Genomic DNA, 113588 nt, shown 5'->3' with positions numbered 1-113588 from the left:
AAGCAGATCTTCGCCACCTTGCGTGAGCTGGCGCAGACCGGGATGACCATTTTCCTCGTCGAGCAAAATGCCAACCATGCCTTGAAGCTGTCAGACCGGGCCTATGTGATGGTCAACGGAGAGATCCGCATGACCGGTACGGGGCAGGAGCTGTTGGCCAACGAAGAGGTGCGCAACGCTTACCTCGGCGGGCATTGATGCCGTATCGCCGGCTTGCCGGCGATAAGGCCCAAAAGCTTCGCACTACCTATGTGGACAACTTGTCGCACAACGTTCTGACGCCATCCCATCTTTCTCTCCCAAGCCATTGTTTCCACAGGTTGATCTTTTCCACGGATAATGTGGAAGCGCCTGTGGAAAACATGGTGGCACCTGGCCGGAATCCACGGCTTGCAAGGGCTCCAGGCGAACGCTCGTTTTTTGATCAGTCGCGCTCTGTGGATGTTTTTCTTCACGTTTAAGCGCCGACGGGCTCGCTTTCGAACAGCGTTGAGTCTGTGGATAAGTCTGTGAAAAAGCCTTGGACAGACTGCTGCAAGCGGCGGACTTGAAAGCGTTGCGCCATTACACTCCGAGATGACCAGGACCCCTGTACGCTGAAAGGGTTCCGCCCGGTCGTCCAGTTGCCCCCAATCGGTGGGGAAAGCCTTGTGGATAACATGCGCATAGGTGCCGCGGAAGCCTCTGTCATGGGGGTTTGGCGAAACTGTACAAAAAATGACCAGACGCTCGTGCGGCTTGCTCAGCTCGTCAGCGGAGGGCATGCTGCAAGCCCTGTCGACGATTCATCCACAGCGAGGAACACTGCATGACGTCCACCGTATTCATCACTGGCGCGACATCCGGGTTTGGTGAAGCCACCGCACGGCGTTTCGCCGATGCAGGCTGGAAGCTGGTGCTTACCGGCCGACGCAAGGAGCGTCTGGACGCCCTCTGCGCGGAACTGTCGGCAAAGACCGAAGTGCACGGCCTGGTACTCGATGTGCGCGACCGTCAAGCCGTGGAAGCAGCGATCGCCAGCCTCCCGCCGACGTTCGACAAGCTGCAGGCGCTGGTCAACAACGCAGGCCTTGCCTTGGGCGTGGAGGCGGCGCAGAACTGTAGCCTCGACGACTGGGAAACCATGGTCGATACCAACATCAAGGGGCTGATCTACACCACCCGGCTGTTGCTGCCGCGCCTGATCGCTCACGGACGTGGCGCCTCGATCCTCAACGTAGGTTCCGTGGCAGGCAACTACCCGTATCCGGGCAGTAACGTGTATGGCGGCACCAAGGCCTTCGTCGGTCAATTCTCGTTGAGTCTGCGCTGCGACCTGCGTGGCACTGGTGTGCGGGTGAGCAACATCGAGCCGGGGCTGTGCGAAAGCGAGTTTTCGCTGGTGCGCTTCGGCGGTGATCAGGCCAAGTACGACGCCACCTATGCTGGCGCCGAACCAATCCAGCCGCAGGACATCGCCGAGACCATTTTCTGGATCCTCAACCAGCCTGCACACATCAACATCAACAGCCTCGAGTTGATGCCCGTGAGCCAGGATTGGGCAGGGTTCTCGATCGATCGGTCGAAGGGCTGAGCTGGAAGCAGTGAGCGTTATTTGGAGATCATCTTCACGTAGGTTTCGTACGTTTTGAGTACGCCCAGCTCCTGCAGTACATCGTTGACGGCATCATGCAGCCCATGGTCTTCCCAGGTTGCCGTGCCGTCGAGCACACGGCGAACGCTCAACAGGAACCCAAGCTTGCCGTAGGCAATGTGATCCAGGTCGGGTTTCTTCTTCGTGGCGATCTGCTTGGCTGCAAGATCGATCTGGGACTCGACAAATTCCTTGAGGTCTTTGCGTTCCATGATAAGGCTCCCGGTTGTGGAGCCTTCAATCTAACAACCCGTCGATAGGGTCGCTACTGGCAGAAATGCCAGGTCAGCCGGCGCCGGACAGCCCCTCGAGACAGGTCGCCAGGTGATAGGGCGTGGTCGAAGGCATGTCGTGCCGACTGACCGCCCCCTCACCATCGCGGCACTCATGCCAGCCTGCCTCGTGCAAGAAGCGAGTTTGCAAAGCCTGTAGCTGCCTGCGCAGGGTCGCCTCGTTGCCAGGGCGCAGCGCCAGCGCCCGCAGGTACTCTGCCTGGGCCCAGATGCGCTGGGTCGCATCGAGCACATTGCCTTGTGCATCGAGCATCGCCAGCACCGCCGAATCCTTGACCCCGCATTGCTCGGCAAAGGTGAAGGCGCGGCCGATGGAGCTGTGCAGGGCAGTGCCGCGCAGCAGGGGCGAGGTGTCCAACAGATAGAACCATTCGAACTGGTGGCCAGGCTCGAACCAGTTATCCACAGCACCGCGAGGCTTCTCGAGCATCAGGCCGTGCTGCGGTTCGATGAAATGCGCCTGCAAGGCTTCGCACAACTGCAACAACGCCTGGCGTACCGCTGCATCGTCGCGCACAGCGAGCACCTGCAGAAAGGCCTCGGCCAGATGCATTTGCGGGTTCTGCAGTGGGCCGCTGGCGAGATCGCCCCAGTCCTCGGCAAGGCTGGCCTCGTACAGACCATCGTCGCGGGCGAACTGCTCGGCGATCACTTCGAGGGCCGCATTGAGTGTGGATTCCACCAGGCTGTCACCGCTCTTGCCCCAATAGTGCGCGCAGGCGAAGACGATGAAAGCGTGGGTATAGAGGTCCTTGCGCCGATCCAGCGGTTTGCCGGCGGCATCGATGCTGTAGAACCAGCCACCGTGCTCGGCGTCGTGGAAGTGCTTTTGCAGCGATCGGAACAGTGCGGCTGCCCGCTGAGCTGCCCCCGGCTGCTCGATGCGGCTGCTGAACAGGTACAGCTGGCGAGCGCAGGCCATTGCCCGGTAGCGTTGCACCGGGAGCGGCCGGTGTTCGGCATCCAACGCCTCGTAGGGCAGGGCCATTTCGGCGTTCCAGCCTGGGCCTTGCCACAGCGGCACGATGCGTTGGGCAAAGTGTTGGTTGAAGCGGGCCAGTTCGGGCAGGGCGGGGCGGGGGTCGGACATGAAGGCGCTCGTCGCAATCGGGCAGGGCGCCATGGTAGCAGAACTGCGATGGTGGGTTGTCTGTGCGGGTCCCTTCGCGGGCAAACCGGCGAAGGGGCCCACACAGACAACCCATCAACCGGGGCTGCCTAGCCCTTGCCAATACCGCGCCCCGACGAAAATGAAGCGCAGCTGTTGGGTGATTTTTTCCTGGGCGCTCAGGGCCTGTGGATAACCCGGCTCAGGGCTGTCGATCAACTCGGGCAACGTGGCGAACACGGTCTTCACCACCAGGTCCGCCATCACTGCCAGGGCTGCGTCGTCCAGGTGCTGCCAGCGCTGCATCCGCGCAAGATCGGTGGCCAGGTCATCGCTGATGCCCTGGCGCAGACGGGCGATGGCCTGGCGGACAACCTGGGAGCCGCCGTACTGCTCGCGGGCCAGGAACAGGAACTGGGCGCGGTGGGCGGCCACCACATCGAGAAAGATCCGCACGGAGGCATCGGTGATGCCACCGAGTTCGAACTCGTTGTGTCGGACCAGGCGGATAGTATGGCGAAAAGTGGCGTCGACCTCGGCGACCAAGGCCAGTCCCAAGGCATCCATGTCGGAAAAGTGTCGGTAGAAACCGGTAGGCACGATCCCCGCGGCCTTGGCCACTTCGCGCAAGCTGATGCTGCCGAAACCGCGGCCGCTCTCCATCAGCAGGCAGGCGGCATCGAGCAGGGCCTGGCGGGTCTGTAGCTTCTGTTCGGCACGCGGCAGCATGGGGCACGCTTCTGTGGCGGTTGAGGCCGGCACTCTAGTTAAAAAAACGAAGCCCGGTCAATGGACCGGGCTGGGAGGGGAGCAGGCACGATTGGGTGGATTGTTCTTATCGGCCATGATGATCAGCTCATGTGGCTGAGTTCGACCAGGCGATCGGAACCTCCCTCGGCCACGCGGCTGCTGCGTTCGATCAGGCGATCGGAACCTCCCTCGGCCACGCGGCTGCTGCGTTCGATCAGGCGATCGGAACCGCCTTCGGCCACGCGGCTGCTGCGTTCGATCAGGCGATCGGAACCTCCCTCGGCCACGCGGCTGCTGCGTTCGATCAGGCGATCGGAACCGCCTTCGGCCACGCGGCTGCTGCGTTCGATCAGGCGATCGGAACCGCCTTCGGCCACGCGGCTGCTGCGTTCGATCAGGCGATCGGAACCCCCTTCAGCCACGGTTTTCAGCGGTTGGGCCACGCTTGCGGAAGGAGAACGCGCTTCGGAGGTGAGTGCCTGGTCGTCAGCCGGCATGGCGAATGCGTTGGCAGCAAGGATGGACAGGGTGAGCGTAAGAAGTTGGCGTTTCATGTCTGATTGCTCCTCTGGGGGGGCGGGAAAGTGGGTACGGAGCCAATGCTACGCTTGGCCCGGCCAGAGAAAAGTTCATCCGCATAATGGTAACAATCGACGTGATTGATAGCCTGGCTAAAGTGCTCTGGAACAGGCGTTACAAGTGGGTAGTGGCTTTCTGCTAGCAAGCGTTTTCCAGCAGGAAGCTGAGCGGCAGGACAAAAAACAGCGGCTATCATGGCGCTCCGATAAAACCCTCAGGGCTTTCATCAGTCCGATTTAGCAAGGCCATCACGGCCAGCGTTTCACCGTTTCGTGCCGTGTCCAAAAGGAGAACCACGCAATGACGCGCCCCGCCAGAATCCTCGTCTGGACCCTCACCAGCCTGCTTACGCTAGTGGCCATCCTGGTGGTGGTGATCGCCACGTTCGACTGGAACCGCGTCAAACCGATGTTGAACGACAAGGTCTCCGAGGCCCTTCACCGGCCTTTCGCGATCAACGGCAACCTCGCCGTGAAATGGCGCACCGAGCCTGAGGAAGGCGGCTGGCGCGCATGGGTGCCATGGCCGCACTTCATCGCCGAAGACATCACCTTGGGCAATCCCGACTGGCTCAAGGAGCCGCAGATGGCTGGCCTGGAGCGCGTCGAATTCCGTTTGGCGCCGCTGCCCCTGGTGTTCCAGCAGATCGTCATTCCGCGTATCGACCTGACCAAGCCCAGTGCCAGCCTGACCCGTCTGGCCGATGGCCGGGCCAACTGGACCTTCGATTTCGGGCCAAAGGATGAACACGAGGAACCGTCCAAGTGGGTGCTGGACATCGGTGCCATTGGCTTCGACCAGGGCAATGTCAGCTTCGACGACCAGACCCTGAAAACCCGTATGAAGGTGCAGATCGACCCGCTCGGCAAGCCGATCCCGTTCAGCGAGATCGTCGGCAAGGCCGATGCCGAGAAGGCCGGCGGCGCCCAGGACTATGCGTTCGGGCTCAAGGTCGAGGGTCGCTACAAGAACCAGCCAGTATCCGGTACCGGCAAGATCGGCGGCCTGTTGGCACTGCAGGATGCCCAGCAGCCGTTCCCGCTGCAGGCCGACGTGCGCATCGCCGACACCCATGTGGTGCTGGCCGGTACTCTGACCGATCCGCGCAACCTTGGCGCATTGGACCTGCGTCTGCGTCTGTCGGGCGCGAGCCTGGGCAATCTCTACCCGCTGACCGGCGTGACCCTGCCGGACACCCCGGCCTATTCCACCGACGGCCATCTGCGCGCCAACCTGCACGCCGCTCAAGGGGCCACCTTCGACTACCAGGGCTTCAACGGCAAGATAGGCGACAGTGACATTCATGGCGACCTGTCTTTCGTCGCGAGCCAGCCGCGCCCCAAGCTGTCGGGGAATCTGGTTTCCAACCAGTTGCTGTTCAAGGACCTGGCCCCACTGATCGGAGCCGATTCCAACGCCGAGCAGAAAGCCCGCGGCGGCGCCAGCAAGCAGCCGGCCGACAAGGTGCTGCCGGTGGAGGAGTTCCGCACTGAGCGCTGGCGCGCCATGGACGCCGACGTCACCTTCGCTGGCAAGCGCATCGTGCACAGCGAGAAGCTGCCATTCAACGACCTGGCAGCTCATGTGATCCTCGAAGATGGGCTGCTGCGCCTGCAGCCGCTGCGGTTTGGCGTGGCCGGGGGCAACCTGTCCTCGGTTATCCGCCTCGATGGCCGCAGCGTGCCACTGCAAGGCCATGCCAGGCTCACCGCGCGCGGGTTCAAGCTCAAGGAACTGTTTCCCACGTTCGCGCCCATGCAGACCAGCTTCGGTCAACTGAACGGTGACGCCGACGTCCGTGGCCGCGGTAACTCGGTGGCGGCGCTGCTGGGGACGGCCAATGGCGATCTGCGCCTGTTGATCAACGATGGCGCCATCAGCCGCAGCCTGATGGAAATCGCCGGGCTCAACGTGGGCAATTACGTGATCGGCAAGCTGTTCGGCGATGAAGAGGTGAAGATCAACTGTGCGGCGGCGGACGTAGGTATCAAAGATGGCCTAGCCACCACCCGGCTGTTCATCTTCGACACCGAGAACGCGATCATCCACATCAACGGCACCGCCAATTTTGCCAGCGAACAGCTGGACCTGAAGATCACGCCCGAGTCCAAAGGCCTGCGCCTGTTCTCGCTGCGCTCGCCGTTGTACGTGCGCGGGTCGTTCGCCAAGCCAAGTGCGGGGGTGCAGGCTGTGCCGCTGGCGCTGCGTGGCGCGGGCATGGTCGCTCTGGGGGTGGCGGTGGGGCCGGCAGCCGGGTTGCTGGCACTGATCGCGCCCAGCAGTGGTGATGAGCCCAACCAATGCACACCGTTGCTCGAACAGATGAAAGCCGGCAAGGCGCCGGCTGCGGTGAAGGGTAAGAAATAGCAAGGGATTGCGGAGGGTGCGCTTGGCTTGAGGGGTGTAGGGCGGCGGATATCGAGCGCCGCCCGCGCGGCGCTCGCTATAAGGGCCGCTGCGAATGCCCCGACGAGCACTCGCAGCCCCCTCAATCACAGCCCCTGCAGCAAGTCCGACATGTCGTCGGCGTGCTCTTCTTCCTGAGCCAGGATGTCCTCGAAGATGCGCCGTGTGGTCGGATCCTTGTCGCCGATGTACTGGATGATCTCGCGGTAGCTGTCGATGGCGATACGCTCGGCCACCAAGTCTTCCAGCACCATTTCCTTGAGCGTGCTGCCTGCCACGTACTGGGCATGGGCGTTCTTGCTCAGATTATCCGGGTTGAAGTCCGGCTCGCCACCGAGCTGCACGATGCGTTCGGCCAATTTATCGGCATGCTCGCTTTCCTGGTTGGCGTGTTCTAGGAATTCCGCAGCCGCCACGCTGGCCTTGATACCGCTGGCCATGAAGTAGTGACGTTTGTAGCGCAGGACGCAGACCAGCTCGGTGGCTAGGGATTCGTTGAGCAAGGTGATGATGCGCTCGCGGTCGGCGTGATAACCCTCGGTCACGGCGCCATTTTCCACGTGCTGGCGAGCACGCTGGCGCAGGGTTTGCACATCGGTCAGTTCAGTGGCGTTCATGTTCATCTCCGAAAGAATCAGGGTGGTCATGGGGAGTCTCGAGACTTATGCGCCGTGGGCGGCGTCGCTGTCTTCTTGGCGTTGTTTGCAGGTCTTGAAGCCCTTGGCATCGACATGCCCGGTGGCGTCGAAGCGCACGTAGTAGGGCTGCTGATGGCCGTCGCGGTTGAGGATGTAGTCATTGCAGGTGCCGCCGTGGGGGAGGTCGGTAGCACTGGACGGGCTGCCACCGATGGCGATGACCTTTTGCATGGTCATACCGTTCTCCACTTGCTTGACCAGCGGCTCATCACGGTAGGTGACATAGTCCACCGGGTTTTCCGGGCGGCTGCCGCAGGCGGCCAGGGTGGCGCTAGCCAGAAGGACTGCCAGGGTCTGCTTGTACATGGTCCCGCTCCTTGCTCAAGGGTCTGTTCAGGTTTGGAACCTCAGGCAGCGCCGGGAGTTCGATTGCGATAGCCATTGGCCGCACGCTAAGGTGGTAGCTGCGTCCATCGGAAGGGGCAGGTGAATGAGTCAGGAACTGGCTACGCGATACCCGTTGGTCCTGGTACCAGGCATGCTCGGTTTCGTACGCGTGCTGCTCTACCCCTACTGGTTCGGGATCGTGCCGGCGCTACGCAAGGGCGGGGCGCAGGTGTTCCCCGTGCAGGTGTCGCCGCTGCATTCCAACGAGGTGCGGGGTGAGCAGTTGCTGGCGATCATCGAAGACATCTGCCAGCGCACGGGTGCCGACAAGGTCAATCTGATCGGTCATAGCCAGGGCGCGCTCAATGCCCGCTACGCCGCCGCCAAGCGCCCCTGGCGGGTAGCTTCGGTGACCTCGGTGGCCGGGCCCAACCATGGTTCGGAACTGGCCGACCACCTGTCGCGCAGGGCGCCAGGCGACTCGCCCCAAGGGCGCTTGCTCAAGGCAGCACTGCACGCCTGGGCGCGTCTGCAGATGTGGCTGGAGACCGGCTGGCGCCGCGAGCCGTTACCCCTTGATGTGCACGCTTCGCACCAGTCCCTTACCAGTGCCGGGGTGGCGTTGTTCAACCAGGCTTATCCACAGGGGCTGCCCGATACCTGGGGCGGCAACGGGCCGGCCGAGGTGAACGGGGTGCGCTACTACTCCTGGTCCGGCACTGTACAGAAAGGTCGCACCGACCAGGGGCGCAACCGTTTCGATGGCAGCAGTTATTTCTGCAGGTTGTTCGCCCGCAGCTTCGTCAAGGAAAAGGGCCAGTGCGACGGCATGGTCGGGCGCTTCAGCTCCCATCTGGGCCAGGTGATTGGCGACGACTATCCGCTCGATCACCTGGACATCGTCAATCAGTCGCTCGGCGCAGTGGGCAAGGGGGCCGAGCCGCTGCGCCTGTTCACCGAACATGCCGCCCGGCTCAAGGCTGCGGGACTCTAGTGGGAAATCCTTGTCTACACTCACGCTCAGCTCCGCACACCGGGCGCGGAGAAAAGGAGACCGCTCCATGAAAATGTTGCACGTACCTTTGCTGGTGTTGGGGATGCTGATCGGTGCGCAGGGATTTGCCGCCACCGCGCAACAGGAAAAGATGAAAACCTGCAATGCCGAGGCCACCGAGCAGACGCTCAAAGGTGATGAGCGCAAGGCGTTCATGAGCAAATGCCTGAAGACCACCCAGCAGGAAAAGATGAAAATCTGCAATGCCAAAGCCACCGAGCAGACGCTCAAAGGCGACGAGCGCAAGGCGTTCATGAGCGACTGCCTGAAGAAGAAGTGAGTTGCGCCTATGCCTACACCGCCAAGGCTGGCAGACTGCGGGTCTGTCCTGTTGTCTGCCGCTGAGGCTGTATGACCTTTACCCCCCGCCAGATCACCCTGGCCAGCTGGATCATCGTGTTCGCCGGCCTGCTCCTGGCCCTACCCCTGAAATTGCTGCCCAGTCTTCTGGCCGGGTTGCTGGTGTTCGAGCTGGTGAACATGCTCACCCCGCGTTTGCAGCCGTTGATCGCCGGTCAGCGCGCCCGCTGGCTGGCGGTGGCCCTGCTCGGCACCCTGGTAGTCACGACCCTCACCTTGCTGATCGCCGGCGCATTCAGCTTTCTGCTGCATGAAGCAGAGAACCCTGGCGCCTCGCTGGACAAGTTCATGGCCCTGGTCGAGCGTGCCCGCGGCCAGTTGCCGCCGTTCATCGAGGGTTACTTGCCGGCCAGTGCTGCCGAGTTCAAGGTCGCCATCGGCGACTGGTTGAAGAGTCACCTGGGGGAATTGCAACTGGTCGGCAAGGGCATGGCGCACATGTTCGTCACCTTGCTGATCGGCATGATCCTCGGCGCGATCGTCGCCTTGCAGCGGATTCCCGATATCTCACGGCGCAAGCCGCTGGCCGCGGCATTGTTCGAGCGCCTGAGCCTGTTGGTGCGGGCATTTCGCAACATCGTCTTCGCGCAGATCAAGATCTCGCTGCTGAACACTACCTTCACCGGTATCTTTCTGGCGGTGGTGCTGCCGCTGTTCGGTGTGCACCTGCCGTTGACCAAGACCTTGATCGTCCTGACGTTCCTGCTCGGCCTGCTGCCGGTGATCGGCAACCTGATGTCCAACACGCTGATCACCATCGTTGGCTTGTCGCTGTCGATCTGGGTGGCGGTGGCGGCGTTGGGGTACCTGATCGTCATCCACAAGGTCGAGTATTTCCTCAACGCGCGGATCGTTGGTGGGCAGATCAGTGCCAAGTCGTGGGAGCTGCTGCTGGCGATGCTGGTGTTCGAGGCGGCGTTCGGGCTCCCTGGGGTAGTGGCGGGGCCGGTGTATTACGCCTACCTGAAGAGTGAGTTGAAGCGGGCCGAGCTGGTCTGAGTCTGTCTGTACCGGCCCTTTCGCGGGCAAGCCCGCTCCTACACGGGTAGCACTGCCCTCGAAACCGGCGCAGATCCTGTAGGAGCGGGTTTACCCGCGAAGAGGGGAGTGCAGTCAGTCGCACACTATAAGGCCGCCCCGTACCGCTTGCGCGCTTCGATTGCCAAGCCGCTGCCGATGCTACCGAAGATGTTGCCTTCGACATGCCGGGCATTCGGCAGCATCGCCGCCACACTGTTGCGCAGCGCCGGGATCCCGCTGGAACCGCCGGTGAAGAACACCGTGTCTACCTGGGTTTCGCTCACGCCGGCCTTGGCCAGCAGCTCGCTCACGCTGCCGCGCACACGCTCCAGCAGCCCCTCGATGGCCTCCTCGAACAGTACCCGGGTCAGTTCTGCGGCCAGGGCCGGCTCGACCCTGCCCAAGTCGATGTTGCGGCTCGGTTGTTCGGTCAGCTCGATCTTGCTGGCTTCCACTTCCATCGCCAGCCAGTGTCCTGCGCGCTGTTCGATCAGTCTGAACAGGCGGTCGATGCCCTGGGTGTCCTCGATGTCGTAGCGCATGCTGCCCAGGGCCAGTTGCGACTTCTGCGAATAGAGGGCGTTGATCGTGTGCCAGGTCGCCAGATTCAGGTGATAGCTGGTGGGCATCAAAGCGCCGCTCTTCATCCGGCTGCCATAGCCGAACAGCGGCATCACGCCTTGCAGGCTGAGCTGTTTGTCGAAATCGGTACCGCCGATGTGCACGCCGCCGGTTGCGAGGATGTCGCTCTGGCGTTCGGCCACCTGATGACGCTCGGGCGACAGGCGAATCAGGGTAAAGTCCGAGGTACCACCGCCGATATCGACGATGAGCACCAGCTCTTCACGGCTGATGCCCGACTCGTAGTCGAACGCTGCGGCAATGGGCTCGTACTGGAACGATACGTCCTTGAAGCCGATCTTGCGTGCCACCTCGGCCAGGGTGTCCTCGGCCTCCTGGTCAGCGGCTGGGTCCTCGTCGACGAAGAACACCGGGCGGCCCAGTACGACCTGGTCGAAACTGCGCTGGGCAGCGGCCTCGGCGCGTTTTTTCAACTCGCCGATGAACATGCCCAGCAGGTCCTTGAACGGCAGGGCGCTGCCCAGCACGCTGGTGTCGTGCTTGATCAGCTTGGACCCGAGCAGGCTCTTGAGCGAGCGCATCAGGCGGCCTTCGTAGCCTTCCAGGTACTCGTGCAGGGCCAGCCGACCGTAGACCGGGCGACGTTCCTCGATGTTGAAGAAGACCACCGAAGGCAGGGTGATCTTGCCGTCTTCCAGGGCAATCAGCGACTCGGTGCCAGGGCGGTGCCAGCCGACCGTGGAGTTGGAGGTGCCGAAGTCGATGCCGAGGGCACGGGCCGGGGATACGTCAGACATGGGAAAAAGCTTCCGGAGGCAAAACGGCCGCGCAGTGTATGCCAGTTAGCTACAGAATCAAGACCGATCGTCTGCCCCAAGACCAAGCCAAGCGAACCTTGAAAGGCTATGCTTGGCCCTTATCTTCAGATGCAACATGCAAATTCACACGGGTGATCCGTAGATGGACTTCAAAGACTATTACAAGATACTTGGCGTAGAGCCCACGGCGGACGAGAAGGCGATCAAGGCCGCGTACCGCAAGCTGGCGCGCAAGTATCACCCCGACGTCAGCAAGGAGCGTGACGCCGAAGAGAAATTCAAGGAGGCCAACGAGGCCTACGAGGTGCTCGGCGATGCCGAGAAGCGTGCCGAATTCGACGAGATCCGCAAGTACGGCGGCCAGCACGGCCGGCCGTTCCAGGCGCCCCCTGGCTGGGAAAGCCGCGGCGGCGCTGGCGGCGGTTTCGAGGGCGGCGACTTTTCCGATTTCTTCAGCTCGATCTTCGGCGCACGTGGCGGCAATCCGTTCGGCGGTGGGCGTGGTCAACAACGCAGTGCCGGCAGGCGAGGGCAGGACGTGGAACTGGAACTGGCGATTTTCCTCGAGGAAACCCTCAGCAAGGAATCCAAGCAGATCAGTTTCCAGGTACCGCAGACCAACGCTGCCGGTCAGCGCACTGGATTCACCACCAAGACCCTGAACGTGAAGATTCCAGCCGGGGTCACCGATGGCGAGCGCATTCGTCTCAAGGGCCAGGGTGCCCCGGGCGTTGGCGGTGGAGCCAATGGCGACCTGTTCCTGACCATTCGCATGGCACCGCACCCGCTGTTCGACGTCGAAGGTCATGACCTGATCATCACCGTGCCGCTGGCGCCATGGGAGGCCGCGCTGGGCACCAAGGTGGCCGTGCCGACCCTGACCGGCAAGATCAACCTGACCATCCGCCCCGACAGCCAGAGCGGTCAGCGCCTGCGTGTGCCGGGCATGGGTCTGGCCAACAAGAAAGGCGAGCGTGGCAACCTCTACGCGCAGCTGAAGGTGGTGATGCCGCCGACTTCCGACGAGTCTGTCCGCGAACTGTGGACCAAGCTTTCCGAGAAAGCGGCGTTCGATCCGAGGACACAATGGAGTAAATGATCATGAGCAGCACCCTGATCGTTCAACTGGATATGCGTACCCTTTGTCAGGAAGCCGATATCACGGCTGACTATGTGATCGAGATCGTCGAGCACGGGATCGTCGAACCGTTGGGGCGAACGCCGGAAGACTGGCTGTTCGATGATCAGGCGCCGCTCGTGGCCAAGCGCGCGGCGAAGCTGCACCAGGAGCTTGAACTCGAATGGGAAGGCGTGGCGCTGGCGCTGGAGCTGCTGCAGGAAGTGCAGCAGCTGCGGAGCGAGAACAGCATGTTGCGCCAGCGCCTGGGGCGGTTTACCCAGATGTGAATTTGATTGCCTGCACCGGCCTCTTCGCGGGACAAGCCCGCTCCCACAGGTACCCCACCATTTTCAGATTCAGTGGGGTGCTTGTGGGAGCGGGCTTGTCCCGCGAAGAGGCCGCTGCAGGCAGTGCAGAATTCAAGCGGGCTCAGCCCCTGGGTTCAACAGCAACTGCATGAAGGTCAAATCCAGCCAGCGCCCGAACTTCACCCCTACCTGCGGCATCTGCCCGGTGACCACGAACCCCAGCCGTTCATGCAGGCGCACCGACGCCGCATTGCCGCTTTCGATGGCCGCCACCATCACATGCTTGCCGCAACCCCGTGCCCGCTCGATCAATGCCGCCATCAACCGAGGCCCCAGCCCCCTGCCGCGCTGATCGTCGCGCACATAGACCGAATGTTCGACCGTCAGGCGGAATCCTTCGAATGGTCGCCAGTCGCCGAACGAGGCATAGCCCAGCACGCCACTGTCATCCACCGCCACCAGGATCGGATAGCCCTGTTCGGCGCGGGCGGCGAACCATGCCTGGCGGTTGGCCAGGTCCACCGGGGTCTCGTTCCAGATCGCGGTGGTATTGCGCACTGCGTCGTTGTAGATGTCGAGGATGCCCGGCACGTCGGTGGGCAGGGCGTCGCGGATGTCGTGGCTCATTGCAGCGTCTCACAAGGTCGATGCGCGCAGATTAAATGGTTACCAGCCCGCGCACACCTTCGGCTTGCATGTTTTCACCGCGCCCGCGTTGGACGATCTCCCCGCGCGCCATGACCAGGTACTGGTCGGCCAGCTCCTCGGCAAAGTCGTAGAACTGCTCGACCAGCAGAATCGCCATGTCGCCACGCTCGGCCAGTCGGCGGATCACCGCGCCGATCTCCTTGATTACCGAGGGCTGGATGCCTTCGGTCGGTTCGTCGAGGATCAGCAGCCGGGGGCGGCTGGCCAGGGCGCGGCCAATGGCCAGTTGTTGTTGCTGGCCGCCGGACAGGTCGCCGCCACGACGCTGTTTCATCTGTTCCAGTACCGGGAACAGCTCGTAGATGAAGGCCGGGACTTCACGGGCCTCGCGGGCGCTGAAGCGTGACAGGCCCATCAGCAGGTTCTCCTCGACGGTCAGCCGCGCAAAGATCTCGCGGCCCTGGGGTACGTAGGCGATGCCGGCATGGACCCGCTGTTGTGGCTTGAGCGTGGTGATCGGCTTGCCTTCCCATTCGACGCTGCCCTCGCGGGCCGCTACCAGGCCCATCAGGCAGCGCAGCAGGGTGGTCTTGCCGACGCCGTTGCGCCCGAGCAGGCAGGTGACTTCGCCGACCTTGGCCTCGAAGGACAGGCCGCGCAGGATGTGGCTGCCGCCGTAGTATTGGTGCAGGCTGTCGATTTTCAGCATGTTTTGTCCTTGGTATTGATCAGCGGCCCAGGTAAACCTCGACCACCCGTTCATCGGCCTGGACCTGCTCCAGCGAGCCCTCCGCCAGCACACTGCCCTGGTGCAAGACAGTGACGTGGTCGGCGATGCTGCCGACGAAGCCCATGTCGTGCTCCACCACCATCAGCGAATGGCTGCCGGCCAGGCCTTTGAACAGTTCGGCGGTGAATTCAGTCTCGGCATCGGTCATGCCTGCCACCGGCTCATCGAGCAGCAGCAGCCGCGGCTCCTGGACCAGCAGCATGCCGATTTCGAGGAATTGCTTCTGCCCGTGGGAAAGCAGGCCCGCCTGGCGCTGGGCCAGGGGCAGCAGGCGCAGGGTGGTCAATACCTCTTCGATGCGAGTCTGCTGCTCACCGCTCAAGCGCGCGGCCAGGCTTGCCCATACCGACTTGTCGGCCTTGAGTGCCAGCTCCAGGTTCTCGAACACCGTCAGCGCCTCGAACACCGTGGGCTTCTGGAACTTGCGACCGATGCCGGCCTGGGCGATCTGGTATTCGCTCATGCGGGTCAGGTCGAGGGTGTCGCCGAAATATGCGCTGCCGGTGTCGGGGCGGGTCTTGCCGGTGATCACGTCCATCATCGTGGTCTTGCCGGCACCGTTGGGGCCGATGATGCAACGCAACTCGCCCACGCCGATGTAGAGGTTGAGGGCATGGAGTGCCTTGAAACCGTCGAAACTGACGCTGATGTCCTCGAGGCTCAGCACCGTGCCATGCCGGGTGTCCAGGCCGGCTTTGCGAGCATGGCCGAGGCCGATGGCCTCGCGGCCGCTGCCCAGTTGGTCGAAGACCGGTTCGAGCATGAATTCCGGGTGTACCGGGGGCAGGCCTTTCATGACTGGCTCCTTTTCTTCAGCAAGCCGACGACGCCCTTGGGCAGGTACAGCGTGACGAGGATGAACAGCGCGCCGAGGAAGAACAGCCAGAACTCCGGGAACGCCACGGTGAACCAGCTCTTCATGCCATTGACCAGGCCGGCGCCGAGCAGTGGACCGATCAGCGTGCCACGACCGCCGAGGGCGACCCATACCGCGGCCTCGATGGAGTTGGTCGGCGACATCTCGCTGGGGTTGATGATGCCCACCTGGGGTACGTACAACGCACCGGCCAGGCCGCACAACACAGCGCTCAGCACCCACACCAGCAGCTTGAAGCCACGCGGATCGTAGCCGCAGAACATCAATCGGTTCTCGGCATCGCGCACGGCGGTGAGCAGGCGCCCGAATTTACTGGTGGTCAGTCTCCAGCACAGGTACAGGCTGGCCAGCAGCAGGCCGACAGTGAGCGTGAACAGCACCGCCCGGGTTCCTGGGGCGGCGATGTCGAAGCCGAGGATGCTGCGAAAGCTGGTAAAGCCGTTGTTGCCGCCGAATCCGGTCTCGTTGCGGAAGAACAGCAGCATGCCGGCGAAGGTCAGGGCCTGGGTCATGATCGAGAAGTACACGCCCTTGATCCGCGAACGGAAGGCGAACCAGCCGAACACCAGGGCCAGCAGTCCTGGGGCGAGCACCGCCAGGCACAGAGCCCAGGCGAAGTGCTGGGTGCCGGCCCAGTACCAGGGCAGTTCGGTCCACGACAGAAAGGTCATGAAGCCTGGCAGCCCATCGCCTGCGGCCTGACGCATCAGGTACATGCCCATGGCATAGCCACCCAGGGCGAAGAACAGGCCATGGCCGAGCGAGAGCAAGCCGGCATAGCCCCATACCAGGTCCAGGGCGAGGGCCACGATGGCGTAGCAGAGCACCTTGCCAACCAGAGTCAGGGTGTAAGCCGAGACCTGCAGGGCATGGTCGGCCGGCAGCAGCGACAGCAGCGGCAGGGCCAACAGCAGCAGGACGACGACGGTGCCGATGGCCAGCGACAGGCGCGGTCCGGCTTTTTGCGCAGCGGTGACAAGCAGAGGCTGGTTCATCAGTCGATTACCCGTCCCTTGAGGGCGAACAGGCCTTGCGGACGCTTCTGGATGAACAGAATGATCAACGCAAGGATGAGGATCTTGCCAAGCACCGCACCGATCTGCGGCTCCAGCAGCTTGTTGGCTATCCCGAGGCCGAATGCCGCCCACAGGCTGCCGGCCAGTTGCCCGACACCGCCGAGCACCACCACCAGGAACGAGTCGATGATGTAGCTCTGGCCCAGGTCCGGACCGACGTTGCCGACCTGGCTCAAAGCCACCCCGCCCAGCCCGGCGATGCCTGAGCCGAGGCCGAAGGCGAGCATGTCGACGCGGCCGGTGGACACTCCGCAGCAGGCGGCCATGTTGCGGTTCTGGGTGACGGCGCGCACGTTCAGGCCCAAACGGGTGCGGTTGAGCAGCAGCCAGGTAAGCAGCACCACGGCCAGGGCGAAGCCGATGATCACCAGGCGGTTGTACGGCAGCACCAGGTTGGGCAGCAACTGGATGCCACCGGACAACCAGGTCGGGTTGCTGACCTCGACGTTCTGAGCGCCGAACAGCAGACGGATGGCCTGGATGAGGATCAGGCTGATGCCCCAGGTTGCCAGCAGCGTTTCCAGTGGACGGCCATAGAGGTGGCGGATGATCGTGCGCTCCAGCGCCATGCCGACCCCGGCGCTGACGGCGAAGGCCACCGGCAGCGCAATCAATGGGTAGAACTCGATCGCGCCGGGGGCGTAGCGCTGTACCAGCACCTGAACCATGTAGGTGCTGTAGGCCCCGAGCATCAACATCTCGCCATGGGCCATGTTGATGACCCCGAGCAGGCCGAAGGTAATGGCCAGCCCCAGTGCCGCCAGCAGCAGGATCGAGCCCAGCGACAGGCCGCTGAAGGCTTGGCCGAGCAACTCGCCGAACAGCAGCTTGCGTTTGACCTGGGCAAGGCTGGTTTCGGCGGCGTTGCGCACATTGGCATCGGTCTCGGCGCCGTCCTGCAGCAACGCTTCGAGGCGGGTGCGCGCCAGTGGGTCACCGGTTTCGCCGAGCAGGCGAACGGCGGCCAGACGTACCGAGGGCTCGCTGGCACCCAGTTGCAGATTGGCCAGGGCCAGACTGAGGGCGGCCTGCACGGCAGGGTCGGTTTCAATGGCGAAGCGCCGATCGAGGTAGGCCATCTGCGCCGGCTTTGCGCTTTTCTGCAGTTGCTGAGCCGCGGCCAGGCGCACGGTGTTGTCATCGCTGAGCAGTTGGTGGCTGGCCAGGGCGTTGTCGATCAGACCACGCAAGCGGTTGTTCAGACGCACCTTGCGGCTGTCGTCGGCGGCGATGCGGCCCTGGCGCAGGTTTTCCAGCAGCACCAGGCGTCCGGCATCGGGTTGCGCCGCCCAGCCTTCGAGCAGGCGGGCTTGCTCGGTGGGCTTGGCGGTGAGGAAGAATTCGCCCTCGCTGGCCTGGGTTGCCAGGGGCAGCAGGAGCAGGAGGGTGAGCAGGAATCTGAGCATGCGAGCAATCCTGGAAATCGGCAGTGGATTCTTCGCGGGACAAGCCCGCTCCCACAGTTGACCGGTGTACTGGTGGGAGCGGGCTTGTCCCGCGAATGGGCTGCAAGGCAGCCCCGTGCACTCAGTTGGCTTTCACCGCGTAGTCAGGCCGCTTGTCGTTGCCTGGAATGAACGGGCTCCAGGGTTGGGCCCGCAGCGGTTGCTCGGTCTCCCAGACGACGCTGAACTGCCCGTCGTCCTGGATCTCGCCGATCATCACCGGCTTGTGCAGGTGGTGGTTGGTCTTGTCCATGGTCAGGGTGAAGCCGGACGGTGCCTTGAAGGTCTGGCCGGCGAGGGCCTCGCGGACCTTGTCGACATCGGTGGACTTGGCCTTCTCCACCGCTTGTGCCCACATGTGGATGCCGACGTAGGTGGCTTCCATCGGATCGTTGGTCACGGCCTTGTCGGCGCCCGGCAGGTTCTTGGCCTTGGCATAGGCCTTCCAATCGGCGACGAACTGCTGGTTGACCGGGTTGTCGACCGATTCGAAGTAGTTCCACGCGGCCAGGTGGCCGACCAGCGGCTTGGTGTCGATGCCGCGCAGTTCTTCCTCGCCTACCGAGAACGCCACCACCGGCACATCGGTGGCTTTCAGGCCCTGGTTGGCCAATTCCTTGTAGAACGGTACGTTGGAGTCGCCGTTGACGGTGGAGATCACCGCGGTCTTGCCGCCGGCGGAGAACTTCTTGATGTTGGCGACGATGGTCTGGTAATCGCTGTGGCCAAACGGGGTGTACACCTCCTCGATATCCTTGTCGGCCACGCCTTTGCTGTGCAGGAAGGCACGCAGGATCTTGTTGGTGGTGCGTGGATAGACGTAGTCGGTGCCCAGCAGGAAGAAGCGCTTGGCGCCGCCGCCGTCTTCGCTCATCAGGTATTCCACTGCCGGGATTGCCTGCTGGTTCGGTGCGGCGCCGGTGTAGAAGACATTGGGCGACATCTCCTCACCCTCGTACTGCACTGGGTAGAACAACAGCCCGTTGAGTTCTTCGAATACTGGCAGCACCGATTTGCGCGACACCGAGGTCCAGCAGCCGAACACCACCGCGACCTTGTCCTGAGTCAGCAACTGACGGCTCTTCTCGGCGAACAGCGGCCAGTTCGATGCAGGGTCCACCACGACGGGTTCAAGCAGTTTGCCGTTGACACCGCCTTTGGCGTTGATCTGCTCGATGGTCATCAGCGCCATGTCCTTGAGCGACGTCTCGGAAATCGCCATGGTCCCCGACAGCGAATGCAGGATGCCGACCTTGATGGTCTCGGCGGCCTGGATGCTCCAGCTCAGGCCCATCGCCGCGATCGATGCGCTGAGGGTAAAGGCCTTGATCAGACTGCGACGCTTCATGTGCTCTCTCCGATGAGTTCTTTTTTGGTGTTGGCCAAGCGGAGAGGGCCATTGCAAGGGGTGTGCCGGGTGGCAAAAGGGGCAGGATAGAGCGGTTGTGCGAGGTGTTGGGGCGTGACGGCGGTCGAGGTTGGTGCCTGGCATATTTGTGTGCACAGCATTGGGGCTGCAAAGCAGCCCCAAATTCAATCAGCCGTTACGCACAGCGGTGCGCGGATGGCGCTTGCTGCGGACGAACTGGTAAGTGACTGCCAGCAGCACGAACCAGATGGGGGTGACGATCAGGGCCGAACGGGTGTCGGCTTCCAGGCTCAGCAGCACCAGGATGAACGCGAAGAACGCCAGGCACACATAGCACATGAAGCGCCCGCCCGGCATCTTGTAGCTCGATGCCTGGTGCAGCGGTGCACGGTGCTTGCGGTAGCTGAGGTAGGACAGCAGGATCAGCGTCCAGACGAACATGAACAGCACCGCCGACACGGTGGTGACCAAGGTGAATGCTTCGACCACATCGGGTACCAGATAGATCAGCACGGCGCCCAGCAACAGGCAGGTGCACGAGAAGAACAGGCCGTTGGCCGGCACGGCGCGGCGCGAGAGTCGTTCGAATGCCCGGGGGGCATCGCCCTCCTGGGCCAGACCGTAGAGCATGCGGCTGGTGGAGAACACGCCGCTGTTGGCCGAAGAGGCCGCTGAGGTCAGCACCACGAAGTTGATGATGCTCGCCGCTGCCGGCAGCCCTGCCAGTACGAACAACTCGACGAACGGACTCTTGCCCGGTACCACGTCGCGCCATGGCGTCACCGCCATGATCGCGATCAAGGCCAACACGTAGAACACGATGATCCGCACCGGGATCGAGTTGATCGCCCGTGGCAGCGTGCGTTCCGGGTTTTTCGCCTCGGCGGCGGTGGTGCCCACCAACTCGATGCCGACGAAAGCGAACACCGCGATCTGGAAACCGGCGAAGAACCCCATCAGGCCGTTGGGGAACATGCCGCCGTCATTCCACAGGTTGGCCAACTGCGCGGTGCTGCCGTTGGGCGAGGTAAAGCCGGTGACCACCATGTACAGGCCGGTGGCGACCAGGCCGAGAATGGCGACGATCTTGATCAGGGCAAACCAGAACTCCAGTTCACCGAACATCTTCACCGTCACCAGGTTCAGCGACAGCAACAGGGCCACGCACGCCAGCGCCGGTATCCACTGGGGCAATTCGGGAAACCAGAACTGCGTGTAGGCAGCGATCGCCACCACATCGGCGATACCGGTGACGACCCAGCAGAACCAGTAGGTCCAGCCAGTGAAATAGCCTGCCCAGGGACCGAGCAGGTCGGCGGAGAAGTCGATGAACGACTTGTAATTGAGGTTCGATAGCAGCAGCTCGCCCATCGCGCGCATGACGAAGAACAGCATGAAGCCGATGATCATGTAGACGAACAGGATCGACGGCCCGGCCAGGCTGATGGTCTTGCCCGAGCCCATGAACAAACCGGTACCGATGGCGCCGCCAATGGCGATCAGCTGGATGTGGCGATTGGTCAGGTTGCGCTGCAGATGCTGGTCATCTGGCGCCGTGGGTGAAGTGTGCATCATTAAGCTGCATTCCCTTGAGATTCAGTCTTCTTGTGTGAAACAGCCGGCTAGGCTAACACGGGCGTCCCAATTCGGGGCGCGACAGATCGACTCGACTTTTGGGTAACAGTATTTCTCATGCGTGGGTCTATTCGCGGGTAAACCCGCTCCTACAGGTACGGTACAGGCTTGGAAATCGGAGCTGTATCTGTGGGAGCGGGTTCACCCGCGAAGAGGCCGGTGCAGGCGAAAACTCAGACGCTGACCAGCAGCCGACGGCGCCTCACCACTACGCTATCGACCACCCACATGACCACCATCGACACCCCCACCAGCGGGAACATCACGCCCAGTACCAGCATCACTCCGACGGCAGTCTTCCAGCGCGGCAGGTCATGACGTAGCGGCGGTACGCCTAAGCCACCCCGGGGCCTGCGCTTCCACCACATCACCAGCCCGCTCACCGAGCCCAGCAGGATCATCAGGCACACCAGCAGGATGAGGATCTGGTTCAGCGGACCGAACATCTTGCCCTCATGCAGCATCACGCCCAGCTCGGTCGCCCGTGCCACGGTGGGATAGTCCGCCCAGCGCACATCGGCCAGGACCTTTCCGGTGTACTGGTCGACATGCAAGGTGGCATCGTTACGCGGATCGTCGGCGAACACCGAAATGGTGAAAACACCTTCGGCGGTGGTCGGCACGGTGATGCTATAGCCTGGCTCGACGTGACGTGCGGTGGCGATGTCCTCGACCTGTTGCAGGGTGATCTGCGGGGCGGCCGGCAGGTCGGACATCATGTGGTGCCCGGCATGTTCGGCATGGGCACCGGACTGCGGCATCGGTGTATTCTCCAGTGCCCAGGGTACGGTCTGACGGTGGGCGCTGTTCAGTTCGCGCGCCTGCTGGTCCGACTTCGGCACGTCGTTCCACATCGCTGCCGGGAAGCGATTCCACAGGTCGGCGTACTGCTTGCCCCAGAGACCCGTCCAGGTCATGCCGCTGAGCAGCATCAACAGCAGCAGGGCCGAGCCCCAGAAACCGCTGACCGCATGCAGGTCGCGCCACAGCACCCGGCCTCTGGCGCCAAGGCGCGGCCAGAGCACACCCTTGGCGTTGCGCCCGCGCGGCCACCACAGGTACAGGCCCGATACCACGAGCACGATGCCCCAGCCGGCTGCCAGCTCTACCAGGCGATCGCCGACCGTGCCGACCATCAGCTCGCCATGCAGCGCCCGGGCGATGGCCTGCAGGTTCTGCTTGCCGTCCTGCTCGCCGAGGATCTTGCCCCGGTAGGGGTCGACGAACACATTGAGCTCGCGGCCTGCCTCATGCACCACGAACTGCGCACTGCGTTCGCCATCGATCGGCGGCAGGTACTGGCCGACATGGCCTTGTGGATAAGCCTGACGCACCTCGGCGAGCAGCGTGTCGGCGCTCTGTCGGTGGTGCCCGGCTTCCACCACCATCAGGTCGCGGTACATCCACGGGTCAAGCTGGGGCTTGAACAGGTAGATGATCCCGGTGATCGCCAGCAGAATCATGAAGGGGGCGACGAACAGGCCGGCATAGAAATGCCAGCGCCAGGCCAGGTTGTAGAAAGATACGCGTGTTCCGCTCATGGGAACCTCCTGTTTGACCAGCTAAGGGGCGCGGCCACGGACGCGCCCGTCGTTGTTGTCAGAAGCTCAAATCGACCTTGGTCCAGAAGGTCCTGCCCGGCTCGTTCACCGGCTGTGGATCAGTGGCCGGGTAGCCGAACCCGGCATTCCCGGCCAGGTTCAGGTGCTCGGCGTAGGTCTTGTCGAACAGGTTGTCGACCCCTGCGCTGAGCTTGAGGTTGTTGTTGATCCTGTAGGCGCCGTTGAGCGAGAACACGCCGAACCCTGCGCTCTTGTCGTAGTCCTTGCCGACCACGTTGCCCTGGTTTTCGGCGATACGATTCTGCGCCGCCACCAACCGCCAGAGGGCACCTGCGCTCCAGGTGTCGCGGCTGTAGGTCAGGCCCAGTCGGCTTTCCAGCGGTGGCATCTGTGGCAGGGCCTTGCCGTCGCTGCTGTTCTTGCCCCAGGCATAGGCCAGCGTTGCATCGGCCTTCCATTGCTCGGTCAGCTTGTAGGCCGTGCCCAGTTCACCGCCCATGATGCGGGCGTCGATGTTCTGTGCTTGGGTGGTGCTCATGCCCATCATCCCGGTCCGGTAGTCGAACAGGATGTAGTCGCGGACCTGGCCGATGTAACCCGAGGCCCAGGCTTCCAGGCGCGCGTCGCGGTACTGGATGCCGAAGTCGAGCTGGGTGGTCTTCTCCGGCTTGATGCTGTCGAAGGCGTTGACCGAACCAGCAGGGCCCTGGTCCGGTGAGAACAGTTCCCAGTAATCGGGGAAGCGTTGGGCATGGCCAAGGCCGACGTAGGTCGTGGCTGGCAGGGCAGCCAGGTCATGCTCGTAGCGCACGAAGCCGCTGGGCAGGGTGTCGGCGCGGGTGTCCGCGTTGGTGGCGCTGTCGTCGCGGAAATCCCGCGCCGAGGCGCGGTCCAGGCGCAGACCGGTGATCAACCGATCCTCGCCGGTGGCGTACCAGGTGAGTTCGCCGAAGGCACCGTAGTTGTGGAAGTCGGCGTCCTTGGTCCAGGGTTCGTTCTTGTAGGTATCGACGCCCATGGCACTGCGTGCGCGGTGCTCGTTGGTCTGCGCGTCGAGGCCAGCGATCAGTTGTACGTCGGCCCAACGCCAGGTGGCCTTGATGCGTCCGCCCAAGGTCCGGCGGTCCACGGCGGCGGCCATGGGGCCGGCCATCATGCCGGTGCCTGACGGCGTGCGCAGACTGTAGTTGTCCATCACATGGTCGGCGTAGTTGTAGTAGACCTGCGCCTCGACCTTGTCGAGCACCTCGCCCAGGTTGGACTTTTCGAAACGCAGGCCAAGGCTTTCGCGCTTGAACTGCGCGCCGTCCATACCGCGACCCGCGTAGCGCGCTTCGCCATCGCCCTTGCCTGCGGTGAGTTCGAGCAGGGTGTCCTGGTCGGGCGTCCAGCCGAGGGTGACGTCGCCGTTCCATTTGTCCCAGCGTGAGGGCACGGTGTCGCCGTGGCCGTCCTCGTAGTCGTCGGAGCGTGACTGATTGCCGACGAAGCGCGCGTACGCCTGGCTGTTACCGGCGGCGGCATCGAGCACCTTGTCGAAGCGGCCGTTGGAGCCGGCCAGGAGGCTGGCATTGACCCGGCTGCCAAGGCTGCCGAAGCGCTCCGGCTCGCGTTCGAAGAGGATGGTGCCGGCCGAGCCGCCGGGGCCCCAGATCACACTCTGCGGGCCTTTTATCACGGTCAGGCGGTCGTAGGTTTCCGGTGAAATGTAGGAAGTCGGTGCGTCCATGCGGTTGGGGCAGGCGCCGAGCATCATGCCGCCGTTGGTGAGAATGTTCAGGCGCGAGCCGAACATGCCGCGCAGGACCGGATCGCCATTGGTGCCTCCGGCACGGATGGCGGAGAAGCCCGGGATGGTTTTGAGGTAGTCAGCGCCATCGCTGGCCGGCACCGGTTGGCGCGGATCCTTGGGGTTGGTGACCACGGTCAGCGGCGAGCTTGGCGCCAGCGCGGTGATCACCGTCGGGCTCAGTTCGGACGGTGTCTGCTCATGGCCTTCATGGCCGGGCTCGGTAGCCAGGGCCAGAGGCGCGATCAGCGAGCCGCACAACGCGGCGAAGGTCCCACGCAGGGACAGGGCGAATACAGGGGTACAGCCGGACATAGTGATTCCAGTCGATCAGTCGTGGTGGTGCGCGGAGCCAGTGGGCTCCGTGCGGCAAGTGGAGGGTTCAGACGACGATCGAAAGGGGCGGCGCGCGGCTGCGGGCGCCAGGGAACACGGCCTGCCGGGCATGGCCCTGGAGCGCTGGCGTGGGACGCAGGGCGCAGGGTTCGGTGCTACCCGCGCTGAGCGGGCTGAGGGTCTGGGGTAAAGCGGGGCAGTTGAACAGCAGGCTGCAATAACCGCACTTCTCCCACATCACATGCAACTGGCCATCGTTGCCGTGGCCATGATGGTGGTCCGCCGCGTGCTCGTGGGGCATGGCCATGCTGATCGGCATGCTCATGTCCATCGGCATGTTCATACCGGCGTGATGCTGCATCGGCATCGACTGGGAAACCAGCGGGCCGATGAAGATCATCCACATGGCGAACAGGCTCAGCCAGCTCCCCCTGGTGCGTGCGCGTTCAGGGCGAGTGGCGTGGCGTGAGCGCTGGCGTGGCAAGCTCATGGCTTATGCCTGTCAAAGGCTCAGTGGGCGTGCTCGTGCACCGCTGGCTGGTCGCCAGGCGGCTGTTTTTGCACGGCGACCTCGACGGTGATATCGCCGGCCTTTTCGAAATGCAGGGTCAGCGGAAAGCGTTTGCCCTCGCTGAGCAGGCTGCGGTCCTTGGGTTGCAGGAGCATCACGTGGTAGGCGCTGGGGGCGAAGGTCAGGTCCTTGCCGGCAGGCACCGTCACGTCGGCGACCTGGCGCATCTGCATCGCGCCGCTGGCGGCCTGGGCATGTTCGTGCAACTGGACGTCGTCGCTGATCGGGCTGTCGACCGACAGCAGTCGATCATCGGCCTTGCCGTTGTTGTGCACGATGAAGTACGCGGCGACATTGGGCGCGTTCGGTGGCAGTTGCAGCGACCATGGGTGGGCGATGTGCAGGTCGCCCACAGTGTATTCATGGGCATTGGCGTAGGCGCCAGGCAGCAGCAGGGCGGCCAGTACGAGAGCATGCTTGAGCATGGGGATGAATCTCCGTTGCGTTCGGTTTCAGGCGGTCAGCGCGATGAACTCAGGTCAGCGGAGAGGCACGGGGATTGAGCGCCGGCCATAGCTGGCGCGGCGTCGGTTGATGCTTGGCAAGTAGCGACAGGTGCCCGGCCAGCTGTGTGGGCGGGTTGTGCAGCTGCGGCGGGTAGCCCGGCAAGGCCAGCAATGGCGAACCGCCGGAACAGCACCAGCAATGCTGCATGTTCGAATGGTCGTCGCTTTGCGTACCGAGGTCGATCTTGGCCAGAGCCTGAACGTCGACCTTGGCCTTGCCGGCCACGCTGGAACAGAACGCCCCCCACAGCAGCTGCTCGGCCGGGCCCTTGGGCGCGGCAGTAGACAGCGGCATGGCCAGCAGGTTGAACAGCACTGCTAGGCAGGCTATCCAGGCGATGTGCCGACGTGGGGGCATGGAGAGATCCGGTCAGGAATCGTGGGCGGTATTGTAAGTCGGAGTATAGGTAAAAAGATCAGGTGCGGTGAAGTGACGCAGTCGGGCGGCTCACGCCAATGTCAGACCTTGCTGCGACCCATCAGCCCACGCACGGTCTCCTGCAGATCGGCCGGCAGCACCACCACCTTGGCGTTGTCGCTGCTGGCCAGGTTTTCCATGGCCCCGACATAGCGCTCGCCCAGCAGGTACATGGCAGGCACCGTCTCGTTACCCACGGCTTCCTTGACCAGGGAAATCGCCCGTGCCGAGGCCTCGGCCAGGTTGATCTGCGCTTCAGCGTCGAGCTTGGCCGATTGCAACCGCGCCTCGGCTTCGAGGATCGCGGCCTGCTTGGCGCCTTCGGCGCGGGTGACGTCGGCTTTTCGCTCGCGTTCGGCTGCTGCCTGGCGCTCCATGGCCGCCTGCATGTTCTGCGAAGGCTTGATGTCCTGGATTTCCACCGAGCGCACGGTCACCCCCCAGTCTTCGGTTTGCTCGGACATCGCCTCGCGCAGGCGCGCCTTGATTTGCTCGCGGCTGGACAGCGCTTCGTCGAGGTCCATGGCGCCGACGATGGCACGCAGCGAGGTCATGGTGAGGCTGGTGACGGCGAAGGAGAAATTTTGAACGCCGTAGGAGGCTTTCTGCGGATCGACGACCTTGGCGAAGCACAGGGCATTGGCGACGATCACCGCGTTGTCGCGGGTGATGATTTCCTGCTCCTGCACATCGAGAATGATGTCCTTGGTCGGCAGGCGGTAGGCAACTACGTCCATGTACGGGATGACGATGTTCAGGCCGGGCTTGAGGGTGCTGTGGTAGCGACCCAGGCGCTCGACGATCCACTCTTCGCCCTGGGGCACGATGCGTACACCCTTGAACACGGTGATCAGTACGAACAGGGCGAGAGCGCCGACGACGATGAGACTGGTCATGATGCTAAGTTCCTTTTAATGCGGGCGTTCGGGCGAGCGTCAGGCGCGAACGACCCGGGCGGTGTTGCCTTCGATGGCGACGAGACGCACGCGCTCGCCGGCGGGGATGTCGCTATCGGCGACGCAGGTCCACTCCTCGTTGCCGAGGATCGGTTTCTGGAAGCGAACCCGCCCTTTCTGGAACTGCGAGACGCTCGCGGTCAGCAGGCCGACCTCACCGATCACGCTGTCGGCGGTCCAGCGCACGTCCGGCGTCTTGCGGCGGAATACCTTGAACCAGAGGGCAGTGGTGGCCGAGGAGAACAGCACCCACATCAGGATCTGCATGTCCAGTTGCACGGCAGGGCTGGCCAGCGCGATGAGCGAGACCAGCACGGCACCGATACCGAACCAGATGATGAAGAATGTGGGCAGCACCAGTTCGAGCAGGATCAGACCGATGCCGAAGACCAGCCAGATCCACCATTGCATTTCCATATGAAGGACGCCTTCCGAGGAGGGGAGCACGAGTTTACCGCAAGACGGCGTCTCTCTAGCGCGCAGGGGCGTGGAATCGGCGCAAAAGCGTGAAGGAAATGTCGATTGGAGGCCTAAGTACTTTCCAGCGCCGCGACCAATTGCGCGGCCACCGCGAACGTCCGGTCCACTGTCGGCAGGGACGGGCGCTGGAGGATCAGCACCGGCACCCCGCGTTCGCGCGCCACGTCGAGCTTCGGCTCGGTGGCGACGCTGCCGCTGTTCTTGCTCACCAGTACATCGATAGCGCGGCGCTCGAACAATGCTCGCTCGTCTTCGAGGCGAAACGGCCCACGTGCCGCGATCACTTCGCAACGTGAATTACCGGCGCAGGCCTCCAAGGCCCGCAAGGTCCAGAATTGCCCGGAAGGGATCTCGTCCAGATGTTGCAGCGGCTCACGGCCAAGGGTGAACAACGGGCGCTTGAAGGGCCGGAGCGCCTCGACCAGCGCCGGCCAGTCCGCCACTTCGCGCCAGTCGTCGCCCGCTTGGCTCTGCCAGGCCGGGCGACGCAGGGCCCAGCAGGGAATACCGACGACAGCTGCGGCCTCGGCGGCGTTGCGGCTGATCTGCGCCGCGTAAGGGTGAGTGGCGTCGACCAGCAAGGTGATGCCAGCCTCGCGCAGATAGGTGGCCAGGCCGTCAGCGCCGCCGTAGCCTCCGACCCGTACCTGGCAGGCCAGGTCCTGCGGCACGCGACCGATGCCAGCCAGGCTGTAGACGTGCTCGGGACCCAGCTGGCGAGCGATGGCCAGGGCTTCGGTGATGCCGCCGAGCAGCAGGATTCGACGACTCATCGCACACCTGCCTTGCCGACGATGCCACCTTGTCGGTCGATGGCGAAGACTTCGACCTGGACTTGCGCCGGCACCACACTGCGGGCGAACGCAAGCGCGTGGGCGCACACCGCATCGCCCAGGGCGATACCGGCGGCATGGGCGTGGGCCAGGGCCTGCTGGCTGGTGTTGGCGGCGACGATGGCCGCCTGCAACTCGGCGTCGGCACCGATATCGGCGGCCCAGCCGGCCAGTTGCGGCAGGTCGATGCTCGAGTGGCGGCTGTGCAGGTCCATGTGCCCCGCGGCCAGCTTGCTGATCTTGCCGAAGCCTCCGCAGAGGCTCAGGCGCGCCACCGGTACCTTGCGCAGGTGCTTGAGTACCGCACCAACGAAATCGCCCATCTCGATCAAGGCGATTTCCGGTAGCCCATACACTCGGCGCATGCAGTCTTCGCTGGCATTGCCGGTGCACGCGGCGATGTGGCTGTAGCCGTTGGTGTGGGCGACGTCGATGCCCTGGTGGATCGAGGCGATGTACGCCGAGCAGGAGAATGGCCGGACGATGCCGCTGGTGCCGAGAATCGACAGGCCGCCGAGAATGCCCAGGCGTGGGTTCATGGTTTTCAAGGCCAACTGCTCGCCGTCTTGCACATTCACCGTGACCTCGAAACCGCCCACGTAGCTGCAGACCTCGGCCAGTTGTTGCAGATGTTCGCTGATCATGCGCCGGGGGACCGGGTTGATCGCCGGCTCGCCCACGGCGAGCACCAAGCCCGGGCGGGTAACGGTGCCGACCCCTGCGCCTGCGACGAAGCGGACGCCGGGCTCATCCAGCAGGCGCACCTGGCTGTAGAGCAGGGCGCCGTGGGTGACATCCGGATCGTCGCCGGCGTCCTTGAGCGTGCCGGCCTCGGCGCGCTCGCCATTGCGCCGGCAGAACTCCAGGCGCATCTGCACGATCTTGCCCTTGGGCAAGGTGATGTTCACCGCATCGGTACTCTGGCCGGTCAACAGCAAGTGCGCCGCCGCCAGACTGGTGGCGGTGGCGCAGCTACCGGTGGTCAGGCCGCTACGCAGCGGGGCGGGCTGTTCGTGGGTCTCTTCACGCATCGGCCGGCTTCACCACGTCCAGCAAGGTGATCGGCAACGCCTGGCGCCAAGTGTCGAAGGCACCCAGGGGCTGGGCGTGGGCAACGTGCAGGCGGGTCAGTTCGCCGCCATGCTGCTGGCGAAACTGCGCCAAGGCCATTTCGCTCTGCAGCGTGACCGCATTGGCCACCAGACGCCCACCGGGGCGCAGGCGCTCCCAGCACAGCGCCAGTACGCCGTCAGCGGTCACGCCGCCGCCGATGAAGATGGCATCGGGCTGCTCGAGGCCGGTCAAGGCTTGCGGAGCCTTGCCGCGCACTAGCTGCAGGCCGGGTACGCCAAGGGCGTCGCGGTTAAGCTCGATCAACCCCTGGCGGCCCTCGTCGGCTTCGATCGCCAGCGCGCGGCAGGCCGGGTGCGCACGCATCCATTCGATGCCAATCGAGCCACTACCCGCCCCCACGTCCCACAGCAACTGGCCGGGCTGTGGCGCCAGGCGGGCCAGGGTGATGGCGCGCACGTCGCGTTTGGTCAGTTGGCCGTCATGGCGGAACGCGTCATCAGGGAGGCCGGCGAGCCGCGACAACTGGGGTGCATCGGCGCCGGCCTGGCACTCGATGGCGACGATGTTGAGAGCGGCAACCTGCGGGTACGGCCAGTCGTCGGCAGTGCCCGACAGTTGCCGCTCGGCGTTACCGCCGAGGTGCTCCAGCACCTGCAGGCGACTAGGGCCAAAGCCACGTTCGCGCAGCAACGCGGCGATGGCGGCAGGGCTATCGCCATCGTTGCTCAGCACCAGCAGGCGCATGCCGCTGTAAAGGTGAGCGTTGAGCGCCGCCAGTGGCCGGGCGACCAGCGAGACCACCTGCACGTCCTGCAGCGCCCAGCCCAGGCGCGCGGCAGCCAGGGCGCAGGACGAAGGCATCGACAGGACCTGCATTTCCTCGGCGGCGACCTGGCGCGCCAGGCTGGCACCGACGCCGAAGAACATCGGGTCGCCGCTGGCCAGCACGCACACCGGCTCGCCGCGCAGCGCCAGCACCGGGGCGAGGGAGAATGGCGTCGGCCAGTCCAGGCGTTGTGCGCCCACGCAGCGCGGCAGCAGTGCCAGTTGCCGTGGGCTGCCGACGATCCGCGAGGCGCCCAGCAGGGCGCGCCGGGCCTGTTTGCCGAGGCCACTGAAACCGTCTTCGCCGATGCCTACTACTGTCAGCCAGGGTGCCATGGGTATTTTCCGTTATTGCTTTGGGCCGTGCCGCGCCCAGAATTTTTCGCACGATCGCGACGATGCTCGACCACCGGCTTTTCATGCCACAGGCCAAAGCAGGCATAATACCGCGCCTTCTACACTCAAGCGCATTTTCAGCGATTGCCGGACGCCCCTTTGAAGCAGGTTCATACCCCTACCGTTTCGCCTCGTCCCTCGGCCTGCCCGGGGTTGTGGCGCATCGTCGCGGCGCGCGACGGCGGGATCTGCCGCATCAAACTGCCTGGCGGCCTGCTGCTGGTCGAGCAGGCCGATGTGCTGGCGAGAGCGGCCGAGCACTTCGCCGGTGGTGTGATCGAGGCGACCAATCGCGGCAACCTGCAAATTCGTGGCATCGGTGCCGACCACGATGGTTTGATCGAAAGCCTCCTGGGCGCCGACCTTGGCCCGCGCGAGGCGGCCAGCGATGACGTGCGCAACCTCATGCTCAGCCCCTTGGCCGGGCTCGACCCTATGATGCTGACGGATGTGCGGCCGTTGGCCGGGCAAATCCTCGACCTGCTTCAGGGCACCCCGCGTTTCCATGAGCTGTCGGCCAAGTTCGCCATCCAGCTCGATGGCGGTGAAGGCCTGGCAATGCTTGAGCACCCCCACGACCTATGGCTTTCGGTGCTGGGCCTGGAGCAGCGAACCTGGCTGGCTTTCGGCCTGGCCGGATGCCCCAGCGACGCGCCGCTCGGTGCGGTGCCGCTGGAGCAAGGCCTGGCCCTGGTGCGGGCTGTGCTGGAGCGCTTCCTCGACCTGGCCACTCCCCAGCAGGGGCGCATGCGTCAGCTACTCGAACAGATTCCGACGCAGGCCTTCGTCGATGGGTTGGGGCTGGCTATCCGACGCGATGCCGCCGTACTCCGGTGGCGGCGTGCGACCACTTGCACTGCGTGGCTGGGAACGGTGGTACAACAGCAGGGCCTGGCCCTGGGCGTCGCGCCGCCGCTGGGTCGGTTGACACCTGCCATGCTGCGCGGCGCAGCGCGCATCGCCCGGCAGTGGGGCGATGGCAGCTTGCGGATCAGCCCCTGGCAAAGCCTGCTATTGCCCAACCTGCTGCCAGCGCGCCTCGACCAGGCCCGGTCCGAGCTTGCCGGCCTCGGACTGCTGTGCCACATCCATGAGCCCTTGGCCCGTATGGTCGCCTGCACCGGCAGCCCCGGCTGCGCCAAGGCCAATGCCGAAACCAAGACCGACGCCGTTGCCCTCGCCGCCTTGCTGCATCGCGGCGGGCCAGCCAGCGTGCACTTGTCCGGTTGCGCCCGGTCTTGCGCCTTGGCCCATGTCGCTCCGGTCACCTTGCTGGCCCGTGCACCCGGGCGCTACGACCTCTATCAGCGTGACGCGCACCTGCCGGGCCTGGGTGCCCTGCGCGGCACCGACCTCACCTTGAACGAGGCAGGCGCAATGCTCGACCTGCCGACGGAGCACCTTGATGATTGACTACATCCGCGATGGTCAGGAGATCTATCGCAATTCCTTCCGGATCATCCGCGAGGAAGCCCGACTCGAGCGGATCCCCGCAGATCTCGAGAAGCTCGCCGTGCGGGTTATCCATGCCTGCGGCATGGTCGAGGCCATCGATGGCCTGCAGTTCTCCGAAGGCGCCGGCCGTGCCGGTCGTGAAGCCCTGGCCAAGGGCGCGCCGATTCTCTGCGACGCGCACATGGTCGCCGAAGGCATCACCCGTGCGCGCCTGCCGGCGGACAACCCGGTGATCTGCACCCTGCGCGACCCAAGCGTGCCAGGCATGGCCAAGGAGGCCGGCAACACCCGCTCGGCCCTGGCGCTGGAGCTCTGGCGTCCGCACCTCGAAGGCAGCGTGGTGGTCATCGGCAATGCGCCGACTGCGTTGTTCTACCTGCTCGAGATGCTCGACGCCGGCGCGCCGAAGCCCGCACTGATTCTTGGCTTCCCGGTAGGCTTCGTGGGAGCCGCAGAATCCAAGGCGATGCTCGCTGCCGACAGCCGAGGCGTGCCGTTCGTGATCATGCAGGGCCGCCTCGGCGGCAGCGCGATGGCCGCTGCGGCGGTCAATGCCCTGGCGACGGAGGTCGAATGATGGCGCCGCGTGGACAACTGCTCGGCCTGGGCGTCGGCCCGGGCGATCCAGAGCTGATTACGGTCAAGGCCCTGCGCCTGCTGCGCGAAGCGCCGGTGGTGGCGTATTTCGTGGCCAAGGGCAAGCGCGGCAATGCCTTCGGAATCATCGAGGCGCACCTGCAGGCCGAGCAGACCCTGCTGCCGCTGGTGTATCCGGTGACCACCGAGGTGCTCCCGGCACCCTTGTCCTACGAGCAGGTGATCAGCGATTTCTATGACGAGGCCAGCGTGCAGGTGGCCGAACACCTGGATGCCGGGCGCGATGTGGCGGTGATCTGCGAAGGCGATCCGTTCTTCTATGGCTCCTACATGTACCTGCACGACCGCCTGGCGCAGCGCTACGAGGCCCAGGTGATCCCCGGCGTCTGCTCGATGCTCGGTGGCGCTTCGGTGCTCGGCGCGCCATTGGTCTACCGCAACCAGAGCCTGTCGGTGCTTTCGGGCGTGTTGCCGGCCGAGGAACTCAAGCGGCGGCTGGCCGATGCCGATGCCGCAGTGATCATGAAGCTGGGCCGAAACTTCCCCAAGGTGCGCCAGGTGCTCGCCGAGCTGGGCTTGGACAAGCGCGCCCTGTATGTGGAGCGGGCGACCATGGCCAATCAGAAGATCGTGCCCCTGGACGACGTCGACCCACAGTCGTCGCCGTACTTCTCGCTGATCATCGTGCCAGGTGAAAAATGGCAGGGATGATCATGCAGGCACCGGCTATCGTCATCCTCGGCCAGGGCAGCCTGGAAACCGCACGGCGTATTCAACAGCGCTACCCCGAGGCTTCGATCCATGGCCTCAAAGGTCGGGTCGAAGGCGCCGACCAGGACTACAGCTCGTTCGGCGAAACCTTGCGTGCGCTGTATCGGCAGGCCACGCCGATCATCGCTCTGTGCGCGGCGGGTATCGTCATTCGCAGCCTGGCCAGCCTGCTCGACGAAAAAGGCGCAGAGCCGCCGGTGCTGGCTGTGGCCGAGGACGGCAGCGCGGTGGTGCCGTTGCTCGGTGGCCTAGCAGGGGTAAACCCCATGGCCCGGGCGATCGGCGAAACCTTGGGTGTGGCTGCGGCCATCACCACCAGCGGCGAACTGCGCTTCGGCACTTGCCTGCTGAACCCGCCGGAGGGGTATGCCCTGGCCGACCTCGAGCAGGGCAAGCGCTTCGTCTCCGACTTGCTGGCCGGTGAGTCGGTACGCATCGAAGGCGATGCACCCTGGTTGCAGCAGGCGAACCTGCCGGCCAGCGATTCGGCCCAGCGCACCATCCATGTGGGGTGCGCGGCGCGGCCGGCCAGCCGCGACGAGTTGCTGATCCATGCCCGTGCCGTGGTCGTGGCAGTGGATCCGGGCACCCCGGAGCTTGCCGACAGCGTGCGCCGGGCCTTGCACGAAGCGGGTATCGCCCAGGGCTCGCTGGCTTGCCTGCTGGCCGCCGAGCAGACCATGGCCGAACCAGCGCTGCATGATGCGGCGCAGGCATTGGGGGTCGCGCTACGCTTTGCACCCGCAGGCAGCGGGCTCGCTGACATGGCGGGCAAGGCCCTGCCGCAGGCGCGCCTGCATGAACAGGACAGCTGCGTGATCGCCGTCGCACCGGGACCGGTCGAGGTCGAGCAGGTCGGCCAGCGCCGCGGTCGTCTGGCGGTGATCGGCTTAGGCCCTGGCGCTGCCGAGCTGATGGTGCCGGCGGTCAAGGCCGAGCTTGCGCAAGCCCAGGACATCCTCGGCTACGAAACCTACGTGCGCATGGCGGGGCCGTTTCGCGACGATCAGGTCCAGCACTGCACCGACAACCGCGAAGAGATGCAGCGCGCCCGCCACGCATTCGAGTTGGCCGCCCAAGGTCGCTCGGTGGTGGTGGTGTCCTCAGGCGACCCCGGTGTGTTCGCCATGGCCTCGGCCGTACTCGAGGCCTTGCACGGCTCCAGCGACCAGGCCTGGCACCGCGTCGAACTGGAGATCCTGCCGGGAGTCTCCGCCTCGCTGGCCACCGCGGCCCAGGCCGGTGCACCGCTGGGCCATGACTTCTGCGTGATGTCGCTGTCGGACAACCTCAAGCCTTGGGCGGTCATCGAACAGCGGCTGGACCTGGCTGCCCAAGCGGACCTGGTGCTGGCCTTCTACAACCCGATCTCACGCTCACGGCCTTGGCAGTTGGGCGTGGCGCTGGACATCGTCCGTCGACATCGAGATGGGCAGACGCCTGTAGTCCTTGGTCGAGATATCGGTAGGCCAGGACAGACGCTGAAAGTAGTCTCGCTGGCCGAGTTGCAGCCAGAAATGGTCGATATGCGCACGATGGTTTTACTCGGTTCGTCCACTACCTGCACCTTTGACCGCGCCGATGGCGGTCTGTGGGTGTATACACCACGCTGGTATGGTGCAAAGCCATGACCGGGCGAGCCGATGCTACGGAATTGTTTCTCTGAAGCTACGGTGATGCGTGATCCGTAGGGTTATCGGCGGGGCGATCAAGCGCCCCTCCGATAATTTTCCAAGGAAATCACGTCATGAGTGCCCAGGAATCAAATCTGAAGGTCCAAGTACTAAGCGATCTCAATCTGCACGTCTTCAGCGACACGCTGAGTGAAGACATCCAAGAAGCGAGCCGGTCGAGCCACGCTCTTGCCGTCAAAGCGGCCAGTGACAGTTACCACCCTTACGAGCAGAACCACGAATGGTTCCAGCGCTACGTCGATGTCATGGGCGCCTTGGGCTGGGTTGCGGTCAAGACCGATGTGAGAAACGTGACCGAGACTGGGTTGCGCTTGGAGCTTGGCGATCTGTTCGCCAAAGGCTTGGAGGCGGGTGCAGAAATAGTCAGCGGCAATGTCAGGAAAGGCTTCCAGGACTTGGGCCTGGCAATTGTCGAGGCGCTCAGCAAACCCGAAAACTACCCGCTGCTGGATGTCCGCACCCGCGAGGATGATCGCAAGGTCATCAGCCTGGCCAAATGTGAGCAATCGGCGGGCGGGCAGGTGACGATGCTGGTGTCTGCAGTGATCGATGACCAGCTTCCCCAAAGAAATGGCAAAACCTTGTTCGTCAACTGGAAGCGTGAGGGTGGTGCTATCTATGCCTGCGGAGCCGGGTTCAGTTTCAGCCGTCGTACCTATGCAAGGGCCGAAGGCGCGATCGAAGCGCGTATTCATGCCAATGCGCTGAAAATTCTGGCTGACATTCCTCTGGCCTGAATACCGGGCAGGGTGGTGGTGGCTCGGGCTCCGCTGCTCTGCTCAAACACGCACTCAACGAGGTAGTCGAAAATGGCTGAATCCAAACGTGGGGCGGCTCTGGGCAAGGTCGTCGAAAGCAGTATCGTGCCTTTCTCCACCGATGTGGGGGCGCAGGCGCGTGAGGACATTCTGGAGGTCGTACGGTTTGCCCATGCCACAGCGACTGATGAACGCAATCAAGGCTTGAATTTGCAGTGGTTCACCAACTTTCGCCGCAAGTTGGCTTTTCTTGGCTGGGACGCAACGCCACCGCCGATCGTAACGAACACTGGCGCAGACCGCGAAACCACACTCAAGTCGGCGCTGGAGCAAATTGGCGTAACGGGCTCCTCGGAGCATACGGATTCGACAGGCCGGATCGTGTGGTCATTGCAGTTCCAGCGCGAGGCCTTGCTTGGCCTTTCCAACAAGATGAGGGAGGAGAACGGGGTCAAGTTGCAGTTGATGCCCTGTGTGCGGCGCGCCGGTGATCACTACGATATGGTGTTGCTGCACCTGGAACTGCTTTCGCTGGAAACCACCAAGACGATGTCCTTCTTGAAAGGTGAGCTCAAGTTGCCGCTGCGGGCGATGAGCGCCGAGCTCATACGCTTCAATCTGCGCTTGTTCCGTAACCACTACAAAGACAAGGTGCAGGCGCGAGTGAATGCCCGTAACGATCAACTAGTGCTCGATATCCCCTACGCTGACAGGTAGCCCTTGATACCGGTGAAGATGATCTGCGCCGCCAGGGCACAGACGAATAGCCCCATCAGTCGACTGACGATCTGCAGGCCCTGCTCGCCGAGAATCCGTTCGATGCGGTGGGATAGATACAGCACCAGGCCCACCGTGAAACTGGCCAGCGCGATACTGACGATGGCCAGTAGTTTTTCGTCCCAATGCGGTTGGCTCACGCCCATCACCAGCAAGGCGCCAATGGTGCCCGGACCGACGGTGAGCGGGATAGTCAGCGGTACGATGGTCACGTCTTGCTGCACGTTGTCGGCCTGCACCGACGATTTGCCCTGGGCCATGCCCAGGGCCGAGATGAACAGCACGCTGCCGGCACCGATGCGGAAGGCGTCGGCGGTAATGCCGAAGACCCCGAAGATCAGGCGCCCGAACAGATACAGCAACACGCTGGCGATGAACGCGGCGAAAGCGACGCGCCAGGCCAGTTGCTTGCGCTCCTTGCTGGAGTGACCGCGGGTCAGGCCGATGAAGCACGACAGCACGAAGAACGGGCTGTAGAGCACGAGCATCTTCAGGTAGACGCTGGACAGATCGTGCAGCATGGGGCGGTCGTCCATGGCAGGAAAGGGGAGCGCAAGTGTATCAGCAGCGTGGGGGTGCCTTCAGTAGCCTTGCCGCACTTCAAGAGGTATGCGCCGGGTCCGCTTTGGCTTCGCGCTTGTTGGCCCAGAACTGCACCAACTCACGCAGTTGCGACAATTCCACCGGCTTGGCCATATGCCCGTCCATGCCGGCAATGCGCGCGCGCTCCTTGTGCTCGGCCAGTATGTGGGCGGTCAATGCCACCACCGGCGTGCGTTGGCGTTGGGTTGCCGTTTCCCAGGCACGTAATTGCTCGGTGGCCGAGAAGCCATCGAGGATTGGCATCTCGCAGTCCATCAGCACCAGGTCATAACGCTGGGCTTTCATGGCCTGCAGCGCCTCTTCGCCATTGCTGGCGGTGTCTGGCTCGAGGTTGAGCTTGCCCAACATGCCACGGATCACCTTGGTGGAAATGCTGTTGTCCTCTGCCACCAGGACGCGGAAGTCGTTCGGCAGATCGGTCGCTACGGCGGTGCCTGCTGGGGCGGGCGGCGGGCCTTGCTCGCGGCCGCGCTGGGCCAGCTCCTCGGCCAGGGTGGTCTTGAGGGTATAACCGGCCACCGGTTTCGCCAGGATCCGCTTGACCCCGGCATTGCGCGCGATGATCTTGCTCGGCGCGTTGCTGATACCGGTGAGCATGACCACGAGGATGTCATGGTTCAGGCTCGGGTCTTCCTTGATCTTCGCCGCCAGTTGCATACCGGTCATGCCGGGCATGTTCTGATCCAGCAGCACCACGTCGAAATAGTCGCGCAAATGCGCCTTGGTACGCAGCAGGGCCAGCGCTTCCTTGCCCGAGGGTACTGCGCTGACGTTCATGCCCCAGGCGCTGCACTGTTGTACCAGGACCTTGCGGCAGGTGTCGTTGTCGTCCACCACCAGCACCCGGGCATCGCGCAATGGCACGTCGAGGTCGGTGGGCGGTTGCTCGAGGCGCGAAGGGTCGAGCGGCAGGGTCAGCCAGAGGGTGTTGCCCATGCTGGTACTGCTCTTGATGCCGAATTCACCTTGCATCAGGCCGATCAGTTGCTTGGCGATGACCAGGCCGAGATGGCCGCCGAGCTTGTTGCTGGAAAGGAACTGGTGGCTGTGCAGCTCGGCCTGCAGCAGTGCATCGCGCTCGGCCACCGGCAATGGCGCGCCGCTGTCCTGCACGGCGATGCGCAGCCGGGGTGTTTCGCCTCGTTGATCGAGGGCCACTACCAGCAGGATTTCGCCTTGATCGGTGTTTTTCAAAGCGTTGTCCAGCAGGCTCGATACCGCCTGGCGCAGGCGTGTCGGGTCGCCACTGATGACGCGTGGCACCTGGGGCTGGGTGAAGCTGATCAGCTCGATGTTCTGTTGTTCGGCCTTGGCGCGGAAGATGTTCAGGCAATCCTCGATCAGCGCGTTGAGGTCGAACTGCACGTCATCGAGCTCGATCTGCCGCGATTCGAGCTTGGAAATGTCGAGGATCTCGTTGATCAGAGTCAGCAGCTCGTTGCCGGCGCTGTGGATGGTCTGTACGTAGTCGCGTTGCTTGACCGACAGGGGCGTACCCAGCAACAGCTCGGTCATGCCCAGCACACCGTTCATCGGGGTGCGGATCTCGTGGCTGATCTTGGCCAGGAACTCGGCCTTGGCGTTGATCTCGGCGTCGCTGGCGGCCAGCGCGCGGCTAAGGCTGTAGCGCTCTTCGCTGAGCCGACGCAGGTGTTCGCTGACCGCCAGATTGAGCAGCAGGCCGCTGGCCACCGTCAGGCCGAGCAGAATGCACAGAAGCCAGGGCGTGGTGGTGCGGGTCAACCCCAAGAGCGCCGGCAGCAGCACCAGTCCACCCAGGTTGAAGACCACCATGGCCAGGCTGAACAGGCGTGCCGGTGCATACCCGCGATACCAGTGATAGCTGCTGACCACCAGCATGGTGACACTGCCCAAGGCAAGCAGGGCGTAGGTCATCAGGTTGAGTGGCAGGGTATCGACGAACAGCAGAATCAGGCCGCTGACGCCCACTACCAGCATCTCGCCCTGCAGCAGTCGGTTGAGCTTGGGCGAATTGCACGCTTGGAAGAAATTCTGGGTGAAGTACAGGCCGGCCAGGCCTGCCAGAACCAGGGTCAGGTAGGCTGCCGGGGTTTGCGCGGCATGCCAGAGGTGCCACCAGGGGCCACTGAGATTGAGCAGGATCAGCCCGCTGAGCAGCATCAGACCGTGATACAGCGCCAAGTATAGCGAAGCCCCGGAGCGGGTGTAGAGGAAGCGGATCAGGTTATGCAGAATCAGCATCACCAGGCCGCCAAGAAGCATTCCGAACAGCAACTCCCGGCCATGGTCGGATGCCGCGTCTGCAGCCGGTTCCAGGCTGATGGCCGGACGCAGTTGATGTTCCGAGACCAGGCGCAGGTAGACATCCACTGGTCGGCCGCTCAGGGGTAGTGGCAGGATGTGGTCGCTGCCGCGTAGGGTCGGGCTTTCGGTGTTGGCCTGGCGACCATGGTGTAGCTGGCGCAGCAGTTTGTCGCCGTCCAGGGCGTAAAGGTCCAGGCGCGACAGATCGGGGGCGAACACCCGCAGCAGTTGCTCCTGTTCGCCCGGCTCAAGGCGGTAGTGCAGCCATAGGGCCTGATCGGGGAGGGCGGCATCCAGCGCGTTGAGGGTCAACGGGCTGAACTGGTTGCGATAGCGCTCCGAGCGCACGTCGCTCAATTGCAGGTTGGCCTGTTCATCGAGCAGCACGGACCAGCCTCCGCTGTGGTCGGCCGATGCCGGAGGCACGCAGAGCAGGGTCAGCAAGCTGACGATCAGGGCTATGGCAATCCGAAGCCGACGCACGACGAGATCCCTTCTAGGCTGATGTGCCGGGTACCTACTATGCGCGGGGCTGCAAGTCGAAGGCAAGGCCCCGGCCAGGCCCTGTCGACCCGTCGAATCCCGCGTCGCCAGGGCGACGCGGCGATCCGCCGGCGTTTACTGCTGGTGCTCGCCACGCTCACGGGCGATCGCCCGGTAGCCGATGTCGGTCCGATAGAAGCTGCCGTCCCACTTGACCTGTTCGGCCAGGCGGTAGGCCTGCTGCTGCGCAGCTTCAACGGTGTCGCCCAGGGCGGTGGCGCACAGCACGCGACCACCGGCGGTGACCACCTGGTCGTCCTTCAGCGCGGTACCGGCATGGAACACCTTGCCTTCGAGCTTGGCGGCGGCGTCCAGGCCCTGGATCGCAGCACCCTTGGCGTAGTCGCCAGGGTAGCCACCGGCAGCCAGTACCACGCCCAGGCTCGGGCGCGGGTCCCATTGTGCCTCGACCTTGTCCAGGGCTTTGGCGAACGCGGCCTCGACCAGCAGCACCAGGCTCGACTCCAGGCGCAGCATGACCGGCTGGGTTTCCGGATCGCCGAAGCGGCAGTTGAACTCGATGACCTTGGGGTTGCCCTCCTTGTCGATCATCAGGCCGGCATACAGGAAACCGGTGTAGACGTTGCCTTCTTCGGCCATGCCGCGCACGGTCGGCCAGATCACCTGGTCCATCACCCGCTGGTGCACTTCGGCGGTGACCACCGGCGCTGGGGAATAGGCGCCCATGCCACCGGTGTTCGGGCCGGTGTCCTTGTCGCCAACACGCTTGTGGTCCTGGCTGGTGGCCATCGGCAGCACGTTGTGGCCATCGACCATGACAATGAAGCTGGCTTCCTCGCCGTCGAGGAACTCCTCGATCACCACCCGCGAACCGGCGTCGCCGAAGGCATTGCCGGCGAGCATGTCACGCACGGCGGCCTCGGCTTCCTCGAGGGTCATGGCGACGATCACGCCCTTGCCCGCAGCCAGGCCATCGGCCTTGATCACGATCGGGGCGCCTTTCTCGCGCAGGTAGGCCAGCGCCGGCTCGATCTCGGTGAAGTTCTGGTAGTCGGCGGTCGGGATCTTGTGACGTGCCAGGAAATCCTTGGTGAAGGCCTTGGAGCCTTCCAGCTGGGCCGCACCTTTGGTCGGACCGAAGCAGTCCAGCCCGCGGCTGCGGAACAGGTCCACCACGCCGATGACCAGGGGGGCTTCCGGGCCAACGATGGTCAGGTCAACGTTCTTTTCGGCGAAGTCGGCCAGTTGCTCCAGGGCGCAGACGTCGATGGCGACGTTCTCGCACTTGGCTTCGATGGCGGTGCCGGCGTTGCCTGGGGCAACGAAGACCTTCTCGACCCGTGGATCCTGGGCGACTTTCCAGGCCAGGGCGTGCTCACGACCGCCGCTGCCGATGATCAAAACTTTCATTACAGACTCCTTCGGAGAAGCTGCAAGCTACAAGCTGCAAGAAAAAGCGCTTTGCGTTTCTGCCGATGCCTGAAGCTTCAGGATTCATGGGGCTGTCACAGCAAGCAAGTGCACTGGGCTCCTGCTTGCCGCTTGCAGCTTGAAACTTGCCGCTGTTTCAGTGGCGGAAGTGGCGCATGCCGGTGAATACCATGGCGATCCCGGCTTCGTCGGCAGCTGCGATGACTTCTGCATCACGCATCGAACCACCCGGCTGGATCACGGCGCTGATACCCACTTTAGCCGCGTTGTCGATGCCGTCACGGAACGGGAAGAACGCGTCCGAGGCCATGACCGCACCTTGTACCTGCAGGCCGGCGTGCTCGGCCTTGATGGCGGCGATGCGCGCGGAGTTGACGCGGCTCATCTGGCCGGCGCCGACACCGATGGTCTGGCGCTGTTTGGCGTAGACGATGGCATTGGATTTGACGAATTTGGCCACTTTCCAGGCGAATACCAGATCGTGGATCTCTTGCTCGGTCGGAGCACGCTTGGTAACGATCTTCAGGTCATCGGCGGTGATCATGCCGATATCGCGGCTTTGCACCAGCAAGCCACCGTTGACGCGCTTGAAGTCCCAACCGGCGGCCCGCTCGGCTGGCCATTCGCCGCATTCCAGCAGGCGCACGTTCTGCTTGGCGGCAACCACGTCACGGGCAGCCTGGGAGATTTTCGGCGCGATGATCACTTCGACGAACTGGCGATCGACGATGGCCTTGGCGGTTTCGCCGTCCAGTTCGCGGTTGAAGGCGATGATACCGCCGAACGCCGACTCGGTGTCGGTGGCATAGGCCAGGTCGTAGGCCTTGCGGATGCCGCCCTCGTCCTCAGGCACCACAGCCACGCCGCATGGGTTGGCGTGCTTGACGATGACGCAGGCTGGCTTGACGAAGCTCTTCACGCACTCCAGCGCGGCGTCGGTGTCGGCCACGTTATTGAACGACAGTTCCTTGCCCTGCAGCTGGATGGCGGTGGAAACGCTGGCTTCGCCTTTCTTGGCTTCGACGTAGAACGCCGCGCTCTGGTGCGGGTTCTCGCCGTAGCGCATTTCCTGGGCCTTGACGAACTGGCTGTTGAAGGTACGCGGGAACTCGCTGCGCGCTTCGGTGGACAGGGTGTCCTTGGCCTGATCGATGGTGCCCATGTAGTTGGCGATCATGCCGTCGTAGGCTGCGGTGTGCTCGAACGCCTTGAGCATCAGGTCGAAGCGCTGGGCGTAGGTCAGGCCGCCGGCCTTGAGGCCTTCGAGGACGCTGGCGTAGTCGTTGGCGTTGACCACGATGGCCACGTCTTTGTGGTTCTTGGCTGCCGAACGGACCATGGTCGGGCCGCCGATGTCGATGTTCTCGATGGCAGTCGGCAGGTCACAGCCTGGCTTGGAGATGGTGGCTTCGAAGGGGTACAGGTTGACGGCGACCAGATCGATCGGCTTGATGCCGTGCTCGTTCATGATGGCATCGTCGGTGCCGCGACGGCCAAGGATACCGCCGTGGATCTTCGGGTGCAGGGTCTTGACCCGGCCGTCCATCATTTCGGCGAAGCCGGTGTAATCGGCCACTTCCACCGCGTTCACGCCATTGTCCTTGAGCAGCTTGTAGGTGCCGCCGGTGGACAGGATCTCGACACCGAGCTGTTGCAGCTCACGAGCGAATTCGAGGATACCGGTCTTGTCGGAGACGCTGATCAGGGCGCGGCGGACTGGCAGGCGGGTAGTCTGGTCGGTCATTTCGGATTCCAATAACGCGGTGGAGTCAGCAAAAAAGGCGTCTCCGTGCAAGGAGCCGCCTTTTCTGATTGGGATTCTGGCTTTACAACAAGTCGTACTGCTTGAGCTTCTTGCGCAGGGTGCCTCGGTTGAGTCCGAGCATCTCGCTGGCCTTGGTCTGGTTGCCTTTGACGTAGTTCATCACGCTTTCGAGCAGGGGCGCCTCGACTTCAGAGAGCACCAGGTTGTACACGTCCGTGACGGTTGCGCCTTCCAGGTGCGCGAAGTAGTTGTGCAGCGCCTTCTCGACGCTGTCGCGAAGGGTCTGGCCCTCTTCGCTCGGCGTGTTGAGGTGCTGTTTGAGGTTGGCGTTGTCGCTCACGGGCGTTGTTCCACTCACTAATGTCTCGGTCATCATCGTCATGCGGCCACCCCTTGTTCGTCCTCTGTCTCAAGGCTCTGTCGACGCTCGCTGAAATAGGCGCGAACGTTGGCGCACTGCGCTTGTGTCTCTTCCAAAGCGTTGAACCGGGCGCGAAACTCCTTGCCCCCGGGTCGTGTTGCCAGGTACCAGCCAACGTGCTTGCGGGCGATACGCACGCCCATCACATCGCCATAGAAGGCATGCAGCGCGGCCAGGTGCTCTAGCAGAATGCGTTCCACTTCGTCCAACGGCGGAGCCGGCAGACGCTGGCCGGTGGCCAGGTAATGCTCGATCTCGCGGAAGATCCATGGCCGCCCCTGGGCGGCCCGGCCGATCAACAGGCCGTCGACCCCGGTGGCGTCCAGCACCGCCCGGGCCTTTTCTGGCGAAGTGATATCGCCGTTGGCGAAAACCGGGATCGACACCGCCTGCTTGATCGCAGCGATGGTGTCGTATTCGGCTTCGCCGGTGTACAGGTCGGCGCGTGTGCGGCCATGCACCGCTAACGCCTGGATGCCGGCCTGTTCGGCAATTCTCGCCACGTTCAGGCCGTTCTTGTTCGCCCGGTCCCAACCGGTGCGAATCTTCAGGGTCACCGGAACGTCCACGGCGCCGACAACGGCGTGGAGAATCTCGCTGACCAAAACTTCATCTTTCAATAAAGCAGAGCCTGCGGCTTTGTTGCAGACTTTTTTTGCCGGGCAGCCCATGTTGATATCGATGATCTGCGCGCCTGCTGCAACGTTGGCTTGGGCCGCGGCCGCCATCATCTGCGCATCGCCACCGGCGATCTGCACCGAGCGTGGCGCGGGATCACCTTCGTGGATGCGGCGCAGGCTCGACTTGCGGCTGTTCCACAGGCTCATGTCGCTGCTGACCATTTCCGACACCACCATGCCTGCGCCCAGGCGCTGGCAAAGTGTACGGAAAGGTTGGTCCGTGACCCCGGCCATGGGCGCAAGGATCAGGTTGTTGCGTAATGTATATGGGCCGATGCGTACCGCCGACATAGGTGTTCCCTGTTGTGGGGCCGAATCATTGGAGTTCGAAAAAGGGTTGGCATGATACCCGCTCTCGATGACCGGATAAAGATGGATTTGGATAAATTCTGAACAGTTGTCGGCTTATGCCGTTTGGTATGACCGAGGATCTGGGGCTGCTTTGCAGCCCCTCCTCATAGTCCTGCCCTTTATTCCGGGGAACGGAAGCTCAGGCTGTAGTTGACTGCCTTGGGACCGGGGTCGAGGATGTCCAGGGCGATGTGGATCGGGGTCTGACTGGGCATCTCGCCACGTCCGGCCAGCTCGCCGGAGAGATACTCGCTGGGCTTGAAGCGCCGACTGGCGATCAACTGGCCGTTGAGGTCGGCGAAGCGCAACTCCAGCAGCGGGAACGGCTGCGAGAAGGGCGCGCGGTTGTAGATGATCGCATCGACGATCAGCGCGCCCTTGAAGTCGGGATGGCTGCGGACCACCAGGTTGCTGCTCTTGATCCTGGCGATGTCGACACGGGTCGGCACCTGGCAGCCGAGCATCGGGCACACTTGCTGGAACAGCGGTCGGTACTGGTCCTGGCGGGCCATTTCGTCGAAGTGGAACCACACGTACTGGAACGCCAGCAGGCCGGCGGCCAACAGGGTCAGCAAGCCCCACAGCAAACGTTTAGCCCAGTTCGGCCGGGGTTGTTCCCAGCCCAATTGCAGCGGGTCGTCGACCACATCGACCAGCGGCTCCTTGCGTGATGGGCGTTCGGCCCTGGCGGCCAGGCCGGGTTCCAGACGCTCCATGGGCAGAGGGGCGACGTCTGCGGCGTCGCGATCATCGTCACGGGCAGACAGGTGCAGCTCGGGCTCGTCATCGTCCCGGGCGCTAATGCCGGTTTCATGGATCGTGTCGTCATCGTCCTGATGGTCGAGGTCCCTGTCCAGCACATGGGGCGGCTCGACGTCGTCGCTGTCCAGGTCGACCGCAGCGCCCAGCGTTGGCTCGGTACGGTCGCGGGGAGACGGCGCAAGGTCCAGTGACGGCTGTTCCACCAGCATCGGCTCATCGCCTTGGGTCACTCGGGTGTCGTCCGCTGTCCCGGTGGCCGTGCCGAACGGTTTGTCGGTCTGCCCGCCACGGCGCTCCAGGCGCGCCAGTTCCTCGTCCAGGTCGAGTTCGTCGAGTGCCTGGGCGGTCAGTGCCCAATCCTCCTGAGGCTCGGGGATCGGCGCGCTGGCCGGCGCCGGGGGCGGCTCGACGGCTACCGGTGCCGGCGGCGTCGGGGGAGCAGCAGGCAGTTCGCGGTTTTGTTCCAGCAGTTGCTTCGCCGCATTGAACACCTCCAGGCAGTTGCCGCAGCGTACGACGCCACGGGCCACGCTCAGTTGATGATGGGTGACGCGAAAGCTGGTCTGGCAATGCGGGCACTGGGTGACGAAACTGTCGGTCATGCGGCGATCCGGGGGCTGTGCAGAGGGTTATTCTAGGCTCGCCTAGCGGCGTCGACCACTGATGCGTACCCAGCCGTCGCGAACGACGATCGGGTCCAGCTCGAAGTCGGCGGCATAGGCGGCGGCCACTTCCTCGCCCTGTTCGGCAAGGATCCCGGACAACGCCAGCAGGCCACCAGGGCGAACCAGACCAGACAATTGCGGCGATAGCGAGACCAGTGGCCCGGCGAGGATGTTGGCGACCAGCACATCGGCCTGCATGGCCGGCATGTGCTCGGGCAGGTACAGGGCCAGCCGTTGGTCGGCGATGCCGTTGCGCCCGGCATTGTCACGCGAGGCTTCCAGGGCCTGCACGTCGATGTCGGTACCGACCGCTTCGCGGGCGCCCAGCAGCAGCGCAGCGATGGCCAGGATGCCCGAGCCGCAGCCGAAGTCCAGTACCTGGCTGCCTTCGAGCTGTTGGCCGTCGAGCCATTCCAGGCACAGCGCGGTGGTGGGGTGGGTGCCGGTACCGAAGGCCAGGCCCGGATCGAGCAGCAGGTTGACCGCGTCCTTTTCCGGGGCGTCGTGCCAGCTCGGCACGATCCACAGACGCTGGCCGAAGCGCATGGGCTGGAAGTTGTCCATCCAGCTGCGTTCCCAGTCCTGATCCTCGATCACCTCGGCCTGGTGCCCAGGCAGCTCAGCGCCGGTCAGCAGGCGCAGGTGGGCGAACACCTGTTCGGGCTCGGCATCGGCTTCGAACAGGGCCAGCAGGTGGGTATTGGACCACAGCGGGGTGGTATTGAGGTCGGGTTCGAAGATCGGCTGGTCTTCGGCGTCCATGAACGTGACCGAGACGGCACCGACTTCGAGCAGCGCGTCTTCGTAGGTTTCGGCTTGTTCCGGGCTGATGGCCAGGCGTACTTGCAGCCAGGGCATGGCGGGCACCTTTGGTAAATCGACAGGGGCAGCCCGAGGCTGCGCGAAGGCTGGCAGTTTACGCGAGTGCGGGGGGTTTGTAGAGGTGGGGGGGCAGACCGCGTGGGCTTCTTCGCGGGCAAGCCCGCTCCCACAGGCTGAGCGGCGCTCTCCTGCAGGATCGGGCTTGCCCGGGTAATGGCCGGAACGGTTCAATGCGCTCGCAGGAACTCCACCATTGCCTGATTCACCTGCTCCGGGGCCTCCATCTGCACCATGTGCCCGACCCCCGCTATCACCAGCACCTCGGCCTCCAGCCCCTGGGCATGGGCTGCAGGGATGATCGCATCCTCGGCGCCCCAGATCACCAAAGCCGGATGTTGGCCAAGGACGCCGCGCAGGTCGTGGCGCTGGAGGTCGCCCTCGGCAAGTGCCGCGCCGAGCTGGCGGAGGGCTTCATCGACCCCTTCCAGGCGCTTGAACTTGAGCATGTCTTCGAGCATCTGCCGAGTCACCAGCCCGGGGTCGGCGAACAATTGCAGCATCGCCGGCTTGAGTGCGTTGCGGTGGGTAGCCGCCACGAAGCTTTGCAGATAAGCACCGTTGATAGCCTCGCCAAGCCCGGCGCTGGCCACCAGGCTCAGGCTGGTCACCCGTTGCGGCGCTAGGCGTGCGAGGTTCAGGCACACCGCCCCACCCATGGAATGCCCGGCCAGGTGAGCGTGGGGAATCTCCAGGTGGTCGAGCAATGCCAGCACGGTTTCGCTCAGCTCATCCAGACTCCCTTGCCGGAGTGCCTTGGCGGACTCGCCATGCCCCGGCAGATCCACGGCGATGACCCGGCGCTCGGCGGCCAGCGCCGGGTGGTTGAACAGCCAGTTGTTGAGATCGCCAGCAAAGCCGTGTACCAGCACCAGCGGCGTACCGCCCTCGCCAAGCTCGAACCAACGCAGCAGGCGACCGGCCACCTCGGCCTTTTGCGGCTCGGGGCCCTGGGTTTGATCGGCACCGCCCTGGGCGACGAACTCGGCCTGGAAGCGTTGCACCACCGCGTCGATTTCAGCTTCTTCCACTTCGCCCTCCACGACCACCGCCAACAGCGCGCCGACCGGTAGGGTTTCGTCGGGCTTTGCCACCTGGCGCCGCAGCACGCCACTGAACGGTGCCTCGACGCTGCTGCTGATCTTGTCGGTCTCGACGTCGAGCATTTCGTCACCCTTGCTGATTTCGTCGCCTTCGTGCTTGAGCCAGGTATCGACCCGGCCCTCGGTCATCGATAGCCCCCACTTGGGCATGGTCAGGGTATGGATCTGGCTCATGCGGCGCTCCTTGCAGCTTCGATCACCTTGCGTACCGCCGCTTCGATCTTCGCGGCGTCGGGGATGTAGAGGTCCTCCAGGGCATCGGAGAACGGTACCGGCGTATGCGGCGCAGTGACCATCTCGATCGGGCCCCTCAGCGCCGCGAAGGCCTTCTGCGCCACCAGGGCGCTGATGTCGGTGGCCATCGAGCAGCGTGGGTTGGCTTCGTCGATGACCACCAGACGACCGGTTTTCTCGACGCTTTCCAGGATGCTGTCCTCGTCCAGCGGACTGGTGGTGCGCAGGTCCAGCACTTCGCAGTCGATGCCTTGGCGGGCCAGGTTGTTGGCCGCCTCCAGGGCCACGTGGACCATGCGCCCGTAAGTCACCAAGGTCACGTCGTCGCCATCGCGCAAGAAGTTGGCTTCGCCGAGAGGCACGCTGTACAGCTCTTCCGGCACATCGCCTTGCAGGCCGTACAGCAGCTTGTGTTCGCAGAAGATCACCGGATCGTTGTCGCGGATCGCCTGAATCAACAAGCCCTTGGCGTCATAGGGCGAGGAGGGGCAGACCACCTTCAGGCCCGGAATGTGTGTCCACAGTGAAGTGAGCATCTGCGAGTGTTGGGCAGCGGCCCGCAGGCCTGCGCCATACATGGTGCGCATCACCAGAGGAGTGACCGCCTTGCCGCCGAACATGTAGCGGAACTTCGCCGCCTGGTTGAGGATCTGGTCCAGGCAGCAACCGGCGAAGTCGACGAACATCAGTTCGCAGACCGGACGCAGACCTTGGGTGGCGGCGCCGACGGCAGCCCCGACGTAGCCGATCTCCGACAACGGTGCATCCAGCACCCGGCCGGGAAACTGCGGATAGAGCCCCTTGGTCACGCCGAGTACGCCGCCCCAGGCGTCTTCTTCGCCGGGGGCGCCGGCACCACCGGCCACGTCTTCACCGATGATGAACACCGTGCTGTCACGGCGCATCTCCTGGGCCAGGGCCTCGTTGATGGCCTGTTGGTAGCTGATTTTTCTAGCCATGGTGGCTCTCCTGTCGTTCTTGTTATTCGGGCTCAGGGATAGGTGACGTAGACGTCGGTGAGCAGGTCGGCGGGTTGCGGCTTAGGGTCGGACTTGGCGCGGCGCACGGCATCTTCGATCAGGTCGTCGATGCGAGCGTCGATGGCATCGAGTTGCGCGGTCTGGAGCAGGCCGGTGCGGGTGGTCTTGTCGCGGAACTGCAATAGGCAGTCGCGGCTTTCGCGCAGGTTTTTCACCTCGTCTGCGGCGCGGTAGGTCTGCGCATCGCCCTCGAAGTGGCCGTAGTAGCGGCTGAGCTTGACCTCGATCAGTGAGGGGCCCTGGCCTGCGCGAGCACGGTCGATGGCGGCGCCCGCGGCCTCGTGCACGGCGAAGAAATCGAAGCCGTCGATGGTCACCCCGGGCATGCCGAAGCCGACGGCGCGATCGGCGATATGCTCGCAGGCCACCGACCAGTTCGAGGCGGTGGCTTCGGCGTAGCCGTTGTTCTCGGCAACGAAGATACACGGCAGGTTCATGATCGAGGCTAGGTTCATGGCCTCGAACACCGCGCCCTCATTGGAAGCGCCGTCGCCGAAGAAGGCCACGGCCACGTCATCCTTGCCTTTGATCTTGGCCGCCAGCGCGGCACCGGCTACCAAGGGCGCCCCGGCGCCGACGATGCCGTTGGCGCCGAGCATGCCTTTTTCCAGGTCGGCGATGTGCATCGAGCCGCCCTTGCCGCCGCAGACACCGGTCTTCTTGCCGTAGATCTCGGCCATCATGCCGTACACATCGACCCCTTTGGCGATGCAGTGGCCGTGGCCACGGTGGGTCGAGGCGATGCAGTCGCTATCGCGCAGGTGCGCCATGACCCCAGCGGCCGAGGCCTCTTCGCCGGCATAGAGGTGGACGAAGCCGGGGATCTCGCCTGTGGCGAACTCCACGTGCAGGCGCTCTTCGAAGGCGCGGATGGTACGCATCACTTCATAGGCATGCAGCAGTTGGTCTGAACTGAGCTGAGTGGACATCTTGTTGTTCTCCAGGGTTTGTCTCAACAGGGTGTTGCCGGGTGCGGTCGATGACTGCGGTCTGCAGCTGGTGATGGGTTGCGCTTGGCCTCCTCGTACTCTTGGCTTTTCTGGCTTGAGCAAGGTGGGTGCCAGCTTTGTCGAAGCTGCTTGTAAGTGCCGCAGCAGAGCGGTCGAACTGGCAGAGGCGACGCCGAGGGGAAGAAACCAGGGAGACGCTCGGTGCCAGCGACCACCCGGCCCAGTCGAGACGCTGAGACGCAGCGTCTCAAGCGCACCGGTAATCACGCAGCGCTTGTCGGCGCCAGGCGGCAGGCGCTTAATGACCGGACAACGACAAGAACAACAGGAACCGGAGGCCTCATGCTTGCCGCGAACTCCCGAGCCCATGTCGATTGCATCAGCCGGGTGCTGAAGAACGCCGAGCGCCTGCCCCAGGCGCCGGTGCCGCCGCTGATCCTCGATTCATGGCGCCGTTCCATGGAGCTGTACCGACTCGACCCTGGGTCCCAGCAGGGGCCGCGCATCCTTTCCCAGACCCTGCTCAACGAATGCCGTGAGCGTGCCGAACTGTTCTTGCGTATCGCCGGCGATGCCGTCGCGCGCCTGCACCAGCGGGTCCGCGGCGCTGACTACTGTGTACTGTTGACCGATGCCCAGGGGCGCACCATCGACTATCGGGTCGAGTCTGCCATTCGTAACGACTGCCGCAAGGCCGGGTTGTACCTGGGCACCTGTTGGTCGGAAGGCGAGGAGGGCACGTGTGGAGTCGCGGCGGTGCTGACCAGCAAGGCGTCAGCCACGGTGCACAAGCGCGACCATTTTCGCGCCGCGTTCATTGGCCTGACCTGTACCGCAGCGCCGGTGTTCGATCCTTGTGGTGAACTGTTGGGCGTCGTGGATGTGTCGGCCTTGCAATCGCCGGATGACCGGCGCAGCCAACACTTGATCTTGCAATTGGTCGAGCAGACCGCTCGGGAAATCGAAAATGCCTTCTTCATGCACAGCGTCCAGGGCCACTGGGTGATGCGCGCTCATGGCACTCCTGGCTACGTGGAGAGCCAGCCCGACTATCTGCTGGCCTGGGATGGCGAAGGGCGCTTGCAGGCGATCAACAGCCTGGCCCGCGAACGCCTGCTGGCGCGCCACGGGCGTTTGCCCGAGCACATCGGCGAGTTGTTCGACATGGACCAGTTACACCGCGCCAGCGAAGCGTCGGCCCAGCGTCTGCCGGGTTGGGGTGGCCTCTACGGGCGGATCAGCGCGCCGCAGCGCAGAGGGGGCGTACAGCCTTCGCAACAACCGCAGGACTCGCGCATTGAGCAGCATCTGCGTCTGGCCACGCGGGTCAAGGACTGCAACCTGGCGGTGCTGGTGCAGGGCGAGACCGGGGTCGGCAAGGAAGTCTTCGCCCGCCAGTTGCACCAGCAGAGCCAGCGCAGCGCGGGGCCCTTCGTGACCCTCAATTGCGCTGCCATTCCCGAGAATCTGATCGAGAGCGAACTGTTCGGCTATGTCGGCGGGGCCTTCACCGGGGCGTCGAGCAAGGGCATGCGAGGGCTGCTGCAACAAGCCGATGGCGGCACCTTGTTCCTCGATGAGATCGGCGACATGCCGCTGGCCCTGCAAACCCGTTTGCTACGGGTGCTGGCCGAAGGCGAGGTGGCGCCGCTGGGCGCTGCGCGGCGCGAGCGGGTGGACATCCAGGTGATCTGTGCCACCCATCGTGACCTGGCGGCGATGGTCGGCGAAGGACGTTTTCGTGAGGACCTGTATTACCGTCTGGCCAATGCTCGCTTCGAGCTCCCGCCTCTGCGAGCGCGCGAGGACCGTCTGGGATTGATTCACCGGTTGTTGATGGAAGAGGCCGCTGCCTGTGGCGTCGACGTGACACTGGCCGACGACGCGTTGCAGGCGTTGCTGGTCTATCGCTGGCCCGGCAACCTGCGTCAGCTGCGGCAAGTGTTGCGCTATGCCTGCGCGGTCAGCGAGGGCGGACAGGTGGGTTTGGCGAATCTTCCGCAGGAGGTGCGTGGTGATGCCGTGCCTTCGGCAGATCTCGGGATCTCCAGCCCCGCTCGGCAGTTGTTGCTCGATGCCTTGATCCGCCATCGCTGGAAACCGGCGGAAGCGGCGCGGGCCTTGGGGATTTCGCGGGCGACCTTGTATCGGCGGGTGCATGAACATCGGATTGAGATGCCGCGGATGAAAGGGTAACGCGGGCAAGAACCATAAAAAACCCCGGCACCAGGCCGGGGTTTTTTTATGGATCACATCACGCTAACGCGATCACTCCTGGTTGGCCAGTTTGTGCTCGAGGTAGTGGATGTTGACGCCGCCTTTGCAGAAACCTTCATCACGCACCAGATCCCGGTGCAGTGGGATGTTGGTCTTGATGCCGTCGACGACGATCTCGTCCAGGGCGTTGCGCATGCGCGCCATGGCTTCGTCGCGGTCCTTGCCGTAGGTGATCAGCTTGCCGATCAGCGAGTCGTAGTTCGGCGGAACCGAGTAACCGCTGTACAGGTGCGAATCGACACGAACGCCGTTGCCGCCCGGAGCGTGGAAGTGCTTGACCTTGCCTGGGCTCGGAATGAACTTCTTCGGGTCCTCGGCGTTGATCCGGCACTCCAGCGAGTGACCACGGATGACCACGTCTTCCTGACGGATCGACAGCTTGTTGCCAGCGGCGATGCTGAGCATCTCCTTGACGATGTCGATACCGGTGACCATTTCCGACACCGGGTGCTCAACCTGCACGCGGGTGTTCATCTCGATGAAGTAGAAACGGCCGTTCTCGTACAGGAATTCGAAGGTGCCGGCACCGCGATAGCCGATCTCGATGCACGCGTCCACGCAACGCTTGAAGACTTCCTGGCGGGCCTTCTCGTCGATGCCGGGTGCCGGTGCTTCTTCCAGGACCTTCTGGTGACGACGCTGCAGCGAGCAGTCACGGTCGCCCAGGTGGATGGCGTTGCCTTGGCCGTCGGACAGCACCTGCACTTCCACGTGACGTGGGTTGGTCAGGAACTTTTCCAGGTAGACCATCGGGTTGCCGAAGGCAGCGCCGGCTTCGGTGCGGGTGAGCTTGGCCGAGGCGATCAGGTCCTCTTCCTTGTGCACCACGCGCATGCCGCGACCACCACCGCCACCGGCGGCCTTGATGATCACCGGGTAGCCGACGTCACGGGCGATCGCCAGGGCGACCTCTTCGTCTTCCGGCAGCGGGCCATCGGAGCCCGGTACGGTCGGTACGCCCGACTTGATCATGGCGTCCTTGGCCGAAACCTTGTCGCCCATCAGGCGAATGGTGTCGGCTTTCGGGCCGATGAAGGCGAAACCGGATTTTTCCACCTGTTCGGCGAAGTCGGCGTTTTCCGCGAGGAAACCGTAACCCGGGTGGATGGCGGTGGCACCTGTCACTTCGGCGGCAGCGATGATCGCCGGGATGTGCAGGTAGGAATCCTTGGACGATGCAGGGCCGATGCAGACCGACTCGTCTGCCAGGCCCAGGTGCATCAGTTCACGGTCGGCCGTGGAGTGCACGGCGACGGTCTTGATACCCAGTTCTTTGCAGGCACGCAGGATCCGCAGGGCAATTTCCCCGCGGTTGGCGATCAGGACTTTTTCGAGCTTCCCAGACATCGTTGGCTCTCCGCGATTCAAACGATGGTGAACAGCGGCTGGTCGAACTCAACCGGCTGACCGTCTTCGACCAGGATGGCGTCGATGACACCGCCGACATCGGCTTCGATGTGGTTCATCATCTTCATCGCTTCGACGATGCACAGGGTGTCGCCTTTCTTCACGCTCTGGCCAACTTCAGCGAAGTTCGGCGAGGTCGGCGAAGGTTTGCGGTAGAAGGTACCGACCATTGGCGAACGGATCACGGTGCCTTTCAGCGCAGGGGCGGCGGCAGCGGCTTCGGCGGCTGGAGCAGCGGCGGCGGCGACAGGTGCGGCGACGGGTGCTGCAGCGACCGGAGCCGGCGCGAAGTACTGCTGGGCAGCTGGGGTCTTGCTGTGGCGGCTGATACGGACCGACTCTTCGCCTTCCTTGATCTCCAGTTCGTCGATGCCAGACTCTTCCAGCAGTTCGATCAGTTTCTTGACTTTACGGATATCCATTAATCATCAACTCCCAAGGTTCGGTCAGGGGGCGTAATTGAAAACGTGTTCAGAACGTTTCGCTCGAACCTCGGCCCACCTGGGCCAAGGTCTCTAATCATCAGGGCTGTGCGTTGGCAGCCAGTTGTTCCAGCGCGGACTCCAGGGCCAGGCGGTAACCGCTGGCGCCCAAGCCGCAGATCACCCCTACTGCAACATCGGAAAAGTAGGAGTGATGACGGAACGGTTCGCGTTTGTGCACGTTGGACAGGTGCACTTCGATGAATGGGATGCTCACCGCAAGCAATGCGTCACGTAATGCGACGCTTGTGTGGGTGAAAGCAGCCGGATTGATCAGGATGAAGTCCACACCCTCGTTACGTGCTGCGTGGATACGGTCGATCAGTTCGTACTCGGCATTGCTCTGCAAATACTGCAGATGGTGGCCGGCGGCGCGGGCGCGCTGCTCCAGGTCCTGGTTGATCTGGGCCAGGGTCACGGCGCCGTAGTGGCCCGGTTCGCGGGTACCTAGCAGGTTGAGGTTGGGGCCGTGAAGCACCAGTAGGGTTGCCATCTGCGGATTCCTTGGATTTGTAGGGCAATTCGACACAGCGCGGCGAGTGTGCCGTAAAGCGACGGCAAGTGTCCAGTTCCCGGCAATAGCCTGCACGATAACCGAGGTTCGCGCGAAGTATGTGACCAAATATTTAGATCTGGTCACTCACTGCCCGGTTTTTACCGGCACGCGGGAAGTTATAGACCGAGTTTGCCGCGTACGCGCGTGAGAATCTGCGCGAATTCGCCGGCGTTTATCTCGCCAATCACCCGATCGGCGGTCATTTCGCTGCCGTTCGCGGCAAAGAAAAGCAGCGCGGGCGGCCCGAACAACTGGTAGCGGTCGAGCAGGGCACGCTGCTGGGCATTGCTTTCGGTGATGTCGAAGCGCAGCAGCTTGAACGCGGCAAGCTGCGGCTGCACTTGAGCGGCATTGAGGACTTCATGCTCGATGACTTTGCAACTGATGCACCAGTCGGCGTACCAGTCGAGCAACACCGGCTGGCCGGCGGTCTTGGCCTGGGCCAGCGCAGCATCGAGGGCGGCAGGAGTGGTGATGGTCTGCCAGGCTCCGATCGTGGTGGCAGGGCTGGCGGCGGGGTTGGCGACGACGGGCGCTGGCAGTGGGCGCAGCGGGTCGCCTTGGCCGCTAAGGGCGCCGTACCAGCAGGCCAGGGCGTACACCAGCAGGGCCAGGCCAAGCAATTGCGCCAGGCGCTGGCGCGGTGCCTTGGGCACGAACTCCAGCGCGCCGAGGAACAACGCCACGCCCGCAGCCAGCAGGCCTACCAGCAGCAGCGTCAGCGGCCCTGGCAGCACGCGGCTGAGCAGGCCGATGGCCAGGCCCAGCAGCAACACCCCGATGGCATTTTTCACGGTGTTCAGCCACGGCCCGCTGCGTGGCAGCCAGGCGGCGCCGCCGGTGGCCACCAGCAGCAGCGGGGCGCCCATGCCCAAGCCCAGGGCGAACAGCTTGAGGGCGCCGCCGAGGGCGTCGCCGCTGGCGCTGATGTACAGCAGTGCCCCGGCCAGTGGCGCCGAGACGCACGGCGAGACCAGCAGACTGGACAACACCCCCAAGACCGCCGCACCGAGCAGTGAGCCACCCTGGGTACGGTTGGCGAGGCGGTCCAGGCGGTTGCTCAAGGCCTGCGGCAGCTTGAGCTCGAACAGCCCGAACATGGCCAGCGCGAACACCACGAAGAACAGGGCGAAAGGCACCAGCACCCAGGCCGACTGCAACCGCGCCTGCAGGTTGAGGCTGGCGCCGAAGACGCCCATCAAGGCACCAAGCACGGCGAACGAAGCGGCCATCGGCAGCACGTAGGCCAGCGACAGGCTGAGCCCGCGCCAGCCACCGACCTGGCCGCGCAGCACCACACCGGAAAGGATGGGCAGCATCGGCAGCACGCAGGGGGTGAAGGTCAGGCCGACGCCGGCCAGGAAGAACAGCAGCAGCGAGCGCCAGTTCCAGGCCGTGCCCGTACCGCTGTCGGCGCCACTCCCGCTGCCGGGAATGGCCAGTCGCTCGGTTTCCGGCGGGTAGCACAGGCCTTTGTCGGCGCAGCCCTGATAACTCACCAGCAGGGTGAAGGCGCGCGAATCCTCAGGCTTGCGTGGCAGTTCGATGTCCACCACGCCGTGGTACACCTCGACGTCGCCGAAGAACTCGTCGTGCTTGGCCTCGCCCTTGGGAATGACCGGCGCGCCGAGGGCGATGTCGGTAGGATCGCTGTTGAAATGGAAGCGGTGGCGATACAGGTAGTAGCCATCGGTGGCGACGAAACGCAACTTGATGGTCTGGGCGTCGGCCTGCACCAGGCTGAGCTTGAACGCTTCGTGGACCGGCAGAAAGTCAGCATCGTTGGCCAGCGAAGCGGCCCCGAGGGTGGCGCTGGGGCGGTTCTCGAGCAGGCTTCCGGTAGCGAAGGCAGGGCTGGCCAGGAGCAGGAACAGCAGGAAAAACAGGCGGCGCATGGCGGACTCGCGAGGTGGAACGTGCCGGGCATGATAGCGGAGTTGGCGGTGCTTGGCAGGGGGGCGGGGCGCGTGGCGACACATGGCCGCTGGCTGGATGTTGTCTGAGCCGACCCTTTCGCGGGACAAGCCCGCTCCCACAGGTACACCGCCAACTTCAGCAACGATGGAAATCCTGTGGGAGCGGGCTTGTCCCGCGAAAGGGCCGGCTCAGACAAACGCTCAAACCCTGAAGGCCCCCACTGCCTGGCTCAACTCACCCCCCAGGCTCAGCAACCGTTCGCCTTGCTCACGCCCCTCGCCGATGCGCTGCAGATTGTCCTCCCCCAGCACATGTATTCGCTCACTGTGGCCGCGGATTTCGCTCACCGCCCCGGATTGCTGCGCGGTGACATCGGCGATGCGCACGGCGGTATCGGAGATGGTGCGGATGGCATTGACGATTTCATCCAGCGCGCCATCTGCTGCCTGGGCCTGGCTGGCGGTGCTCTGGGCATGTTCGAGCTGATTGCGCATGCCGCTGACCGACTCCCGTGCGGCCTGCTGCAGGCGGTCGATCAACGACTGGATCTCTCCTGTGGCGCCGGTGGTGCGCTGAGCCAGCGAACGCACTTCATCGGCCACCACGGCGAAGCCTCGGCCGCTCTCACCGGCGCGTGCCGCTTCGATGGCGGCATTCAATGCCAGCAGGTTGGTCTGTTCGGCGATCGAGCGGATCACCGTCAGGACGCCGCCGATGGTAGCCGATTCTTCGGCCAATTGCTCGATCAAGCGTGCGTTGCCTTGCACTTCATCGACCAGTTCGCGCAACCCGGCCAAGCTCTGCCCGATCACCGTCTGGCCCTGTTCCACAGCGCGCCCGGCATCGCGACTGGCATCGGCGGCGGCGCTGGCGTCGCCGGCCACCTGTTGAATGGTCGCCTCCAGTTCGCCCAGGGCATCGCGGATCTGCCCGGTGTCGCCCGCCTGGCGTTGGGCGCCGTCGTGCAAGGCGGCGCTCATCCCGGCCAAGGCCCGGCTGCTACCGGCGACCTGCCCGGCGTTATGGCGCAGGGTGGCGACCAGCTCCACCAGGTACTGACGCAGGCGGTTGAGCGACGCCTGGATCTCACGCAGTTCACGGTTGGTCCGCCCCAGGGCGATGGGGGTGGCGAAATCGCCTTCGGCCCAGCGCGACAAGGCCGGCGCCAGGCTGGTCAGGGTGTGCGCCAGGCGCCGCTGGAGCGTGTCGATAAGCAGGGCGATGAACAGGATCACACCGATCATCAGACCCTGCATCAGCCGCACTTCACCGGCGATCCGTGCATGCTGGGCACGTACTTCCGGTTCCAGGGCGGCGATGGCCTGGCGCACGGCATCCAGGCGTTGGTTGGCGCTGGCAGCCAGGGCCGTGCGGCGTTCGATCTGTTCACGGGTGCGCTGGAGTTCGGCAGGGTAGCGGGTGAGCAGGCTCTGCAGTTCGCGTTTGAGGCTCACCGCGATGTCCTCCTGCTGGGCGCTGCCCTCGGTCTGCAGGCCCATCATGGCGGCGAAATCGTCGGCGTTGGATTCGGCGGCGCGGGTCACCCCGAGCAGCGGAAGGTTTTCGATGACCTCGGCCTGGCTACGGATCAGGTGCAGTTCTCGCTCGACTTCCTCAGCCAGCTCCGCCCGCCCGCTGCTGACCAACTTGTCACGGGCCAGCGAAAGACGGCCCAGGTGCACCGTGGCGTCCAACAGCGGCGGCAGATAGCGGTTGGCTTCAGGGCTGGCGCTGTCACGCGCGTAGCCGGACAGTTGCTCGAGGTTCGCCCCCAGCTCGCGCTCGGCCTGCAGCAACAGCGCCTGAGGGTCGCCGGCCAGTTTGCCGGCAGCCAGCAGTTCATTGCCGGTGAAGGCCTGCAGGCTGTCCAGGCTCGGGGCCAGTTTGCCTGCCAATGCCTCGGGCCAGTCAGCGAGTGACGCCTTGAGCTGCTGGTTGGCGTCGAGCGCGGCAGCATGACGCAGGGCATCGCCGCTGCACAGGTAGGCTTGGACGTTGCGCACCGAGCCGTTCTGGAACTGTTGCGACAAGCTCAGGTAGCGCTCCATCAGTTGATAGGGGCGCTCCAGTGCCTTCTGCGACCACCACAACGTCACGCCCAAGGCGATACATACGGTAACCAGCAACAGGGTATTGAGATTGGTCAGCCACTTCAGGCGCATAGCCGCGAACTTCCTGCCGGGAGCTTGGAGATAGGCGCCTGAAGTTATGGCGGTTTTGTGACCGGGTGATGACGAGAAAGGCTGTATAGCGGAAAAAGTGGCATTCTGCCCGCATTGGTCGGGCTGGCGCTTTATTACGCCATCTGGCGGATCGTCGCTTATACCTATGGCAGTGTCTGCTTTATAGTGCAGCGTTATGGGCGCGCCGTGGCACCCTGGCACAGGCCTGTGGTCCAAGCCCCACAACCGTCGTGACTGAATTAAGGACAACGCCATGCTGGACTGGAAAAACCGCGAGGCCAAAGCCGAGCCGCGCGAGCGCGTCGATGGCCGAGGGGCCGCTGCCCGTAGCTATCTTGGTGGTCTCTGGAGCCGTGCCCTGGGCACGCTGATCGGCCTGTACCTGCTGGTGTGCATCGGCCTTGGCTGGTACTGGAGCGAGGAGCCCGACCTGTTCCCGGTGCAGCAGAACGCCCAGGCTGCGGCCGAGCGCAACAGCCAGCAGATGGTGGTGGGCTACACCACCATCGAAACCCTCAAGACCGTGGCCCAGACCCTGCTGAACAAGCCAGGTGGCTATATCTCCAACGACCGCTTCCCACCCGGCATCTGGATGGACAACATGCCGAGCTGGGAGTACGGCGTGCTGGTGCAGGTGCGCGATCTGTCGCGTGCGTTGCGCAAGGACTTCGCCCGTTCCCAGTCGCAGTCCACCGAGGACGCCGACCTGGCCAAGGCCGAGCCGCGCTTCAACTTCGACAACAAGAGCTGGATCCTGCCGTCGAGCGAGTCGGAATTCGAAGAGGGCATCAAGTCGCTGAGCCGTTACCAGTCGCGTCTCGCTGCTGGCGACAAGGGTGCGATCTTCTATACCCGCGCCGACAACCTGAACAACTGGCTGGGTGACGTTGCCACCCGCTTGGGCTCGCTGTCCCAGCGTCTGTCGGCCAGCGTTGGCCGGGTCAAGCTCAATACCACGCTCAAGACCGAGTCGGTAGCCGCCGGCCAGGCCCCGCAAGTGGACGAGCAAGTGGTCGAAACGCCGTGGCTGCAGATCGATAACGTGTTCTACGAGGCCCGCGGCCAGGCGTGGGCATTGTCCCATCTGCTGCGCGCCATCGAAGTGGACTTCGCCGATGTGCTGGCCAAGAAGAATGCTACGGTCAGCGTGCGCCAGATCATCCGTGAGCTCGAGGCTTCCCAGGAGCCGCTGTGGAGCCCGATGGTCCTCAACGGCAGCGGCTTCGGCATGTGGGCCAACCACTCGCTGGTGATGGCCAATTACATTTCCCGAGCCAACGCCGCGGTCATCGACCTGCGCCAGTTGCTGTCGCAAGGTTGAGCATGACCATTCACCCCGCCGAGGCTGCCCACCGGGCGGCTTCGGACCGCGAACGGGTGGCCTGGGTGGACGAGGCCGATCAGGTGCTCGGCGCGCTGCCCAGGGCCGAACTGCGCGAACGTGGCTTGATCGGCCGATGCACGTTCATCCTGCTGTTCAACGGCGCGGGCGAACTCTGCGTGCATCGGCGTACCTTGAGCAAGGCCCTGTATCCGGGTTACTGGGATGTCGCGGCCGGGGGGATGGTGGCGGCTGGGGAGGCTTACACCGACTCGGCGCGGCGGGAGCTGGCCGAAGAGCTGGGGATCGAAGGTGTCGAGCTGACCTTTCATGAGCGCTTCTATTTCGATCAGCCGGATAATCGCCTGTGGTGCGCGGTGTATTCGGCTGTGTCGGATGCACCCCTGCGCCTGCAACCCGAAGAAGTGATGGAGGCAAGGTTCGTCAGCTTGGCGCAGGTTGAGCGGGAGAGCCTGGAAAAACCCTATTGTCCGGACTCGTTGGCGGCATTGCAGCGGTATAAGGCAAGCTTGGGGTAATCGTGCTGGCTGTGCTCCCAGGCTCCTACGCAGTAAGGTGCAGTGGGTTCACGCAGATTGGGTCGCAAAACATTCGCAAAATGGCGCATTCCAGTACTTAGCAATCACACCAATTACCGTTACACTGCGCGCCCTTTTCGGGCTGTCGCATGTCGTGCGGCAGTAGCGCCGCCCCTGCCAGAGTGGGGCTTCGCGGTCGGCACCTGTCGACCAGTTTTTGTCCTCAGCGCAGAGGATCAAAAGTGGCCAAGAAAGCTTCTTCCTTCGCCGCCCTTGGCGGTCTCGTTTACTCCACCGATAGCGGTCGGCACTGCCCCGATTGCGGCCAGCCGGTGGACGCCTGTATCTGCAAACAGCAGGTCATCCCCGAAGGTGATGGCATCGCCCGCGTACGCCGCGAGAGCAAAGGCCGTGGCGGCAAGACCGTGACCACGGTCACCGGCGTTCCGCTGCCTCTGGACCAGCTCAAGGAGCTGGCCAGCACACTCAAACGCCGTTGCGGCACTGGGGGTGCATTGAAGGACGGCGTGATCGAGATCCAGGGCGATCATGTCGACCTGTTGATCGGCGAGCTGACCAAACAGGGATTCAAGGCGAAAAAGTCCGGTGGCTGAAGTCAGCCGCGCGTTTTCGCCCAGCACTTTCTAAACTCGTTCCCGTGGGCAGGGTCTATGACTGCACACGGATGAATCGTCACTTTTCGCTTCTACACTGCGCCCACCACCGTGCCGGGGGCAGTGTCTTCGACTTATTCATGGGGGACTTGAATGTCCGTACGACGCACACGCAAAGACGATGGTAGCCAGTGGACCGTGGCCGACAGCCGCAGCGTTTATGGTATCCGCCATTGGGGCGCTGGTTATTTCGCCATCAATGAGGCCGGGCGCGTCGAAGTGCGCCCCAATGGCCCGGACAGCGCCCCGATCGACCTCTACGAGCAGGTCGACCAACTGCGTCAGAGCGGTCTTTCGTTGCCGCTGCTGGTGCGCTTCCCGGATATCCTGCAGGACCGTGTGCGCCAGCTGACGGGGGCGTTCGACGCCAACATCGCCCGCCTGGAATACCAAAGCCAATACACCGCCCTGTACCCGATCAAGGTCAACCAGCAGGAAGCGGTGGTGGAGAACATCATTGCCACGCAGAACGTGTCGATCGGCCTGGAGGCGGGCTCCAAGCCGGAGCTGCTGGCGGTCCTGGCGTTGGCGCCCAAAGGCGGCACCATCGTCTGCAACGGCTACAAGGACCGTGAGTTCATCCGCCTGGCGCTGATGGGCCAGAAGCTCGGTCACAACGTGTTCATCGTCATCGAGAAGGAGTCCGAAGTCGCTCTGGTGATCGAGGAGGCCGCCGAGCTCAAGGTCAAGCCCCAGGTCGGTCTGCGCGTGCGCCTGTCGTCGCTGGCTTCGAGCAAGTGGGCCGACACCGGTGGCGAAAAGTCCAAGTTCGGCCTGTCCGCCGCGCAGTTGATTTCGGTGGTGCAGCGTTTCCGTGACGCCGGCCTGGATCAAGGCATCCGTCTGCTGCACTTCCACATGGGCTCGCAGATCGCCAACCTGGCCGACTACCAACACGGCTTCAAGGAAGCCATTCGCTATTACGGCGAGCTGCGTGCGTTGGGTCTGCCGGTCGATCACATCGACGTGGGTGGTGGTCTGGGCGTTGACTACGACGGCACCCACTCGCGCAATGCAAGCTCGATCAACTACGACATGGACGACTATGCCGGGGTGGTCGTGGGCATGCTCAAGGAGTTCTGTGATGCCCAGGGCTTGCCGCATCCGCACATCTTCTCTGAAAGCGGCCGTTCGCTGACCGCGCACCATGCCATGCTGGTGATTCAGGTCACCGACGTCGAGAAGCACAACGACGAGGTGCCCACCATCGAGAACAAGGAAGCCCTGCCGCAAACCGTGCAGTGGCTGGTCGACCTGTTGGGACCGACCGACATCGAGATGGTCACCGAAACCTACTGGCGTGCCACCCATTACCTGGGCGACGTGGCGGCGCAGTATGCCGATGGCAAGATCACCCTGGCCGAGAAAGCCCTGGCCGAGCAGTGCTATTTCGCCGTCTGCCGTCGCCTGCACAATTCGCTGAAGGCCCGCCAGCGCTCGCACCGCCAGGTGCTGGATGAGCTCAACGACAAGCTCGCCGACAAGTACATCTGCAACTTCTCGGTGTTCCAGAGCCTGCCCGATACCTGGGCCATCGGCCAGGTACTGCCGATCATTCCGCTGCATCGCCTGAACGAAGAGCCGCTACGCCGTGCGGTGCTGCAGGACCTGACCTGCGATTCCGACGGCAAGATCAACCAGTACGTCGATGAGCAGAGCATCGAGACCAGCATGCCGGTACATGCCGTCAACGAAGGTGAGGACTACCTGCTGGGCGTGTTCCTGGTCGGTGCGTACCAAGAGATCCTCGGCGACATGCACAATCTGTTCGGTGACACCGACTCGGTGAACATCTACCAGAATGCCGATGGCAGCGTGTACCACGCCGGTATCGAGACCCACGACACCATCGAGGACATGCTGCGCTATGTGCACCTGTCGCCGGAGGAGCTGATGACTCACTACCGCGACAAGGTGGCCAGCGCCAAGATCAGCGCCCGCGAGCGGACCCAGTTCCTCGATGCCCTGCGCCTGGGGCTGACGCGTTCCTCCTACCTGTCGTCCTGAGTGGGGTGTTTTCGTCGCGACGACTTTGCTGGGTTTGAGATCGAGCGCCGCGCGGGCGGCGCTCGATCTCTGCCGCCCCAAAAACCGCAAGCCAGGCCCCGTCAACCCACCCACAGCCCTCGCTGCTGCAACCGCCACTCCACCCACCCCAGCGTCACCGCCCGCAACCCCATGAAGCCGAGAAACGCCAGCCATAGTCCATGGTTGCCGAATCCGCTCATCAGCCACGCAACTGGCAGCGCGATCAGCACCGACACCAACATCGCATTGCGCATCTCCCGTGCCCGCGTGGCACCGATGAACAACCCGTCCAACAAGTAGCTCCACACCGCGATCAACGGCAGCATGGCGAGGTATGGCAGGTACGGGTAGGCCGCGGCGCGTACGCTGTCGATATCGGTCTGCAGGTCGATGAACAGGTGTCCGCCGAGCAGGAAAAGGCCCGCGAAGCCAAGGCTGGTGATCAGCGACCAGCCACCGGCAACCACCAGCGAGCGGCGTAAGGTGATGCGTTCGCCAGCACCGATGGCATGGCCGCACAGTGCCTCGACGGCATGGGCCAGGCCATCGAGGGCATAGGCGGTGAGCAACAGCCCGTTGAGCAGCAGGGCGTTGGCCGCCACGGTGGCCTCGCCCAGGCGCGCACCCTGTACGGTGATGGCCAGGAACACCAACTGCAGCGCCAGACTGCGCAGGAAGATGTCGCGGTTCACCGCCAGCAGAGGGCGCCAGGCCTGCCAGCGCTTGAGCGCAGCCCAGGCGACCTGCCCAGGATAGGCGCGCAGCGCCGGGCGAGTCAGGGCCAAGCCGAGCAATGCGGCGCTCCACTCGGCTATCACCGAGGCCCGTGCCGAACCCAGCACCCCCCAGTCCAGCCCCAGCACGAACCAGAGGTTGAGTGCGATGTTCAACAGATTGGTGGTCAGCAGGATCGCCAGCGGCGCCCGGGCGTTCTGGGTACCGAGGAACCAGCCGACCAAGGCGTAACTGGCCAGTGCCGCCGGCAGGCCGAGCAGGCGCGTGTGGAAAAAGGCCTCGGTGGACTGCTGCAGCGCCGCGCTCGGTTGCATGGCATGCAATGCCAACTGGCTGAAGGGCAGGGCCAGCAGACCGATCAACAGGCCCAGGCCAGTCGCCAGCAATAGCCCTTGCGCCAGTACCTGACGCAGCGCAGCGCCATCGCTGCGCCCGGCCGCCTGGGCGGCGAAACCGGTCGACCCCATGCGCAGAAAGCCCAGCAGACCGACCATGAAAGTGAACAGGGTGGCGCCCACCGCCACGGCGCCCAATTGGTGGGCATGGGGCAGATGGCCGATGACGGTGCTGTCGACCAGCGCCACCAATGGCACCGAAATGTTGGAAAGGATCATCGGCGCGGCCAGCGCCCAGACCCTGCGGTGGGTGGGGCGGTCGCGCCAGTCGGTTAACACGGGCATGGTCGTTCCTGTTTCGAGGCAGACCGCATTGTAGCGGCCCTGGCAACCTCTGCGTGCGAACGCGGTCTCATTCGTCGGCCAGGCGCGGGTATCGCGTCGGCCGTTACGTTATAGTTGCTGCCTTCATCGACACGCTGCCCAAGAGTTCCTACTCCATGTTCAACAAAGGATTGTTGCTGGCCTGCGCGCTGGCGTTGCTCAGTGCATGTGACTCTTCCACCCCTGACAAGCCGGAGCCTGCGCAAAAGCCTGCCGCCAGTGCTGCCGCGCCCGCGCCCAAACACGAAGACCCGGCGGTGCTGGCCAAGCGTTACGCGGGCCGTGAGCTGAGCGTGGTGGATGTCTCGGAGGTGCAGATCGACGGCGCCAGCGCCCTGTCGGTCAGCTTCTCGGCGCCGCTGGAAGCCGACCAGGACTTCGCCGCCCGCGTGCACCTGGTGGATACCGTCAAAGGCAAGCTCGACGGCGCCTGGGAGCTGTCCGACAACCAGATGGAACTGCGCATGCGGCACCTGGAACCGCAGCGCAAGCTGGTGCTGACCGTCGACAAGGGCCTGCGTGCGGTCAATGGCCAGCAACTGGCTGCCGAGTCGATCAGCCGCCTGGAAACCCGGGACATGCAGCCGACCGTCGGCTTCGCCAGCCGTGGTTCGTTACTGCCTACGCGCTTGGCCGAAGGGCTGCCGGTCATTGCCCTGAACGTCGCCAAGGTCGATGTCGAGTTCTTCCGGGTCAAGCCAGACATGCTCTCGAGCTTCCTCGCCAACTGGGGACGCAACAGCAGCCTGTACTACTACCAGTCGAAAGAGACTCTGCAGATGGCCGATCTGGTCTACAGCGGCCGCTTCGACCTCAATCCGGCGCGCAATACCCGCGAGACCGTGCTGCTGCCGATCGCCGGCATCAAGCCGCTGCAGGAGCCAGGCGTGTACCTGGCGGTGATGCGGGCATCGGGCACCTATGATTACTCGCAGCCTGCCACGCTGTTCACCCTGAGCGACATCGGCGTCTCGGCCCACCGCTACCGCGACCGTATCGACGTGTTCGCCCAGGCCCTGGAAGGCGGCAAGGCACTCAAGGACGTCAAGATCGAGTTGCATGACGCCAAGGGCAAGCTGCTGGCCCAGGCCAGCACCGATGGCGCCGGCCATGCGCAGCTGCCGATCACCGCCAAGGCCGATACCTTGATCGCCACCCAAGGCGTGCACACCACGTTGCTGCGACTGAACAGCGCCGCCCTTGACCTTGCCGAGTTCGACATCACCGGCCCTCAGGCCAATCCGTTGCAGTTCTTCATCTTCGGCCCGCGCGACCTTTACCGTCCAGGCGAGACGGTGCTGCTCAACGGCCTGCTGCGCGACCAGGACGGCAAGCCGGTCAAGGCCCAGCCGGTCAATGTGGAAGTGCGTCGCCCCGATGAGCAGGTGAGCCGCAAGTTCGTCTGGGAAGCCGATGCCAACGGCCTGTTCCAGTACCAACTGCAATTGGCCGGCGAGGCCCCCACCGGGCGTTGGCAACTGCTGCTCGACCTGGGGGGTGGGCGCAAGCAGGTGTACGAATTCCTGGTCGAGGACTTCCTTCCCGAGCGCTTGGCATTGGAACTCAAAGGCAGCGCCAAGCCGCTGTCGCCCGAGCAGAATGCCCGCATCCAGGTCACGGGTCGTTACCTCTATGGCGCTCCGGCTGCCGGCAACCGCCTTAGCGGCCAGGCCTATGTGCGCCCGCTGCGTGAAGCGGTGCCGACCCTGCCGGGCTACCAGTTCGGTGCGGTCACCGAGACCGATCTGAACCAGGATCTGGAGCTGGACGAAGTCACCCTCGACCAGGCCGGCAAGGCCGTGCTGAACATCGAAAGCCGTTGGGCCGAGGCGCGTTCGCCGTTGCAACTGACCGTGCAGGCCAGCCTGCAGGAATCCGGTGGGCGGCCGATCACCCGCCGCCTCGAGCAACCGATCTGGCCTGCCGAGCGGCTCCCGGGACTGCGTGGCCTGTTCGACGGTGAGGAAACCGACAGCGACGGACCGGTGGAATTCGAGTTCCTGGTGGCTGATCGCGAGGGTCACAAGCTCGCTGCCGACGAACTCAAGGTGCGCTTGGTCCGCGAGCGCCGCGACTACTACTGGAACTACTCCGACAGCGACGGCTGGAGTTACAACTACAACGAGAAATTCCTCACCCAGAGCGAGCAGACCGTCAGCGTCAACGCCGGCTCCACGGCCAAGCTCACCTTCCCCGTGGAGTGGGGCCCGTACCGCGTCGAGGTCGAAGATCCCGAGACCGGGCTGGTGTCCAGCGAGCGCTTCTGGGCAGGCTACCGCGTCCAGGACAACGCCGAAGGCGGCGCCGTGCGCCCTGACCAGGTCAAGTTGGCGCTCGATCAACCAGCCTACGTCGATGGCGCCACCGCCAAGGTCACCGTGACCGCGCCGGCGGCCGGCAGCGGCTACCTGATGATCGAGTCCAGCGATGGCCCATTGTGGTGGGAGGAAATCGACGTGCCAGCCGAAGGCAAGACCTTCGAGGTGCAGCTGGACAAGCAGTGGGCCCGTCATGACCTGTACATAAGCGCCCTGGTGATTCGCCCGGGCGAGCGCAAGGCCAATGCCACGCCCAAGCGTGCCGTGGGCGTGCTGCACCTGCCGCTGGCGCGTGCCGACCGCAAGCTCGCGCTCAGCCTGCAGGCACCGGAGAAGATGCGTCCGAAGCAACCGCTGACGGTTCGCTTCAAGGCCGCCAACGCCGACGGCAGCATTCCCAAGCACGTGCATGTGCTGTTGTCCGCCGTGGACGTGGGCATCCTCAACATCACCGACTTCAAGACCCCTGACCCGTTCGCCAGCCTGTTCGGGCGCAAGGCCTACGGCGCCGATCAACTCGACATCTACGGCCAACTGATCGAAGCCGGCCAGGGCCGCCTGGCCAGTCTGGCGTTCGGCGGTGACGCGGCCATGGCCAAGGGCGGCAAGCGCCCCAACACCACGGTGAACATCGTCGCCCGGCAGAGCGTACCGGTGACCCTGAACGAGCAAGGTGAAGGACAGGCGACGGTGGACATTCCTGACTTCAACGGCGAGCTGCGCTTGATGGCCCAGGCCTGGACCGATGAGCACTTCGGCATGGCCGAAGGCAAGACGGTGGTCGCCGCGCCGCTGATTGCCGAGCTGTCGGCGCCGCGCTTCCTCGCCGGTGGTGATCGCACCAACCTGGCGCTGGACCTGGCCAACCTGTCTGGTCGCGCGCAACAACTCAACGTCGACGTCAGTACCGAGGGCCAGCTGAGTCTGGCCGACAGCGCTCGACAGGCTGTCACCCTGGGCGAAGGCCAGCGCAGCACGCTGCTGATTCCGGTGCAGGCCGAGGGTGGCCTGGGGCAGGGCAAGGTGCACGTGCGCGTCACCGGCCTGCAATTACCCGGCGAGCCCACCGGTGTATTCGAGCGCGAGTGGACCTTGGGCGTGCGTCCGGCCTACCCGGCGATGCTCAAGCACTACCGCGTGGCCCTCAAGGAGCAGCCATGGTCGCTGCCTGAGGGTGACCTGGCGGCGTTCGAACCGGCCGGCCTGGAGGCCAGCCTGGCCTTGTCCAGTCGACCGCCGTTGAACCTCGCCGAGCAGATCCGTGCCCTCGAAGCCTACCCCTACGGCTGTCTGGAGCAGACCACCAGCGGACTCTATCCGTCGTTGTACGCCGATGCCGAAAGCCTCAAGCGCCTCGGTATCAAGGGCGAGCCGGCCGAGGTGCGCAAGCGCAAGATCGAAATGGGCATCGAACACCTGCTGGGCATGCAACGCTACAACGGCAGCTTCGGTCTGTGGAGTTCGGACAGCGAAGAGGAGTACTGGCTGACCGCCTATGTCACCGACTTCCTGCTACGCGCACGCGACCAGGGTTATGGCGTGCCGGCCGAAGCCTTGAAGAAGGCCAACGAGCGCCTGCTGCGTTATCTGCAGGAGCGCAACCTGATCGAAGTCGACTACAGCGAGAACGCCGAGCACACCCGCTTTGCCGTGCAGGCCTATGCTGCACTGGTGCTTGCGCGAAGCCAGCAGGCGCCGCTGGGAGCGTTGCGCAGCCTGTTCGAGCGCCGTGCCGACGCGCGCTCCGGCCTGCCATTGGTGCAGCTGGCAGTAGCGCTGGACAAGATGGGCGACAAGCCACGTTCGCAACAGGCCCTGCAAGCTGGTTTGGGCATCGCCCGCAGCAAGGGCTGGATGGCCGACTACGGCAGCAGCCTGCGTGACCAGGCGTTGATCCTGGCGCTGCTACAGGAAAACAACTTGGCCAGCGGCCAGGTCGACCAGCGCCTGTTCGCGCTCTCCGACGAACTGGCGGCCAACCGTTGGCTGTCGACCCAGGAGCGCAATGCCCTGTACCTGGCCGGTCGTGGCCTGCTCGGCAAGCCCGAAGGGCAGTGGCAGGCGCGCCTGGACAGTGCCGGCGAAGTGCGCGAGCTGAACAATGCCGAGTCCGGCCTGAAGCTCGAAGGGCCGTTGTTGGCGTCGCCGCTGAGCATACAGAACGAAAGCGGCGAGACGCTCTACCAGCAACTGACGCTGTCGGGCTATCCGCGCCAGGCGCCGGCGGCCATGGGCAACGGCATGGAAATTCGTCGCGAGTACCTGGGCATGAACGGGCAGGCGCTGGACCTGCACAACCTGCGCAGCGGCGATCTGGTCCTGGTGCACCTGGCGCTCAAGTCTCAAGAGCGGGTGCCGGACGCCCTGGTCGTCGACCTGCTGCCGGCGGGCCTGGAACTGGAAAACCAGAACCTGGCACAGAGCGCGGCCAGTCTGGACAACGCCAGCAGCGCGGTTAAGCAGTGGCGCGAGTCGATGCAGAACGCCAGCGTGGTGCACCAGGAATACCGTGACGACCGTTACGTGGCGGCGCTCAAGCTCGATGGTTACGGCACCACCCACCTGCTGTACCTGGCCCGTGCGGTGACACCTGGCACTTATCGCGTGCCGCCGCCGCAGGTCGAGTCGATGTACCGGCCGAACCTGCAGGCCGTGGGTGATGGGCAGGGAGAGATGACGGTCAGAGCGCGCTGAGGCGAAAGCTGCAAGCTACAAGCGAAGCAGAACGCGTTTCTTGCAGCTTGCAGCTTGCGGCTTCAGTGAATGACCCAGCTCATCACCCACAACCCCAGCACCAGCCAGATGATCCCGGCGATGATCGAGGCACGCATGAAGGCGCGGATAGCCGAGTACAGCAGCAACAGGCCTATGATCAGGGCCAGGATGCTGATCAGTGAGGTGTCCATGCCCAGCGTACGGGCCAGGCCGTCGATGAAATTGCCCCCGGCGTTGGCCAGCAGGTTGAACAACCCGCTAAAGACATCGACGATGAAGCGGATCAACGACCCTAGTGCCTGACCAAGCCACTCGAAAAAACCTTCTACATGCATAGTTGCTTCCTGATAGACGAATCGGCGCGGTTGCCGTTCCCAAGCCTTTGGCCATCACCTGGCCGGGTCGGTTCCCGATGCCAAGCTTAGCCCGCCCGCGTACGCGCATGGGCAAGTGCTTGCGCACCGCGACCCTGGGTCTGCTGCTGACGCTTGGCTTGCTGTGGCTGGCTGACCGACTCTGGCCGTTGCCGCTGCCTGGCGATGACTTGGCGCGAGTGGTGCTGGCCGAGGACGGCACACCGCTGTGGCGTTTCGCCGACGCCGACGGCGTATGGCGCTATCCGATCAGCCCCGACGAGGTTTCGCCGTTGTACCTGCAGGCCCTGCTGACCTACGAGGACCGCTGGTTCTACCAGCACCCCGGGGTCAACCCGCTGGCCCTGGTGCGCGCCGCCTGGCTCAACCTGCGGGGCGGGCGTGTAGTGTCCGGTGGCAGCACGTTGTCGATGCAGGTGGCGCGTCTGCTCGATCCCCACGACCGGACCCTGGCGGGCAAGCTGCGTCAGTTGTGGCGCACGTTGCAACTGGAATGGCACTTGTCCAAGCGCGACATCCTCCAGCTGTACCTCAATCGCGCACCCTTCGGTGGAACGTTGCAGGGCGTGGCGGCGGCCAGCTGGGCATACCTGGGCAAGTCGCCACGTCACCTCACCCCTGCCGAAGCCGCATTGCTCGCGGTGTTGCCCCAGGCGCCCAGTCGCTTGCGCCCGGACCGCCACCCCGAACGCGCCCAGCGCGCCCGCGACAAGGTATTGCAACGCCTGGACGAGTATCAGGTATGGCCGGCCAGACAAATCGCCGAGGCCCGCGAGGAACCCTTGCTTCTGGCGCCACGCCAGGAGCCGGCACTGGCCCCGTTGCTGGCGCGTCGGCTGAACACCCCCGCTAGCCCACCGCTGATCCGCACCACCCTGGATGCATCGTTGCAGCGGCGCCTGGAAGACCTGCTGCTGGGCTGGCGTGCGCGCCTGCCCGAGCGCACGTCGGCGGCGATCCTGGTGGTCGATGCACAGAGCATGGCGGTGCGCGCCTACCTCGGTTCGGTCGATCTCACCGATGCGCGCCGTTTCGGTCATGTCGACATGGTGCGTGCGCTGCGTTCGCCCGGCTCGACGCTCAAGCCGTTCCTCTATGGCCTGGCCATGGACGATGGGCTGATCCACTCCGAGTCGTTGTTGCAGGATGTGCCACGTCGTTATGGCGACTACCGGCCCGGCAATTTTTCGATGGGCTTCAGCGGCCCGGTATCGGCCAGCTCGGCACTGGCGCTGTCGCTCAACCTGCCGGCGGTGCAGTTGCTCGAGGCCTATGGTCCGAAGCGCTTCGCTGCGCAGATGCGCATGGCCGGCGTGCCCCTGGCATTGCCGCCGCTGGCAGAGCCTAACCTGTCGTTGATTCTCGGCGGCGCCGGTAGCCGTCTGGAAGATCTGGTCGGCGGTTATGCAGCGCTGGCCCGTGCTGGCCAGAGTGCCCAGGTGCGCCTGCAACCGCAGGACCCGTTGGTGCAGCGACGGCTGATGTCGCCGGGAGCGGCGTGGATCGTTCGACGCATCCTCAGTGGCCAGGCGCGACCGGACCGTGACCCCCATGCCGAGTTGGTGCAGCGACCGCAGCTGGCCTGGAAGACTGGCACCAGCTACGGATTTCGCGATGCCTGGTCGATCGGCGTGGGGCCGCGCTACCTGATCGGCGTGTGGATCGGCCGTCCCGACGGCACTCCGGTACCTGGCCAGTTCGGCCTGGCCTCCGCTGCCCCGTTGATGCTCCAGGTGCATGACCTGCTGAGCAACCGCGACAGCCAGCGAGGCCTGAGCCCGCCTGTGGAGCAGGTTCCCGCCAGTGTCGGGGTTGCCGCGATCTGCTGGCCGTTGGGCATGCCAATGAACCGCCAGGACCCCAACTGTCGGCGTCAGCGCTTCGCCTGGACCCTTGAAGGCACCACGCCACCGACCTTGCAGGCTGCCGACCAGCCGCTCGGGCTGGGCCTGCACGAGCGGGTCTGGGTCGACGCCCAGGGCCTGCGTGTCGACGCGAGTTGCCCAGGCGCCATGGCCCGCGACATCGCGCTCTGGCCCGCGCCATTGGAACCTTGGTTGCCGCGCAGTGAACGGCGTGCGGCGCGGATGCCGGCGGTGTCCACCCACTGCCCGCCACACACAGCGCCGAGCGCGCCGCCCTTGTCGATCGTCGGCGTGCGCCCGGGCGATCACCTGCGCCGTCCGGCGCAGAGCAGCGAGCCGCTGCAATTGTATGTTTCGGCGCTGGGCGGTGGTGGGCGGCGCTGGTGGTTCCTCGACGGGCAGCCATTAGGCGAGACCGAGGCACAGGGCAACTTGCTGGTGCGCTTCGAGCGCACGGGGCAGGTCGAGCTCAGTGCCCTTGACGAAAGCGGCGAGACCGCCCGGGTGGCGTTTCAGGTCGAGTGAGACGTCGCCAATGCAGGTCGACGACCGTTGGCCCAGCGCCTAGGCTTGTGGTTGCAAGCTGTGGCATGGATGGGGCGAGCAGGGAGTGTCCGCATGCGTCAGTGGGTGGTGACCTGGTTGGCCTTGTCCTCGACCTGTGCAGCGGGCGCCGTACCGCTGCCGGCGTTCATGTCCGGCAGCGCCGATGAAAGCCTGCTACCGGCCAGCAACCTGTCCATCGATGTCTATCAGCCCGTGGGCGCCGGTCAGTTATCCTCGATTGAGGGCGTGCATCCGCGTCCGGCGCTGGACCTGAGCGCCCGGGTGCACCTGCGCAAGGTGCGTTTCGAGGGTGGCACGGTCTATCCGCTGAGTGACCTGCGCGAGCACTTCGAGCCTTTGCTCGGCCAGGACGTGACCGTGGCGCAGCTGGTGACCTATGTCGAACGGCTCACCCAGCGCTACCTGAAGGACGGCTACTTCTTGTCGTATGCCTACCTGGTGCCCGAGGACCTGGCCGATGGCCGGGTCAGCGTGGTGCTGGTCGAAGGTTACGTAAGCGACTGTGAGATCCTCGGTGAGATTGGCCCCGGGGCGGCCTACCTCGAGCAGTTGCTGGGCCAGCTCAAAGCCGAGCGCCCTTTGACGCGCCAGTCCTTCGAACGCTATACCGGGCTGATCGCGCGCATCCCTGGTGTGTCCTTGCAGGCCCGGACCCTGCAACCCGGTGCCAACGAACAGGCCATGCGCCTGGTCGTCCAGGTGGCGCGCCAGTCGATCGCGGCCGGCCTCACGTTCGCCGATGGCAGCCGCGACAGCCCACAGACGTTGTTGAGCGTTGCCAGTCAGGCGCAAACACCCTTGGCCGAGCGACTCAGCGCTGCCGTGCTGGTGCCGCCTGGGCAGGACGAAGCGCATTACTGGCGGCTGGATTATGGTCAGTTCATCGATGCCCAGGGCAGCCAGATCCTGGCTTCGGCGATGCGCTATCGCAATCATTCGAGCACCCGCCTCCGTCTGAACCACGGCGGCTACGGCACCCGTGAGCGCGACAACCAGCGCTACAGCGTGGGTATCAGCCAGCCTTTGATCGTCGCCCCGGACCAATGGCTGGATGCGCGGGCGCTGTTCGAGGTGGGCAGCGATCGCAGCGATATCGAGGCAGAGGCTACCGGCCGACCTGCCCGCGATGGAACCGACCTTCGCGTGCTGGGGTTCGAGACCGATTGGCGCGAGCGCGAAGGCGGACGGCTGCGTCTGGTCAGTGGCAGCGTCCACCAGGGCCTCGACCAGTTTGGGGCGAAAGCCGATGGCCAGGCAGACCTGGATTTTCTGCGCCTGCGTCTGCTCGGTGTGCAGCGCGATGCCTGGCCGGGCAACTGGCAAGGTGTACTGTCGGGCGCGTTGTACTGGAGCGATGACCACCTGCCGGACAGCGAGCGCGCGCCCTTCGGCGGGCAGCATTTCGGTCGAGGTTATCCGAGTGACCAGGCCGCCGGCGACAAAGGCTGGGGCCTGGCCTACGAAGTCAACTACCGGGTGCACCGCGCAGGCGCCTGGTTTCCGACCTTGCAACCCTATGTGGTGCTCGACACCGCCCGTGCCTGGTTCAACCGTGGTGGCATCGAAGATGCCCGTCTGGGCTCGTTGGCCATGGGGTTGCGCGCCGGCGATGGCAAGACCTACGACCTGACCCTGGAACTGGCCAAGCCCCTGGCGGACATCGCCCTGGACAGCCTCGACCGCCAGCCTCGCCTGAGCCTGAGCGTCAGCCTACAGCTGTAGCGGCTCCCCGACCGGAGTGGGAAACAGGTTGGCGAGGGTCGCCAGCAGGCGGGCGTGGTAGATCGGCTTGCGGTACAGGTCGAGGACCTGCAGGCGCAGCAGGTCGTTGACGTCATCCAGGTCAGCCTGGCCGGAGACCACGATGACGGGCAGATGTTGGCGCTCGGTGTGGTCGCGCAGGTGCCTGATCAGATCGACGCCGCTTGCTTCCGGCATGCACAGGTCGGTGATGACGAGCACCACGTCGGGATGACGGGTGAGCGTCTGCAACGCCTGTGCTACCGATGTGGCGCAGTGGCAACAGAAACCATGGTTGTCGAGCAGCTCGGCGAGTTCGGCCAAGGCCTCTTCCTCGTCATCGACCAGCAGGATCTGATGGCGCGCTGTAGGCATACGGGCTCCTGTTGCGAGGAAGGACGATCGCGCCGTCGACGGTCAGGATTTCGGCGTGATGGCGGTCTGGATGGTGTTCATCAGGGCGGTCACCTGTTCCGAGATGGGGGTGACGAACGCCGCCAGCGCGACGGCGACCATCGCCGCGATCACGGCGTACTCGATCCCGGATGCACCTTCCTTGCTTTGCAGGAACAGCTTGCAGCGGATGTACAGCTTGGTGAGCAACATGGCACTTCTCCTTGCGCCGGGGCGCGACGTGGGGCATCGCTGGTTGATGCCTCATTGCCATCAGAGCATTGTCAAGGTTGGCGATGTCGCAATAGTAATAAGTAGCTATTCCTAAAGTAGTAATGGCGATTAGCGCATCTAACTGATTGTTTTGCCAAGGCGTCAATTTCGTGGCTGAAAAAGAACGACCCGATAAGTGGCGAACCGCCGGTCTTGCGCTAACTTCTGGATGCACAATGGTTTCTTTTTGCCATCACCTATCTGGGTGTAGGGAGAGCGGTCATGAGCAGTCGCTTGACCATGGTCTTGGCGAGTGTGTTCTTTGTCGCGGCCTTGTTGGCCGGCTACTGGGGCTTGATGCTCAGTCGACCTGCGCCGGCGCCGGTAGTCGCCGCTCCGAGTGTTGCCGTCGATCCTCAGCAGCCGCCCCCGGTGGCACCTGCGCCTGTGGCCCAGCCGCACCGTTCACCGGTGGTGGTGGTGCGGCGTGCCGTGCCTGCGTACACACCGCTGACCGAAGACGACCTGTTGGTGGAGCAGTTGCAAGTGGCTCCGGCTGGAGCCTATCAACAGGTCGAGCAGGTGCTTGGACGTAGCAGCAGTCGGGCTCTGGCCGAGGGGACCTGGCTCGATGTACAGACGTTCCAGGCCGCCGGCCCGCTGGCCCGCATGATCCGTCCCAACGAGCGCGCGGTGGCGGTGGCGGTTGACGATGTGATCGGCGCCGGTGGCCAGCTGAGCCCTGGCGATTACGTCGATGTCCTGTTGTTCCTGCGCGAGGATGCCGCCAATCCACAGGCCTCGGCCCAGGTGGTGCTGCCGGCATTGCGCGTGTTGAGCGTGGATCGCCAGGTGGGTCTGGCCAACGATGGCCGCCCGGCCTTGAGCGCCCAGGAGCAACAGGACAGCCGCCGAGACGCCGTCGGCAACAATACCCGTACCGTGGCGCTGGCCGTGCCGCAGGCCTTGGCCAGCCGGCTGATGCTGGCGGCCCAGGCCGGCACCTTGCGCCTGGCGGTGCGCAGCGCCGACGAGCGTCTAGCCAGCCTGGACCCGGCCGAGCCGCTGTCGCAACGCCTCGACCGTGACCTTTATCGCTTCAATCAATTGGCCCAGGTTCCCGTGGCCAAAGCCGCTGCGCCGGGTCGGGCACCCGGCATGCAGGTGATACGCGGCGCACAGACCGACACTCGCCCATCGTCCCCCTGACCGAGCAAGGATGCCGCCATGCGCAGTTTCGTACGTGATGCCGTGCGAATGTTCACCGTTATCGGCGTGGCCGCGCTGGCACCGGTTAGCCAGGCCGCCGATCCGGCGTGCGCGGCGGTCGGTCGCTTGCCAACGGTGATCGAGATCGATCAGGGGCAACAGGAGGAGCTGCGCCTGCCGCTGGCGATCCAGCGGGTGGCGGTCGGTGAGCCCAGGGTCGCCGACGTGCAGGCCAGTGGCGATCGGGCGGTGTTGCTGACCGGCGTGGCGCCGGGCAACACCAGCTTGATGCTGTGGACTCCCTGCGCAGCCGGCCCCCATCGCGCCATGCTGTTCGTCAAAGGTCAAGCCAGCGCCGACATGGCGCCAGGGGCGCAGTTGCCATCGCAGGACATCCAGTTACCCAGCCAGGTGCAGGCCGATATCCGCTTCGTCGAGGTGCGCCGCAACAAGTACAAAGAGGCGGGAGCGAGGTTGTTCTTCAAAGGTTCGAACAACAGCCTGATCGGCTCGCCCGGGACGGTGCCGGGCACGACCGTCAGCCCAGGCTCGGTGCCCAACGCCACCCCGGCCATTCCTCTCGACGACGGGGTCTTCAACATCGTCTGGGGCGGTGGCAGCAGCCGCTTCCTGGCCGCGATCAATGCGCTGGAGAACAGCGGTTTTGCCTACACCCTGGCACGCCCCAGCCTCACCGTGCTCAGTGGCCTGACCGCGAGCTTCCTGGCCGGCGGTGAGATACCGATCCCAGTACCCAGCGCCGGCAGTGACAACGTCTCCATCGAGTACAAGGAATTCGGCGTACGCCTGGCCCTCACGCCGACGGTGGTCAGCCGCGATCGCATCACCCTCAAGGTGGCACCGGAGGTCAGTGAGCTGGACTACAACAATGCCGTCAACATCGCCGGCACCCTCGTGCCTGGCCTCAGCGTGCGTCGCACCGACACCAGCATCTCGCTGGCCGATGGCGAGAGCTTCATCATCAGCGGTCTGGTCAGCAGCAATACCCGCTCCTCGGTCGACAAGCTGCCTGGCCTGGGGAATCTGCCGGTGCTGGGAGCCTTCTTCCGCCAGTCATCACTGGTGCGCGAGGAAACCGAATTGTTGATGATCGTCACCCCACACCTGGTCCAGCCGCTGGCGGCCAATGCCCGGTTGCCGCAACTGCCCGGCGAGAACCTGCGTACCTACGACCCCAGCTGGGGTCAGTTGTTTTTCCTGGAGAACGGCAACTTCGATGGCCGTGGTGGGTTGTCACGATGAACGAGAGTCTCAACCAGACATACCTGGCCATCACCCGCAACCAGGACGACCTGCACTGGCTGCAAGGCGCCCTGGCGCCGCTGGGACAGGTCATCGGCGCGAGTGGTGGCAGCCTCGACGAGCTGCTGGCGCTGGTCGATGTCACCTTCGCCAGTCTGGTGTTCATCGGCCTGGATCGTGAGCAACTGGTCAACCAGTGCGCGCTGATCGAAGGCGTGCTGGAAGCCAAGCCGATGCTGGCGATCGTCGCCCTGGGCGATGGCATGGACAACCAACTGGTGCTGCATGCCATGCGTGCCGGTGCACGGGATTTCGTCGCCTACGGCTCGCGTGCCAGCGAGGTGGCCGGCCTGGTGCGGCGCCTGGGCAAGCGTTTGCCACCGGCTGCGAGCAATCCCAAGGTGGGCGGACTGAGCGTGTTGTACAGCGCCCAGCGCGGCACCGACGGTGCGCTGCTGACTTCGCACCTTGCCCAAGTGGTGCAGGACAGTGGCCAGCAGACGCTTCTGCTCGATCTTGGCCTGCCCAGCGGTGACAGCCTGGCCTTGCTCGGCCTGGAGGCATCGTTCAACTTCGGCGATGCCCTGCGTCACCTGCGCCGCCTCGATGCGACCCTGATCGACAGTGCCTTCACCCGCGCGCCCGGAGGGTTGCGTATTCTCGGCTATGCACCGGGCGACGATACGCTGAAGGCGACCAGTCCGGCCGAGTTGTACATGCTGCTAAGCGCACTGCGCCAACATTTTCAGCACATCGTCGTCAACCTCACCGGCCAAGCCGACAGCGAGGCCTTGCGCACCATCATCAGCCACTGCGACAAGCTGATGCTCTGTACCGACCAGAACATCCTCGACTGCCGACGCAACCTCGACGTACTCGAACAGTGGCGCGACCGCGGCATCAAGCTCGAGCATGCCAGCCTGCTGGTAGATCGTTACCTGCGCCAGGTGGCGCCGGATGCCGATGCCTTGGCCAAGCGTTATGGCTTGCCGCTGCTCAAGGTGCTGCCGTATTGCCCGGAAGTGCGCCTCAATGCCAAGAACCAGGGCCTGAGCCTGTTCGACCTGGCCCCGCGAGAAAGCCTCAGCCAGTCTCTGCGGGCCTTGGGCGAGCGACTGGCCCGGCGTTCCGAAGCCCTTGCGCCGCCGCCGCTGAACTGGCTGCGCAGGTTGTGGGGCAGCCGATGAGCAACGACCGACCCTTCGGCGGCCAACGCCACCAGGCGAGCGATCCCCAGGCACTCAAGCGCGCCTTGCACCGATGCGTGATCGACGCCATCGAGGACAGCGGCCGCAACCTGCTGGAAGGTGCGCGTCCGGCGCTGAGCCAGTTCGTCCTGGAACAGGTGGCCGACTATGTCGCGCGCCTGCGCCTGGCCCTGTCGCGTTACGAGATGGAGCGCCTGGCCGAGGAACTGGTGGACGAACTGACCGGCTATGGTCCGTTGGAAGTGCTGTTGCGCGACCCCAGCGTGACCGAGATCCTGGTCAATGGGCCATTCCGGGTGTTCGTCGAGCGGGCAGGGCTGTTGCAGCAGACCGATCTGCGTTTCATCGACGCCCACCATGTGGAGCGCGTGATGCAGCGCATCCTCGCGCCATTGGGGCGGCGCCTGGACGAGTCGTCGCCGATGGTCGATGCCCGTATGCCTGACGGCAGCCGGGTCAATGCGATCATTCCGCCGGTGGCGCTGGACGGGCCCTGCCTGTCGATTCGCAAGTTCCGCCAGGACATGCTCAAGAGTGCCGATCTGCTCGCGACCCGGGCCATCGACCAGGCGCTGTTCGATTTTCTCGAACGTGCCGTGGGCAGGCGCTGCAACATCCTGGTCAGCGGCGGGACCGGCACCGGCAAGACTACCTTGCTGAACATCCTCAGCCAGATGATCGCCCCCCACGAGCGCCTGGTGACCATCGAGGATGTGGCCGAGCTGCAGTTGCACCATCCCCATGTGGTGCGTCTGGAAACCCGTCCTCCGAATGTCGAGGGCCATGGCGAGATCAAGGCCAGCGAGCTCATCCGCAACGCCTTGCGCATGCGCCCCGACCGGATCCTGCTGGGCGAAATCCGCGGGCCGGAGGTGCTCGATGTGCTGACTGCGATGAACACCGGGCATGATGGCTCGATGAGCACCGTGCACGCCAACACCGCCATGGACGCGCTGCTGCGCCTGGAGACGCTGGTGGGCTTGAGTGGGCGCCAGATTGCCGAGAAGACCTTACGACAGATGGTGTGTGCAGCGCTCGACGTGGTCATCCAGCTGACTCGTCTGGCCGATGGCCGTCGCGTCGTCAGCGAGGTGCTGGAAGTGGTGGGCCTGCGTGACGACGTCTACGTGACCAATACTCTGTTCCGTTTCGACCGGCGTGGCGGCGACGGTTTCGTGCGCGAGGCACCCAACCCCGCCGGGATAAAACTGCGTCACGAAGGGTTGCTGTGATGGGGCCGCTGCTGCTGTCGCTGTCGGTGCTGCTCTTGGGCTGCGCCTTGCTGCTGTTGCGCCTGGGTTTGCACAAGCGTGGGGAGGAGCGTGTGCTGCAACGCCTGGGCCGCGCACTCGAGGCATTGCGCACCCCCGCGACGCGTCAGCGCTGGCTCGACGCCAGGCTGCAACGCGCCGGCCTCGATCCGGCGGGGGTACGTCTGCGTCCGTGGGCGCTGGGCTGGCTCGGGGGTGTGGCGCTGGGATTGTTGCTGGGTAGCTGGTGGGTGGCGTTGCTCCTGTCGCTGGGGATTCCACTGGCTGCGCAGGCCTATCTGACCTGGCGGTATCGACGGCGCATGCGGCGCATCATCGAGCAGCTTCCGGGACTACTGGATTACAGCGTGCGCAGCCTGAAGGCCGGGCGCACCTTGACCGACGCCGTCCTCGGAGGCCTGGAGAACACCCGTGAGCCTTTGCGTGCGGCAATGCAGCGGGTCCAGCGCAACGTGCAACTGGGTGTGCCGCTGGAAGACGCTCTGAGCGAACTGGCGGAGCTCTATGGACAGGACGAACTGCGCGTATTCGCCCTGGGCCTGCGTATCAACCAGCGCTATGGCGGCAACGCCAGCGAGCTGATGGAAAACCTGATCAAGCTGATCCGTGAACGTGAGCAGGGGGGACGTCAGTTGCGGGCGATGACCGGTGAGACGCGGGTCACGGCATGGATCCTCGGAGCCCTGCCGTTGCTGATGGTGGGGTATTTCCTGCTGGGTAACCCTGGCTACCTGCTGGCGATGTGGCAAGACCAACAGGGACAGTGGCTGCTGGGCTTTGCCTTCGCCTTCCAGGCCCTGGGTTGCCTGGTGCTCTGGCGCATGATGAGGAGTCTCTGAAATGGCCTTGCTGGTCAGCGCCGTTTGCCTGTTCGCGGGGTTTCTCCTGTTGGCGGCGCAGGCCATGCGCCAAGCACGCGCGCGGCTGCGGGTGAGCCGTCGCCTGCAGGGCCGGTTGGCCCCTGACGAGCGTTTGGGCGAATGGTTGCATCGGCTGGGCAGCAGCCGCTTGGGACGCAGCCTGCAGAGCCTGGACGGTGAAACCCAGACATTGCTCGCTCGCCTGGGTTGGCGTCGCAGCCGCCAGCGGGCACTGTTCGCCGCCGTGCAGTTGGGCTTGCCGCTGTTGACTGGCGGGCTGGTGCTGTTACTGCTGCCGGGAGTGCCAGGCGAAGGTTCCGGGTGGGTTGCAGTATTGTGCGCGATGGGCCTGGGCTACCTGTTGCCCAAACGCTTGCTGGCTGTGGCGGCGGCGCGGCGTCAGCAACGCATCGCCGAAGAGGTGAGTCTGCTGATCCCGTTGTTGCGCATTCTTTTCGAGACCGGGCTCGCCGTGGAGCAGGCTCTGCGAGTGTTGGCTGAGGAGGGACGCTCGTTGCTGCCACACGTCAGTGCCGAACTGCGGCTGGTGCTACAGCGGGTGGACTCGGGTCTGGCTCTGGGGCCGGAGCTGGACAAGAGCGCGAAGCAACTGGCGGTGGATGAGTTGACCGACACCTGCGCGATCCTCCAGCAATTACTGATCCAGGGCAGCGGTGGGCTGAGATCGTTGCTGGCCCTGAAACAGCTGTTGGACGACCGGCGTCTGACGCGACTGCAGGAGCGTGTGTCGAAGATGTCGGCAAAAATGTCGGCGGTGATGATGGTGTTTCTGTTTCCAGCCTTGCTCATCGTGCTGGCCGGGCCGGGTTTTTCCGCGATGGCCCGGGCTTTGGGTTCTTGAAAGGGAGAGGGGCGATGAAAGGCATTCTGTTGTTCACCGGGCTGTTGCTGCTGGCCGGTTGTGCCGGCCAGCAGCCGGGCCTGGGCGGTTTGTGGGCGGGCGGACAGTGCGCCAAGCCCGACGCGGACCAGCAACTGGCGTTGAACCTGGCCGACGAGATGCTCAATCAGGGACGGCCACATGCCAGCCTGGCCCATCTCGAGCAAATGCCCAACCGCCTGGAATCGGTGCGCTTGCGCAAAGCCCGAGTGCTGCGCCTGCTTGGCCGCAGCGAGGCCGAGCCGCTGTATCGCAGCCTGCTGGGCGGTTGCCTGGCCGCCGAGGGCGAGCATGGCCTTGGCCAACTGGCCTCGGCCCGGGGCGATGACCAGCAGGCGCTGCAGAACCTGCAGCGGGCGGTGCGCCTGGCGCCGACCGATGCCAACGTGCGCAATGATCTGGGGGTGGTGCTGATGAACCTGGGGCAGCACGAGCAGGCCCGTTTCGAGTTTCTGACGGCCTTGGAGCTCCAGGACGATAACACCTTGCCGGCGGTGAACCTGGTGACTCTGTCGCTGCTTCAGGACAACTGGTCCCAGGCCAGTGACCTGGTGAACCGCCTGCACCTCAAGCCCGAGCAGTTCGCCGAGGCCCAGGCGCGGGCCCAAAAGCTGCGTAGCCTGGGGCGCGCAGCGATGCCGGTGAGTGGCACCGAGAGCCACGCCAAAGGAGGAGATCAGGATGCTTAGGCCCTTGATGCTGATGATGTGCCTGGCCGCCCCGGCCATTGCCCTGGCCGACGATGCGCCGCGCCAGGCCGGGAGTGAGGAAAGCGCCACCGAGACCCTGCTGCGCATACAGGCCAGCAACCAACAGGCCTCGCCGACGGTGCAGGTGCAGACGGCGCGGGAGCGCGAGCAGTCCATGCAACGTTGGCTGGACAGCTACAAGTACGCGATCCCGGATTTCTACCGCTGGGAAAAGGTCAGCTCATCGAACTAGTGGGTGGTGAAACGCTGGTGCACCGGTGACGAACTGGGGGTCAGGGCCAGCGCCAGCTGCGTGCGGTTGTGCATGTGGGTAAGGCGCAGAACCTGTGACACGTAGAGCTTGACGGTGTTCTCAGTGATGCCCAGTTCGCAGGCGATCTGGTAGTTGGTCTTGCCCTTGCTGACCAGCCGAGCCACTTCGAGCTGGCGTGGCGAGAGTTTCTCGAAGGCCGGTGGTAGCTCGCTCTCGGTCTCCTCAACATCGCCGGCGCGACGGTGCATACCTTGACCACGTGCCTTTTCCAGGTCCTGGTAGAGGTCGTCGATGGACTCGGCCAGCTCCTGCAGGCGCTGGTTGAGGCTTCCCAGGTCCTGAAAGCTGCTGCGCCGCTCGAGCAGGATCTGCTCCTGGCGGCGCACGCCTTCGAGCAGGGCTTCGAGATCCATGGGTTTCTGGTAGTAGTCGGAGAACCCTTCGCGCAAGGCGCGAATTACATCCTGTTTGTCGGCGCGGCCGGTGAGCATGATGGCCTCGAACATGCGCTGCCCTTTGGCAATGTCCTTGAGCGCACGCATCAGCTCGATTCCATCGCGTTCGGGCATGTGCAGATCGCACACCACCAGGCCAATCGCCTCATCGTCGACATAGCGCTCGATGGCCTGATCGGTGGAGTGGGCGGCTACGCACGGGTGCCCGTGGTTTTCGAGGAATTCGCATAATTGTTCGACGATCAGCGGCTGATCATCGACGACGAGGACCTTGACGTCACTCATTGGCTTGTTCACGTTCAACTCCCTGTTCTCGTGGCCAGGCCGACTGTAGCTCCCACGCTTGACAGGTCGGCAGCTAGAACATAGTCGCACTTGGCGATTATGTACAAGGTTTGTACAAGGCATCCGACCACAGGGTCGCTCATTGGATCCATACAGCGGTCAATAGAAAGCCGGCCAGCACGTAGGGCGCAAACGGTTGCTTGTCATCCATTTGCTCGGCCAGTGCCTGCAGGCGCTTCTTGACTTTGGGGTTGAGCAAGGTCCACAGGCGCCTGCGGGCGATCATCCACAACAGCACGGTGATGCCTGCGCCGATGAACGTACCAAGCACGTACTGATGGCTGGTAGCCAGGGCCAGCGCCCCGAGCAGCTTGACGTCGCCGGCACCGAAGCGCCCAAGCATGTAGCCGGGGAGGGTAAGCAGCATGACGATGGCCAGCGCCCAGCCCGCGTCGCTGGCGTCGGCGCCGATCCAGCTGTGGCCGGTACTGAACAACCAGACCAGTGCACAGGCGGCCACGCCCAGTGTCAGCAGGTTGGAAATCTGGCGTTCACGGATATCTTGTTCAGTGCACAAGGCAAGCCACATCAGGAGAACAATGCTTTGCATTGGCCAATTGCCATCCCTATTCGTTGAACGGATCTATGCTGTCACTCAGGTTTCATTGTCAGGGTAGACGCGAACATGCGAACCAGCTTGGCGGGAGGGCAAAAAGGCGCGGCAGCCATCGAGTTTGTCGCTGTATTCGTGGTGTTCTTCGCCGTTTTCCACGGCCTTGTCAGCTATGCACTGCCGATGCTCGTGCTGCAGTCCTTCAATCAGGCCAGCAGCGAAGCGGTGCGCCGCTGCGTAGCTTTGGACCCTGCCAGCGCCAACTATGCCGGTGACGTCCAGACCCTGGCGCGCCAGGTCATCGACCAGCAATTGGCATGGATGCCGAGCAGCCTGGGCTTCCAGTCCGCCAGCGACGTCCAGGTGAGCGTGGTGGACAAGCTGCTGACGGTGAGCATTCGCTATCCCAGCGAACGCCTGAGCCGGGTCATGCCGGTGTTCAAGTTGCCATTGATCGGCGACGTCCCGCGCCTGCCCGAAGCCTTGCAAGCAGAAGCGAGTCTTCAGCTGTGACGGGGCTGCTCGATCGCTGGCGGGGTGCTGCACAACCTGCCACGCCAATGCCGATGGCCGTGGGCCTGCAGGCGTGGCTCGACGACGAGGGGACGGTGCAGCGCCTGGGCGGTCCGCTGCGCACGGCGCTCGCCGTGCCCAACAGCGGTGCTCGACCGCTGCGCGACTACCTCGAACGCAACAGCTGGCTGGTGATAGAAGGCCTTCCCGGCGATTGGCAGGGCCAGCCCCTCGACCTGGATTGGCACGCCGCCGGGGGCAACACCCTGCATACCCGCGGTTGGCTGATGCGCCAAGGCGAAGCCTGGTTGCTGCAAGTGTTCGACATCGGCGACTTGCTGCGCGAACGCCACCATGACAGCCGCCAGCAATGGCAAATGCGACTTGGCCAGGCGTTGCGCGACTGCGACGAGCAACGCCTGGCGCCAGTGACCGCGCTGCAACTGCAGGATCTGGCCCGGCACTGGCGGGCATCGGCGCTGCACCTGATGCTCGTCGACGAAGCGGGCTGGCGTTGCTATGCCACCAGCGATGCCGACTGGCCCTGGCCGCGGGATGAACGATTGCAATCCTGGTTGACCGGCTTGCCCGGACAGCCAGTGCTCGATGCCGGCGTGCATCCTGATCTGCAGGCACTGTGCGGCGGCGTTGCGTTGTGCCTGCTGCCACTGCGCCAAGGGGCTGTCTGCCAGGCCTGGCTACTTTGTGCCGGCGCCGAATCGTTGCCTGAGGTCGATGAGGCCGTGGCCTTGCTGAACGCGTTGGCCGAGCCGTTGCTGAGCCGGCTGCGCCTGGGCCAGTTGCGCCAGCAGCAGCGCCACCTGCAGGCATTGCAGCGGCAACTGGGTGCTGGCGGCTGGGCGTGGTCGCAGCCAGGGCACATGGAGCTGGACGAGCAGTTGGCCAACACGTTGGGCCTACCTGCCCAGCCGAGTGTCGCGCAGTGGCTGGCGCATCTGCACCCCGCCGACCGCGAGGCGGCGCAACTGGCCTTGGAGCAGGTGCGTGAAGGCCACGGGCTGAGCCTGACGTTGCGCTCGCTCGACGACGATGCGCCAGGCCAGGTGCGCTGGTATCACTGGAGCGGGCAATGGCAAGGGCAGCGCCTGGGGGGCTTCGCTCTCGACATCAGTGCGCTCAAGGCCCAGGAACTGCAAGCCGACGCGGCGAAAGCGCGCCTGGAGAACCTCATCGCCAGCTCGCCTGCGGTGATCTACATCCAGCGCTATGCCGAGGGCGCCCTGCACAGTGAGTTCTATAGTGCCAGCCTGATGCCCCTGCTGGGCTGGAAGGCGGACAGCGAGCTGGCCCGCCAGCCTGGCCTGGCGGTGCATCCGGACGATCGTGAGCTGTGGTTGCAGCGTACCCAGGCCCTGTTGCGTCAAGGTCAGGTGCGCAGTCGCTACCGTCTGCGCGATGTCCACGGCGGTTATCACTGGGTGCTCGACGAGGCGCGCCTGCTGTATGACGATCTTGGCCTGCCACAGGAGGTGGTGGGACTGTGGCTGGATGTCAGCGAAGCGACCGAGGCGGCCGAGCGCGTACGCCAGAGTGAGGAGCGCTACCGTGTGCTGGTCGAGGATTCGCCAGCGATGATCTGTCGTTACCGCCCCGATCTGACACTGCTGTTCGCCAATCAGCCCCTGGCCGAGCAATTGCAGGACAGCCCGGCGCAACTGCTGGGTCAGAACCTCGGCCAATGGTTGTCGGCCAGCGAGCGGGCTGCCTTCGTGCAGCGCCTGCAGTCGCTGACTCTCGACCAGCCGTTGAGCAGCGCCGAGGTCTGTCTGCAGTTGCCGGGACGCGAGCACGCGTGGTGGGTATGGGCCGAACGGGGGTTGTTCGACGAACAAGGCCAGCTGCTCGAAATCCAGGCGGTAGGCCGGGACAACACCGAGGTGCGGCGTAGTCAGCGGCAGCTGTTGCAAAGCGCCAAGATGGCCAGCCTCGGCGAACTGGCCACTGGTCTGGTGCACGAAATCAGCCAGCCGCTGAGCGTGATGCGTCTGGCTCTGGCCAACGCCTTCACGCGGCTGCAGAACGGTACCGCCGACCTGGTCTACCTGGGTGAGAAACTGCAGCGTATCGACAGCCAGATCGAGCGGGCTTCGCGTCTGGTCGACCATCTGCGGGTATACGGCCGGCGTACGGAGGTCGAGCCACAACGCTTCGCTGCCTGGACAGCGGTCGAGGGCGCGGTCGGGTTGCTCGAGGAAGGACTGCGCGGCAAGGGGGTGGCCCTGCGTCTCTGTGCTCCGACGTCGCAGGCATACGTGTCCGGTCAGCAGGACCAGCTTGAACAGGTGCTGATCAACCTGATGGTCAATGCCCGGGACGCCTTGCTCGAGCGTGGCATCGCCAAGCCGTGGATCGAGGTCAGCCAGATCATTGACGAGGAAGGGCTGTGCTTGCAGGTCGAAGACAATGCCGGCGGTATCGACCCGCTGTTGCACGCGCGGGTCTTCGAGCCGTTCTTCACCACCAAGCCGGCAGGGGTGGGCACCGGCCTGGGTCTTTCGGTCAGCCATGGCATCGTGGCGGCCATGGGCGGCAGCCTCGACGTCGGTAACGGTGAGGCGGGTGCCTGTTTCCAGGTGCGCTTGCCGCGGGCCTAGATCAACAGTTGCGGTCGGCCACTGTGGCAGCTCAGGTTGGCCTCCACAGTCACTTGGTTGAGATCGATGCCGAGCAGCGCCAGCAGATTGTTGAGCAGCGGGTCCAGTAATGAGCCCAGCAAGCCGCCGATCAAACCGGTGACCAGATCGAGCAGCAGGCTCACCAGCGGAATGCGGGGCGTCAATTCGAGCCCGGCCAGGGTTTTGCCGAGGCTGGCGACGATGTCCTGGGTGTTCATGGTGCGACTGGCTGGCGGGGTCTGATCGAGCTCTGGGGGTTTGAGAAAGTCGTAGGTCTCGCTGTGGGCGAAGACCGGTGAGTTAGCGCCCAGGCCGATGTCGATGCCCAGGACCCTCAGCAGCACCAGTGGCGCAGCATTCGCCGGATTCTGGGAGGAAAAGAACGAGCCACTGTCGATCGTACCGATCATCAGCTTCACTGCGGCGGCGTCGTTGTCGACGCGCAGCCGCTTGCTGGCCGGCGAGCTGCAATCGTAGTCGATCACGTGGCTGCTGGCGCTGGCCACCTCCAGACCGACGTCGAGACTCGGGTTGGGCAGCACCTGAATGATACCCAGGTTCAGACCGCCCAACAGCGGCCCGAGGTCGATCTTGAGCAACAACCGGGTCTGGGCGGTACGCACATAGATCTGCCCAGCCGCCTGGGGCGCGTTGGGCAGGGCTAGGGCAGGATCGCCGATGGCCGAGAACTGCGGCGGCTCGATGATCTTCACCCGGGTGCTGACATTGGCCAGCCCCAGCACACTGATCGGCAGGGTCACCTCGGCGGCGTGCTGGCTGTTGGCGAGCTGAATCATCCCCTGAACCAGTTGCAGCACCTGCAGGCTGGCATCGAGGCCGGCCTGGGTGGTGCCGTTCTGGATGTTGAGCAGGTCGCCGAGGACGATACCGCCGGCGTTCTGCGCCGCCAGGCTGAGGTCGAGCAGCCCGCTGAGGTCGACGAGGGCGTTGTCCTGCTTCGCCACCTCGGCCATCACGGCGAGCACGTCACCCAGTTTCACGGTCTGTTGCAGCAACTCGGTGTAATCGCCGGCACTGATCTTGGCCTGCACGGCCAAGGCATCGAGAAATCGCAGCAGGTTGAGGTTGGCGTCGAGCAGGCCTTGCCATTGCGCTACGCCCAGTTGCAACTGGGTACCGAGCAGGGCGCCGAGCAATGCATTGAGCTGATTGCTTTTGGCCGTGTCGATGACCGCCAGACTGCTGCGAATATTCAGCCTGGCCAGCGCCGGGCCGCTGCGACCGGCTGTGGCCTGGGCCTGCAAGTGCGTCAGAGTGGACGCCGAGGTGCCGCTGAGCAGCGACCAGGCGCCGGTGACGACGCTGCTGGCGACGTCATGCCCGACAGTGACACGGATCGCCTCGTTCTTGCTGGCGTCGGGGGCGAACGTCCTTACGCCGCTGGCTCCGCTCGTGACGCTGCCGCACTCGGCCAACAGTGAACGGCCGGTCTCGCTGGGGTGGCCGTTGCGGGTCGCCGCTCTGCGCGCCGTGGCCAGGGCGCTGCTGGACGGGCCCAGGCAATCGGCACCGGCATTGACCGCCTCGAGCGCCGCCATGTCGGCGATACGCTGCAGTTTGCGCTGCTCCAGGTACAGGCGGCCACTGTCGACGACCAGGAGCATCATCAACAACGCCAAGCCCAGGGTCAACGCGGCCATCAGGCCGATCGCACCGCGTTGGCGTTTGGGGGATCGAAAGACCACGGGCACTCCTTTGCCGGCCAGCGCAGGTCAGGCATGGCGACGGTTCCAGGAGTGTAGTCAGGGTGATGGCTAATTGCCTTGTCGTGAGCAGGGCGAGCGCGAACGCCCTCGCCCGGACACGCGGTTACTTGGCTCTACCAGGTGGATAGTTGTCCATGACCTTGGCCACTGTATTGCGGATGGCGCTGTTGCGCTCCTCGGGGCTGGGTGGGTAGTTGTTCATGATCTGCTCGGCGCTGGCGCGCCATACCAGCTTGCCGTCGCGGGTGTCGAACAGGTCGACCTGGATGGTCGCGACCTTGTAGTCGACACTGCGGGTTTCGTTGTACATCGGCCCGCCCCAGTAACCATTCCAGTAACCGCCCCAAGCGCCGCCGTAGTTGGTGGTGATCTGTTGCTGGCGTTGCTCGACGATCAGGTAGGCCTGCACGCTCAGGTCAGGCCGGGCATTGCCCTGGACCGGTCGCAGGCCGCGCTGGTCGAGTTGGTCTGCGACCGCCTGGCGGATGCGCTGTTCGGTCAGGTCGCTCTTGATGCGTGGATCGTCCGGTCGGTATTGCAACGCAGGTTCCTGCCATGCCCAGCTGCGGTAGGCGGCGAAATCGCGGCTGGCGTCGTAGTCCTGCTGCACATTGCTACTCGAGCAGGCGGCGAGTATCGACGCGAACGTCATGAGTACGAGACGACGCAACATGATGGATCTCCGTTGAACGTTAGCTGGGAGGATAGCCGCTGAGTGCCTTGTGCACCGAGTCGCGCAGAGCGGCTTCACGTTCGCGTGGCGAGTCCTTGTCGCTGCCGCTCTCGGCGCTGGCACTCCATACCGGCTGGCCATTTCGAGCATCGAACAGGTCGATGCGCACCACCATCACTTGCACCTCATAGGTACGCACGATCGGCACGCTGCCATAGGCGCCGTAACCGTTGCGGTAGCCGCCGAAACCGACGCCCCCGTAGGGATACGGGCCGTAATACGGGTCGTAGTAGTCATAGTCACGCACTTGGCGCAGACGCCGCTCCAGGCGGATATCGGCGCTCACCAGCAGGTCGGCCTTGGCATCTCTCGCCGGACGCAGGCCTTGTTGGTCCAGGGCGTTGCTGATCGCCTCGGCCACTTGGGCCGGATCGGCGGCAGCGGTGCCGCGCGGCAACTGGCCGTTGCGCCAGCTCCAGCTGCGATACCGCCCATAGTCACGAGCCGGCGCCGGATAGGCGCTGGCATCGAAGGTGCTGGCGGCGCCGGACGGGGCCGGTGGCAGGGGGTTGCTGCTGGCGACGTAAGGGTTGCTGCCCTGGCAGGCAGCCAGGGCGAAAGGCAACAGGGCCAGGTACAGCGGACGGTACGGCATGGTTCCTCCTGGCAGGCGCTCAGCGCGGACGGCAGATCCAGTGCAGGTAGCGACCGAGCCCAGCGAAACTGGGGTGTCGGCGGTGGGCCAGTTCCATTTCCAGCAGATCGAGCAGTTCGACCTTGGCCTGGAATTCCTTGGGCATGTAATCGTGGAACACTCTCACGCCACTCTCGCTTTCGACCTCCCACAAGGATTCAAGTTGCGCCTTGAGCTCACGCGGATCAAGTGGTTTTTGCGGGGTTAGGCTCTGCTTCTCGCCCTCCAGCCGATTGCTGCGCAACTTGCGGAAGTGGCCCTTGAGCAGGTTGCGATAGACCAGCGCATCGCGGTTGTAGAATGCCAGCGACAGCCAGCCGTCTGGCGCCGTCAGCTGTCGCAGCACCGGCAGGATGCTCGCCGGTTCGGCCAGCCATTCCAGCACCGCGTGGCACAGCACCACGTCGAACGGCTCGCTCAATTGGCCCAACAGGTCCTGCCAGGGGGCCTGGATGAACGTGGCCCGCTGGCCGGCTTCGGCAAAACGCGCGCGGGCACCTTCGAGCATCGGTGCGGCCGGTTCAGCCAGGGTCAGCTGGTGGCCGCGTTCGGCTAGCCACAGGGACATGTGACCGAGTCCGGCACCGACATCGAGAATGCGCAAAGGACGATCGGGGAGGGCCTCGGCAAGGTCGGCTTGGAGCACGGCGAGACGGATCGCGCCCTTGGCGCCGCCGTAGATCTTCTCGGCAAATCGTGTGGCCAGCTCATCGAAATGGCGGTCGTTCATCGGGCGAAGCGCCTTTCGCTGTCGGCCAGCTTGGCCCGGACCACCTGATCCATGTCCAGCCCCAGTTCACTGCACAGCAGCAACAGGTAGAGGATGACGTCGCCGACTTCCTGGCCGGCGTGGGCAAGTTTCTCGGGCGGCAATTGGCGGGATTCGTCCTCGCTCAGCCACTGGAAGATTTCGACCAGCTCGGCCATTTCGACGCTGGCGGCCATGGCCAGGTTCTTCGGACTGTGGAAGCGGCGCCAGTCATTGTTGTCGCGGATCTGGTGCAGACGTTGGGTGAGTTCTTGCAGGTTCATCGGGGCTCTCCTAATGCCGTATAGCTTCGGTGCAGGCCCGGTGCAAAGCAAGAGGCTATAACCGCTCCCATCGCCCGACCATATGCAGCAGGTCTGCATGGCCATCGAGGCGCAATAGCCCGCTGGGCCCAGCCGGGCTGGCGCTGAGCCGCACTTCCGAGGGCAAGCGCACCGGCTTGCGGAAATCCACCTCGAAGGCATAGCCGCTGTTGGGCAGATGCGTGCGCAAGGCAGCCATGGCCATCGCCTGGGTCCACATACCGTGGGCGATGGCCGTGGGGAAGCCGAACAGCCGGGCGCTGACCGCGCTCAGATGAATCGGGTTGTAGTCGCCGCAGACCCTGGCATAACGCCGACCGATATCGCTGTCGGCGTACCAGCGGGTGGCTTCGGGCAGCGGTTCAGCGGGCTCCTCGTCGGCCTCGCCGGCAAGGCCGTCGAGGTGCAGCCCGCGGACCAGCATGCGGCTGGTCTCGCGCCAGAGCAGCCCCAGGCCGTCCTCGGCTTCGCTGATCAGGTCGAAGGTGCCACCCTTGGCGTGTGGTTGCAGGTTGTCGGCATGAACGGCGAACCGCAGGCCATCAATGCCACCCATTGGCCGCAGCACCTCGATGCGGTTGTGCAGGTGCACCAGCCCCAGCAGGGGGAAGGGAAAGTCCTTGGCGGTCAGCAATTGCAATTGCAGGGGGAAGGCCATGATGTGTGGATAGGTGGCCGGCAGGCGACCGTCGTCGGTGAAATGGCAGAGCTTGCGGTATTCCGCCAGGTTGTTCGGTTGCACACGAGCCCAGCAGCGCAGTCCGCTGGCTGGCAGGCTGTCGCCGCTGATGGAGCGCTTGCTGGCCGCACGCAGGTAGAGGCTGGCGCGCGAATCAGGGTGCTGCAGGTCGTGCCATGGTCGATTCATCTTCAGGCCCCCATCAGTGCCTGGCCGCAGACCCGCAGGACCTGGCCGTTGACCGCGCCGGAGCCTGGCTGGCTAAGCCAGGCGATCGCTTCGGCGACATCTTGCGGGCGCCCGCCCTGGCCCAATGAACTCAGGCGTCGTCCGGCTTCGCGCAGACCCATCGGCATGGCGGCGGTCATGTGGGTTTCGATGAACCCCGGGGCCACGGCATTGATACTGCCCCCGCGTTCGGCCAGCGTGGCGGCCCAGGCTTCGGCGAGGCCGATCAGTCCGGCCTTGCTCGCCGCATAGTTGGCCTGGCCACGGTTGCCAGCGATGCCGCTGACCGATGCCAGCAGGGTCACCCGGGCATCGGTGCCGAGCGTACCGGCTTCGAACAGTGCCTGGGTCAGTAGCTGAGGGGCTTTAAGGTTGACCGCCAGCACGGCGTCCCAGTACTCCGGGGTCATGTTGGCCAGGGTCTTGTCGCGGGTGATGCCCGCGTTATGCACGACGATGTCGATGCCATCGGGCAGCGCCTCGATCAGTTGCGTCGCTGCGTCGCTCGAACAGATGTCCAGGGCCAGGGCCCTGCCGCCGAGGCGTTCGGCGAGCGCCTCGAGGTCGTTGCGCGCCTGTGGCACATCCAGCAGCGTCACCTCGGCGCCGTCGCGCACCAGGGTTTCGGCGATGGCGGCGCCGATGCCGCGGGCCGCCCCGGTGACCAGCGCCCGGCGCCCGGCCAATGGCCGGGTCCAGTCCTCGACCTGTTGCGCACAGGCCTGCAGGCGCAGCACCTGGCCTGAGATGAAGGCGCTCTTGGGCGACAGGAAGAAGCGTAGGGCGCCTTCGAGCTGGTCTTGCGCAGCTTCGTCGACGTACAGCAGCTGGGCGGTAGCGCCATTGCGCAACTCCTTTGCCAATGAACGGCTGAAGCCTTCGAGGGCGCGCTGGGCGACGCGGGCCAGCGGGTCGCTGAGGCGCTCAGGGGCGCGACCGAGGATCACCACATGCGCGCAGGCGGCGAGGCTGCGCAGCAATGGCTGGAAAAACTCGCGCAACTGCCGCAGCGCATCGCTGTCGGAGAGATGACTGGCATCGAATACCAGGGCCTTGATCTTCGGTCCCATGCCGGCGACCCAGGCGGGGGATTGCAAGCTGTCGCCGTTGAAGCTGTAGCATTCGTCGGTCAGCCGGGCAGCGATGGCCTCGACCGCTGCGGCCAGCGGCCCGCCGCCAATCACCAGCGCGCCTTCCACCGGCCGCAGGCGCCCGGCCTGCCAGCGTTCCAGCGGCGCCGGGCGGGGTAGGCCAAGTGCGTCGACCAAGCGCCGGCCGAGGTTGGAATTGGCAAAGCCGAGATAGCGGTCGCTCATGTGCGGGTCTCCCTGAAGGCAAGCTTGCAAGTGTGGACCAACTTTATGACCAGGTCGTTCGAAAGCGGTAAAAACGCCTAGTCTCTACGGATCAATTTGTTTCAGGAGGAGCATGCGCATGCGTTCATCTCGCCGGGTCGCGATCTTGGGCGGCAACCGAATTCCCTTCGCCCGCTCCAATGGCGCCTATGCCACGGCCAGCAACCAGGCCATGCTCACCAGCGCCCTGGAAGGCCTGATCGAGCGCTATCGGCTGCATGGCCAGCGCCTGGGGGAGGTGGTCGCGGGCGCGGTGCTCAAGCATTCGCGCGACATGAACCTGACCCGCGAGTGCGTACTGGGTTCGCGTCTGGCGCCGACGACACCGGCCTACGATATCCAGCAAGCCTGCGGTACCGGTCTGGAGGCGGCCTTGCTGGTGGCCAACAAGATCGCCCTGGGCCAGATCGAAAGCGGCATCGCCGGAGGCGTCGACACCACCTCCGATGCTCCGATCGCGGTCAGCGAGGGTTTGCGGCGTCTGCTGTTGCAGGCCAACCGTGGGCGCAGCCTGGGGGAGCGGCTCAAACCACTGCTCAAGCTACGACCTGGGCATCTCAAACCTGAACTGCCGCGTAATGGCGAACCGCGCACCGGGCTGTCGATGGGCGAGCACTGCGAGCGCATGGCCCAGACCTGGGGCATCGGCCGTGCCGAGCAGGACGAACTGGCCTTGCTCAGCCATCAGCACCTGGCCGCGGCATATGCCGAGGGTTGGCAGGACGATCTGTTGACCCCTTACCTGGGGCTGAGCCGCGACAACAACCTGCGCCCGGACCTGACCCTGGAACAGCTGGCCAAGCTCAAACCGGTATTCGACCGGAGCGGGCAGGGCACGCTGACGGCTGGCAATTCGACGCCACTGACCGACGGCGCCTCGCTGGTGCTGTTGGGGAGTGAACAGTGGGCCGAGCAACAGGGCCTGCCGGTGCTGGCTTATCTGGTCGATGGCGAGACCGCGGCGGTGGACTTCGTCAAAGGCCAGGAAGGGCTGCTTATGGCGCCGGTGTATGCAGTGCCGCGGCTGTTGGCCCGCAACAAGCTGAGCCTGCAGGATTTCGACTACTACGAGATCCACGAGGCGTTCGCCGCGCAGGTGCTGTGTACCCTCAAGGCTTGGGAGGATGCTGACTACTGCCGCGACAGGCTTGGGTTGGATGCACCACTGGGCGCCATCGACCGCAGCCGGCTCAACGTCAAGGGCAGCTCACTGGCCGCAGGGCACCCGTTCGCCGCCACCGGGGGGCGCATCCTGGCCAATCTGGCCAAATTGCTGGCCACGGCGGGCAAGGGGCGTGGATTGATCTCGGTCTGCGCGGCCAGTGGCCAGGGGGTGACGGTGATCGTCGAACGCTGACGTGGCTCTGTTAGGCTTGGCAGGTCAGAACTTGAAGAAACCGTCATGCCGACCCTCGGTCTTCCTCGTCCCATCCCCGCCTTGGCGCAGTTGCCCAGGCCACTCTATGCACGCGCCGAAAGCCTCGGCGCGGGCTCCTGGACCACCCGTCATCGCCACGACTGGGTGCAGTTTTCCTATGCGATCAGTGGTGTGCTGGGGGTCTACACCGACGACGGCAGCTACTTCGCACCGCCGCAGTGGGGCGTCTGGATTCCAGCCGATGCCGAGCACGAAGTGGTGACGTCGGGGCAGGCGGAGATGCGCAGTCTCTACGTACGTCGCGATGCCTGTCCTTGGGCGACACCACGGTGTCGGGTGTTGGAGGTCACGCCCCTGGCCCGCGAGCTGATCAAGCAGTTTTGCCTGATGCCTGCCGATTACGCCGAAGGCGACAGTGCCGAAGCGCGATTGGTGGCAGTGTTGCTCGACCAGTTGCGTACGCTGCCCGAAGTGGGGTTCTCGCTGCCGCTGCCTCGTCATCCGGGGTTGCTGGCGCTGTGCAACGGTTTGATCGCCCACCCCGACCAAGCGCAGACGCTGGGGCAGTGGGCGATGCAGCTGGGTTGCTCGGAGAAGACCTTGATGCGCCTGTTCCAGCGTGAGACCGGGTTGAGCTTCCGTAACTGGCGCCAGCGTATGCGCCTGCTGACGTCGCTGGCGCTGCTGGAAGCCGGGGAGAGCGTGACGGATGCCGCGCTGGGGTGTGGTTATGAATCCACGTCGGCGTATATCGCGGCGTTCAGGCAGTTGTTCGGGGCTACGCCGGGGGAGTTGCGGTTGTAGGGGCTTACCCGCGATGCGCCGCGTGGGCGGCGCTCGAACTGCGCGGCACTACAACCTTCACAACCACTCAGGTCCTGAACCGCCGCACCAGCGAATCCAGTTCGTTGGACAGCCCAGCCAGGCTTTCGGAGTCCTGACGCGCCGCCTGGGCCAGCTCGGCCACCAGTTGCGCATCGCCATGGATCTGGCTGATGTGGCGGTTGATGTCCTCGGCCACCTGATGCTGCTCCTCCGCCGCTGTAGCGATCTGTGTGTTCATGTCGCGGATCACATCCACCGACTCGCGGATCTGCCCGAAACTGTCCCGGGCCAGGCCAATGCGACTCACCGACTGCTGCGACACTTCCAGGCTGGCGTGCATCTGCTCGGCCACTTCGGCGGTACGACTGGCCAGGTTGCCCAGCAGGCCGTCGATCTCCGCGGTGGAGTCGGCGGTGCGCTTGGCCAGCGCGCGTACCTCGTCGGCGACCACGGCGAAGCCGCGGCCTTGTTCACCCGCGCGCGCCGCTTCGATGGCGGCATTGAGGGCCAGCAGGTTGGTCTGCTCGGCGATCGAGCGGATGGTGCCGAGGATCGACTGGATGGCGTTGCTGTCGCGCTCCAGTTGCTGGATCGACTGGGCCGATTGCTCGATCTCCTGGCTCAGACGGTCGACACTGTGCACCGCCGCGTCGATCTGTTGCTGACCTTCGCGGGCTTGCTGCTGGCCACTGTCGGCCGACTGCGCGGCCTGACTGCAGGAGCGCGCGACCTCGTTGGCAGTGGCGACCATTTCATGGAAGGCGGTGGACACCATGTCCACGGCTTCGCGCTGGCGACCGGCGGCTTCGGCCATGTCGTTGGACACCCGGGTCGAGCTGCTCGAGGTGCTGAGGATGTTGCTGGCAGCGCTGCCGATGTGTTGGATGAGGCTGCGGATCGCGCCAAGGAACTGGTTGAACCAGCTGGCCAGTTGCGCGGTTTCGTCGCGGCCGCGAATCTCCAGGCTGCGGGTCAGGTCGCCTTCGCCCTGGGCGATGTCCTCCAGGCCATTGGTGACACTGTTGATCGGGCGCACGATGAGTTTGGCGAAAGCGGCGCCGACCACGGCGAACAGTGCCGCCAGTACCAGGGCGATGGTGCCGATCAGCCAGGTCAGGCGGGTGGTGGTTTCCATCACTTCGCTCTGTTGGATCAGGCCGATGAAGGTCCAACCCAGTTTCGCGTCGGGATAGACGTTGGCCATGTAGCGCACACCATCGATCTCCACTTCGACCAGGCCTTTGCCAGCCTTGGCCAGTTCGCTGTAGCCGCCGCCGAAGCTGTCCAGTTGCTTGAAGTTGTGGCTGTCATCGCGTGGATCGACCATGACGTTGCCGTTGTTCTCCACCAGCATCAGGTAGCCGCTCTCACCGAGCTTGATCTGCTTGACGATTTCGGTCAGGCCCTTGAGCGAGACGTCGATGTTGACCACCCCGCCCGGGTTGCCCAGCTGGTTGGGCACGGCGCGCACGGTGCTGATCAGCACGGCGTCGTCGGGGGCCCAGTAATAGGCGCTGGTGCGAACGGTCTTGCCGGGGTTGGCCATGGCCAGTTGGTACCAGGGGCGCGGGCGAGGATCGTAGTTGACGAACTTTTGTCCGGCTGGCCAGCCGACATAGCCGCCATCGTTGACGCCGTAGGCCACATAGGCGTAGCCCGGGTGCGATTCGGCCAAACGGGTGAACACATCCAGCAATTGCCGATCCTGCTCGCCCAGCTCGTAGGACGGGTTGGCGCTCATGAACTTGTTCAGGTTGTTGCCCGTGCTGGCGACCAGTGGCTGGGCGGCAAGGTAGTCGACGTTCTGGTCGATACCTTGGAAGAAGATGTTCATGGCGTTGCCGACCTGGCGGATTTCCCGGCTGCTGTTGTCGAGGAAATCGTCGCGGGCCTCGCCGCGCAGGTTGATGACCACCAAGGTGGCCACGAGGACGATGGGCAGGCCGGCGATGACGGCGAAGGCCCAGGTCAGTTTCTGTTTGATGTTCATCGACGCTCCCGGAATTTATTTTTTTCGACACGCGAGGCAGGTAGACACTGCATCGGCAGCATTCCGGTTTGATTGAGCGTCGATGCCCGTATTTATGGGGCGAAGGCGTGGGGAGAGAGGAAGGTGTCGCGTTTAGGCTAATATGGCATACCAAAAAGCCCTTTCGGGCTCATCGGCAGCACTCACCGCCGTTGGCCAGGTCCTTTAGAATCGGGCAATCGGGGCGGTCGTCGCCTTGGCAATGGGTGATCAGTTCAGAGAGCGTGTCGCGCAGCCCTACCAATTCCTCGATACGCTGATTGAGGGCATCGATGTGCTGCACGGCCAGAGCCTTGACATCAGCGCTGGCGCGCTGGCGGTCCTGCCACAGTGCCAGCAGCTTGCCGACCTCGTCCAGGGAGAAGCCCAAGTCGCGCGAGCGCTTGATGAAGGCCAGGACGTGCAGGTCCTGCGCTTGGTAAAGACGGTAGCCGCTGTCGCTGCGGGTGGCCGGCTTGAGTAGGCCGATGGATTCGTAGTAGCGGATCATCTTGGTGCTGAGCCCGGTTCGGCGTGCCGCCTGGCCAATGTTCATGGTGCCTCCTGGGGGTCTTGGGCGGGTTTCCAGGTCTTGAGCCACAGCGCGTTGCTCACCACGCTGACACTCGACAGCGCCATGGCCGCACCGGCCAGTACGGGGTTGAGGTAGCCGAGCGCGGCGAGGGGGATGCCCACCAGGTTGTAGATGAACGCCCAGAACAGGTTCTGGCGAATTTTCGCGTAGGTCTTGCGGCTGATTTCCAGAGCGGCCGGGACCAGGCGCGGATCGCCGCGCATCAGCGTGATGCCGGCGGCCTGCATGGCGACATCGGTGCCGCCGCCCATGGCGATGCCGATATCGGCTGCGGCCAGGGCCGGGGCATCGTTGATGCCGTCGCCGACCATCGCCACAACACCGTCTCGCTTGAGCGCCGCCACGGTCGCCGCCTTGTCGGCGGGCAGCACTTCGGCGTGCACATCGTCGATGCCCAACTGCTCGGCCACCACCCTGGCGCTGCCGCGATTGTCGCCGGTCAGCAGGTGGCTGCTGATGTGCCTTGCATGCAACGCGGCGATGGCTGCCTCGGCCCCGGGCTTGAGGCTGTCGCCGAAGGCGAACAGGCCCAGTACTCGGGGTTGGCTGCCCCGCTCGATCAGCCATGACAGGGTGCGTCCCTCGGCTTCCCAATGCGCGGCCTGGGTCGCCAGGTCATCGGCGGGCAGGTGGCTTTCGTCGAGCAGGCGGCGGTTACCCAAGGCCAGTTCACGTTGCTCCACGGTACCTGCTATGCCGCGGCCGGTCAGGGCCTGGCTGTGTTCGGCGCTTGGTACCTGCAAGCCGCGTTCGGCGCACGCAGCGAGCACGGCCTTGGCCAGCGGATGCTCGCTACCGCGTTGCAGGGCACCAGCGAGCATCAGCAACTGATCGCTATCGCCGACCACGGCCTGGCTATGCACCACCGTCGGGCTGCCGGAGGTGAGGGTACCGGTCTTGTCGAAGACAACGCGGTTCACAGCGTGGGCCCGCTCCAGGGCCTCGGCGTCCTTGATCAGGATACCGTGGCGTGCGGCGACCCCGGTGCCAGCCATGATCGCCGCCGGGGTAGCCAGACCCAAGGCGCAGGGGCAGGCGATCACCAGCACGGCGACGGCGTTGATCAACGCAGTTTCCAGCGGCGCGCCAGCCAGCCACCAGCCGAACAGGGTGAGCAGCGCCAGCACCAGCACCGCTGGGACGAAGACCTGGCTGACGCGGTCTACCAGCTTCTGGATCGGCGCCTTGGCCGCCTGGGCATCCTCGACCAGACGAATGATGCGCGCCAGCACGGTCTCGGTACCCAAGGCCAGGGTGCGCACCAGCAGTCGACCCTCGCCGTTGATCGCACCGCCGGTGACGTTGTCCCCCGGTCGCTTGGGCACCGGCAGGCTTTCGCCGCTGATCAAGGCTTCGTCGGCATGGCTACTGCCATCTTCGACGCTGCCATCGACCGGAAAGCGTTCGCCGGGTTTCACCACGACCAGGTCGCCCAGGCGCAACTGGCTGATGGCGACTTCCTCTTCCTGACCGTCGACTACCCGCCAGGCGCGTTCAGGTCGCAGGGCCTCGAGGGCGCGGATGGCGCTGGCGGTCTGGCGTTTGGCGCGGCTCTCCAGGTATTTGCCAAGCAACACCAGGGCAATGACCACGGCAGAGGCTTCGAAGTAGAGGTGCGGTGCATGACCGACTGGCGCTTGGGCCCATTGATAGAGGCTAAGGCCATATCCGGCGCTGGTGCCCAGGGCCACCAGCAGGTCCATGTTGCCGGTGCCGGCGCGCACGGCCTTCCAGGCGGCCACATAGAACCGGGCGCCGAGGATGAACTGCACCGGCGTCGCCAGTAGCCACTGCGCCCAGGCCGGCAACATCCAGTGCACGCCGAACGGCTGCACCAGCATCGGCAGCACCAGAGGCAAGGCCAGCAGCAGGGCCGCTGCCACGGCAAGGCGCTCGCGACGCAAGCGCCGGCGGGCATCGGTCTGCTCATCCTGATGGGCGTGAGCCAGGCTGGCGCTGTAGCCGGCCTTTTCGATGGCGGCGATCAATTGGTTGTCGTCGACCCCGGCGAGCACTTCGACGTGGGCGCGCTCGCTGGCCAGATTGACCGTGGCCTGTTCGACCCCGTCGAGCTTGCCCAGGGCACGTTCGACGCGGCCTACGCAACTGGCGCAGGTCATGCCGGCGACCTGCAGTTCGACGGTGCGGCTGGGTACCTGGTAGCCGGCATCGCGGACCGCGGCGACCAGGGCGGGCAGACTGTCGGCCGGCGCCTGGACCCGTGCGCGTTCGCTGGCGAGGTTGACGCTGACCTGCTCGGCGCCGTTGACCTTGCGCAAGGCGCGTTCGACACGCCCAGCGCAACTGGCGCAGGTCATGCCGGAGATGGGGAGGTCGAAAGTTGTGGATGCGGGCATGGCACAGCTCCTTTGTTCAGGCCCCCAGCTTCAACCTTGCCATGCGGTCAAGGTCAATAGCCCAGATTGGCTCGCTTGAGCTCGAAGCCCGCCGGGCTCACCGCAATGCGGTATTTGCTGATCTGCCCGGCGTGCAGGGTCAGGCGCGTGCTGCGCTGGTCCTCGACGCCTGGGGCGCAACCGGGCGCCTGGCCAGGCAGCAGGCGCAGCCGCACATCTACCGATCCGGGCGGCAGATTGAAAGACGTCGACTGTTCCTGAAACAGGCGACCGGCCAGTTGGTCGTTGAGGTAGATGCCGATTTCGCAGCTAGTGGCCACTTCCAGGCGTTCCCGGGAAATGATCAGCACGCCGTACTCCGAGTTTCCTTCGGCGTTGACCGGCGGCACGGCGGCCAGTGCACCGAGTAACCCGACAAGGCCTATTGCTGCCTTGAACATGATGAATCTCCTGCTTGCAAAAATCGTCAATGGCGCAGCTTGGCCGACCCGCGCGCGGATTTCCACCCCGACCGTTGGCCACAGAACTTGACCTTGACCTAGTGGCAAGCTTGAAACTGCGCAAAACCCTGAAGGAGGCGAGTCCATGCAAGTGTTCAATGTACAAGGCATGACCTGTGGCCATTGCGTGAAGGCTGTCACCCGCGCGCTGCAGAATCTTGATGCCCAGGCGCAGGTGGAGGTCGATCTGGCGGGCCAGCAAGTCAGGGTGCAGAGTACCCTGCCGAGCGAAACCCTGTTGGCGGCGATTCGCGAGGAGGGTTACGCGGCGACTCCGGCGTAACCGACGGGGGCTGATCCCAGCCCCTTGTCTGGCGCAAATGTTTTCATCCCGGAGGGGTCCACAGCAGGTAGAATGAGTGGTTTGCTTAGCTTGCTATGGATTATCCATGAACCTTCGAATGGTCCTGATCCTGGGCGCACTCAGTGCGTTCGGGCCTCTGGCGATCGACTTCTACCTGCCTGCCTTCCCGGCCATGGCACAGGCGTTCGCCACCGATGAACAACACGTACAGTCCACCCTGGCTGTCTATTTCCTGGGGCTTTCGATCGGCCAACTGGCCTATGGCCCGATAGCCGACCGATTTGGCCGACGTAAGCCACTGCTGTTCGGCGTGACGCTGTTCACCCTGGCATCGTTGGCCTGTGCCTATGCACCCAATCTCGACACGCTGATCATGGCTCGTTTCGTCCAGGCCCTGGGGGGATGTGCGGGTATGGTCCTGTCGCGGGCGATCGTCAGCGACAACTGTGACGCGGTGGGGTCGGCCAAGGTGTTCTCGCAGCTCATGCTGGTGATGGGGCTAGCGCCCATCCTGGCGCCGATGCTCGGTGGCGCGTTGGTCAATCTGGCCGGTTGGCAGTCGATCTTCCTTGTCTTGGGCCTGTTCAGCGCTGCAGCCCTGCTGGCGGTGAGCCTGGGCTTGCCGGAAAGCCTGCCGGCCCACGTGCCGCGCCAGCCCTTGTCGGGAGCGCTGCGCCAGTACCTGCGTTTGGCGAGTGACCGGGTGTTTCTGGGCCATGCGTTCACCGGCGGTATCGCCATGGCCGGCATGTTCGCCTACATCGCCGGTTCGCCGTTCATCTTCATCAAGCTCTATGGCGTGCCGGCCGAACACTTCGGCTGGTTGTTCGGCACTAACGCAGCCGGTTTCATCCTGGTCGCCCAGGTTAATGCGAGGTTGCTCTCCAGGCGCGGACCGGGCTGGCTGCTGGTGCGTGCGGTAGGTGTCTACCTGGCGGCTGGAGTGCTGCTGCTGGCGGTCGCGGCCTCGCGCCCGGCGCACCTGTGGATGCTGCTGGTTCCGCTGTTCGTGTGCATTTCCAGCCTGGGTTGCATCATCCCCAACGCCGCCGCCTGCGCCATGAACGGGCAGGGGGACAGAGCTGGAAGCGCTTCGGCACTGATGGGCTGTCTGCAGTTCAGTGTCGCGGCGGGTGCCGCGGCGCTGGTGGGGCTGCTGCACGATGGCAGCGCTGTGCCGATGAGCCTGGTCATCAGCCTGTGCGGTGCACTGGTGGTCAGTGTCGCGCTGCTGACCCGGCGTCTGCAGGCCAGGAGGCTTGCTGCGTAAGGACGTGGGGCGCATTCAGTCGGGTTTCGAGCGTAGCGACGAAGGCGCGTGCTTCGGCCTCGCTGCGGAAATTCACCACGTGCTCGTCGAGCCTCACCTGCCAACGGGGGGTGGGGCTCTGGTTCGAAGCACTGACGACAATTTTCATTGCGGCATACCTTCGAGAATGGGGAGCGGAGGCTGTAGTGTAGCGCTGCCCCAAACCTGTGCCATGGGCGCCGTAGATCGCCGGACTGACGGTCGTCGCTGGGCTTTGGGTCCTGCTCCAAAGGCGAAGGGCGATGTAGATCCTTCGCTTTAACCTGCCTTATTTGCGGAAGCAATGTGTCGGCCATGTCATCGCTTGTGCAAGCTGCCGCCTGTCTGGCTCATCGAGTGCTCCAGTAGAAACCTCCTGGGTGAGCCTACCCTCGGCGTTTATCCGCCGATCGCCCGCTTTTTCGCCTAACAGCCAGCCGTCCGGCGCGGCTTATACTGGCGCCTCGGTCAGCATCAGCGAGACAGGTTTCCCTCTTCAGGCGCTGTCGCTGAAGTGCGGGCAGGTTGCGTTGCCTGCATTGGCCATTGGAGACCAGCCATGATCTTTCAGGGAGAGTTCCAGCATCATGAATGCAGTGAGCAGTATCAGTCAGATTGCCGGCCTGATGGCCGATCCCAAACGCAGTGCGATGTTGTGGGCGTTGATCGATGGTACGCCACGGCCGACCGACGAGATCGCCGTCATGGCCGGTCTGAGCGCATCGTCGGCCTGCGCGCACTTGTCGCTGTTGTCGTCGGCCGGACTGCTCAGGCTGGAAGCGCGGGGGCGCAAACGTTACTTCAGGTTGGCTACGCCACAGGTGGGGGCGGCGGTGGAAGCACTGGCCAGCGTGCAATTGGGCGGTGGCGAACGCCAGAACGGCACGGTGCAGTTACCGATGTCACTGCGCCGCGCACGGCGCTGTGGTGAACATCTGGGTGGAGAACTGGCTGCCGAGTTGTACCAGCGGCTGGTGGCGGCAGGTTGGCTCGAAGGCAATGAGCGACAACTTAGGGTCAGTGACGAAGGACGAGTCCAACTGGCGAGCATCGGTGTCTACATCGAGGCCCTGGCAGCGCGCCAGCGGGGTGGCTGCGTGATCTGCCACTGTAGCGAGTGGAGCGACCAGGGCCCGCACTTGGGGGGCAGTCTGGGGCAGGCGCTGCTCCGGTTGTTCTTGCAGTCGGGTTGGATCCGCGAGCCCGAGGGGACCCGGGCATTGCATATCTGTGCGCTTGGGGTGCAGCAGATCAATCGCATCGCCCGGGTGCAGACGTTGCAGGCGGGGTGAGCACAACGTCGGCGTCCATGCCAACGTTGCCGGCAGGCTCACACCAGGCGCGCGTCCAGGCTGTTCTGTGCCAGGCGACGGGCCTGATCCTGGGTCATGCCCAGGTGGGTGTGCAACGCATGGAAGTTCTCGGTGACGTAGCCGCCGAAGTAGGCCGGATCGTCGGAGTTGACCGTGACCTTCACGCCACGCTCGAGCATGTCGAGAATGTTGTGCTGGCTCATGTGGTCGAATACGCACAGCTTGGTGTTGGATAGCGGGCATACCGTAAGAGGGATCTGTTCCTCGATGATGCGCTGCATCAGGCGTTCGTCCTCGATGGCACGTACGCCGTGGTCGATGCGCTTGATCTTCAACAGGTCCAGGGCTTCCCAGATGTATTCGGGCGGGCCTTCCTCGCCGGCATGGGCGACGGCGACGAAGCCTTCGTCGCGGGCGCGGTCGAACACGCGCTGGAACTTGCTCGGCGGATGGCCCATTTCGGAGCTGTCCAGGCCCACGGCAATGAAGGCATCGCGGAAAGGCAGTGCCTGGTCGAGGGTCTTGTGCGCTTCGTCTTCGCTCAAGTGACGCAGGAAGCTGAGGATCAAGCCGCTGCTGATACCCAGCTGGTCGCGGCCATCCTTGAGGGCCTGGTTGATGCCATTGAGCACCACCTCGAACGGAATGCCGCGGTCAGTGTGGGTCTGCGGGTCGAAGAACGGCTCGGTGTGGATAACGTTCTGTGCCTTGCAGCGTTGCAGATAGGCCCAGGTCAGGTCGTAGAAGTCCTGTTCGGTACGCAGCACGTCAGCGCCTTGGTAGTACAGGTCGAGGAATTCCTGCAGGTTGTTGAAGGCGTAGGCGCCACGCAGGGCTTCGACGTCCGTCCAGGGCAGGGCGATCTTGTTGCGCTCGGCGAGGGCGAACAGCAGCTCGGGCTCGAGCGATCCCTCCAGGTGCAGGTGCAATTCGGCCTTGGGCAGGGCGTTCAACCAGTCATACATAAATAAAGCGATCTCGAATCAGGTACGTTTGGGCTCATTCTACAGGGCCTTGCCGGACAATGCGCCCGGTAAGGCCCCTGGAGGTTCAACCAGCGATCAGCTCAGCAGCAGCCTGGCGGTGGTCGGCGATCAGTCCGCGCACATCCAGCCCTTCGATCTGGCCGTCGATGACCCGCCACTGCCCACCGACCATGACTCGGTCGGCGCGGTCGGCGCCACACAACAGTAGCGCCGAGAGTGGGTCGTGGCTGCCAGAGAAGCGCAGTTCGTCGAGTTTGAACAGGGCCAGGTCAGCCTGCTTGCCTGGCGCCAGTTCACCGATGTCCTCGCGCCCGAGCAGGCGCGCCGAACCTCGGCTCGCCCAGCCCAGTGCACGCTCCGGGGTGATCTGTTCGGCACCGTAGCGCAGACGTTGCAGATAGAGAGCCTGGCGCGCTTCGAGGATCATGTTCGAAGCGTCATTGGATGCCGACCCATCGACGCCCAAGCCCACGGGGGCCCCTGCCGCCTCCAGCTCGGCACTTGGGCAAATGCCCGAAGCCAGGCGCATGTTCGAGCTCGGGCAATGGCAGATGCCCGTACCTGCTGCGCCCAGGCGGGCAATTTCATCGGGATTGAAATGAATGCCATGGGCGAGCCAGGTACGCGGGCCGAGCCAACCGACGCTGTCGAGGTAGTCGACGGTACGCAGGCCGAAGCGCTGCAGGCAGAACGACTCCTCGTCGAGGGTTTCGGCCAGGTGGGTATGCAGGCGTACGTCCAGTTCTTCGGCCAGGCTCGCGCTTGCACGCATGATCTCTGGAGTGACCGAGAATGGCGAGCAGGGCGCCAGGGCGATCTGGATCTGCGCGCCGTCACCACGTTCGTGATAGCTGTGGATAAGTCGCTGACTGTCGGCCAGGATCACCTCGCCTTGCTGTACCGTCTGTTGCGGCGGCAAGCCGCCGTCGGCTTCGCCCAGGCTCATCGAGCCGCGGGTGAGCATGGCGCGCATGCCCAGCTTGCGCACTGCCTCGACTTGCACGTCGATGGCATTGTCCAGACCTTGGGGAAACAGGTAATGGTGATCGGCTGCAGTCGTGCATCCCGATAGCAGCAGTTCGGCCAGGGCGACTTCACTGGCCAGTGCCAGCTTGCCGGGCGTCAGGCGCGCCCAGACTGGGTACAGGGTCTTGAGCCAGGGGAACAGCGGTTGATTGACGACAGGGGCCCAGGCACGGGTGAGGGTCTGGTAGAAGTGGTGGTGGGTATTGATCAGGCCAGGCAGGATCACATGCTCGCGGGCATCGAAGACTTGCTGACAGGGGGCACTGGGGCTCTGGCCGCTGGCCAGGAGCTCGCTGATGCGGCCATTCTCGATGACCAGGCCGCCACGGGCATCGCTGCCGTTGGCCGTGAAGATGGCAAGGGGAGATTTCAACCAGGTACGGGTCGCAGGCATGGTGCCGGCTCCTCTGAAAGTGGGTTCAGGGTTAGCCAGCTCAGTGTTGCCCTGTCTGCTGATCCAGGTCCGCCGCGAGGGGCGAGGCACTGAGTCTACTGCCTCGCCGCGCGCCTTTCAATTCACCAGGTCAGGGCTTCGCCCTTGTAGTTGATGAAGCGCAGACCACCCCGGCCAGCCTGGGCCTTGATCTGTTCGAGCATGCCGCGAGTACTGGTGGGAACGTCGATCTCGGCATTTTCTCCACCCATGTCGGTCTTGACCCAGCCGGGGTGCATGGCCAGCACGCACAGATCCGGGCGCTGCAATTCGGTGACGAAGCTGTTGATCATCGAGTTCAGAGCTGCCTTGCTCGCCTTGTACAGGCAGAGGTCACTGCCATCGGGAATGGCCACGCAACCCAGTATCGAGCTCATGAACGCGAGCACGCCGCTGCCTTCTCGTATCTGGCCAGCCAGACGCCGGGCCACCCGGATCGGCGCCACGGCATTGGTCATGAACAGGTCGCCGATGTCCGAACGCTCGACTCGCTCCAGATCCTGGGGCAACGGGCCCATGACGCCGGCGTTGACGAACACCAGGTCGAACACTTCGCCTTGCAGGCGCCGCTGGAGGCTGTCGAGTTGGTGGGTGTCGTTCATTTCCAGTTGTTCGATGCGAACGCCCGGGACTTCGCCCAGTGCTCCGGGTTTGGCCGGGTCGCGCACGGTGGCGATGATGTTCCAGCCGTCTTCGTGCAGGCGCTCTACCAGGCCAAGACCGAGCCCGCGGGAGGCGCCGATGATGAGGGCGGTTCGTGAAGTTGCCATGGCAAACGCTCCTTGATCGGTGAGTAAGGGTGTTCAGGATAATGCACCCGAGGCGAAGGCGCTTGTTTCGCGGGTGGTCAAAAAATAACCAAGCAGCTTTGAGCCTGGCCTGGCGGGCGCCTGGCTTGTTGGCTAACGGGTTATCCACAGGCTGTTCCACAGTAAATGTGTGAAAGCGTGGTGTGCGACGAACCGCTGGTCGCCAGGCATGTGGATAACAAAGCTTGACCGATCAGGGGCTTGGCGTACTCGACAGCTATGATCAAAAAATGATCAAAGCCGTGGGAGCCTTGATATTACAGGCTTGTGTAAGAATGCCCCAAGCTTATCCACAGGCAGGCCCACAGTAGTTGTGAGCAAACGCTCAGCGGCTCTGCAAGATAATCCGCCCGCGGCTCAGGTCGGCCAGCTGCTGTTGCAGCAGGGTCAGGTGCGTCTCGCCAAAGGCGATGATCAGGTCGACACCATTGGCGGTGAACTGCTCGTCCAGCACCAGCCCGTCAACTTCCGCCAGGCGCAGCTTGAGTAACGCCAACTCGCTGAAACTGCAGCTGCAGGTGAATTCACTGCGCTGCACCAACAGGCGTTTGGGGGCCTGTTGCAGGCATTTGTTGGCACCTCCGCCATAGGCCCGTGCCAGTCCACCGGTGCCAAGCTGAATACCGCCGTACCAACGGATCACCAACACCACTACCTGGTCGCAGTCCTGCGCCTCGATGGCCGCCAGGATCGGTCGCCCGGCTGTTCCGCCCGGCTCACCGTCGTCACTGCTACGGTACTGTGCGCCGAGTTTCCAGGCCCAACAGTTGTGGGTGGCGGCCAGATCGCTGTGGCGCTCGATGAAACTCATGGCGTCGGCGGCGTTGCTGATCGGCCCGGCAAGGGTGATGAAGCGGCTCTTGCGAATTTCCTCGCGAAACTCGCAGAGGTCTAACAGGGTAGAAGGCATAGGAGGCGGTCAGACGCTCGGCTGGATGCCGCAGCCCTTGAGAATGATGTGGATGAGATTGTTGCTCGCATCTTCCATGTCCTGCTTGGTCAGGCGGCTGCGGCCGGTGACCTGGCAGATCTGGGTGGCGAAGTCGGCGTAGTGCTGGGTACTGCCCCAGAGCAGGAAGATCAGGTGCACCGGATCGACCGGGTCCATCTTGCCGGCCGCGATCCAGGCCTCGAACACTGCGGCCCGGCCACGGAACCACTCGCGGTAGTCGGCGCTGAAGTACTCGGTCAGACAACTGCCACCACTGATCACTTCCATGGCGAAGATCCGCGAGGCCTGTGGGTTACGCCTGGAGAATTCCATCTTGGTGCGGATATAGGCGCTCAGGGCCTCGCCAGGGTCGTCATCGACGCTCAGAGTATTGAACGTGCTGTCCCACAACTCGATGATGTTGCTGAGTACGGCGATGTAAAGGCCCAGCTTGTTGGTGAAGTAATAATGCAGGTTGGCTTTGGGCAGTCCCGCCTTCACCGCGATGGTGTTCATGCTGGTGCCCTTGAAACCGTGGCGGGCGAACTCGTCTTCGGCGGCCTGGATGATGGCCTGTTCGTTCTTCTGGCGGATGCGGCCGGCGGGCTTGCCCGAGGCGGAGAGGCGGTGCGCTGGGACTTCAAGGGTCATGGACGATTCCGTAGCGGCGGTAATAACGGATGTCGGACAAGATTACCTGCCTGTGCTCAGGAGACAAGCACTAGCGTCACGTACAGCTATCAGCGTGTCGCGGCCAGACTATCGAGGAAGCTCTCCAGCACCAGATTCGGTCGTCGGCCTTTGCGCGTGACCCAGCTCAGGCCCAGGTCATAGAAGCGCTGGCCGGGCTTGAGTGCGCGCAGCCGACCCTGTTGGACCCAAAAGGTGGCGTAGTGGTCCGGCAGGTAGCCGATGTAGCGGCCGGTGAGAATCAGAAACGCCATGCCTTCGCGGTCCGAGGCACTGGCCGTGCAGTTGAGCGACTGGTAGTGCGCCTGGATGTCCGCGGGTAGGCGGAAGGTCGGGGCGATCGCTTCCTGCGCATTGAGCCGGGCATCGTCCAGCTGCTGGTCATCGGCGTAGAACAGCGGATGCCCAACGGCGCAGTAGAGCAGCGAGCGCTCGCTGTACAGCGGCTGGTATTCAAGGCCCGAGAGCGGGCTGGTTTGCGGTACCACGCCCACGTGCAGGCTGCCATCGAGCACGCCCTGCTCGACCTGACTGGGGGCGATCATGCGGATCTGGATGCGGACCTCCGGGCCACGATCCTTGAGTTCGGCCAGGGCATGGGTAATGCGCATGTGCGGCAGCGTCACCAGGTTGTCGGTCAGGCCGATGTTGAGCTCGCCGCGCAGGTGCTGGTGCAGGCCGTTGACCTCGGTGCGGAAGGTTTCCAGCGCGCTCAGCAACTGCAGTGCCGAGTGGTATACCTCGCGGCCCTCCTCGGTCAGCGAGAAGCCGGCGCGACCACGTTGGCACAAGCGCAAGCCCAGACGTTGCTCGAGGTCGTTCATCTGCTGGCTAATGGCCGAGCGGCCGATGCCCAGTACGTTCTCGGCGGCAGAGAAGCCTCCGCACTCGACGACGCTGCGGTAGATCTTCAACAACCGGATGTCGAAATCGCTGACTTGCGCGAGGGGGTCGGGGCGTCGACTCATTGTTTAGCCTGGATCGATCTGAAGGTTAGAAATGCAGGGTTTTTCAGACTTTATCCCCGTGCCAATTTAGCTGCAACAACATCCATCGTTGCTTAATCGTGTTTCGAGGAACCGCCGATGAACCAGCCCGTCACCGCCCCCATCGGGATCGCCAGCCAGCTGAAGCTGGATGCCCACTGGATGCCCTACACCGCCAACCGCAACTTCCAGCGCGACCCGCGTCTAATCGTTGCCGCCGAAGGCAATCACCTGGTCGATGACAAGGGGCGCAAGATCTTCGATGCGCTGTCCGGGCTGTGGACCTGTGGTGCTGGCCATACTCGCAAGGAAATCACCGAGGCGGTGGCACGCCAGGTCGGTACTCTGGACTACTCTCCGGCCTTCCAGTTCGGTCACCCGCTGTCGTTCCAGTTGGCCGAAAAGATCACTGCGCTGACCCCAGGGGACCTCAATCACGTCTTCTATACCAACTCCGGCTCGGAGTGCGCCGACACCGCGCTGAAGATGGTCCGTGCCTACTGGCGCCTGAAAGGCCAGGCGACCAAGACCAAGATCATCGGTCGGGCCCGTGGCTACCACGGTGTGAACATCGCCGGCACCAGCCTGGGCGGCGTCAATGGCAACCGCAAGATGTTCGGCCAGTTGCTCGACGTCGACCACCTGCCGCACACCGTGCTGCCGGTCAACGCCTTCTCCAAGGGCCTGCCGGAAGAGGGCGGCATCGCCCTGGCCGACGAAATGCTCAAGCTCATCGAGCTGCATGACGCCTCCAACATTGCCGCAGTGATCGTTGAACCGCTGGCGGGCTCGGCCGGTGTTCTGCCGCCGCCCAAGGGCTACCTCAAGCGCCTGCGTGAGATCTGCAGCCAACACAATATCCTGCTGATCTTCGACGAAGTGATCACCGGTTTCGGCCGTATGGGCGCCATGACCGGCGCCGAGGCGTTCGGTGTGACCCCCGACCTGATGTGCATCGCCAAGCAGGTCACCAACGGTGCCATTCCCATGGGCGCGGTAATCGCCAGTAGCGAGATCTACCAGACCTTCATGAACCAGCCGACCCCGGAGTACGCTGTGGAATTCCCGCACGGCTACACCTACTCGGCGCACCCGGTGGCATGCGCTGCAGGTATCGCCGCGCTGGATCTACTGCAGAAAGAGGGTCTGGTGCAGTCGGCAGCCGAGCTGGCGCCGCACTTCGAAAAACTGTTGCACGGCGTCAAGGGCACCAAGAACGTGGTCGACATTCGTAACTACGGCCTGGCGGGTGCTATCCAGATCGCGGCCCGTGATGGTGACGCTATCGTGCGTCCATACGAAGCGGCGATGAAATTGTGGCAGGCTGGCTTCTATGTTCGCTTCGGTGGCGACACCCTGCAGTTCGGTCCGACTTTCAACACCCAGCCGCAGGAGCTGGACCGTCTGTTCGATGCGGTCGGCGAAGCGTTGAACCAGATCGCCTGATCCCCGGCCTTGTCTGGCTGGCTCGAATCAAGGGCCAGCCTTACCCTTCTTATATATGGAGTCCCCATGAGCATTGTTCAGCACCTGATTCACGGCGAACTGGTCAGCAAGGGCGAACGCACCGCCGATGTCTTCAACCCTTCCACCGGCCAGGCTGTGCGCAAGGTCGAACTGGCCAGCCGGGCCACGGTCCAGGAAGCCATCGACTCGGCCAAGGCGGCGTTCCCTGCGTGGCGCAATACCCCACCGGCCAAGCGTGCCCAGGTGATGTTCCGCTTCAAGCAATTGCTCGAGCAGAACGAAGCGCGTATTTCGCAGATGATCAGCGAAGAGCATGGCAAGACCCTGGAAGATGCTGCTGGCGAGTTGAAGCGCGGTATCGAGAACGTCGAATTCGCTTGCGCTGCGCCCGAAGTCCTCAAGGGCGAGTACAGCCGTAACGTCGGCCCGAACATCGATGCCTGGTCCGACTTCCAGCCGCTGGGCGTGGTGGCGGGTATCACTCCGTTCAACTTCCCGGCCATGGTTCCGCTGTGGATGTACCCGCTGGCCATTGCCTGTGGCAACGCGTTCATCCTCAAGCCTTCCGAGCGTGACCCGAGCTCGACCCTGTTCATCGCCCAGCTGTTGCTGGAGGCCGGGCTGCCCAAGGGCATCCTCAACGTCGTGCACGGTGACAAGGAAGCGGTGGATGCGCTGATCGAGGCGCCGGAGGTCAAGGCCTTGAGCTTCGTCGGCTCGACCCCTATCGCCGAGTACATCTACGCCGAAGGCACCAAGCGCGGCAAGCGTGTGCAGGCCCTTGGCGGTGCCAAGAACCACGCGGTGCTGATGCCCGATGCCGATCTGGACAATGCAGTCAGTGCCCTGATGGGGGCCGCCTATGGTTCGTGTGGTGAGCGTTGCATGGCGATTTCGGTCGCGGTGTGCGTGGGTGACCAGGTTGCCGATGCGTTGATCGCCAAGTTGGAGCCGCAGATCAAGGCCCTGAAGATCGGCGCTGGCACCTCCTGTGGCCTGGACATGGGGCCATTGGTGACTGCCGCCGCCCGTGACAAGGTCGTGGGCTATATCGATGACGGTCTGGCCGCCGGTGCCAAGCTGGTGGTGGATGGCCGAGGGTACCGAGTCCCCGGCAATGAAGATGGTTACTTCGTAGGCGGCACGCTGTTCGACAACGTGACGCCGGAAATGCGCATCTATAAGGAAGAAATCTTCGGGCCGGTACTGTGCGTGGTGCGGGTGAATAGCCTGGAGCAGGCCATGCAGCTGATCAACGATCACGAGTATGGCAACGGTACATGCATCTTCACCCGTGATGGTGAGGCAGCGCGGCTGTTCTGTGATGAGATCGAAGTGGGCATGGTGGGTGTCAACGTGCCGCTGCCGGTGCCGGTGGCCTACCACAGCTTCGGTGGCTGGAAGCGTTCGCTGTTCGGTGACCTGCATGCTTACGGCCCGGATGGTGTGCGTTTCTATACGCGCCGCAAGGCGATCACCCAGCGTTGGCCGCAACGGGCCAGCCATGAAGCTTCGCAGTTCGCGTTCCCTAGCCTTTAAGCAAGGAGGGAAGAGGCGGGAAGGCCGACAGGCCTCCCCGCTTTGCTTTTTGGGGTTTTGGCTAAATATCTGATTTTCTTGAAAATAGGTGTTGACGCCGTTTCGAATCCCCTTATAATGCGCACCACTTCCAACGCAGTCGGAACGAAAAACTCCTT

102 protein-coding genes and 1 pseudogene (1 of these 103 running past the window's edge) are annotated in these 113588 nt (G+C 64.2%); 39 read left to right on the top strand and 64 right to left on the bottom strand.

The genetic code is table 11. The features are described 5' to 3' along the window. Positions 1-198: the final stretch of an ABC transporter ATP-binding protein gene (locus tag E2H86_RS03080; protein ID WP_133324606.1), read on the top strand. 519 nt of this gene lie to the left of the window's left edge; 198 of the gene's 717 nt are visible here — the last part of the coding sequence; its start codon lies beyond the left edge, outside the window; it ends in the stop codon at positions 196-198. Between the two features lie 610 nt (positions 199-808). Continuing rightward, positions 809-1573: an SDR family oxidoreductase gene (locus E2H86_RS03075; RefSeq protein WP_133324604.1), complete on the top strand. Its 765-nt coding sequence runs from the start codon at positions 809-811 to the stop codon at positions 1571-1573. Positions 1574-1590: 17 nt separating this feature from the next. On the opposite strand, the gene E2H86_RS03070 is transcribed toward E2H86_RS03075, so the two are convergent. The 4 genes from E2H86_RS03070 to E2H86_RS03055 all read right to left on the bottom strand — a co-directional run bounded on the left by E2H86_RS03070 (position 1591) and on the right by E2H86_RS03055 (position 4338). Continuing rightward, positions 1591-1845 carry a hypothetical protein gene (locus tag E2H86_RS03070; protein WP_133324602.1) on the bottom strand — a complete coding sequence of 85 codons (255 nt, stop codon included), beginning with the start codon at positions 1843-1845 and terminating at the stop codon, positions 1591-1593. A gap of 73 nt (positions 1846-1918) precedes the next feature. Beyond that, positions 1919-3016: an AGE family epimerase/isomerase gene (locus E2H86_RS03065; protein ID WP_133324600.1), complete on the bottom strand. Its 1098-nt coding sequence runs from the start codon at positions 3014-3016 to the stop codon at positions 1919-1921. Positions 3017-3130: 114 nt separating this feature from the next. Continuing rightward, a complete protein-coding gene (locus E2H86_RS03060; protein ID WP_133324598.1) occupies positions 3131-3763 on the bottom strand; it encodes a TetR family transcriptional regulator in 633 nt (210 codons plus the stop codon). A 122-nt stretch (positions 3764-3885) separates the two neighbouring features. Continuing rightward, positions 3886-4338: a phage infection protein gene (locus tag E2H86_RS03055; protein ID WP_133324596.1), complete on the bottom strand. Its 453-nt coding sequence runs from the start codon at positions 4336-4338 to the stop codon at positions 3886-3888. Positions 4339-4663: 325 nt separating this feature from the next. Here E2H86_RS03055 and E2H86_RS03050 point away from each other — a divergent pair, with 325 nt between their 5' ends. Beyond that, positions 4664-6730: an AsmA family protein gene (locus tag E2H86_RS03050; protein WP_133324594.1), complete on the top strand. Its 2067-nt coding sequence runs from the start codon at positions 4664-4666 to the stop codon at positions 6728-6730. Positions 6731-6855: 125 nt separating this feature from the next. Here the strand turns inward: E2H86_RS03050 and E2H86_RS03045 are convergent, their stop codons facing one another. Next, a complete protein-coding gene (locus E2H86_RS03045; RefSeq protein WP_133325154.1) occupies positions 6856-7386 on the bottom strand; it encodes a ferritin-like domain-containing protein in 531 nt (176 codons plus the stop codon). 45 nt (positions 7387-7431) lie between these two features. Further along, entirely contained in the window at positions 7432-7773 is a 342-nt protein-coding gene (gene osmE / locus E2H86_RS03040; RefSeq protein ID WP_133324592.1) for an osmotically-inducible lipoprotein OsmE, read from the bottom strand. A gap of 124 nt (positions 7774-7897) precedes the next feature. Here osmE and E2H86_RS03035 point away from each other — a divergent pair, with 124 nt between their 5' ends. The 3 genes from E2H86_RS03035 to E2H86_RS03025 all read left to right on the top strand — a co-directional run bounded on the left by E2H86_RS03035 (position 7898) and on the right by E2H86_RS03025 (position 10207). Further along, complete coding sequence (locus E2H86_RS03035) at positions 7898-8788, top strand: lipase family alpha/beta hydrolase (protein ID WP_133324590.1); 891 nt, start codon at positions 7898-7900, stop codon at positions 8786-8788. Positions 8789-8855: 67 nt separating this feature from the next. Then, a complete protein-coding gene (locus tag E2H86_RS03030) occupies positions 8856-9128 on the top strand; it encodes a PsiF family protein (protein WP_133324588.1) in 273 nt (90 codons plus the stop codon). Positions 9129-9199: 71 nt separating this feature from the next. After that, on the top strand, positions 9200-10207 hold the full coding sequence (locus E2H86_RS03025) for an AI-2E family transporter (RefSeq protein WP_133324586.1): 1008 nt from the start codon (positions 9200-9202) through the stop codon (positions 10205-10207). Between the two features lie 125 nt (positions 10208-10332). Here E2H86_RS03025 and E2H86_RS03020 read toward each other — a convergent pair whose 3' ends face one another. Continuing rightward, positions 10333-11607, bottom strand: coding sequence for an Hsp70 family protein (locus E2H86_RS03020; RefSeq protein ID WP_133324584.1), 1275 nt, complete (start codon positions 11605-11607; stop codon positions 10333-10335). A gap of 163 nt (positions 11608-11770) precedes the next feature. Between E2H86_RS03020 and cbpA the strand changes: the two genes are divergently transcribed. Then, positions 11771-12727, top strand: a complete 957-nt coding sequence (cbpA, locus tag E2H86_RS03015) for a curved DNA-binding protein (protein WP_133324582.1) — start codon at positions 11771-11773, stop codon at positions 12725-12727. Positions 12728-12729: 2 nt separating this feature from the next. Further along, positions 12730-13035, top strand: coding sequence for a chaperone modulator CbpM (locus E2H86_RS03010; protein ID WP_133324580.1), 306 nt, complete (start codon positions 12730-12732; stop codon positions 13033-13035). A gap of 132 nt (positions 13036-13167) precedes the next feature. On the opposite strand, the gene E2H86_RS03005 is transcribed toward E2H86_RS03010, so the two are convergent. The 17 genes from E2H86_RS03005 to cbiE all read right to left on the bottom strand — a co-directional run bounded on the left by E2H86_RS03005 (position 13168) and on the right by cbiE (position 30582). After that, positions 13168-13683 (bottom strand): GNAT family N-acetyltransferase, encoded by a 516-nt coding sequence (locus tag E2H86_RS03005; RefSeq protein WP_133324578.1) that lies wholly within the window; start codon positions 13681-13683, stop codon positions 13168-13170. 31 nt (positions 13684-13714) lie between these two features. Beyond that, positions 13715-14413, bottom strand: a complete 699-nt coding sequence (urtE, locus tag E2H86_RS03000; protein WP_133324577.1) for an urea ABC transporter ATP-binding subunit UrtE — start codon at positions 14411-14413, stop codon at positions 13715-13717. 19 nt (positions 14414-14432) lie between these two features. Next, positions 14433-15290, bottom strand: coding sequence for an urea ABC transporter ATP-binding protein UrtD (urtD, locus tag E2H86_RS02995; RefSeq protein WP_196171981.1), 858 nt, complete (start codon positions 15288-15290; stop codon positions 14433-14435). Then, positions 15287-16366, bottom strand: a complete 1080-nt coding sequence (gene urtC / locus E2H86_RS02990; protein ID WP_133324575.1) for an urea ABC transporter permease subunit UrtC — start codon at positions 16364-16366, stop codon at positions 15287-15289. Before urtC ends, urtD begins: the two co-directional genes overlap by 4 nt. After that, entirely contained in the window at positions 16366-17877 is a 1512-nt protein-coding gene (gene urtB / locus E2H86_RS02985; RefSeq protein ID WP_397466175.1) for an urea ABC transporter permease subunit UrtB, read from the bottom strand. The genes urtC and urtB overlap by 1 nt, the downstream gene beginning before the upstream one ends. Before the next feature lie 97 nt (positions 17878-17974). After that, positions 17975-19240: an urea ABC transporter substrate-binding protein gene (gene urtA, locus E2H86_RS02980; RefSeq protein ID WP_133324571.1), complete on the bottom strand. Its 1266-nt coding sequence runs from the start codon at positions 19238-19240 to the stop codon at positions 17975-17977. 189 nt (positions 19241-19429) lie between these two features. Further along, on the bottom strand, positions 19430-20836 hold the full coding sequence (cycA, locus tag E2H86_RS02975; RefSeq protein WP_133324569.1) for a D-serine/D-alanine/glycine transporter: 1407 nt from the start codon (positions 20834-20836) through the stop codon (positions 19430-19432). 233 nt (positions 20837-21069) lie between these two features. Continuing rightward, positions 21070-22437: a PepSY-associated TM helix domain-containing protein gene (locus E2H86_RS02965; RefSeq protein WP_133324567.1), complete on the bottom strand. Its 1368-nt coding sequence runs from the start codon at positions 22435-22437 to the stop codon at positions 21070-21072. Between the two features lie 58 nt (positions 22438-22495). Next, positions 22496-24562: a TonB-dependent copper receptor gene (locus E2H86_RS02960; RefSeq protein ID WP_133324565.1), complete on the bottom strand. Its 2067-nt coding sequence runs from the start codon at positions 24560-24562 to the stop codon at positions 22496-22498. A 67-nt stretch (positions 24563-24629) separates the two neighbouring features. After that, the gene (locus tag E2H86_RS02955) at positions 24630-25073 is read right to left on the bottom strand and encodes a DUF2946 domain-containing protein (protein WP_133324563.1); all 444 of its coding nucleotides are present in this window, start codon (positions 25071-25073) and stop codon (positions 24630-24632) included. A gap of 20 nt (positions 25074-25093) precedes the next feature. Beyond that, complete coding sequence (locus E2H86_RS02950; protein ID WP_133324561.1) at positions 25094-25579, bottom strand: copper chaperone PCu(A)C; 486 nt, start codon at positions 25577-25579, stop codon at positions 25094-25096. Between the two features lie 49 nt (positions 25580-25628). After that, the gene (locus E2H86_RS02945) at positions 25629-26018 is read right to left on the bottom strand and encodes a DUF2946 domain-containing protein (protein ID WP_133324559.1); all 390 of its coding nucleotides are present in this window, start codon (positions 26016-26018) and stop codon (positions 25629-25631) included. Between the two features lie 101 nt (positions 26019-26119). Further along, positions 26120-26974, bottom strand: a complete 855-nt coding sequence (locus E2H86_RS02940; protein WP_133324557.1) for an SPFH domain-containing protein — start codon at positions 26972-26974, stop codon at positions 26120-26122. Positions 26975-27013: 39 nt separating this feature from the next. Beyond that, positions 27014-27451, bottom strand: a complete 438-nt coding sequence (locus tag E2H86_RS02935; protein ID WP_133324555.1) for an NfeD family protein — start codon at positions 27449-27451, stop codon at positions 27014-27016. Between the two features lie 113 nt (positions 27452-27564). Beyond that, positions 27565-28287 (bottom strand): cobalt-precorrin-6A reductase, encoded by a 723-nt coding sequence (locus E2H86_RS02930; protein WP_133324553.1) that lies wholly within the window; start codon positions 28285-28287, stop codon positions 27565-27567. Then, the gene (locus E2H86_RS02925; protein ID WP_133324551.1) at positions 28284-29378 is read right to left on the bottom strand and encodes a cobalt-precorrin-5B (C(1))-methyltransferase; all 1095 of its coding nucleotides are present in this window, start codon (positions 29376-29378) and stop codon (positions 28284-28286) included. The genes E2H86_RS02930 and E2H86_RS02925 overlap by 4 nt, the downstream gene beginning before the upstream one ends. Beyond that, on the bottom strand, positions 29371-30582 hold the full coding sequence (gene cbiE, locus E2H86_RS02920; protein ID WP_133324549.1) for a precorrin-6y C5,15-methyltransferase (decarboxylating) subunit CbiE: 1212 nt from the start codon (positions 30580-30582) through the stop codon (positions 29371-29373). Before cbiE ends, E2H86_RS02925 begins: the two co-directional genes overlap by 8 nt. Before the next feature lie 144 nt (positions 30583-30726). Between cbiE and cobG the strand changes: the two genes are divergently transcribed. The 6 genes from cobG (at position 30727) to E2H86_RS02890 (ending at position 36634) form a co-directional block, all read left to right on the top strand. After that, on the top strand, positions 30727-32055 hold the full coding sequence (cobG, locus tag E2H86_RS02915; RefSeq protein WP_133324547.1) for a precorrin-3B synthase: 1329 nt from the start codon (positions 30727-30729) through the stop codon (positions 32053-32055). Next, positions 32048-32674: a precorrin-8X methylmutase gene (locus E2H86_RS02910; protein WP_133324545.1), complete on the top strand. Its 627-nt coding sequence runs from the start codon at positions 32048-32050 to the stop codon at positions 32672-32674. Before cobG ends, E2H86_RS02910 begins: the two co-directional genes overlap by 8 nt. Next, on the top strand, positions 32674-33405 hold the full coding sequence (locus E2H86_RS02905) for a precorrin-2 C(20)-methyltransferase (protein WP_133325150.1): 732 nt from the start codon (positions 32674-32676) through the stop codon (positions 33403-33405). The genes E2H86_RS02910 and E2H86_RS02905 overlap by 1 nt, the downstream gene beginning before the upstream one ends. Continuing rightward, positions 33393-35096 carry a precorrin-3B C(17)-methyltransferase gene (cobJ, locus tag E2H86_RS02900; RefSeq protein ID WP_133324542.1) on the top strand — a complete coding sequence of 568 codons (1704 nt, stop codon included), beginning with the start codon at positions 33393-33395 and terminating at the stop codon, positions 35094-35096. Before E2H86_RS02905 ends, cobJ begins: the two co-directional genes overlap by 13 nt. Before the next feature lie 116 nt (positions 35097-35212). Further along, positions 35213-35896 (top strand): hypothetical protein, encoded by a 684-nt coding sequence (locus tag E2H86_RS02895; protein ID WP_133324540.1) that lies wholly within the window; start codon positions 35213-35215, stop codon positions 35894-35896. Positions 35897-35968: 72 nt separating this feature from the next. Continuing rightward, entirely contained in the window at positions 35969-36634 is a 666-nt protein-coding gene (locus tag E2H86_RS02890; RefSeq protein WP_133324538.1) for a hypothetical protein, read from the top strand. Here the strand turns inward: E2H86_RS02890 and E2H86_RS02885 are convergent. From E2H86_RS02885 to E2H86_RS02835, 11 genes are all read right to left on the bottom strand, one after another. Then, positions 36619-37212, bottom strand: coding sequence for a MarC family protein (locus E2H86_RS02885; protein ID WP_165976030.1), 594 nt, complete (start codon positions 37210-37212; stop codon positions 36619-36621). The two genes, E2H86_RS02890 and E2H86_RS02885, sit on opposite strands and share 16 nt — an antisense overlap. 82 nt (positions 37213-37294) lie before the next feature. Beyond that, a complete protein-coding gene (locus E2H86_RS02880; protein WP_133324534.1) occupies positions 37295-40066 on the bottom strand; it encodes a hybrid sensor histidine kinase/response regulator in 2772 nt (923 codons plus the stop codon). A 135-nt stretch (positions 40067-40201) separates the two neighbouring features. Beyond that, positions 40202-41497, bottom strand: coding sequence for a phosphoribosylamine--glycine ligase (gene purD, locus E2H86_RS02875; RefSeq protein ID WP_133324532.1), 1296 nt, complete (start codon positions 41495-41497; stop codon positions 40202-40204). 157 nt (positions 41498-41654) lie between these two features. Beyond that, the gene (purH, locus tag E2H86_RS02870; RefSeq protein WP_133324530.1) at positions 41655-43262 is read right to left on the bottom strand and encodes a bifunctional phosphoribosylaminoimidazolecarboxamide formyltransferase/IMP cyclohydrolase; all 1608 of its coding nucleotides are present in this window, start codon (positions 43260-43262) and stop codon (positions 41655-41657) included. A gap of 82 nt (positions 43263-43344) precedes the next feature. Then, a complete protein-coding gene (fis, locus tag E2H86_RS02865; protein WP_008093076.1) occupies positions 43345-43665 on the bottom strand; it encodes a DNA-binding transcriptional regulator Fis in 321 nt (106 codons plus the stop codon). Continuing rightward, positions 43662-44675, bottom strand: coding sequence for a tRNA dihydrouridine synthase DusB (gene dusB / locus E2H86_RS02860; protein ID WP_133324528.1), 1014 nt, complete (start codon positions 44673-44675; stop codon positions 43662-43664). Before dusB ends, fis begins: the two co-directional genes overlap by 4 nt. A 179-nt stretch (positions 44676-44854) precedes the next feature. Beyond that, complete coding sequence (locus E2H86_RS02855) at positions 44855-46099, bottom strand: DUF3426 domain-containing protein (RefSeq protein WP_133324526.1); 1245 nt, start codon at positions 46097-46099, stop codon at positions 44855-44857. A 42-nt stretch (positions 46100-46141) separates the two neighbouring features. Then, complete coding sequence (prmA, locus tag E2H86_RS02850) at positions 46142-47020, bottom strand: 50S ribosomal protein L11 methyltransferase (protein WP_133324524.1); 879 nt, start codon at positions 47018-47020, stop codon at positions 46142-46144. Between the two features lie 191 nt (positions 47021-47211). Continuing rightward, positions 47212-48318, bottom strand: a complete 1107-nt coding sequence (locus E2H86_RS02845) for an acetoin dehydrogenase dihydrolipoyllysine-residue acetyltransferase subunit (RefSeq protein WP_133324522.1) — start codon at positions 48316-48318, stop codon at positions 47212-47214. After that, positions 48315-49337 carry an alpha-ketoacid dehydrogenase subunit beta gene (locus E2H86_RS02840; RefSeq protein WP_133324520.1) on the bottom strand — a complete coding sequence of 341 codons (1023 nt, stop codon included), beginning with the start codon at positions 49335-49337 and terminating at the stop codon, positions 48315-48317. The genes E2H86_RS02845 and E2H86_RS02840 overlap by 4 nt, the downstream gene beginning before the upstream one ends. A 32-nt stretch (positions 49338-49369) precedes the next feature. Continuing rightward, positions 49370-50347 carry a thiamine pyrophosphate-dependent dehydrogenase E1 component subunit alpha gene (locus E2H86_RS02835; protein ID WP_133324519.1) on the bottom strand — a complete coding sequence of 326 codons (978 nt, stop codon included), beginning with the start codon at positions 50345-50347 and terminating at the stop codon, positions 49370-49372. A 363-nt stretch (positions 50348-50710) separates the two neighbouring features. On the opposite strand from E2H86_RS02835, the gene E2H86_RS02830 reads away from it, so the two are divergent. Beyond that, positions 50711-52564 (top strand): sigma-54-dependent Fis family transcriptional regulator, encoded by a 1854-nt coding sequence (locus E2H86_RS02830; protein WP_133324517.1) that lies wholly within the window; start codon positions 50711-50713, stop codon positions 52562-52564. Between the two features lie 72 nt (positions 52565-52636). Here the strand turns inward: E2H86_RS02830 and accC are convergent, their stop codons facing one another. From accC to E2H86_RS02805, 5 genes are all read right to left on the bottom strand, one after another. Continuing rightward, positions 52637-53992 (bottom strand): acetyl-CoA carboxylase biotin carboxylase subunit, encoded by a 1356-nt coding sequence (accC, locus tag E2H86_RS02825; RefSeq protein ID WP_070090425.1) that lies wholly within the window; start codon positions 53990-53992, stop codon positions 52637-52639. A gap of 17 nt (positions 53993-54009) precedes the next feature. Further along, entirely contained in the window at positions 54010-54474 is a 465-nt protein-coding gene (accB, locus tag E2H86_RS02820) for an acetyl-CoA carboxylase biotin carboxyl carrier protein (protein WP_063911098.1), read from the bottom strand. A 100-nt stretch (positions 54475-54574) separates the two neighbouring features. Next, complete coding sequence (aroQ, locus tag E2H86_RS02815; RefSeq protein ID WP_008093086.1) at positions 54575-55027, bottom strand: type II 3-dehydroquinate dehydratase; 453 nt, start codon at positions 55025-55027, stop codon at positions 54575-54577. 179 nt (positions 55028-55206) lie between these two features. Continuing rightward, positions 55207-56985: a protein-disulfide reductase DsbD gene (locus E2H86_RS02810; protein WP_133324515.1), complete on the bottom strand. Its 1779-nt coding sequence runs from the start codon at positions 56983-56985 to the stop codon at positions 55207-55209. A 222-nt stretch (positions 56986-57207) separates the two neighbouring features. Continuing rightward, positions 57208-59055, bottom strand: coding sequence for a methyl-accepting chemotaxis protein (locus E2H86_RS02805; protein WP_439958277.1), 1848 nt, complete (start codon positions 59053-59055; stop codon positions 57208-57210). A 388-nt stretch (positions 59056-59443) separates the two neighbouring features. On the opposite strand from E2H86_RS02805, the gene E2H86_RS02800 reads away from it, so the two are divergent. The 4 genes from E2H86_RS02800 (at position 59444) to speA (ending at position 63731) form a co-directional block, all read left to right on the top strand. Continuing rightward, positions 59444-60511: a DUF2333 family protein gene (locus E2H86_RS02800; protein WP_133324511.1), complete on the top strand. Its 1068-nt coding sequence runs from the start codon at positions 59444-59446 to the stop codon at positions 60509-60511. 2 nt (positions 60512-60513) lie between these two features. After that, positions 60514-61050 carry an NUDIX hydrolase gene (locus tag E2H86_RS02795; RefSeq protein WP_133324509.1) on the top strand — a complete coding sequence of 179 codons (537 nt, stop codon included), beginning with the start codon at positions 60514-60516 and terminating at the stop codon, positions 61048-61050. A 242-nt stretch (positions 61051-61292) separates the two neighbouring features. Then, on the top strand, positions 61293-61664 hold the full coding sequence (locus E2H86_RS02790; RefSeq protein WP_133324507.1) for a translation initiation factor Sui1: 372 nt from the start codon (positions 61293-61295) through the stop codon (positions 61662-61664). Positions 61665-61817: 153 nt separating this feature from the next. Then, on the top strand, positions 61818-63731 hold the full coding sequence (speA, locus tag E2H86_RS02785; protein ID WP_133324505.1) for an arginine decarboxylase: 1914 nt from the start codon (positions 61818-61820) through the stop codon (positions 63729-63731). 101 nt (positions 63732-63832) lie between these two features. Here the strand turns inward: speA and E2H86_RS02780 are convergent, their stop codons facing one another. Continuing rightward, positions 63833-65167 carry an MATE family efflux transporter gene (locus tag E2H86_RS02780; RefSeq protein ID WP_133324503.1) on the bottom strand — a complete coding sequence of 445 codons (1335 nt, stop codon included), beginning with the start codon at positions 65165-65167 and terminating at the stop codon, positions 63833-63835. Between the two features lie 155 nt (positions 65168-65322). Between E2H86_RS02780 and E2H86_RS02775 the strand changes: the two genes are divergently transcribed. After that, the gene (locus E2H86_RS02775; protein ID WP_133324501.1) at positions 65323-70218 is read left to right on the top strand and encodes an alpha-2-macroglobulin family protein; all 4896 of its coding nucleotides are present in this window, start codon (positions 65323-65325) and stop codon (positions 70216-70218) included. Positions 70219-70280: 62 nt separating this feature from the next. On the opposite strand, the gene E2H86_RS02770 is transcribed toward E2H86_RS02775, so the two are convergent. Next, the gene (locus E2H86_RS02770) at positions 70281-70574 is read right to left on the bottom strand and encodes a hypothetical protein (protein ID WP_133324499.1); all 294 of its coding nucleotides are present in this window, start codon (positions 70572-70574) and stop codon (positions 70281-70283) included. 77 nt (positions 70575-70651) lie between these two features. Between E2H86_RS02770 and pbpC the strand changes: the two genes are divergently transcribed. After that, a complete protein-coding gene (gene pbpC, locus E2H86_RS02765) occupies positions 70652-73003 on the top strand; it encodes a peptidoglycan glycosyltransferase PbpC (RefSeq protein WP_133324497.1) in 2352 nt (783 codons plus the stop codon). 93 nt (positions 73004-73096) lie between these two features. After that, complete coding sequence (locus E2H86_RS02760; protein WP_133324495.1) at positions 73097-74767, top strand: ShlB/FhaC/HecB family hemolysin secretion/activation protein; 1671 nt, start codon at positions 73097-73099, stop codon at positions 74765-74767. Here the strand turns inward: E2H86_RS02760 and E2H86_RS02755 are convergent. Together E2H86_RS02755 and E2H86_RS02750 are read right to left on the bottom strand one after the other, a co-directional pair. Then, positions 74756-75160: a response regulator gene (locus E2H86_RS02755; protein ID WP_133324493.1), complete on the bottom strand. Its 405-nt coding sequence runs from the start codon at positions 75158-75160 to the stop codon at positions 74756-74758. The genes E2H86_RS02760 and E2H86_RS02755 overlap by 12 nt on opposite strands. A gap of 42 nt (positions 75161-75202) precedes the next feature. Next, positions 75203-75391: a Flp family type IVb pilin gene (locus E2H86_RS02750; protein WP_133324491.1), complete on the bottom strand. Its 189-nt coding sequence runs from the start codon at positions 75389-75391 to the stop codon at positions 75203-75205. Positions 75392-75673: 282 nt separating this feature from the next. On the opposite strand from E2H86_RS02750, the gene cpaB reads away from it, so the two are divergent. Genes cpaB through E2H86_RS02710 form a run of 8 tightly spaced genes read left to right on the top strand, consistent with a single transcriptional unit; the run spans position 75674 to position 83045 of the window. Beyond that, entirely contained in the window at positions 75674-76600 is a 927-nt protein-coding gene (cpaB, locus tag E2H86_RS02745) for a Flp pilus assembly protein CpaB (RefSeq protein WP_133324489.1), read from the top strand. 18 nt (positions 76601-76618) lie between these two features. Further along, the gene (locus E2H86_RS02740) at positions 76619-77863 is read left to right on the top strand and encodes a type II and III secretion system protein family protein (RefSeq protein WP_133324487.1); all 1245 of its coding nucleotides are present in this window, start codon (positions 76619-76621) and stop codon (positions 77861-77863) included. Next, entirely contained in the window at positions 77860-79050 is a 1191-nt protein-coding gene (locus E2H86_RS02735) for a pilus assembly protein (RefSeq protein WP_133324485.1), read from the top strand. The genes E2H86_RS02740 and E2H86_RS02735 overlap by 4 nt, the downstream gene beginning before the upstream one ends. After that, positions 79047-80303: a CpaF family protein gene (locus E2H86_RS02730; RefSeq protein ID WP_133324483.1), complete on the top strand. Its 1257-nt coding sequence runs from the start codon at positions 79047-79049 to the stop codon at positions 80301-80303. Before E2H86_RS02735 ends, E2H86_RS02730 begins: the two co-directional genes overlap by 4 nt. Then, complete coding sequence (locus E2H86_RS02725; protein WP_133324481.1) at positions 80300-81181, top strand: type II secretion system F family protein; 882 nt, start codon at positions 80300-80302, stop codon at positions 81179-81181. Before E2H86_RS02730 ends, E2H86_RS02725 begins: the two co-directional genes overlap by 4 nt. Before the next feature lies 1 nt (position 81182). Then, positions 81183-82064 carry a type II secretion system F family protein gene (locus E2H86_RS02720; RefSeq protein WP_133324479.1) on the top strand — a complete coding sequence of 294 codons (882 nt, stop codon included), beginning with the start codon at positions 81183-81185 and terminating at the stop codon, positions 82062-82064. Between the two features lie 14 nt (positions 82065-82078). Beyond that, a complete protein-coding gene (locus E2H86_RS02715; protein ID WP_133324477.1) occupies positions 82079-82792 on the top strand; it encodes a tetratricopeptide repeat protein in 714 nt (237 codons plus the stop codon). Further along, the gene (locus tag E2H86_RS02710; protein WP_133324475.1) at positions 82785-83045 is read left to right on the top strand and encodes a DUF3613 domain-containing protein; all 261 of its coding nucleotides are present in this window, start codon (positions 82785-82787) and stop codon (positions 83043-83045) included. The genes E2H86_RS02715 and E2H86_RS02710 overlap by 8 nt, the downstream gene beginning before the upstream one ends. Here the strand turns inward: E2H86_RS02710 and E2H86_RS02705 are convergent. Both E2H86_RS02705 and E2H86_RS02700 read right to left on the bottom strand, forming a co-directional pair. Beyond that, entirely contained in the window at positions 83042-83806 is a 765-nt protein-coding gene (locus tag E2H86_RS02705; RefSeq protein ID WP_133325148.1) for a response regulator transcription factor, read from the bottom strand. The genes E2H86_RS02710 and E2H86_RS02705 overlap by 4 nt on opposite strands. Positions 83807-83945: 139 nt before the next feature. Then, positions 83946-84416: an A24 family peptidase gene (locus E2H86_RS02700; protein WP_133324473.1), complete on the bottom strand. Its 471-nt coding sequence runs from the start codon at positions 84414-84416 to the stop codon at positions 83946-83948. 75 nt (positions 84417-84491) lie between these two features. Here E2H86_RS02700 and E2H86_RS02695 point away from each other — a divergent pair, with 75 nt between their 5' ends. Next, positions 84492-84932 (top strand): TadE/TadG family type IV pilus assembly protein, encoded by a 441-nt coding sequence (locus E2H86_RS02695; protein ID WP_133324471.1) that lies wholly within the window; start codon positions 84492-84494, stop codon positions 84930-84932. Next, a complete protein-coding gene (locus E2H86_RS02690) occupies positions 84929-87547 on the top strand; it encodes an ATP-binding protein (protein ID WP_439958276.1) in 2619 nt (872 codons plus the stop codon). Before E2H86_RS02695 ends, E2H86_RS02690 begins: the two co-directional genes overlap by 4 nt. On the opposite strand, the gene E2H86_RS02685 is transcribed toward E2H86_RS02690, so the two are convergent. The 7 genes from E2H86_RS02685 to E2H86_RS02655 form a co-directional block, all read right to left on the bottom strand. Further along, positions 87544-89274 (bottom strand): TadG family pilus assembly protein, encoded by a 1731-nt coding sequence (locus E2H86_RS02685; RefSeq protein WP_133324469.1) that lies wholly within the window; start codon positions 89272-89274, stop codon positions 87544-87546. The genes E2H86_RS02690 and E2H86_RS02685 overlap by 4 nt on opposite strands. A gap of 124 nt (positions 89275-89398) precedes the next feature. After that, positions 89399-89968, bottom strand: coding sequence for a DUF4136 domain-containing protein (locus E2H86_RS02680; protein ID WP_133324467.1), 570 nt, complete (start codon positions 89966-89968; stop codon positions 89399-89401). Between the two features lie 19 nt (positions 89969-89987). Next, positions 89988-90623, bottom strand: a complete 636-nt coding sequence (locus E2H86_RS02675) for a DUF4136 domain-containing protein (protein ID WP_133324465.1) — start codon at positions 90621-90623, stop codon at positions 89988-89990. A gap of 19 nt (positions 90624-90642) precedes the next feature. Further along, positions 90643-91392: a methyltransferase gene (locus E2H86_RS02670; RefSeq protein WP_133324463.1), complete on the bottom strand. Its 750-nt coding sequence runs from the start codon at positions 91390-91392 to the stop codon at positions 90643-90645. Next, positions 91389-91694, bottom strand: a complete 306-nt coding sequence (locus E2H86_RS02665) for a MazG-like family protein (RefSeq protein ID WP_133324461.1) — start codon at positions 91692-91694, stop codon at positions 91389-91391. The genes E2H86_RS02670 and E2H86_RS02665 overlap by 4 nt, the downstream gene beginning before the upstream one ends. A gap of 55 nt (positions 91695-91749) precedes the next feature. After that, a complete protein-coding gene (locus E2H86_RS02660) occupies positions 91750-92601 on the bottom strand; it encodes a MaoC family dehydratase (protein ID WP_133324459.1) in 852 nt (283 codons plus the stop codon). 2 nt (positions 92602-92603) lie between these two features. Then, complete coding sequence (locus tag E2H86_RS02655; RefSeq protein WP_133324457.1) at positions 92604-93956, bottom strand: 3-oxoacyl-ACP reductase; 1353 nt, start codon at positions 93954-93956, stop codon at positions 92604-92606. A 118-nt stretch (positions 93957-94074) separates the two neighbouring features. On the opposite strand from E2H86_RS02655, the gene E2H86_RS02650 reads away from it, so the two are divergent. Together E2H86_RS02650 and E2H86_RS02645 are read left to right on the top strand one after the other, a co-directional pair. Continuing rightward, positions 94075-95352 (top strand): acetyl-CoA C-acetyltransferase, encoded by a 1278-nt coding sequence (locus E2H86_RS02650; protein WP_133324455.1) that lies wholly within the window; start codon positions 94075-94077, stop codon positions 95350-95352. A 45-nt stretch (positions 95353-95397) separates the two neighbouring features. Continuing rightward, entirely contained in the window at positions 95398-96177 is a 780-nt protein-coding gene (locus tag E2H86_RS02645) for an AraC family transcriptional regulator (RefSeq protein ID WP_133324453.1), read from the top strand. A 67-nt stretch (positions 96178-96244) separates the two neighbouring features. Here E2H86_RS02645 and E2H86_RS26715 read toward each other — a convergent pair whose 3' ends face one another. From E2H86_RS26715 to E2H86_RS02625, 5 genes and pseudogenes are all read right to left on the bottom strand, one after another. Beyond that, positions 96245-96973 carry a methyl-accepting chemotaxis protein gene (locus tag E2H86_RS26715; protein ID WP_409524738.1) on the bottom strand — a complete coding sequence of 243 codons (729 nt, stop codon included), beginning with the start codon at positions 96971-96973 and terminating at the stop codon, positions 96245-96247. Positions 96974-97102: 129 nt separating this feature from the next. Continuing rightward, a pseudogene (locus E2H86_RS26710) lies at positions 97103-98032 on the bottom strand (HAMP domain-containing protein); the annotation flags it as partial. Between the two features lie 325 nt (positions 98033-98357). Further along, positions 98358-98762: a Cu(I)-responsive transcriptional regulator gene (gene cueR, locus E2H86_RS02635; protein WP_133324449.1), complete on the bottom strand. Its 405-nt coding sequence runs from the start codon at positions 98760-98762 to the stop codon at positions 98358-98360. Next, positions 98759-101158 (bottom strand): heavy metal translocating P-type ATPase, encoded by a 2400-nt coding sequence (locus E2H86_RS02630; RefSeq protein WP_133324447.1) that lies wholly within the window; start codon positions 101156-101158, stop codon positions 98759-98761. The genes cueR and E2H86_RS02630 overlap by 4 nt, the downstream gene beginning before the upstream one ends. A gap of 53 nt (positions 101159-101211) precedes the next feature. Further along, positions 101212-101598 carry a hypothetical protein gene (locus tag E2H86_RS02625; protein WP_133324445.1) on the bottom strand — a complete coding sequence of 129 codons (387 nt, stop codon included), beginning with the start codon at positions 101596-101598 and terminating at the stop codon, positions 101212-101214. A 145-nt stretch (positions 101599-101743) separates the two neighbouring features. Between E2H86_RS02625 and E2H86_RS02620 the strand changes: the two genes are divergently transcribed. From E2H86_RS02620 to E2H86_RS02605, 3 genes are all read left to right on the top strand, one after another. Beyond that, complete coding sequence (locus E2H86_RS02620; protein WP_133324443.1) at positions 101744-101941, top strand: heavy-metal-associated domain-containing protein; 198 nt, start codon at positions 101744-101746, stop codon at positions 101939-101941. Between the two features lie 106 nt (positions 101942-102047). After that, the gene (locus E2H86_RS02615; protein ID WP_133324441.1) at positions 102048-103232 is read left to right on the top strand and encodes a multidrug effflux MFS transporter; all 1185 of its coding nucleotides are present in this window, start codon (positions 102048-102050) and stop codon (positions 103230-103232) included. Positions 103233-103837: 605 nt separating this feature from the next. Then, positions 103838-104542, top strand: coding sequence for an ArsR/SmtB family transcription factor (locus E2H86_RS02605; RefSeq protein WP_133324437.1), 705 nt, complete (start codon positions 103838-103840; stop codon positions 104540-104542). Positions 104543-104580: 38 nt separating this feature from the next. On the opposite strand, the gene E2H86_RS02600 is transcribed toward E2H86_RS02605, so the two are convergent. The 6 genes from E2H86_RS02600 to E2H86_RS02575 all read right to left on the bottom strand — a co-directional run bounded on the left by E2H86_RS02600 (position 104581) and on the right by E2H86_RS02575 (position 110406). Continuing rightward, complete coding sequence (locus E2H86_RS02600) at positions 104581-105528, bottom strand: adenosine deaminase (RefSeq protein WP_133324435.1); 948 nt, start codon at positions 105526-105528, stop codon at positions 104581-104583. 85 nt (positions 105529-105613) lie between these two features. Beyond that, complete coding sequence (locus E2H86_RS02595; protein ID WP_133324433.1) at positions 105614-106969, bottom strand: 8-oxoguanine deaminase; 1356 nt, start codon at positions 106967-106969, stop codon at positions 105614-105616. Between the two features lie 122 nt (positions 106970-107091). Beyond that, on the bottom strand, positions 107092-107778 hold the full coding sequence (locus tag E2H86_RS02590) for an SDR family oxidoreductase (protein ID WP_133324431.1): 687 nt from the start codon (positions 107776-107778) through the stop codon (positions 107092-107094). A gap of 364 nt (positions 107779-108142) precedes the next feature. Beyond that, complete coding sequence (locus tag E2H86_RS02585; protein ID WP_133324429.1) at positions 108143-108727, bottom strand: IMPACT family protein; 585 nt, start codon at positions 108725-108727, stop codon at positions 108143-108145. Between the two features lie 9 nt (positions 108728-108736). Further along, positions 108737-109399, bottom strand: coding sequence for a TetR/AcrR family transcriptional regulator (locus tag E2H86_RS02580; protein WP_133324427.1), 663 nt, complete (start codon positions 109397-109399; stop codon positions 108737-108739). An 89-nt stretch (positions 109400-109488) separates the two neighbouring features. Beyond that, positions 109489-110406 carry a LysR family transcriptional regulator gene (locus tag E2H86_RS02575; RefSeq protein WP_133324425.1) on the bottom strand — a complete coding sequence of 306 codons (918 nt, stop codon included), beginning with the start codon at positions 110404-110406 and terminating at the stop codon, positions 109489-109491. A gap of 117 nt (positions 110407-110523) precedes the next feature. Between E2H86_RS02575 and E2H86_RS02570 the strand changes: the two genes are divergently transcribed. Together E2H86_RS02570 and E2H86_RS02565 are read left to right on the top strand one after the other, a co-directional pair. Beyond that, positions 110524-111870: an aspartate aminotransferase family protein gene (locus E2H86_RS02570; protein ID WP_133324423.1), complete on the top strand. Its 1347-nt coding sequence runs from the start codon at positions 110524-110526 to the stop codon at positions 111868-111870. A gap of 66 nt (positions 111871-111936) precedes the next feature. Continuing rightward, on the top strand, positions 111937-113430 hold the full coding sequence (locus E2H86_RS02565; protein WP_133324421.1) for a CoA-acylating methylmalonate-semialdehyde dehydrogenase: 1494 nt from the start codon (positions 111937-111939) through the stop codon (positions 113428-113430). The last annotated feature ends 158 nt before the right edge of the window (positions 113431-113588 follow it).

The sequence above is a fragment of the Pseudomonas putida genome (genome assembly GCF_004357765.1).
In the GTDB taxonomy this organism is placed as follows: domain Bacteria; phylum Pseudomonadota; class Gammaproteobacteria; order Pseudomonadales; family Pseudomonadaceae; genus Aquipseudomonas; species Aquipseudomonas putida_U.
The sequence above is the reverse complement of the archived record's forward strand: the minus strand, read 5'-3'. Positions and strand labels throughout refer to the sequence as shown.

Excerpts from the sequence above, each read along its gene's own strand:
- E2H86_RS02660 (WP_133324459.1), bottom strand. The coding sequence starts at position 92,601 with ATGAATCGACCATGGCACGACCTGCAGCACCCTGATTCGCGCGCCAGC.
- E2H86_RS02760 (WP_133324495.1), top strand. The coding sequence starts at position 73,097 with ATGCGTCAGTGGGTGGTGACCTGGTTGGCCTTGTCCTCGACCTGTGCA.
- E2H86_RS03030 (WP_133324588.1), top strand. The coding sequence starts at position 8,856 with ATGAAAATGTTGCACGTACCTTTGCTGGTGTTGGGGATGCTGATCGGT.
- E2H86_RS02735 (WP_133324485.1), top strand. The coding sequence starts at position 77,860 with ATGAACGAGAGTCTCAACCAGACATACCTGGCCATCACCCGCAACCAG.
- speA (WP_133324505.1), top strand. The coding sequence starts at position 61,818 with ATGTCCGTACGACGCACACGCAAAGACGATGGTAGCCAGTGGACCGTG.
- pbpC (WP_133324497.1), top strand. The coding sequence starts at position 70,652 with ATGCCAAGCTTAGCCCGCCCGCGTACGCGCATGGGCAAGTGCTTGCGC.
- purD (WP_133324532.1), bottom strand. The coding sequence starts at position 41,497 with ATGAAAGTTTTGATCATCGGCAGCGGCGGTCGTGAGCACGCCCTGGCC.
- E2H86_RS02855 (WP_133324526.1), bottom strand. The coding sequence starts at position 46,099 with ATGACCGACAGTTTCGTCACCCAGTGCCCGCATTGCCAGACCAGCTTT.
- E2H86_RS02650 (WP_133324455.1), top strand. The coding sequence starts at position 94,075 with ATGCGTTCATCTCGCCGGGTCGCGATCTTGGGCGGCAACCGAATTCCC.
- urtA (WP_133324571.1), bottom strand. The coding sequence starts at position 19,240 with ATGAAGCGTCGCAGTCTGATCAAGGCCTTTACCCTCAGCGCATCGATC.
- E2H86_RS02805 (WP_439958277.1), bottom strand. The coding sequence starts at position 59,055 with ATGGAGCGCTACCTGAGCTTGTCGCAACAGTTCCAGAACGGCTCGGTG.
- E2H86_RS02680 (WP_133324467.1), bottom strand. The coding sequence starts at position 89,968 with ATGTTGCGTCGTCTCGTACTCATGACGTTCGCGTCGATACTCGCCGCC.
- E2H86_RS03060 (WP_133324598.1), bottom strand. The coding sequence starts at position 3,763 with ATGCTGCCGCGTGCCGAACAGAAGCTACAGACCCGCCAGGCCCTGCTC.
- E2H86_RS02960 (WP_133324565.1), bottom strand. The coding sequence starts at position 24,562 with ATGTCCGGCTGTACCCCTGTATTCGCCCTGTCCCTGCGTGGGACCTTC.
- E2H86_RS02615 (WP_133324441.1), top strand. The coding sequence starts at position 102,048 with ATGAACCTTCGAATGGTCCTGATCCTGGGCGCACTCAGTGCGTTCGGG.
- E2H86_RS02780 (WP_133324503.1), bottom strand. The coding sequence starts at position 65,167 with ATGCCCGTGTTAACCGACTGGCGCGACCGCCCCACCCACCGCAGGGTC.
- E2H86_RS02905 (WP_133325150.1), top strand. The coding sequence starts at position 32,674 with ATGGCGCCGCGTGGACAACTGCTCGGCCTGGGCGTCGGCCCGGGCGAT.
- cueR (WP_133324449.1), bottom strand. The coding sequence starts at position 98,762 with ATGAACATTGGCCAGGCGGCACGCCGAACCGGGCTCAGCACCAAGATG.
- E2H86_RS02710 (WP_133324475.1), top strand. The coding sequence starts at position 82,785 with ATGCTTAGGCCCTTGATGCTGATGATGTGCCTGGCCGCCCCGGCCATT.
- E2H86_RS02585 (WP_133324429.1), bottom strand. The coding sequence starts at position 108,727 with ATGCCTTCTACCCTGTTAGACCTCTGCGAGTTTCGCGAGGAAATTCGC.
- E2H86_RS03010 (WP_133324580.1), top strand. The coding sequence starts at position 12,730 with ATGAGCAGCACCCTGATCGTTCAACTGGATATGCGTACCCTTTGTCAG.
- E2H86_RS26715 (WP_409524738.1), bottom strand. The coding sequence starts at position 96,973 with ATGGTGTCCACCGCCTTCCATGAAATGGTCGCCACTGCCAACGAGGTC.
- urtC (WP_133324575.1), bottom strand. The coding sequence starts at position 16,366 with ATGAACCAGCCTCTGCTTGTCACCGCTGCGCAAAAAGCCGGACCGCGC.
- prmA (WP_133324524.1), bottom strand. The coding sequence starts at position 47,020 with ATGCCCTGGCTGCAAGTACGCCTGGCCATCAGCCCGGAACAAGCCGAA.
- E2H86_RS02625 (WP_133324445.1), bottom strand. The coding sequence starts at position 101,598 with ATGTTCAAGGCAGCAATAGGCCTTGTCGGGTTACTCGGTGCACTGGCC.
- accB (WP_063911098.1), bottom strand. The coding sequence starts at position 54,474 with ATGGATATCCGTAAAGTCAAGAAACTGATCGAACTGCTGGAAGAGTCT.
- E2H86_RS02750 (WP_133324491.1), bottom strand. The coding sequence starts at position 75,391 with ATGTTGCTCACCAAGCTGTACATCCGCTGCAAGCTGTTCCTGCAAAGC.
- E2H86_RS02935 (WP_133324555.1), bottom strand. The coding sequence starts at position 27,451 with ATGGAAATGCAATGGTGGATCTGGCTGGTCTTCGGCATCGGTCTGATC.
- cycA (WP_133324569.1), bottom strand. The coding sequence starts at position 20,836 with ATGATGCACACTTCACCCACGGCGCCAGATGACCAGCATCTGCAGCGC.
- E2H86_RS02925 (WP_133324551.1), bottom strand. The coding sequence starts at position 29,378 with ATGCGTGAAGAGACCCACGAACAGCCCGCCCCGCTGCGTAGCGGCCTG.
- E2H86_RS03070 (WP_133324602.1), bottom strand. The coding sequence starts at position 1,845 with ATGGAACGCAAAGACCTCAAGGAATTTGTCGAGTCCCAGATCGATCTT.
- E2H86_RS02930 (WP_133324553.1), bottom strand. The coding sequence starts at position 28,287 with ATGAGTCGTCGAATCCTGCTGCTCGGCGGCATCACCGAAGCCCTGGCC.
- E2H86_RS03055 (WP_133324596.1), bottom strand. The coding sequence starts at position 4,338 with ATGAAACGCCAACTTCTTACGCTCACCCTGTCCATCCTTGCTGCCAAC.
- purH (WP_133324530.1), bottom strand. The coding sequence starts at position 43,262 with ATGACCGACCAGACTACCCGCCTGCCAGTCCGCCGCGCCCTGATCAGC.
- E2H86_RS02580 (WP_133324427.1), bottom strand. The coding sequence starts at position 109,399 with ATGACCCTTGAAGTCCCAGCGCACCGCCTCTCCGCCTCGGGCAAGCCC.
- E2H86_RS02655 (WP_133324457.1), bottom strand. The coding sequence starts at position 93,956 with ATGAGCGACCGCTATCTCGGCTTTGCCAATTCCAACCTCGGCCGGCGC.
- urtE (WP_133324577.1), bottom strand. The coding sequence starts at position 14,413 with ATGCTGAAAATCGACAGCCTGCACCAATACTACGGCGGCAGCCACATC.
- E2H86_RS02840 (WP_133324520.1), bottom strand. The coding sequence starts at position 49,337 with ATGGCTAGAAAAATCAGCTACCAACAGGCCATCAACGAGGCCCTGGCC.
- E2H86_RS02590 (WP_133324431.1), bottom strand. The coding sequence starts at position 107,778 with ATGGCAACTTCACGAACCGCCCTCATCATCGGCGCCTCCCGCGGGCTC.
- E2H86_RS02835 (WP_133324519.1), bottom strand. The coding sequence starts at position 50,347 with ATGTCCACTCAGCTCAGTTCAGACCAACTGCTGCATGCCTATGAAGTG.
- E2H86_RS02715 (WP_133324477.1), top strand. The coding sequence starts at position 82,079 with ATGAAAGGCATTCTGTTGTTCACCGGGCTGTTGCTGCTGGCCGGTTGT.
- osmE (WP_133324592.1), bottom strand. The coding sequence starts at position 7,773 with ATGTACAAGCAGACCCTGGCAGTCCTTCTGGCTAGCGCCACCCTGGCC.
- fis (WP_008093076.1), bottom strand. The coding sequence starts at position 43,665 with ATGACGATGATGACCGAGACATTAGTGAGTGGAACAACGCCCGTGAGC.
- E2H86_RS02940 (WP_133324557.1), bottom strand. The coding sequence starts at position 26,974 with ATGACCAGTCTCATCGTCGTCGGCGCTCTCGCCCTGTTCGTACTGATC.
- aroQ (WP_008093086.1), bottom strand. The coding sequence starts at position 55,027 with ATGGCAACCCTACTGGTGCTTCACGGCCCCAACCTCAACCTGCTAGGT.
- E2H86_RS02955 (WP_133324563.1), bottom strand. The coding sequence starts at position 25,073 with ATGAGCTTGCCACGCCAGCGCTCACGCCACGCCACTCGCCCTGAACGC.
- E2H86_RS02890 (WP_133324538.1), top strand. The coding sequence starts at position 35,969 with ATGGCTGAATCCAAACGTGGGGCGGCTCTGGGCAAGGTCGTCGAAAGC.
- E2H86_RS02830 (WP_133324517.1), top strand. The coding sequence starts at position 50,711 with ATGCTTGCCGCGAACTCCCGAGCCCATGTCGATTGCATCAGCCGGGTG.
- E2H86_RS03045 (WP_133325154.1), bottom strand. The coding sequence starts at position 7,386 with ATGAACGCCACTGAACTGACCGATGTGCAAACCCTGCGCCAGCGTGCT.
- E2H86_RS02720 (WP_133324479.1), top strand. The coding sequence starts at position 81,183 with ATGGCCTTGCTGGTCAGCGCCGTTTGCCTGTTCGCGGGGTTTCTCCTG.
- E2H86_RS02600 (WP_133324435.1), bottom strand. The coding sequence starts at position 105,528 with ATGTATGACTGGTTGAACGCCCTGCCCAAGGCCGAATTGCACCTGCAC.
- E2H86_RS02570 (WP_133324423.1), top strand. The coding sequence starts at position 110,524 with ATGAACCAGCCCGTCACCGCCCCCATCGGGATCGCCAGCCAGCTGAAG.
- E2H86_RS02965 (WP_133324567.1), bottom strand. The coding sequence starts at position 22,437 with ATGAGCGGAACACGCGTATCTTTCTACAACCTGGCCTGGCGCTGGCAT.
- cbpA (WP_133324582.1), top strand. The coding sequence starts at position 11,771 with ATGGACTTCAAAGACTATTACAAGATACTTGGCGTAGAGCCCACGGCG.
- E2H86_RS02740 (WP_133324487.1), top strand. The coding sequence starts at position 76,619 with ATGCGCAGTTTCGTACGTGATGCCGTGCGAATGTTCACCGTTATCGGC.
- E2H86_RS02755 (WP_133324493.1), bottom strand. The coding sequence starts at position 75,160 with ATGCCTACAGCGCGCCATCAGATCCTGCTGGTCGATGACGAGGAAGAG.
- cobJ (WP_133324542.1), top strand. The coding sequence starts at position 33,393 with ATGGCAGGGATGATCATGCAGGCACCGGCTATCGTCATCCTCGGCCAG.
- E2H86_RS02605 (WP_133324437.1), top strand. The coding sequence starts at position 103,838 with ATGAATGCAGTGAGCAGTATCAGTCAGATTGCCGGCCTGATGGCCGAT.
- urtD (WP_196171981.1), bottom strand. The coding sequence starts at position 15,290 with ATGAAAGGCCTGCCCCCGGTACACCCGGAATTCATGCTCGAACCGGTC.
- E2H86_RS02565 (WP_133324421.1), top strand. The coding sequence starts at position 111,937 with ATGAGCATTGTTCAGCACCTGATTCACGGCGAACTGGTCAGCAAGGGC.
- dusB (WP_133324528.1), bottom strand. The coding sequence starts at position 44,675 with ATGTCGGCGGTACGCATCGGCCCATATACATTACGCAACAACCTGATC.
- cpaB (WP_133324489.1), top strand. The coding sequence starts at position 75,674 with ATGAGCAGTCGCTTGACCATGGTCTTGGCGAGTGTGTTCTTTGTCGCG.
- E2H86_RS02705 (WP_133325148.1), bottom strand. The coding sequence starts at position 83,806 with ATGAGTGACGTCAAGGTCCTCGTCGTCGATGATCAGCCGCTGATCGTC.
- E2H86_RS02575 (WP_133324425.1), bottom strand. The coding sequence starts at position 110,406 with ATGAGTCGACGCCCCGACCCCCTCGCGCAAGTCAGCGATTTCGACATC.
- E2H86_RS03035 (WP_133324590.1), top strand. The coding sequence starts at position 7,898 with ATGAGTCAGGAACTGGCTACGCGATACCCGTTGGTCCTGGTACCAGGC.
- E2H86_RS02700 (WP_133324473.1), bottom strand. The coding sequence starts at position 84,416 with ATGCAAAGCATTGTTCTCCTGATGTGGCTTGCCTTGTGCACTGAACAA.
- E2H86_RS02620 (WP_133324443.1), top strand. The coding sequence starts at position 101,744 with ATGCAAGTGTTCAATGTACAAGGCATGACCTGTGGCCATTGCGTGAAG.
- E2H86_RS03075 (WP_133324604.1), top strand. The coding sequence starts at position 809 with ATGACGTCCACCGTATTCATCACTGGCGCGACATCCGGGTTTGGTGAA.
- E2H86_RS02810 (WP_133324515.1), bottom strand. The coding sequence starts at position 56,985 with ATGCGCCGCCTGTTTTTCCTGCTGTTCCTGCTCCTGGCCAGCCCTGCC.
- cbiE (WP_133324549.1), bottom strand. The coding sequence starts at position 30,582 with ATGGCACCCTGGCTGACAGTAGTAGGCATCGGCGAAGACGGTTTCAGT.
- accC (WP_070090425.1), bottom strand. The coding sequence starts at position 53,992 with ATGTCTGGGAAGCTCGAAAAAGTCCTGATCGCCAACCGCGGGGAAATT.
- E2H86_RS02645 (WP_133324453.1), top strand. The coding sequence starts at position 95,398 with ATGCCGACCCTCGGTCTTCCTCGTCCCATCCCCGCCTTGGCGCAGTTG.
- E2H86_RS03065 (WP_133324600.1), bottom strand. The coding sequence starts at position 3,016 with ATGTCCGACCCCCGCCCCGCCCTGCCCGAACTGGCCCGCTTCAACCAA.
- E2H86_RS02945 (WP_133324559.1), bottom strand. The coding sequence starts at position 26,018 with ATGCCCCCACGTCGGCACATCGCCTGGATAGCCTGCCTAGCAGTGCTG.
- E2H86_RS02730 (WP_133324483.1), top strand. The coding sequence starts at position 79,047 with ATGAGCAACGACCGACCCTTCGGCGGCCAACGCCACCAGGCGAGCGAT.
- E2H86_RS02775 (WP_133324501.1), top strand. The coding sequence starts at position 65,323 with ATGTTCAACAAAGGATTGTTGCTGGCCTGCGCGCTGGCGTTGCTCAGT.
- E2H86_RS03020 (WP_133324584.1), bottom strand. The coding sequence starts at position 11,607 with ATGTCTGACGTATCCCCGGCCCGTGCCCTCGGCATCGACTTCGGCACC.
- E2H86_RS02670 (WP_133324463.1), bottom strand. The coding sequence starts at position 91,392 with ATGAACGACCGCCATTTCGATGAGCTGGCCACACGATTTGCCGAGAAG.
- E2H86_RS02665 (WP_133324461.1), bottom strand. The coding sequence starts at position 91,694 with ATGAACCTGCAAGAACTCACCCAACGTCTGCACCAGATCCGCGACAAC.
- E2H86_RS02795 (WP_133324509.1), top strand. The coding sequence starts at position 60,514 with ATGACCATTCACCCCGCCGAGGCTGCCCACCGGGCGGCTTCGGACCGC.
- E2H86_RS02595 (WP_133324433.1), bottom strand. The coding sequence starts at position 106,969 with ATGCCTGCGACCCGTACCTGGTTGAAATCTCCCCTTGCCATCTTCACG.
- E2H86_RS03025 (WP_133324586.1), top strand. The coding sequence starts at position 9,200 with ATGACCTTTACCCCCCGCCAGATCACCCTGGCCAGCTGGATCATCGTG.
- E2H86_RS02895 (WP_133324540.1), top strand. The coding sequence starts at position 35,213 with ATGAGTGCCCAGGAATCAAATCTGAAGGTCCAAGTACTAAGCGATCTC.
- E2H86_RS02630 (WP_133324447.1), bottom strand. The coding sequence starts at position 101,158 with ATGCCCGCATCCACAACTTTCGACCTCCCCATCTCCGGCATGACCTGC.
- E2H86_RS02845 (WP_133324522.1), bottom strand. The coding sequence starts at position 48,318 with ATGAGCCAGATCCATACCCTGACCATGCCCAAGTGGGGGCTATCGATG.
- E2H86_RS02675 (WP_133324465.1), bottom strand. The coding sequence starts at position 90,623 with ATGCCGTACCGTCCGCTGTACCTGGCCCTGTTGCCTTTCGCCCTGGCT.
- E2H86_RS03050 (WP_133324594.1), top strand. The coding sequence starts at position 4,664 with ATGACGCGCCCCGCCAGAATCCTCGTCTGGACCCTCACCAGCCTGCTT.
- E2H86_RS02800 (WP_133324511.1), top strand. The coding sequence starts at position 59,444 with ATGCTGGACTGGAAAAACCGCGAGGCCAAAGCCGAGCCGCGCGAGCGC.
- E2H86_RS02950 (WP_133324561.1), bottom strand. The coding sequence starts at position 25,579 with ATGCTCAAGCATGCTCTCGTACTGGCCGCCCTGCTGCTGCCTGGCGCC.
- E2H86_RS02770 (WP_133324499.1), bottom strand. The coding sequence starts at position 70,574 with ATGCATGTAGAAGGTTTTTTCGAGTGGCTTGGTCAGGCACTAGGGTCG.
- E2H86_RS03005 (WP_133324578.1), bottom strand. The coding sequence starts at position 13,683 with ATGAGCCACGACATCCGCGACGCCCTGCCCACCGACGTGCCGGGCATC.
- E2H86_RS02910 (WP_133324545.1), top strand. The coding sequence starts at position 32,048 with ATGATTGACTACATCCGCGATGGTCAGGAGATCTATCGCAATTCCTTC.
- E2H86_RS02695 (WP_133324471.1), top strand. The coding sequence starts at position 84,492 with ATGCGAACCAGCTTGGCGGGAGGGCAAAAAGGCGCGGCAGCCATCGAG.